The sequence below is a fragment of the Idiomarina sp. X4 genome (genome assembly GCF_002808045.1).
Taxonomy (GTDB): domain Bacteria; phylum Pseudomonadota; class Gammaproteobacteria; order Enterobacterales; family Alteromonadaceae; genus Idiomarina.
Genome location: NZ_CP025000.1, coordinates 1895985 through 2008472 on the forward strand (window position 1 = coordinate 1895985; position 112488 = coordinate 2008472).

The following is a 112488-nucleotide window of genomic DNA, read 5'->3' on the forward strand; positions in this document are numbered from 1 at the left end:
GGACCGCGCAAACCAATTAAGAAATAGGGGGATTGAGTAATGGCTAAAACACCAACTCGTTCTCGCAAGCGCGTTAAAAAGCAAGTCGCCGATGGCATGGCTCACGTGCATGCATCTTTCAACAACACCATCATCACCATTACTGATCGCCAGGGTAACGCATTAGCGTGGGCTACCGCAGGTGGATCGGGCTTCCGTGGTTCACGGAAATCAACGCCGTTCGCAGCACAGGTTGCAGCAGAACGAGCAGGTGAAATGGCGAAGGAATACGGACTGAAAAACCTGGAAGTATTTGTGAATGGTCCAGGCCCAGGTCGTGAATCATCGATTCGTGCCCTGAACGCCGTTGGTTACAAAATCACAAATATTACCGATGTGACACCGATTCCTCACAACGGTTGTCGTCCGCCTAAGAAACGTCGCGTTTAAGGCGTGAATCGATAGTTGGAGAAAGATCATGGCAAGATATTTGGGTCCTAAGCTCAAGCTGAGCCGTCGCGAAGGAACAGATTTGTTCCTTAAAAGCGGCGTTCGCGCAATCGATTCTAAATGTAAGATCGAAACTGCACCAGGACAACACGGCGCGCGTCGCGGTCGTTTGTCAGACTACGGTGTTCAGTTGCGTGAGAAACAGAAAGTTCGTCGTATGTACGGCGTTCTGGAAAAGCAATTTCGTAACTACTACAAAGAAGCAGCTCGACTGAAAGGCAATACTGGTGAGAACCTGTTGCAATTGTTGGAACAGCGCTTAGATAACGTAGTTTATCGCATGGGTTTCGCGTCAACACGCGCTGAAGCTCGTCAATTGGTTAGTCACAAAGCAGTTGTTGTGAATGGCCAGGTAGTGAATATTCCATCGTTCAAGGTTCGTCCTGAAGATGTCGTTTCTGTTCGCGAAAAAGCGAAAAAGCAGGCACGTATCGGAGCAGCACTGGAACTTGCAGAACAACGTGAGAAGCCAGTCTGGATAGAAGTAGACAACAACAAAATGGAAGGTCAATTTAAACGTCTTCCAGAACGTAGTGACTTGTCTGCTGAAATAAACGAACAGTTGATCGTAGAGCTTTACTCTAAGTAAGGCTTAAGCATAGAGAGAGGACACAATGCAGGGTTCTGTTACCGAATTCCTAAAGCCGAGGTTAGTCGACATCGAGCAAATTAGCCCGACTCATGCCAAGGTTACACTGGAGCCTCTGGAACGCGGCTTTGGTTATACACTGGGTAATGCGTTACGTCGCATTTTACTATCGTCAATGCCAGGTTGCGCAGTGACTGAAGTTGAAATCGACGGCGTGCTGCATGAATACAGCAGTAAAGAGGGTGTTCAAGAAGATGTCATCGAAATTTTGTTGAACCTGAAAGGGCTGGCTGTCAGCGTTGAAGGTAAAGACGAGGCTACGTTGACCTTGAATAAATCCGGAGCAGGTCCTGTAACAGCAGGCGATTTCACACACGATGGTGATGTAGAAATTGTTAATCCAGAGCACGTTATTTGTCACTTAACTGGTGACTATGAGCTTAACATGCGTGTTAAGGTCGAGCGTGGTCGCGGATACGTTCCTGCGGCATCACGTCAGTCAGCTGACGATGATGAGCGTCCAATCGGTCGTCTTTTAGTTGACGCTTCGTTCAGCCCAGTAGAGCGCATCGCATACTCTGTTGACGCAGCTCGGGTTGAACAGCGTACAGACTTAGATAAGCTGGTTATCGAAATGGAAACCAATGGTACGTTGGATCCAGAAGAAGCGATTAGACGTTCTGCCACAATTTTAGCAGAGCAACTAGACGCTTTCGTTGAACTTCGAGACATCAGCGAGCCGGAACAAAAAGAAGAGAAGCCGGAATTTGATCCGATTCTTCTTCGTCCGGTCGACGACTTGGAATTGACTGTTCGGTCTGCGAACTGCTTGAAGGCAGAAGCGATTCAGTACATTGGTGACTTAGTACAACGTACCGAGGTTGAGTTGTTGAAAACACCTAACCTAGGTAAGAAGTCGTTAACTGAGATTAAAGATGTGTTGGCATCACGTGGTTTATCTCTGGGTATGCGCCTAGAGAATTGGCCACCGGCTAGCTTAATTGAGAACGACTAAGGTCACCTTAGTAATAGATTTACTGAGAAGGGTATAGGTATGCGCCATCGTAAGAGTGGTCGTCAACTAAATCGAAACAGTAGCCATCGTCAGGCGATGTTCCGTAACATGGCAAGTTCGCTAGTTCGCCATGAAATTATCAAAACGACGTTGCCAAAAGCTAAAGAGCTACGTCGCGTGGTAGAGCCATTGATTACATTGGCAAAACAAGACAGCGTTGCTAATCGTCGATTAGCTTTCGCTCGTACACGTGACAAAGAAATCGTTGGTAAACTGTTTAATGAATTAGGCCCGCGTTATGAAGAGCGCGCTGGTGGTTACACTCGCATTATGAAGTGTGGCTTCCGAGCGGGTGATAACGCACCTATGGCTTACATTGAGTTAGTTGATAGACCAGAAGTGGAAGAAGTTGAAGAAGTAGTTGAAGAAACTGCCGAGTAAACTGATTAAAAAGGCCAGCGTTAAGCTGGCCTTTTTGTTTTTATTCGTTTTTAAAAAGCTTGTAGCTACTTATTATTATAGATTGCGGTTAATTCTCCTTTATCCAGGTGCCCTTTTTCAACAAGCCATTGTACTTTTTCCTGTTCAAGCCCAGAGCTTTTTGCTTCCAAAGCAAGTAATCGCCATTGTTCTTTAGAGATAGACGTCTTATCGTCATTATTTCCTAAGCTGTTAAAAAAATTCTTAATACCTTCCAGGACATAATCAGCGGATTCAGGTAATAACTTTAGTGTGCCTATGACTGATGAGAGTAGATTCTCTGATGAGCTCTCATGAGCTGTCCTTATTATTGACTCTGAGTAAGAAGGATAATTTTGGAGAGTTAGGGTTATTAAACTATCGGCTTTTTCGGGTGAATGCTTCATAGCCAAGGGTAAAATATCATCTATATAAGCTGGCTCTGTTTCGATCGCTGTCTGAACTATCATTTCCACATTACTAGGGAAATAGTTCAATGCTGTTTCGACTACGCTATAGGTAACAGCCGGTTCAGCTTGAATAGCCGCCTTTATAATAGCTTTTCTCCGGTTTGGCTCAGTCTCAAATGCAGCAGACACAATATAGGCAGCATGTTCTGGGTAGTTATTAATGAGTATTCGTACCGTCCGCATTATCGATAAATTCTTACTAAGGTGGTTTTCAATTATCGACGAATAGGTCTTTAAAAGCTTTGCTTCTTTTACTGTCGACGACTGTTCTGAATTAGGTTCGGCAATTGATACAGATGGAAAGCTAGTCAGGGATATTCCCATAATACTTAGCGCAAGAATATAGTTATAGTAGTTACGGCGCATAGCTTGTTATTCCCCTCCTAATCCACTAATACGTCTACCATTTGAATCATAAACGTAGCGATAGTTCAAATAATCACACACTAACTTAACATAAGAGATTAAAAAAACACCACTTTTATCTTTTTTCCGATTTATATGAAAAAGATCTTGAAAGGCCTCAAAAGATCTCTATAATTCGCCGCCGTTGTCACGAGATACTCGCTGAGTTGAGTCGAACAACGGCGGTTGAGTCAGCCGGGCAAAAAGTCCTGAAAAAGAGGTTGACGAAATCATCGGGAAGTGTAGAATACGCCTCCCTGCTTCGTAAGAAGCAACGCTCTTTAAAAATTATATCAAGCCAAGCAAACTGTGTGGGCACTTGCAGAAGTTACGCAAAACAGAAATATGTATTGCAACTTTTGAATGAGTGTTCAGCTACTAAGTAGCAAAACGCGTAATTCATTGAGTTGATTGAACTACTTTTAATTGAAGAGTTTGATCATGGCTCAGATTGAACGCTGGCGGCAGGCCTAACACATGCAAGTCGAGCGGTAACAGAGAGAAGCTTGCTTCTCTGCTGACGAGCGGCGGACGGGTGAGTAATACTTGGGAATTTGCCTTTAGGCGGGGGACAACCACTGGAAACGGTGGCTAATACCGCATAATGTCTACGGACCAAAGTGGGGGACCTTCGGGCCTCACACCTAAAGATGAGCCCAAGCGGGATTAGCTAGTTGGTGAGGTAAAGGCTCACCAAGGCGACGATCCCTAGCTGTTCTGAGAGGATGATCAGCCACACTGGGACTGAGACACGGCCCAGACTCCTACGGGAGGCAGCAGTGGGGAATATTGCACAATGGGGGCAACCCTGATGCAGCCATGCCGCGTGTGTGAAGAAGGCCTTCGGGTTGTAAAGCACTTTCAGTGGTGAGGAAAGGGTAATCGTTAATAGCGATTACAGTTGACGTTAGCCACAGAAGAAGCACCGGCTAACTCCGTGCCAGCAGCCGCGGTAATACGGAGGGTGCAAGCGTTAATCGGAATTACTGGGCGTAAAGCGTACGTAGGCGGTGTGTTAAGCTAGATGTGAAAGCCCCGGGCTCAACCTGGGAATAGCATTTAGAACTGGCACGCTAGAGTCCTGAAGAGGGTGGTAGAATTTCCAGTGTAGCGGTGAAATGCGTAGATATTGGAAGGAATACCGGTGGCGAAGGCGGCCACCTGGTCAGAGACTGACGCTGAGGTACGAAAGCGTGGGGAGCAAACAGGATTAGATACCCTGGTAGTCCACGCCGTAAACGATGTCAACTAGTTGTTCGTGTCATTAAGACGTGAGTAACGCAGCTAACGCACTAAGTTGACCGCCTGGGGAGTACGGCCGCAAGGTTAAAACTCAAATGAATTGACGGGGGCCCGCACAAGCGGTGGAGCATGTGGTTTAATTCGATGCAACGCGAAGAACCTTACCATCCCTTGACATCCAGTGAATTTTCCAGAGATGGATTAGTGCCTTCGGGAACACTGAGACAGGTGCTGCATGGCTGTCGTCAGCTCGTGTTGTGAGATGTTGGGTTAAGTCCCGCAACGAGCGCAACCCTTATCCTTAGTTGCCAGCGGTTCGGCCGGGAACTCTGGGGAGACTGCCGGTGATAAACCGGAGGAAGGTGGGGACGACGTCAAGTCATCATGGCCCTTACGGGATGGGCTACACACGTGCTACAATGGCGCGTACAAAGGGCAGCGAACCTGCGAGGGTAAGCGAATCTCATAAAGCGCGTCGTAGTCCGGATTGGAGTCTGCAACTCGACTCCATGAAGTCGGAATCGCTAGTAATCGTGGATCAGAATGCCACGGTGAATACGTTCCCGGGCCTTGTACACACCGCCCGTCACACCATGGGAGTGGGCTGCACCAGAAGTGGTTAGTTTAACCTTCGGGAGAACGATCACCACGGTGTGGTTCATGACTGGGGTGAAGTCGTAACAAGGTAGCCGTAGGGGAACCTGCGGCTGGATCACCTCCTTACATTATTGCGAACAGACGTGAGTGCTCACACAGTTTGCAGGCTTGATATTAAAAGAGAAGAAACTGGGTCTGTAGCTCAGCTGGTTAGAGCGCACCCCTGATAAGGGTGAGGTCGGCAGTTCAAGTCTGCCCAGACCCACCAAATTTGAACGATGGCTGCGTTGTTCGGGTATTCGCATACTGATGTATGCTTCACACCCTCTCGCCTTGCCCTCCTTCAAATTCCCTTGTCAGGGTTGCCGCGATGCTGAAAAGAGGGTTTCCCCGATGTCAGCACGCGCAGCATGAAGCTTCGAGAGCAAGGCGCACGTTGAGTGATTGAGGGAGCATACCTCGATGGTATGTGACTGATTGAACGAATCGCGCAACGCAGCTATCGAAACTTCAGGCAAGCATTCGGGGGCCATAGCTCAGCTGGGAGAGCGCCTGCCTTGCACGCAGGAGGTCAGCGGTTCGATCCCGCTTGGCTCCACCACTTCTTCTCTAAAGTAACCGTTAGCGTTAAGTGCTCTTGATTAAGAGTATTTACCGGTAACTTAGTGTTACACGCTCTTTAACAACATGGAAAGCTGATTGTAAATAAAGTAAGAAATGCCACTCTACTTGAACAAACCGTAAGGTAGAGGCGTATCGAACTTGTGTACAGCGAGAACAAACAATCTTGGTCATTGTATTCCAGACACCTTCGGGTTGTATGGTTAAGTGACTAAGCGTACACGGTGGATGCCTAGGCAGTTGGAGGCGATGAAGGACGTACTAACTTGCGATAAGCCATGACGAGGCAGTAAGAGCCACTTGAGTCATGGATTTCCGAATGGGGCAACCCACTGAGCTTGCTCAGTATCCGGCACTGAATAAAATAGGTGCCAGGAGGCGAACCCGGAGAACTGAAACATCTAAGTACCCGGAGGAAAAGAAATCAACCGAGATTTCCCTAGTAGCGGCGAGCGAACGGGAAGCAGCCCTTAAGCTTTACATGTGCTAACAGAATCTGTTGGGAAGCAGAGCCATAGACGGTGATAGCCCGGTATGTGAAGGTGCATGAAAAGTGAAAACGAGTAGGTCGGGACACGTGTTATCTTGACTGAATATGGGGGGACCATCCTCCAAGGCTAAATACTCCCAACTGACCGATAGTGAACCAGTACCGTGAGGGAAAGGCGAAAAGAACCCCGGCGAGGGGAGTGAAATAGAACCTGAAACCGTGTACGTACAAGCAGTAGGAGCGGACTTGTTCCGTGACTGCGTACCTTTTGTATAATGGGTCAGCGACTTATATTTTGTAGCAAGGTTAACCGCATAGGGTAGCCGTAGGGAAACCGAGTCTTAACTGGGCGTTGAGTTGCAAGGTATAGACCCGAAACCGGGCGATCTAACCATGAGCAGGTTGAAGATTGAGTAACATCAATTGGAGGACCGAACCCACTAATGTTGAAAAATTAGGGGATGACTTGTGGCTAGGAGTGAAAGGCTAATCAAGCCCGGAGATAGCTGGTTCTCCCCGAAATCTATTTAGGTAGAGCCTCGGACGAATACCATTGGGGGTAGAGCACTGTTTGGGCTAGGGGGTCATCCCGACTTACCAACCCCATGCAAACTCCGAATACCAATGAGTACTATCCGGGAGACACACGGCGGGTGCTAACGTCCGTCGTGGAGAGGGAAACAACCCAGACCGCCAGCTAAGGTCCCAAAGTTATGGCTCAGTGGGAAACGATGTGGGAAGGCACAGACAGCTAGGAGGTTGGCTTAGAAGCAGCCACCCTTTAAAGAAAGCGTAATAGCTCACTAGTCGAGTCGGCCTGCGCGGAAGATGTAACGGGGCTAAGCCATACACCGAAGCTGCGGCAGTAGTTTACTACTGGGTAGGGGAGCGTTCTGTAAGCGGATGAAGGTGAATCGAGAGGTTTGCTGGACGTATCAGAAGTGCGAATGCTGACATGAGTAACGATAATGCGGGTGAAAAACCCGCACGCCGGAAGACCAAGGTTTCCTATCCCATGCTAATCAGGGTAGGGTAAGTCGGCCCCTAAGGCGAGGCGGAAACGCGTAGTCGATGGGAAACAGGTTAATATTCCTGTACCGATGTTCATTGCGATGGGGGGACGGAGAAGGCTAGGCAAGCGCGGCGTTGGTTGTCCGCGTGAAAGTGCGTAGGCTGGTGACTTAGGCAAATCCGGGTCGCTAAGGCTGAGACACGAGACGAGCACCTACGGGTGTGAAGTTGCTGGTGCCCTGCTTCCGGGAAAAGCCTCTAAGCTTCAGATGAACATCGACCGTACCCGAAACCGACACAGGTGGTCAGGTAGAGAATACTAAGGCGCTTGAGAGAACTCGGGTGAAGGAACTAGGCAAAATAGTACCGTAACTTCGGGAGAAGGTACGCCGCTGGTGGTGATTGACTTCGCGTCATAAGCTACTGGCGGTCGCAGTGACCAGGTGGCTGGGACTGTTTATTAAAAACACAGCACTCTGCTAACTCGAAAGAGGACGTATAGGGTGTGACACCTGCCCGGTGCCGGAAGGTTAATTGATGGGGTTAGCTTAGGCGAAGCTCTTGATCGAAGCCCCGGTAAACGGCGGCCGTAACTATAACGGTCCTAAGGTAGCGAAATTCCTTGTCGGGTAAGTTCCGACCTGCACGAATGGTGTAACCATGGCCACGCTGTCTCCACCCGAGACTCAGTGAAATTGAAATCGCAGTGAAGATGCTGTGTACCCGCGGCTAGACGGAAAGACCCCGTGAACCTTTACTACAGCTTGGCACTGAACATTGAACCTACATGTGTAGGATAGGTGGGAGGCTTAGAAGCACTGGCGCTAGTTGGTGTGGAGCCATCCTTGAAATACCACCCTTGTATGTTTGATGTTCTAACATAGGCCCCTAATCGGGGTTGTGGACAGTGCCTGGTGGGTAGTTTGACTGGGGCGGTCTCCTCCCAAAGAGTAACGGAGGAGCACGAAGGTTGGCTAAGTACGGTCGGACATCGTACGGTTAGTGCAATGGCAGAAGCCAGCTTAACTGCGAGACAGACACGTCGAGCAGATACGAAAGTAGGTCATAGTGATCCGGTGGTTCTGAATGGAAGGGCCATCGCTCAACGGATAAAAGGTACTCCGGGGATAACAGGCTGATACCGCCCAAGAGTTCATATCGACGGCGGTGTTTGGCACCTCGATGTCGGCTCATCACATCCTGGGGCTGAAGTCGGTCCCAAGGGTATGGCTGTTCGCCATTTAAAGTGGTACGCGAGCTGGGTTTAGAACGTCGTGAGACAGTTCGGTCCCTATCTGCCGTGGGCGTTTGAGAGTTGAGAGGAGCTGCTCCTAGTACGAGAGGACCGGAGTGGACGAACCTCTGGTGTTCGGGTTGTCACGCCAGTGGCACTGCCCGGTAGCTATGTTCGGAATCGATAACCGCTGAAAGCATCTAAGCGGGAAGCGAGCCTCGAGATAAGCTCTCACTAGCACTTAGAGTGCTCTGAAGGGTCGTTGAAGACTACGACGTTGATAGGCGGGGTGTGGAAGCGTAGTAATGCGTTGAGCTAACCCGTACTAATTGCCCGTGAGACTTAACCATACAACACCGAAGATGTTTGAGACGTTACGCACAAGCGAGCGACTCTGCTGTACGGCAAGAGAGTGGCGTTACTTAAAGCCAATCAGTTTTTTATGTTGTGACAGTTTATGTCTGGCGGCCATAGCGGTGTGGCACCACCTGAATCCATCCCGAACTCAGAAGTGAAACACACCAGCGCCGATGGTAGTGTGGGGTCTCCCCATGTGAGAGTAGGTCACCGCCAGACTTCAAATCGAAGAAGCCCTCAGCTGATGCTGGGGGCTTTTTTTGTGCCTGCTCCTGAGCCGCTGTTTCTTCGGTAGCCTGACGTTATTACGTCAGGAGCAATGCTGGGTGCAGTCACCCAATGGCTTGCTCATGCTGAAACCCTTAACGACCTCAACTAATGCAATGGCATCAAACCATAACTACTTCTCGATGGTGTAGATGAGATCTCCACCTTGGCCTTCCGCATTAGAAACAGATTCGAAAATCAATTTTTCGGTAAGGCTATAACGTAGGATGAAAGTTGAGGTTGGCTCAATCAAACCGATTCCGTACTTAATATATAAGTCTGGGGATAAGTGCTTGCCGATATACAAAGATGTGTCGTTAACATCACTGGTTCGTGAATCGAGGGAGACTTCGTCCAAATCAAACGTTTCTTTCAATCCATCAGTTAAGAACTCGGTACTACGGCCGCCTACTAATAAAGCAGCTTGGAGTTCCAGGTTGTTCACGTCCCCTTGGCTGCCCGGTGGTTTTCCGAAAAGAAGGTAAGACAGTATCGTGCTATCATTCATTGGTGGTGTAGAAAATAGGCTAAGCTCGGGTTGCTCAATACTGCCTGTGACGCGCGCTCCTATTTCCTCCGGTGGTTTTTGATTACTTGTTGAAGAGCTGATGTTTCTAGTTACCCTAAGGTTTAATGAAGGGCTGCTTAAAGGAACATCGTTAAATAGTAAGTCGCCGCGCTCTATCGTTAGTTTTTGTCCATAAATTTCATATTGCCCAGATGTAACACCTATAGTTCCGTTCCCCCGCGCCGGAGAGTTAGGTTGTTGAGTAATGCGAAGACTTCCTTGAATTTGACCAGCGAAGCCAAGCGCCTTAACTCTTACGTTTTCTCCCAAAGAGACGGTTAAGTCAGTTTGGGTTTTGAATACAGACTCTTTTTTCTCTTCATTTTTCAACCGAACATCAGCAGATTCTGTTGTGGCTTGGTTCAGTTCTATAGGTGTTATGCGCGCCTTAGGGATATTTAATTTTCCATTTAAGCTTATCAGCTTTTTATCTAGGCTTACCGTTAGTTCAGGTGAGGCTTCTATAAGCAAATCGGGCGTATCGATAATAAGCAGATCGTTTCCATTAATTTCTAACTTGCCGAATTGCTTAAATGCATCCAAGTAGCCTGTAATCTGCAATTTTCCAGAACCCACCTTTCCGTCAGCCTCGACCTTAAACTGACCAGAGTTTGCATTTGCTTGCAGAGTCCCGGTAACGTCTTTGAGCATGGTGCCAGATTGCAGCACTACTATCTGATTCGCATTGAGTTGAACTTTTCCCGATGCTAGCGGAGTACCAACTGTTCCACCTATTGTTATGTGAGCAGAAGCCTTTCCGTTATCAATACTGACTTGTGGAATTAATAAGTTAGCTAGTTCCAGGCTGTCTGAATCAAAGTCTAACGCGCCGGATAGTTCACTATCGGCTCCCAAGCTGTCTGTCTCGACGTGACCAGTTAGGTTTAATCCAAGCTCATTAGCTTGAGCGATTAAATTCGCTTGTAATCCTTGCTCTTTAGTTTTCGCAACCAACTGCAATTTCTCTAAGGTTACTGTTTCTTCTGCAGTCGACACTTTTGTGTTGTCGGCATTTATTGATGCATTTAACTGGCGGAATGTCGTTGTTTCAATATCTACTGAACCTTCGACGTCGAGATCCAGATCGCCTTGCAGCTTGTACAATGCCGATGGTATGACTAAAGCTTGTAATGCATTTATAGGAACAGATTGAGCGTTGGCTTTAAAAGAAAGCCAGCTTTTATCTTTATCTAACTGAATACATAAAGGAGAGCTAATCTCCGCATAACCAATGCACAGATCTTGTATTCTAAAATTAGCATTTTTAGAACTGAGTGTTAAATCGGTAGGTTGAGTTAAATAAACTTTCTTATAGCCTGTTTGCTTTAACTGGGCGGTATCGAGCCCTATCGTAAACTCGGGTTGGTTTAACACACCATTAATGGTTCCGCGCGCTAAAGCAGTTCCTTGTAATTCTGATATCTGGCTTAATTGGTCAGATTGAAGCTCCCAGCTCAATGTTCGGCCTGGGCTCAATGCTCCGTTAATGTTAAACGATTGAGCTCCCCAATTTCCTTCCATGCTTTCGACAAATAAATAGGGGGCGGCGTAGCTCATCGAAACTTTGCTATTGACGTCATGACCTTCGTAGGCACCAGTGACTTTGGCATTTAAAGAAATATCACGGCTCCAGTCAATAGTCGCCTCTGCAGCTATAATGTTGTTATTCTGACTGAGCTTTAATGTGGTTAGATTGAGCGACCTGGAAGCAAGCTTAGCCTCACTGGTTAGCTTAAATGGTTTTGGTAACAAACCATTAATATCGCTCGATAAATGAGCTGATAAATTATCGATAGCTCCACTAACCGTTAACTTGCCGTCTTCACTAATAATCTCGCTGGGTTTGTATAAAACAGTATCCCATTGCGACGTGACATCAATAACAGGGACGGAATTAAGATGAACAATACGTCCGTTAATGAGTAATTCACCGCGAATATCATTATCTGAACTCACTTTAAGCGAGTTAATTGCTAGTGCATTAGACTCGTACGTTAAGCGTCCGGATATTGATGCGTCTCTTTGGTTCACTGTAACCGATAGGTCAGGACTAAGAGTGGCGCTGTCCAAACTCCCTTCCCCTGCGATGGTTCCGTTAAGCACAAGGCTCAGGTCGCCTAAATTAAAAGCTTTTAACCATGGGGTAAGGTTGTTCTCGCTCCATTGACTGGTAACAGACCAGCTCAGATCTTTGGCGGGTTGATGCAGAGTAGCTTCTAGGGAGGCATTCAGACTGTCACTAAGTTTCGTCTCAGTGACAAGTTTTTTTATATTCCCTTTAAATAGGCTGTTGATAGTGAGAGCGGGATAGTCCGGCGAATGCAGCTCAGTTTTAGTATTCAGTGAGCTTTTAAAAGGATATGACAGTAACAACTGCCCGCTAACGGATGTAGTTACATACTGGTGCGAAATATCTAAGTTTCTCAGAGTAACACGGCCACGCGTGTTTGCTTTAGCGGAAAGGTTTACATCAAGCTTTTGAGCCGGAGCCTCAAAGAAAAAGAATAACGTGTCAGACACTGTTAGCTTCTGAATATCAATAGATAAGGGAAGTTCTATTTTTATCTCATCGAGAGAATTTTCCTGGTTATCGTTGTTGGGCTTTGCCTCAGTAGAACGTAACCAGACTTCGCCGTGATGACTAGTAACCCGCTCTACCGTAATAGAGCCTGATAATAACGCTAACGGCTGCCAATGAATTTCTAATGCTTCGGTTTGGTAAGCAAATGACTCGGACTCGACACGTAAGTTATTAAAGCTAAACTCGGTTAGTAGCTTGCCTCGAAACTTGTCGTAGCGAATATCTATTGGGGAGTAATGAATGGCTTTATCGACTACCCAGCGGCTGCCTGTTTCGGTACCGAACAATGCGATCGCAACCGATGGTATTACAAAAAAGATGCCCAATATGATGCTTGCCAACCAGCGATAAATCGTCATAGATCAGGCCCCAGAGTCAAGTGCAGTCGCCATGGCTTATCGGGTTCATCAATTGCTTGAGCTAAGTCAAGCCGAATTGAGCCGATAGGCGATATCCAGCGCACACCAAAGCCAATACTTTGCTTTAATGGCTCATTAGGTTCGATCATCGCATTCCCGATGTCAGTAAACAATGCAACTCGCCAGTGTTCCTTAAACCGATAGTCGATTTCTGCGCTGGCTGTTGCTAGGTAACGCCCCCCAATAACCGTTCCGGTTTCGTCCTCAGGACCGAGTTGTTCATAGGCATAACCACGAACACTGTGGTCGCCACCCGCAAAAAAGCGTAATGATGGAGGCAGGGTATTGAAGCTATCAATATAGGTGGCGCCTATATCAGCACGAGTGAGTATTCTGACGCGCGCAGTTAGCGGTACGACGGCTTTGAACCCCAGCTTTAAACTGGCCATGTTCGCGTCTGATAAAAGCGTATCATTTGCCGCTTTAAGCGTAGCATCAAAGCGAAATCCTTTATCAATATTCAAGCGCCCGTCGGCTGTCATGTAGGTCCAGCTAGATCGTGGGATAAGAAATTGACTAGTACCCTCTGTTTCACCAATCTGAAAGTCATCTCTTTGCCAGCTTAAGCCAAACTCATGTTGCCACTGGTTCATGGTAACGGTACTGGACGCGCCTATACGGTATAAACGATTTTCCTGACCTTCATTGTTTTTATCCGATACTTCTGCGTTAAATCGATAGTAGTCAGACTGCGGTTTTTTCCCGGGGATGATGTAGTTAGCACTAACACGGCTTTCAATTTGAGATACTTGAGTCACCCCCCGAAATTGGTGGCCATCTTCGTTGACCCAGCGCCGGTTTAGACTGGCACTAACTCGGGCTCCTGTGTCGGTTCCATAACCGATACCATATTGATACTGGTTTCTGTAATTTGCGCTGGATTTAACCTCAATAGGCACCTGCTGATTTTCCGATTCATCCCACTGCGGACTGACTTGCACTTGAGAAAAGTAGCCACTGTCGAGTAACCCGACTTGTAAATTGCTGAGTTCCTGACTGGTGTAGCCTTCCCCCTGCTTAAACGGAACATATCGTTGCAGTAGTTCGTCATTGAGAATGTCTTGCTCAAAGTTAACAGGGCCAAACTGATATCGCCGTCCAGACTCAAAAACAACATCGATATTAGCTGTATTTTGGTCGACATCAATAATGACATCGTGTTTTTCAAATCGGGCATCGTGGTAACCGCGCCGGCTTGCCAGTGACAATAAGCGAGACTTTAATTCCTCATATTCTTGATGAATAAAGCGATGTTCGGGCTTTAGTTTGCTCCCATCTAACAAAGACTGAAAGCGAGCATCGTCCTCAGCATCTCCTTTTATCGCCCAATTATTTGTGGCAATGCGCACTGGTTCATTTAAGACAACGTCGTAAGACGCTATCCACCCATCTTCAACACTTTCTAGTTGAGCATTCACTTCAACCTGATAATATCCATAAGGGCGCAATGCTTTTTGAATGTCGTTGGGCGCTTGTCGATGTAGATACCGGACTCGATAATCAGCGTAAGTGTTGCTGCCATTCAGTCGGGCTATCTGTAGTAGCGTCATGACATTGTCATACGCTTTACCTTCGACACCCGATACTCTTACTTCGACAGAAGCAAAAGTCAGACAACTGAAAAATAAGCTACCAGCAATTAGAATACAGCGAATGTAAAGCATTGACGTGTTTTACCATAAAAAAGATGACAACATAATCTCATTGTTTGAGACTCTGTGTCACCCATCGGGTTCAACTTGGAGAAATTATGGCGATAGAAATTACAACAGCAGAGAAACGGCTATTACAAAAGGTTAGTATACCGCCACGACCACAGACTCTGTTAACTGTTAGTAGTGAAGCCAAAAAAGAGGAACCCGATGTATCTGTTATTGCTGATGCTATCGCATCGGATATGGGTATTGCTGCTGCGGTTTTGCAAGTTGTAAACTCAGCTGCTTATCGGCGTGCAAAAGAAATTGATTCAATTCAGCAAGCGGTCATGACGCTGGGTTTTCGACGCGTCTTTCCGATTGTAAAAGCGGTTGCATTAAAGTCAGCGCTGAAGTCGGACTATGATCTCAATGAGTTTTGGCGTTATAACGAATGGGTGGCGAGTGCTTGTGTGATGGTTTCCGAAGCTGTCGGTAAGCCGGAGCTGCGAGATCATGCTTACATGCTTGGTCTTTTTCAAAGCTCAGGTATTCCTGTCATGTTGTCAGAGTTTGATGAAGAATATTCAGAGCTATTGGATGCTTCAAGTAGCCAACCATGGCCTGAAATTATCGAACAAGAGCAGCGCAAGTTTAATACAACCCACACAACAATGGGGGCGTTACTCGCTCAGCAGTGGAAGCTCCCCAAAATTGTTGTCGAAGTTATTTATTATTTGTTCGATGACAGCTCTGTTTTTTTAACATCGAGTGAGCTGTCGGGGCTTGCGTTGGATTTGCTAGGCATATTAAAAATATCCCGTTATGCGATAGACCTAAGAACGCGTAGCTTGGCAGGACAAGATGAATGGCAGTCAGTGCAGGACGGAGTACTGGAACACTTTCAAATCGATGAGTTTAAAGTGGAAGAAATTATTGAGCTAGTTCATGAAGAACTGTTCGATACCGATCATTAGTTTTGCTGGTTAAATTATCTGCAAACGACAGAGTTAGAGCCAATAAGTACTTGTGCCGCGGTTTGTTGTCGGTATAATCCATGCCTCAAGAGTTAGGGGCGTAGTTCCAACTGGCAGAACAGCGGTCTCCAAAACCGACGGTTGGGGGTTCGAATCCCTCCGCCCCTGCCAACTCTTCACTAGTCTTATTTATTCTGCTCAATTACACTACATTCATATCTTTTAGTACTTACTTTGGTAATTCATCTATACGGTAACTTTTATGAATGCTCAGTGGACTTCTCAGCAAATGCAGGCATTAGCCGCTATGAATATCCCACTTTGGGAAAAAGCGCCTGAGCCAAAAGGTCAATATTTTTATAAGTTGGGCTCTTATCATTTAGTTGGCGAGACACAATTACCGGTTGAGCTACCGCAGTGGTTTAAAGACTTTTGCTTATGCGTCGGTGAGCGACCGGTAGCGGTTAAAATAACGGAACTATCAGATAACTGCCTCAATTACAACACTTGGTTTGATAATCTACCAACGCCTGAATTTAAAAAAGAGCTTTGGCAACGTTTAAGCCATGCCTGACATAAAAATTCAACGTTTTACTCCTGACAGTCGCTCTTATCAAATCGAGCGGCTAGCTCACGCGCACCCATGGAGCTTATCGGTTTTTTGCCAAAGTCATGGGCCAGCTTACTATAATAGACAGTTAGTCGTTAACGAAGAGACCGTCGGTTATATTATTTGCCAGCAGGTACTGGACGAACTCACCATTTTTAATATCGCTATTGATCCAAAGCACCAGGGGCAAGGTTTTTCGCATTACTTAATGCAGGACACCTTAAACTATGCGGCAAACAACGGTATGTTGGTCTTCCTTGAAGTACGAGAATCTAATACTCCGGCCATTAGCTTATATCAAACGTATGGGTTTAGAGAGCTGGCCAAAAGACCTGACTATTATAAAACCCTTAACGGTTACGAAGACGCTTTAGTCATGAAGTGGCAAAGCGAACAGAATTAGGAGAAGTTTATGCCGTCGGAAAATCATGCACAGGCTTTACAGGTATTATCGTATGTCGATTTAACGTCTTTGAACAATGACGATGATAAGACCGCTATTGAGTCACTTTGCAGTAAGGTTTCTATTGGTCACCAGTCGGTAGCCGCTATTTGTGTTTTTCCGGAATGGGTGGCGACAGCGAAAACTTACTTCGAAGAGCAGAGCCTCAACATTCCTATCGCAACCGTCACTAACTTTCCGGACGGAAGTACAAATATTGAGAGAGCTGTCTCGGAAACTGAGCGAGCTATTGCGGCAGGGGCACACGAAATTGATGTTGTCTTGCCATATAGAGCGCTGTTAAATGGCGATGAGAGCACGCCAGCTGAATTAGTACGTGAGTGCAAGGACGTTTGTGGCGATGAAGTGGCACTAAAAGTCATTGTTGAATCGGGTGAGCTTAAAACGCAGGATGCCATTGTGGCGGCAAGTGAGATAGCTATTGCCAATGGCGCTGATTTTATCAAAACCTCAACAGGCAAAGTGGAAACGAACGCGACGTTATCAGCGGCTCAAACGATGCTGGGCGTTATTAAAGCGAGCGGTACGGACTGTGGTTTCAAAGCGGCTGGAGGTATACGCACTGTAGAAGAAGCTATGCAGTATATTAATCTGGCTGAAGAAATTTTCGGGAAAGACTGGGTAACGCCGGGGCATTTCCGAATTGGCGCAAGCAGCCTACTGAAGGATATCCAAGCGATTGTGGATAACCACTAGCCATGTATTTGCCGCAAGATAGTATTCGAAAAAAGCGTGATGCTCTTCAATTGACTGAGTGGGAGATTCATCAGTTCGTTAACGGCATTTGCGACGATAGCGTTAGTGAAGGGCAAATCGCTGCACTGGCAATGGCTATTTATTTTAATGGCATGAATGCTGATGAAACATTGAACCTGACTAAGGCTATGCGAGACTCAGGAGATGTTCTGAGTTGGCCGAGGTCAGAGTTTGATGGTCCTATTTTGGATAAGCATTCGACAGGCGGCATTGGTGACGTTGTCAGCTTAATGTTGGGACCTATTATTGCTGCTTGCGGCGGTTATGTGCCGATGATTTCAGGGCGTGGTTTAGGACACACCGGCGGCACTTTAGACAAACTCGATTCGATTCCAGGCTATCAATCGACACCGGATAATGACACGTTTAAAAACGTCGTGAAGAAAGCCGGCGTCGCCATTATCGGACAAACCGGTAACTTGGCGCCAGCCGACAGGCGATTTTATGCTACCCGGGATATAACGGCCACCGTTGAGTCGATTCCGCTGATTACCGCTTCCATTTTGTCAAAGAAGCTATCTGAAGGTCTTGACGGGTTGGTCATGGACGTAAAGTCGGGCAACGGTGCTTTCATGCCAAGTCATGCGCAATCGCTGGAGCTGGCCAGGAAAATTGTCAGTGTCGGCGGACAGCTCGGTGTATCGACATCCGCTTTGGTGACCGATATGAATGAACCTTTAGCATCGACGGCAGGTAATGCGCTGGAAGTGAAACTGGCGGTTGATTATTTAACTGGGCGGCACCGAGATGCGCGGCTTCATGAAGTCACTCTGGCGTTGGCTGCTGAGTCACTGTTGTCCGGAGGGCTAGCAAAAAGCCAGGACGACGCAAAACACAGAGCCATTAAAGCGTTGGATACAGGCTCTGCAGCTGAGCGATTCGCTGAAATGGTGCGGTTACTCAACGGTCCCGCAGACTTTATCGAGCGACCCGAACATTACTTATCTGAGGCAAAAATCATAGAGCCTGTTTATGCTCCTGATAAGCACTTGGACATGTACTTAAGTGAGTATGATACGAGGTCGATAGGCATGGCGGTAGTGCAGTTAGGAGGTGGTCGTCGTAAAGCGGATGACAAATTAGACTTAAGTGTTGGTATTAAGCATATTATTCCTCTGGGAACTCAGTTAAGTAAAGGGCAGCCGGTAGCCTGGATTTGTGGTAATGACAGACGCAAAGTCGACATAGCTAGAGAGATGTTTTTATCCGCTATGACATTTACTGAAACTGCACCGGCGCCGAACCCAGTAATTTACGAACGGCTGACAAGGTAACCTTTATGGCCAGATCAATCGTGATTGTTTTAGATTCTTTAGGTATCGGAGCGGCTCCTGACGCTGACAAGTTTGGCGACCTTGGAGCAGATACATTTGGTCATATCGCTGAAAAACGTAAGCAATCAGGCGCCGCATTCAATATACCGAACCTGCTTAAGTTAGGGCTTGGTGAGGCTCACCGAGGCGCTGTTGGGCAATACGCAGATGGTATTCATGAATGTGAAACCGAAGGCGCATTTGCGTGGGCGGCAGAGGTGTCATCCGGTAAAGATACGCCGTCAGGTCATTGGGAATTGATGGGCGTACCGGTCCACTTTGACTGGGGATACTTCACTGATAAAGAGAACAGCTTTCCAAAAGACTTACTGCAAAATATTCAAGAGCAATCGGGTATACCGGACATTTTGGGCAACTGTCATGCCTCTGGCACTGAGATTATTCAGCGGCTTGGTCAAAAGCATATTGAAACTGGCGCTCCCATATTTTACACCTCTGCAGACTCCGTGTTTCAAATAGCCGCACACGAAGAGCATTTTGGCCTTGAGCGCCTTTATAAACTGTGTGAGCAAGTGCGAGAGTTGCTGGACGATTATAATATTGGCCGTGTTATAGCGCGGCCGTTTGTCGGGGAAACGCCCGATAATTTTGTCAGAACGGCTAATCGTAAAGATTATTCGGTGTTGCCTCCTAAGCCGACGGTATTGAACAAATTAGAAAGTGCCGGGGGACAGGTCATTGGCATTGGTAAAATTTCAGATATCTTTGCGCATAGTGGTATCAGTCAGTCGTTTAAAGGAAAAGACTTATCTGAGTTAATGGACGAAACGTTAAAAGCAATGGACACCGCGGATGACAACACCCTTATTTTCACCAATTTAGTTGACTTTGACACACTGTATGGGCACAGGCGAAACGCAGAAGGGTATGCGCAAGAGCTTGAACATTTTGACCAATGGTTACCGAAAGTCATCAGCGCAATGAAAGAAGATGACTTGCTTGTGCTAACGGCTGATCATGGCTGCGACCCAACTTGGCCGGGTAGCGACCATACGCGAGAATACGTTCCATTGTTGCTATCGGGGAGCAAGGTCGTGCCAAAGAATCATGGCGAACGACAAAGCTTTGCCGATTTAGGTCAAACACTCTGCCGCTGGTTTCGGTTATCGCCTATGGACGAGGGCACAGCTATCGACATTTAGTCAATACGATAGCGTTTTACATTATCTTCAAGCTGATAAGCGGTATCTGTCAGTTCACGCATATGGTCGCCAGCTTGTTGAGTCCCGCTGGCAGTTTGTTTTGCGATATCAACAATTTTGGTCATGTTTTCGTTTATGGTTTCTGAAACTGAAGTCTGCTCTTCTGCTGCCGTTGCAATTTGAGCATTTTGACTATTAATTGTGTTGACGGCTTCCAGTACCTGAGCCAGCGCCGTTTCGACTTCTGCGGCTTCGGCAACACTGGTTTCACTGCCTTGCTTAATGGCTGACATCACTTCTGAAACCTGTTTGCTGCCACTTTGCAGCTGTTCAATCATACTTTCAATTTCATGAGTGCTGTCTTGCGTGCGTTTAGCCAGCGTCCGAACTTCGTCAGCAACAACCGCGAAGCCACGGCCAGCTTCACCGGCACGGGCCGACTCAATAGCAGCGTTTAAAGCCAGCAAATTGGTTTGCTCAGCAATGGCACGAATAACATCCAGTACCGAACCAATCTCAGCCGAGTGCTCACTAAGCTTTTCAACCTCTGCTGAGCCGTCCTCGACTTTCTCAGCAAGACCATGGATGACATTAACAGCTTTAGTTAACAGGTGGTTGGCTGAGTGCACAAGCTCTTCTGCTTGCTCAGCAGCGCTTGACGCTTCACTTGCGCTGCGGGCAACTTCCTGCGACGCTGTCGCCAGTTCATTAATAGCGGTCGCAACCTGCTCACTTTCCTCCTGTTGTTCGTTAACACCGTTACGAGCTTCAGAGAGCACGCCGTCTAAGCGTTGAGTTGAGTGAGTAACCGATGTCGCCGACGCCCGGATATTGGCTACCATATCGGAGACTTGGTCAGCAAAGTTATTAAAGGCCTGGCCAAGCTCTGACATTTCATCATTGCTGTCGGTATCTAGACGTTGGGTTAGGTCGCCGTCGCCTTTAGCAATTTGATCCATTGCATCTAATGCACGTTTCAATGGTCCTGTAATTCCTTTCACGACAAACAGTGCGAGGGCGGCAATGATAAGCAGCACAATAATGGATGCGATGATGGTGCTTGCGGCTGACTCTGCCAGGGCATCGTCAACGTTACTTTCAATAATTTTTGTTTGCTCTTGTAAGCTGGCGGTCCAGAAGCCGGTACCGATAACCCAGCCCCATTCTGCCAGCATATCGGCATATCCTAATTTGGGGTTCACCTGACCACTGGTGTTTTCCCAGTCGTATTCGACGAAACCTCCGCCACTCTCAGCCGCTTCGATAAGCTCTTGGATGAGAAAAACACCGTTTGGGTCTTGAAAATTGTATAGGTTTTTACCTTCCAGAGACTGATTCACGCCGTGGGCGACGCTTTTCCCTTCGTCATCATAAACAAAGACATAACCGACGTCGCCCGAGTCATCAAAACGCAGCTGTCGCAAAATTTGTTTGGCACGTTCCTGGCGCTCTTGCAAAGAGCCTAAAGAGTCGTTTTTAACTAAATGCTCTATAGAGCTCATCGCCAGTTGCAAATAATTGCGAACCTCTTCACGGGCATCTGTTTCCATTTGCGACTTAAAGTCTGATACAGCGTTTTGGACAACTTGTGTCGATTGCGACAAGTTATACCAGGTCAGAAAAATGGCTATAAGCAGTGGCGGAATGAGCGCTAGAGAGAGTACTTTAGCTTTTATGGTCAGTCTCATTGTTAAGGACCCTTGTTTATGACGTTAACTTGTCTATTTTAGTACACGCTAAACAACTTATCTGTTAGACATTTGTGGAAAGTGTTTAAGGTTGTGTTAGTTATCCTTAATTTGTGTATCGGCGGCAGATAAGCGAAAATAAGCGCTATTCATTATTAATCGAAATTGAGTGCTGTTAATGTCTGACGCAAAGTTACACGAAGAAGTCGAAAAACGACGTACATTCGCCATTATTTCTCACCCGGATGCGGGTAAAACCACGATTACGGAAAAAGTGCTTTTACACGGCCACCAAATTCAGAAAGCCGGTACCGTTAAGGGGAAAAAATCAGGTCAACACGCCAAGTCAGACTGGATGGAAATGGAGCAGGAACGGGGTATATCTGTTACGACCTCCGTCATGCAATTCCCTTATAATGAAGCGTTGGTTAACTTATTAGATACACCAGGACACGCGGATTTCTCTGAGGACACTTACCGAACGTTAACAGCGGTGGACTCTTGTTTAATGGTTATTGATGGCGCAAAAGGTGTTGAAGACAGAACTATTAAGCTGATGGAAGTCACTCGCTTAAGAGATACGCCAATTTTGACTTTCATGAACAAGCTCGACCGTGATATTCGCGATCCTTTAGAGCTGTTGGATGAAGTCGAGGATGTTCTCAAGATTATGTGCGCGCCTATCACCTGGCCAATTGGATCAGGTAAAAACTTTAAAGGCGTTTACCATTTACTGCGTGACGAAGTCATTCTCTATAAAACAGGGCAAGGGCACCGAATTCAGGAAGAAGATATTATAAAAGGTCTAGACAACCCTGAGCTTGATGAACGTCTAGGCGTATGGGCTGAAGAATTGCGGGAACAAATTGAGCTGGTTGAGGGAGCATCAAATTCTTTTGACTTAGAAATGTTCTTAGCAGGCGAGTTAACACCGGTGTTTTTCGGTACCGCACTTGGAAACTTCGGCGTTGATCATATGCTGGATGGGCTTGTTGACTGGGCGCCTAAACCACAATCTCGTGAGACAGATGAGGGTAGCTTTGTCGAGGCTGATAATAAAAACTTTTCAGGATTTATTTTTAAGATCCAGGCGAATATGGATCCGAAGCACCGTGACCGAGTAGCGTTTTTGCGAATTGTGTCGGGTAAATATGAAAAAGGCATGAAAATGCGGCAAGTTCGCACCGGCAAGGATGTTCGAATCAGCGATGCACTGACCTTCCTGGCGGGCGACCGTTCGCATGTTGAAGAGGCTTTCCCTGGCGATATTATTGGTCTGCATAACCACGGTACTATCCAAATAGGCGACACCTTCACAGCCGGTGAGGAGTTTAAATTTAGTGGTATTCCAAACTTTGCACCGGAGCTATTCCGTCGCATTCGCTTGAAAGATCCTCTTAAGCAAAAGCAACTGCTAAAAGGCTTGGTTCAGCTATCAGAGGAAGGTGCTGTGCAGGTATTTCGGCCGCTTATCAGTAATGACCTTATTGTTGGAGCGGTAGGTGTGCTGCAGTTTGATGTTGTGGTTCATCGTTTGAAAACCGAATACAAAGTGGAAGCCATTTACGAAAACATTAATGTCGCTACAGCACGTTGGGTTATGTCGAAAGACGAGAAAAAGCTGGATGAATTCCGTCGAAAAGCAGAATCGAATTTGGCGCTAGATGGCGGTGATAACTTAACCTACATAGCGCCGACTATGGTGAACTTAAGTTTGGCTGAAGAGCGCTACCCTGATATCACCTTTACCCATACACGCGAGCACTGATAGCTATTATGCGGCTCTTTGATACGCACTGTCACCTCGATTTTGATGCCTTTGATAAGGATAGAGAGGCGGTGCTGGAAAGAGCCAGTGAAGCTGGCGTAAAGCGATTTATGGTGCCTGGGGTGACACGAAACCAGTGGGAGAAACTGTCATCTTTAGCAAGTAAGAACACTAGTTGGTCTTATGCACTGGGTTTGCATCCCTGGTTTATTGAAGAGCACGACATCAGCGATATCGAAGTGCTGGAGAGGACGCTGGAGCAGAAAAAGGGGCAGGTAAAAGCGGTAGGAGAAATTGGTCTTGATAAAACCTGCCCGGACTATGACAAGCAACATACGCTTTTCATTCGTCAGCTTGAGCTGGCAAAGCAGTTGAAACTACCGGTTATTATTCACCACCGTAAAACGCTCGACCGTACTCATGCCGATATTAAGAAGTACGGGCCTGAGCGAGGTGTTATTCATGCGTTTAGCGGCAGCCATCAACAGGCGATGAAGTTTGTTGAGCAAGGCTATAAGCTCGGTGTGGGGGGAGTGATCACTTACGACCGTGCACAAAAAACTAGGCAGGCTATCCAAGAAGTACCGATAGAAAGCCTGGTACTCGAAACCGATTCACCCGATATGCCGCTGTCCGGGTATCAAGGACAGAGAAATGAGCCTTATCGAGTGGCCCTTGTATTAGAAGCTTTAGCTGAATTAAAAAGCACTGATAAGGAAGCGCTGGCGTCACAGTTATGGCAGAACAGTGTCGAGCTGTTTAGCTAAAGCTAATATCGAAAGTAGTGCCTATTTCTGCCAGTAACGGTCTCGTATTCGGTTAAAACCCAGCATAATAAACACGCCCGCTAGCATGGCGAGCAACAGCAGTACTTTGCCTTGCTGCATTAGGCCGTCGTGCGCTTGTCTGCTTTGGGCTAACAAAGTGCTTTTATCAAATACTACCTGGATATAGCCACTGATATGTTGCTCTTCGTTGATTTCTTCGATCAGTATCCAGGGATCCGCCTTTAAACTGGTTGCCGGCCAGTCGATGATAGATGTCGCCGCCCCTGATGTGACCATGTCTTCACCAAAGCGATCGCGAATAACCGCAGACAACACATGTGGCTGGCTGGTTACATAGTCAACCAATTGCTGCAATTTGTCGGTTTCTCGTTGTTCAACCCAATGATGTGCTTCGTGCTCAACTTGCTGCATTAGCAGTTCGGTAATTGATTGGGTTTGGTTAAAAAGTTGCTGCTGTGACTGAACACTGGCAATATTCCAGACGTTAATAATAATAAATAGCAAACCTGCCGCAGCACCCAGTCGCAAAGCGCGTTTGGTCGCAATGTGCATAAAAGCGCGAGTTGTATCCTTCAACAACCAGCTTTTAAGTGGTTGCCAGAGATTATTTTGTTGAGTACGCATAGCACAGATTCAGGAGTTTTTGATTCATGAAGTATCCGTCTGGTTTAATCGTTTTCGATATGGATTCTACCCTAATTGGTATTGAGTGTATCGATGAAATTGCTCGACTCAATGATTGTTATACTAAAGTTGCAGGCATAACAAAAGCGGCGATGGAAGGAAAACTGGATTTCAGTGAGTCGTTACGCCAGAGGGTGGCTTGTCTTAAGGGCGTTAGTGAGTCGTCACTTCAGGCGCTATTTAACCCTATTCCTTTGCATCCAGGAGCAAAAGAATTGTTCTCCACCTTAAAAGAAAAAGGATGGCAGCGTGCAATTGTTTCAGGAGGCTTCACTTGGTTTGCCGACAGGCTGGCTGTTGAACTTCAGGCGGATGCCGTTATTGCGAATCAACTAGAAGTGAGTGACGGGCTTCTCACAGGACGGGTTTTGGGTGATATAGTCGATGCCCGCATCAAAGCCAGCTCCCTGCAGGACTTAGCAAACAAGTGGAATATTCCGATGTCTAAAACGGTCGCTGTCGGTGACGGAGCCAACGATGCTATGATGCTTGAACGGGCTGCCGTGGGTATTGCTTATCAGGCTAAACCGTCATTAAAACGTATCGCGGATTATTGTATTGATGAACCTGACTTGCGCCAGGTTCTTTTCTGTTTAGAGAGTTCAAAGCTTATCTAACCATGAAACCAGCCGCTCTTCTTGTTCGTTAATGGAAGCCGAATCCGGCAGTGTGAAGCTGAGTAAGCTGGACGTGACATCGATAGTTTCGGCAACGCCGAAAATTTTCCATAGTTCTTCTTCTAAGTCTTCCGCTTTGTAGGCCGCGTAGTAGCTCATATACGCGAGTTCTGCCTGAATAAATTGGATATCCGGCTTGCCGGCTCTTGATAAATTGATAGCAATAGCGCGAAAGACCGAGTTCGGCAAACATTGATCAATAAAGCCATGGATATCGTCGGTAGCGTGAGTTTCACACCATTGAGTTTGAACAATGTACTCTCCATTTTGACGATAAAGCCTAATAAGGAGCAGAAGTGACTCCGGAAACGCATCACGCTTCATGGACTTGAGTTTGGGCTCAAACACCTCAGTTACTGAATTTCCTCGTAACAGTGGTTGTAAGTTAATAATAGTGTCGCGGCTACCGGGTAAACGCTTCAGAATACTTAACCAACCGGAGGTCCATGAAGAAACGCCAACCCGGCGAGTTGAGAGTGCTTTTTGTTTTGAGCGATTAAAAAACACCGGTACCGCTGCTGGCGCATAACAATATAAATTTCTTAAACATAACGGCAGACCGTTAACGGATGTGTTTTCGACTTGTAGCTTTAAGACATCTCGTTGCTCACGTATCAGAAAGCGAATAAAGTCAGACCCCCGGTGAGGCTCCGCGGTTGTATCCGCTTTTAGCCGTAATGTCGTTCCTGCGCGGTCGGTTGATGCGACAAGGTAAGGCAGCTCGCTGAGTTTGGCTTTTTTATACGTTTTTAAAAAGCCGGTCATAGAGATATAGACGGTATCGCCTGCAGAGATACTGGCTGGGGTATCCATTTGTACCTGTAAGCCACTTATTGAGAGATCGATAATCATCGCATCTCTGACAAACTTACCGGCTTTCACGCGGCAACGGCTGCGGTAGTTAAAGCGCCGTTCTTTGCGCAGGTTAACGAACTCTAAACGCGCTTCTTTGGTTCTTAACGGTACCGCAGGCGGATGTGCAAAGGCCTTTAAAGAAGGAAGTTGTGACTTATTAACTTCTCCAACAGTTAAATCATTAACGTAAGCGGTAACATCGGAAACCGCCGCCAGGTATTTCAGCGGCTTAACTGCCTGCTTTACCTCAACTGAAGGAGGATTGATACGAAAAGGGACTTTTATATGCTCCGGAACCGCTTGTGGTTGCCAGGCCAGCTCACTATTGCAAGAACGAACGTCAACCTGAAACACTCGCCAGGAAGCTTTTTGACGACCAAAGGCAATATAGGTATCCCAAAGCCCGGCTCGCTTTAACTCATCGACGGTGGCTGAATAGTGATAGATTTTGCCTCGCGCTGTTATCGAAAAGCTCAAAATAATCAGCTGTGCTGTACCGGCTGACTCTAACTGTTCGAAAATCTGCTGACTGCGCCGGACATTAAATATTGAACCGAAACTAATTTGATTGAGCTCATTTAACCAAGTATCTAAAACAAAACGATTATTGTCTGTCGTTAACACATAGTCCGCAATGAGCCGTTTGTTTGCTTCTGAAAAGTAAACCGGTAATTGCCGCGTTCTCGGTAAGAAAAACTGCTCGTACCCTTTATTAATGACACTGTCATAGGTGTTATCAATATTAACGCGATAACGTTTTTTGTAGCCATTAATGAAACGCTGGAAGAAACGGTCAAGTTCGTCGGAGCGAAACTCTGACGCTCGATTTAAATTAATGTACTGCTTTCCGTCAACTTGCTGTACGCCAACGACGACATAGGGAATGCGCATTTCAGGGTCGACTGTGAACTCTTTGGCTAAGCCGACAAAGGACAGCTCTAGTTGATCTTGCGTCTTAATGTCTCGTGGTTCGTCCAGCCGTATGCGCATACCGGTAATGGATATGTCGGCGGTAACCCCTTTAAACTGCTGCTCGTCAGCGTCGGTTAACAGAACATCTATGGTAAAATTCATGCGCTCTTCTGAGCGATACGGATAACGACCAAAATGGAAAGTCTCGGCTAAATAGGAATAGGGCTCGTTAGACTCATCTCTGAATGGCGACTGGCCGCTTACCGGCTCAGCATTTTGAGACGCAAGGCTTTGTGCATAAGCTCGCTCTTCCTCCTGGGCACGACGTAGTTGATTATCGGCGTCAAGAATTTGTTCAAATGTGTCTTGAGTAAATACGCCTTTGTAGGTCTCCAGGCCTTTTTCAAAGATCTCGATAGCAACGCTGTCCAATTGATGCCGACGGCCTTGATGCTCATAAGGAAAACATTCGTCATCGATTTGATTCCGTAAATCAACTGTTCGACGACAAGGTGCAGCAAGTCGGTTAAGCTCCATTTTTAATTTGAAACGAGTGGGACCGTCCAGATCTTTGGTTAAGGTCTGGAAAATAGCGTCGAAATCAGAATCGTAAATAACGGGTTTCAACTGTTCAATTAATTGGTCAAAATAAGAGTTTGGCATCAAGATCCATTTTTATTCGTTATTCTTGAATATTACCTCATATTAAAACGAGAAGCAGATTAATGGCAAAAGCAAAAACGGCATACGTGTGTAGCGACTGTGGAGCAGACTTCCCTCGTTGGTTAGGGCAGTGCACAGAATGTAAAGCATGGAATACCTTAACCGAAGTTCGTCTGGCATCAAAACCTGCTTCTCCGGCAGTCGCGCGTCAGGGGTTTGCGGGAATGACTGAAAGCAAAGTGCAAACGCTTAATGAGGTTGATCTGCAGGAAGTGCCGCGCTTTAGCTCTGGCTTTAAAGAGTTCGACCGAGTGTTGGGTGGTGGCGTTGTACCGGGCTCGGCTATTTTAATTGGTGGCTCGCCCGGAGCCGGGAAAAGTACTCTATTGTTACAAACGCTCTGCCAACTCGCCGAGAAAATGCCTGCATTGTACGTGACCGGGGAAGAGTCGTTACAGCAGGTTGCCATGCGAGCACAGCGCCTGAATTTGCCGACTAATAAATTACGAATGCTGTCAGAAACCTCTGTGGAAACCATTTGCCAGCTGGCTGACAAAGAAAAGCCAGCCATTATGGTTATCGACTCAATACAGGTAATGCACTTAGCGGATATCCAGTCAGCACCGGGCAGTGTATCTCAGGTACGCGAAGCTGCCGCTTATTTGACGCGTTATGCGAAGCAAAAGAACGTCGCCATTATCATGGTAGGGCATGTGACTAAAGAGGGGTCTTTGGCAGGCCCCAAGGTGCTGGAGCATTGTATCGATTGTTCCGTTATTTTGGATGGCTCTTCCGATTCACGTTATCGAACCCTCCGAGGCACTAAAAACCGTTTCGGTGCGGTAAACGAATTAGGCGTGTTTGCCATGACGGGAGGAGGCCTTAAAGAGGTATCAAACCCCTCAGCAATATTCCTACAGCGAGCTGAAGAGCAAGGAAACGGCTCGGTGGTCATGGCGGTTTGCAGGTATCCGACCAGGATGTTTTCGTTAATGTGGTTGGTGGGGTAAAAGTGGCAGAGACATCAGCTGATTTGGCGTTACTGCTGGCGATTGTATCGAGCTTTAAAGGCGATCCTTTGCCCAGAGAGTTAGTGGCTTTCGGTGAGGTTGGCTTAGCTGGAGAAATTCGTCCTGTGCCAAACGGTCTGGAGCGGTTAAACGAAGCGGCCAAGCATGGGTTTAAAAAAGCGGTAGTGCCTATCGCTAATAAGCCTAAAACGGCGCCGGAAGGTATGGAAGTTATTGGTGTGAAAAACCTGCAACAGGCGTTGGATGTTATTTAAATTTATTGCCCTAAGCGCGCTGCTTATAGCGTTGGTAACGCTACCGGCTCAGGCTGAGAATGAAAAGCGCTGGGTTTCACTCAACCAGTGTATCGATATTGCACTGGCTCGCTGGAGTGAACACGGTGAACTGATAGGTATCACCAGGTTGCATAAAGAGCATGAACTGTCCGGTATCAAAAGGCATAACGGTACTCTGGAAAGCATTTTGTCCTTAAGGCCAACGAAGGTTTTTGCGACGGAGTTTAACCAACCGAGGTTGGTTGAGGCGTTGAAGAATTATGTGGATGTTGTCGTTTTGCCGCAACCCCGGAACTGGAAGGCTTATGAGCAGTGGTTGTCTATTATGTCAGCTCAAACGGGGTATTCTGAAAAAGTAGAACAACATAAAAATAAGCTGCAAATAGCGCTTAAGTCGCAAGCTGACAGCCAATCGGCAATTGTTATTATGCCGAATCAGTATAGCTGGGGAAAAGGTAGCTGGACGGATACTATGTTCGGGAAAATGGGGTGGCAAAATCTCGCGTCTACAGCCGGCTATGACTTAGTATCGATTGATTTAGAGCAACTGATAAGCTGGCAGCCTGACATGGTCATTATGGAAGGTTTCACGGATGACGCCGAGTCAGCTGACTTTGCTCTGGCCAATATATGGCGGCATCACCCCGTAGTACGCAGATGGATGGAGGAACAAGACAAAGTCCACTTCATTCCCCATGAAACGTCGTCATGCCCAGTCGTGAATGCAACGAGGTATGTCGAAGCGCTTGGTCACAGGAGACGTAACCGTGAGTAGGTTAATGAAATGGGTGTTAGTGCTCACTACCGGCATTATGGCAATTTCCTCATGGCACTTATCACAAGGCAGCAGCGGAATCACACTTTTGGATTGGTGGCAAAGCGACACCTTGTCAGCGTATCAACGCACCATTTTAGTCGATATTCGACTTCCAAGGCTGGTACTTGCGCTTGTTAACGGCGCAGCGCTTGGACTGGCAGGATCAGCCATGCAGTTGTTACTCAGAAATCCACTGGCAGAGCCAGGACTTACTGGTGTATCGGCTGGCGCAGCTTTAACGACGGTGGCTGTACTGTACTTTGGCTTGCTGCCCACTTTTTCCTGGTTGTTACCCTTTATTGCATTGGCTGGTGGCTTGGCCGCTATTATTGTCGTAGTGGTGATGGCGGGACGATATGCTGACGTTAACCGGGTCATTTTAGCGGGGGTTGCGATTTCCTCATTGGCGGGTGCTGCAATGGCACTGCTGTTGTATTTAGCTCCCAATCCATTTGCTTTTCAGGAATGGAGTCAGTGGACTTTAGGAAGCCTGGCAAACAGAGGCTGGTCACACGTTATGTTGATGCTGCCACTTGCCTTTGCCGGCGCAGTGTTGGTGTTGACTCAAACGCGTTTCTTAACCGCACTCACTTTTTCCGAAGAAACCGTTGTCAGTATGGGGTATAGCTACCCGACAAGACGCAATCTGGTATTGATTGCTGTGGCATTACTGACAGGAAGTAGCGTCGTTAGCGTTGGTATTATTGGTTTTGTGGGCTTGCTTGCACCCCATGTGGTAAGGCTCTTGGGACTTGGCCACCCCAAACAAGTTTTGTTTATGAGCGCGTTAACCGGGGCCTTCCTGGTGTTATCAATTGATATTTTTGTGCGCCTAATTAGTGTAGGACGAGAGTTACCGCTGGGGGTAGTTGCTGCGGTTATTGGGGCGCCCTTACTCATTTTTCTGTTGGTAAGGCAGAAAGCGCGGCATGCGATAGGATAAATACAGTGCTAACCATAGATAATGTGAGCTTGAAAGGCATTAATCGACCAAGGCTGAGCAATGTCGGGTTGTCTCTTGATAGCGGCAAATTAATCGGTCTGATAGGCCCCAATGGCGCTGGTAAAAGCTCGCTGTTAAAAGCAATAGCCGGGGTTGAAGCGGCCTCGGGGGCGCTTTTATGGAATAGACAATCGCTGTCAGCCATGAATGATAATGAAAGGGCAAATACGTTGTCGTATATGGCTCAAGACGATACTCCACAGTGGGATCTGACCATAGAAGAGATTATCGACATTGGCCTTTTAAAGAAGCGACTTCCTAGCTCAGAGCGACAGCGGCGTATTGAAAAAACGAGTGAAACGCTTAATCTTTCTGAATTTACTGGTCACTCGATTCAACGACTATCGCGAGGTGAGTTACAGCGGGTTTTGCTGGCCAGAGCACTTGTTTCTGAGCCCGAGCTGTTACTTTGTGATGAGCCAACTAATGCTCTGGATATCTACCATCAACTTAATGTGTTGCAGCTACTTAAAAAACAAAGCGAGAAGGGGCGGTTAGTAATGATGGCCATTCACGATATCCCACAGGCGGCTGAATATTGTGATGAATTAGTCTTGCTGGATAAAGGCAGGCTAGTTTGCAATGGACAACCCTTTGAGGTGTTAACCAAAGAGAATTTGGCGGCCACTTTTGGGATCCATGCGGACTGGATTTGCAATAAAAGGGGCGTAGCCTGGCAGCCTCGCCCCTTATAACGGTTATTAGCCAATAGGCTTATATTTAATACGGTGCGGCTCCATTGCCTGTTCACCGAATTTGTCCTTCATATAAGCTTCGTAATCGCTGTAGTTACCTTCGTAGAAGACCACTTCGCCTTCGTCACGGTAATCCAGAATATGCGTGGCAATGCGGTCAAGGAACCAACGGTCGTGCGAGATAACCATCACAGAGCCCGGGAACTCAAGAATAGCTTCTTCAAGTGCTCGCAGGGTTTCAACGTCTAAGTCGTTGGTTGGCTCATCGAGAAGCAGCACGTTACCGCCAGCCTTTAATAGCTTCGCTAAGTGCACTCGGTTACGTTCACCACCCGATAATTCGCCAATGCGTTTTTGCTGATCGGTACCGCGGAAGTTAAAACGACCCACATAGGCACGGCCATTCACTTCAAAGTTACCAATCTTCAGGATGTCGTTACCGTCAGTAATTTCTTCAAAGACGGTTTTTTTGTCATCCATGTTGTCACGGAACTGATCAACACTGGCCAATTGTACGGTTTCACCCAATTCGATAGAGCCGCTGTCCGGCTTTTCTTCGCCGCTTATCATGCGGAATAAGGTGGATTTACCCGCACCGTTAGGACCAATAATACCGACAATAGCCCCTTTAGGAACACTGAAGCTTAGGTTGTCGATAAGCTGGCGCTTTTCGTAAGATTTGCTAATACCATTAACTTCAATAACCTTGTCACCCAGACGAGGGCCTGGCGGAATAAACAACTCGTTGGTTTCGTTACGTTTCTGATAGTCGCCACTTTGCAGTTCTTCAAAGCGGTTAAGGCGCGCCTTGCTTTTCGCCTGGCGTCCTTTCGGGTTAGTGCGTACCCACTCAAGTTCTTGTTTAATCGTGCGCTGGCGAGCTTTCTCAGCACGTTCTTCCTGCTCCAGGCGTTTTTCTTTCTGTTCCAGCCAGGAAGAGTAGTTACCTTCCCATGGAATACCATAGCCACGGTCAAGTTCAAGGATCCAACCTGCAACGTTATCGAGGAAGTAACGGTCGTGGGTAATGGCAACCACGGTCCCCGTGTAATCGTGCAAGAAACGCTCTAGCCAAGCAACCGACTCTGCATCAAGGTGGTTGGTAGGCTCGTCTAACAGCAGCATGTCCGGCTTAGATAACAGTAAACGACAAATAGCCACACGGCGTCGCTCACCACCCGACAGGTTGCCGATTTTGGCGTCCCATTCAGGAAGGCGTAAAGCATCTGCTGCGCGTTCCAGAATATTTTCAATGTTGTGACCGTCTTTGGCTTGCAACAGTGCTTCCAGTTCGCCTTGTTCTTTCGACAGCGCGTCGAAATCAGCATTCTCATCAGCGTAGGCCGCGTAAATTTCATCGAGGCGACCCAGCGCTTCTTTTACGTCTGTAACAGCCTCTTCAACCGTTTCTTTGACCGTTTTGCTTTCATCGAGCTCAGGCTCCTGTGGCAGGTAACCAATTTGAGTCCCTGATAATGCGCGAGCTTCACCTTCATACTCTGTATCAACACCCGCCATAATGCGGAGCAGGGTCGACTTACCGGCACCGTTAACACCCAGAACACCAATTTTGGCCCCTGGAAAAAACGACAGAGAAATATCTTTTAAGATGGTTTTCTTAGGTGGCACTACTTTGCTCACCTGAGACATTGAATAGATATATTGCGCCATAGCGACGTAAAATCCTTCCTATCAACAAAAAAGTTACTGCATAGTTTACTGTTATTTACGAACATCCCCAAACTTTGTTGTGCTGAACTAGGCACTCATTTGTGTTTTAAGGTAAAATACCCGACAAATTAAGACCATTTAATGATTTGGAGAGCTGTAATGCTGAAATCTGAGATGAACATTGCCGACTTTGATGCGGACTTATGGCAAGCGATGCAAGGCGAAGTTGAGCGTCAGGAACAACACATAGAGCTGATTGCGTCAGAAAACTACACCAGTCCGCGAGTCATGCAGGCGCAAGGTTCTCAGTTAACCAACAAGTACGCAGAAGGCTATCCACATAAGCGTTATTATGGTGGCTGTGAGTTTGTCGATAAGGTTGAAGACTTAGCCATTGAGCGTGCCAAAGAGTTATTCGGTGCAAAATATGCAAACGTACAGCCACATTCTGGTTCGCAAGCAAATACGGCTGCATTTATGGCGCTGATGGAAGCCGGAGACACTTTCCTTGGTATGAGTTTGGCGCACGGTGGTCACTTAACTCACGGTTCCGGAGTTAACTTCTCAGGAAAGCTTTATAACGCCGTTTCGTATGGCCTGGACGAATCCACTGGTGAAATTGACTATGCCGAAGTTGAAAAACTGGCGCTGGAACACAAACCGAAAGTGATCGTTGCGGGCTTCTCAGCCTATTCTGGTATCGTTGACTGGAAAAAATTCCGTGAAATTGCGGATAAAGTTGATGCTTATTTAATGGTCGATATGGCGCACGTAGCGGGTTTGATTGCTGCAGGTGAATACCCGAACCCAGTGCCTTACGCACACGTTGTTACTACGACTACGCATAAAACGCTGGCGGGCCCACGTGGTGGTTTGATTATTTCCGGTAGCGATGATGAAAAGCTGCATAAAAAATTAAACAGTGCCGTATTCCCGGGTAATCAAGGCGGTCCGTTATGCCATGTTATTGCCGGTAAAGCGGTCGCTTTCCAGGAAGCATTACAGCCGGAATTTAAAGCTTACCAGCAACAAGTGCTAAAAAATGCGAACGTAATGGTTAAAGCAATGCAGTCTCGCGGCTATAAGATTGTTTCTAATGGTACGCAGAATCACTTATTCCTGGTTGATCTAATCGATAAAGACATCACGGGTAAAGACGCAGATGCTGCTTTAGGTGATGCATTTATTACGGTTAACAAGAATGCGGTTCCTAATGATCCGCGTTCTCCTTTTGTGACCTCTGGCTTGCGTTTAGGCACACCGGCTATTACCCGCCGTGGCTTTAAAGAAACTGAAGCTGAACAAGTTGCTAACTGGATCTGTGACGTTCTGGACGATATCTCGAACGAGAGCAAAATTTCAGAAGTACGTGAACAAGTAAAAGCGTTATGCGCTAACTTTCCGGTATACGGATAATTACGCACTATCGTTAAACGAGTCGTAAAGCGCACTTAAAGGAGTCAGGCAATGCATTGTCCATTTTGTGGCACACAAGACACCAAGGTTATTGATTCGCGCTTAGTTGCGGATGGCGCCTCGGTACGTCGCCGGCGTGAGTGTAATCATTGCAAGGAGCGCTTTACGACTTTTGAAACGGCTGAACTCATCATGCCGCGGGTTATTAAAACCGATGGCTCGAGAGAACCGTTCAATGAAGATAAGCTCCGCAACGGGTTGTTAAGAGCACTCGAAAAGCGCCCAGTTAGTCTGGAGCTTATGGAACAGGCTATTAATAAAATTAAATCGAGTATCCGTGCGACGGGTGAGCGCGAAATAACCAGTAATTTTATTGGTGGATTGGTTATGGAAAACCTGAAACAAATCGACAAAGTGGCCTATGTAAGGTTTGCTTCCGTTTATCGCTCGTTCGAAGATATTCGAGAGTTTGGCGAAGAAATCGCTCGTTTGAATGATTAAACCGTCGCAACTAAAAGTTGATCACGAAATGATGCATCGTGCCATTGAGTTGGCTCGGCGCGGCATTATGACAACGCGACCTAACCCTGCTGTAGGTTGCGTGATAGCTAAAGACAATAAAATCATTGGTGAAGGCTGGCATCAGCGAGCCGGCGAACCGCACGCAGAAGTTCATGCGTTAAAGCAGGCTGGTGCTGACGCAAAAGGTGCAACGGCTTATGTGACTTTAGAGCCGTGCAGCCACATGGGGCGTACCCCACCATGTGCGAACGCTTTAATTGAAGCGGGCATTGCGCGTGTTGTGGTCGCTATGCATGATCCTAACCCTCGGGTGAGTGGAAATGGCATTAAGCGTTTGCATGAGGCGGATATTGACGTGCTGGTTGGCGTGTTGGAAAAGTCTGCGGAACAGCTGAACCCAGGTTTCTTGTCCAGAATGCGGGAAAACCGTCCTTTCATTACTGTCAAAATGGCGTCGTCGCTGGATGGAAAAACCGCGTTATCAGATGGGCGCAGCCAATGGATAACGGGTCCTCATGCGCGTGCCGACGTTCAATATTGGCGAGCTCAATCCGACTCGATTCTTACTGGCGCGGATACCATTTTAAAAGATGACCCCATGCTGACGGTTCGACAAAACCAGTGGCCAGCGACAAGGCCTTTACCTGAACCGTTAAAACAACCCATACGTATTGTTATAGACAGTCAGAACAGAGTGACCGATGACGCTAAAATTTTTGAGTCACCGGTTCCGGTGTGGTTAATAAGGTCTAAGTCTGGTCAGCCAAGTAAGCATTCACATTGCCATGAAGTTATTGTGAAGACAGCCGCTACCGGGAAAATTGACTTAAGTGCTTTAATGTCGGAGTTGGCAAAGCGCGAAGTGAACCAAATCTGGACCGAATGTGGTGCGTCTTTAGCGGCTGCACTTATACAGGCGGGTTATTGTGACCGCTTGATAATGTACAGTTCAGGTCAGCTACTGGGCAACGCGGCGCGTTCACTCTTTGATATTGACGAGCCGAATACTTTAGACAAAGCGATACGCTTTAAAATAACTGACAGGCGTCAGGTTGGTGATGACCAACGAGTTATCGCAGTACCTCAACTTATGACAGGAAAAGGTTAAGCGTTATGTCATTGCATAGCACAGAAGAGATTATAGAAGACATTCGTCAGGGAAAAATGGTCATCCTGATGGATGATGAAGATCGTGAAAATGAGGGGGACCTTATAATTGCTGCGGAATGCGCGACGCCAGAAGCGATTAACTTTATGGCGCGTTATGGTCGTGGACTTATCTGCTTAACCTTAACTGAAGAGCGTTGTCAGCAACTGAATTTACCGCTGATGGTAGATAAAAATAATGCGCCTTACGCAACAAACTTTACGGTTTCTATTGAAGCGGCGCAAGGAGTCACAACAGGCATTTCAGCAGCTGATCGAGCGAAGACTGTGCTGGATGCAGTGAAAAAGGATGCTAAGCCGGAAGACTTGGTTATGCCGGGACACATTTTCCCATTAAAAGCAAAATCGGGCGGCGTCTTAAATCGCGCAGGGCATACCGAAGCGGGATGCGACTTAGCGCGACTGGCTGGTTTTGAGCCTGCGTCGGTGATTGTAGAAGTACTGAATGAAGACGGTACTATGGCAAGGCGCCCAGATCTTGAAGCCTTTGCAAAACAGCATGATATTAAGGTTGGGACTATTGCCGATTTAATCGAGTACCGCTCAACACAGGAGAAAACCATTGAACGTGTTGCTGAGTGTTCTTTGCCGACCGCATTCGGCGAATTTCATTTGGTGACCTATCAGGATACTATCGATAAACAGGTTCATCAGGCGCTTGTGCACGGTGACATATCGGAAGATAAAGTGACCAATGTGCGCGTGCACTTGCAAGACACTTTCCATGACACTTTCCTTACGGATCGAGCCGCAAAGCGGAGTTGGCCAATTCAGAAAGCAATGTCTTACATTGCGGAGAATGATGGTGTGTTAGTGATTATTGGCCGACAGCAAACACCGGATGACATTATTGCGCAGGTAAAAGAGTTTGAAGCACAAGATCATGGTGAGCATAAACCAACGGCTTCTGCATCAAATGCTTCTCGTAATGTAGGGTTGGGCTCGCAGATATTGGCAGACTTAAATATTCACAAAATGCGCTTAATGAGCTCTCCGAAACGTTACTCTGCGCTATCCGGTTTTGGTTTAGAAGTGATTGATTTTATTGAGGATAAAGACGGATAAAGTCGTTCATCAGTTTTTCATGAGCCGGCGTTTTTAAGCCGGCTTTTTTTGCTCTTTTGATAATATAACCCGTCAGGTAGTCAATTTCTGTGCGGCGTTTATAGCGGATGTCTTGCAACATTGACGACTCATTGTCGCGAGTTTCTTCTGCAACCCTCTGAATCTCCTGATAAACCGCATTCTCATTTAAGTCGACATATTCGGTACGCGCAACCGCAACAGCCTCATCGATGAGTGACTGAATAACTGGCTGCCACTTAGCATCCAGCAGTTCACCATTATGACACTGGTGAATAGCCGTTAATGGGTTTATGACACAATTGACTAAGAGTTTCGACCAGCGTCGGGTTTTTATGTCACTTTCAAAAGTTATGGGGCTAAAGCTTTTTGCTAAAATCGCTTCGAAACCTAACTGTTTTTCTTTCTGCTGTAACCAGCTTCGGCCTTTCCCACGGTGCTCAATGAAAACCTTGCCGTCGCCTTGTGACGTTTTTACGGCGCCGTGAGTGGTCACTAAGTGACAAATGTTTAATGATGCTAATGAGCTGGGTAGCTCAAGCATGCCGTTGTGGCTGAGAACTATTGGCGTGTCATGATGAAAGCCGGGAATTGCGGTGATTTCCTTTAAGGCACTAATAGCATCGAATGCTTTTACCGCTACAATAAATACTGAGCTTTCGGCGAGGTGGCAGTTTTGGGCCGATAGAAAGGGTAAAGAGTAGGTTTTTCGGCTAGTGTCGTCTATCAAGGTTAACAGACCCTCTTCAGACTCTGCGTTGCGAGTTAACGCGATACACCTTTGCTTATTCTCAAGCAAATGGCAGGCTATGAGCCCGCTAACAGCGCCGGGACCGAGTACATACCATTGAATGTCAGCCGGCATCTCTTGCTTCCTCGAGCTTTTTCAGCGGCTTACGAATAAACCAAAGGAAACAGAGACTGGGAATGACCATTATCGCTGTTAAAACGAAAAATAGTGCCCAATTACCGTTCATAGAATCAACTAAGACCCCACTGTACGATGCCAATACTGTTTTACCCAGTGTGCCCAAGGACGCCATTAGCGCATACTGAGTTGCCGTAAAGGTTCGGTTGCACAGCAAACTAATGAACGCAACAAAAGCCACAGTGGACCAGGCACTGGTAAAACCGTCAACAAGAACGGCACTTAAAAACAAATTGGTGTTGGGGCCGACCAGCGCAATCCAGGAGAACATAAGGTTTGAAGCGGACATGGCTAAGCCCCCAATAATCAGTCCTTTCACAATGCCCAGTCTTAGGTTAACAACGCTGCCTAACACCGCAAAAACAATAGTCACCCACCAGGTGACCAGTTTTGAGTACGTCCCAATTTCTGCATTGGTGAAGCCAATTTCCTTATAGAAAACAATGGACATACGGCCTAAAAAGGCTTCACCTATTTTGAATAGAAAAATAAAAGCTAATAGTGACAGAGCCAACCTCACACCATTACGAGTGAAGAATTCGGCAATTGGGGAAATAACAGTATGTCTAATGCGGGCTTTGAAAAAATCGAACCAGCCAGTGACTGGCGTGGTGTCGTTTGAAACCCCGGTATAAGTTGTACGGCGAACAAGCAGTACAATAGCGGCCAGAAACAGCATGACACAACCGAGACCGAAATAGGCGTGTTGCCAATTCCAGTTGACGCCGTCGACGATAAAAAAGGGCAGTGCGCCTAAGCCGCTATAGCCTGTCCACCAACCTGCGGTTGCCATGGCAGCTCCCGCACTTTGTAAGCGGCCTTCGCTCTCAGAGAATGATTCGATACGGTAAGCATCAATAGCAATGTCTTGCGTGGCTGAACTTATAGCGATGGCTAATGCGGTTAAACCTGCGATGTGCAAACTGTCAGTGATATTCAAGCTAGCAAGTGCAAAGCAACCAGTGGCAATCAATAGCTGGCACAAAAATATCCAACTTCGACGTTGCCCTAACCACCTTGTTAGTAAGGGAAGTCTCACATTATCGATAAGTGGTGACCACAAAAAGTTAATGGAGTAAGCCCCAAAAACAGCGCCGAAATAGCCGATAACAGAGCGAGTTAGCCCTTCCTCCTGAAGCCAGGCGGAAAGCGCAGAGCCAATCATCACCCAGGGAAATCCGCTGGCGATGCCGAGCACGAAAATAACCCAGACGCGCGACTGCTTATAAACATCCATGTCTTGCCAGAAGGGGATATGCTTTTCCATTAATTTTGAGGAACTATTTCAATTCGCTTTAAAACCGGTGGATTCTTTGGAACATCCCGCCAACCGGTTGTATCGTCAAAAGGTTTTGACTCCAGCTGAGCCATTTTTTCCAGCACATCTAAGCCATCCACAATACGTCCAAAAACGGTATACCCCCAGTCGCCCTTGTCAGGGTTTAAAGACGTATTGTCGTTGAGATTAAAGAAAAACTGACGAGTTGCTGTGTGTGGATCTCGCTCTCGGGCCATTGCAATAGTACCGTATTCATTGAGCAGACCATTGCCAGACTCATTGACAACCTGTTCAAAAGTGGGCTTTCCCTGAAAGTCTCTATCATAGCCGCCGCCTTGAATGACAAAATCAGGCACTAAACGATGAAAAATCGTGTCGTTGTACTGTGCCTTTTTGACATAACGAAAAAAGTTCTTAATGGTTAATGGCGCAGCTTCGCGATTCAATTCAACAGTAATATCTCCCATAGAAGTGATCATTTTCACCCTGGGAAATGGGTTGTCAGGTTGTATTTCGGCACTGGCCGGTGCAACAAAAGAAGCGGCCAGAAAACTGGCTAGCAAAATCCAAAACTTCATTAGTAAACCTCTCTCTCGCTCAATCGGAGTTTAGAGTCGTTAGCAATATCGTTCAATACGCTATCTAAGAGATCGCGGAACTGACGCTCAATAGTTGCCTGAGCAGGCTTCAGCGCGCCACTCGATTGTGCTTTACCGGTATAAAAGTTGCTATAACGTCTATTACCTCTAACGGCTTCAACGCGTATGCGGACATGATGCTCTAACTCGTATTTCAAAGCACTGACCTTTGCATCAATTAACGCTTTTTCTATCGACACATACCACTTTAAACCTTGTCCTGCTGGCGCATTTGCGGTTAAAGGCCTGAGCGATTCTTTAACGATGTCGGTTAACGGTTGCTGAGTTGGCGCAAATGTCGCTTTATCATCGTCTTTTTTGTGCCGGTATAAATAGGAGTAGGTTCGCGTATCAATAACGTCCAGCTGGTTTACTTTTATTGAAAAAGTATCGTTTACGGGTGTTGTGCTAATAATAAGTGGATCCGGCTGGCTGGAACAGGCAGCTAAAATCGGAGCCAAAATAAGTACCAGAATTAAACGAAGCATAAGCATTATCCTTTTTCCTCAGATACATTCACCTGACAAATATTCGTGCTATGATACGAGCAACGACTGCTGTCTTGACGTAGCTTAGCACGCAGATAGCATTGACTGACAGAAGTAAAAGGTTTTGCCGTGACAAAATATGCAGAAATCACGGGTTGGGGAAAATGCCTTCCGCCGGCCGTTATGACAAACGATGATCTTGCCACTTTCCTGGAAACCTCCGATGAATGGATTGTTTCGAGGACCGGTATTTCAGAAAGGCGAGTTAGCCATGTAGGCACGTCGGAGCTGGCTACAGTGGCTGCGCGCAACGCATTGGCTGCGGCTGACTTAGACCCTAATGAAATCGACTTGATCATTGTCGGAACTTGTACCGCAGACGAAATCATTCCGAATGTTGCTTCGGCGGTTCAGCAACGTCTTGGCGCAAAAAATGCGGCGGCGTTTGACTTGAATGCCGCCTGTAGCAGCTTTTTATATGCCATGCATTTCGCGACTCAATCTATAAGAACGGGTGCGCACAGCAAAGTATTGTTGATAGGCGCAGAATGCCTCACGCGTATTTTAGACTGGACGAAGCGCGAAAGCGCCGTGCTGTTTGGCGATGGAGCCGGTGCTATGGTGCTGGAAGCGTCAGATAATGAAGTCGGTTTGTTGGCAAGTCACGTCAGCTGCGACGCCGATGCGCGTGATGTATTGAGTCTTGATTTTGGTCTCAATTTCGATCGTTTCAACTTCGATGGCATTATGCAATTTGACTTTGTGGGTCAGGAGATTTTCAAGCGCGCAGTTAAAGGTATGAGTGCGGCGGTTGAGAATGTTTTTGAACAAACCGGAATGACAACGGAAGACATCGACGCTCTGATACCGCATCAGGCAAATAAGCGGTTAATCGACTTCCTGGGCAAGATGTGTAAAGTGCCGAGTGAGAAAACGGTTATCAATATTCAAAAGTATGGAAACACATCCTCTGCAACACTTCCCATTGCGTTTGCAGAGGCTGCAGATAACGGCATTATTAAGCCCGGCGATAGCATTATGTCGGCGGTGTTCGGTGGTGGATTAACGTGCGGGGCTGGCCTTATTAAATGGGGGGAGCGAGTCACTCCTAAAAAGCCAAACCAAATGGAGCTGCCGGCGGGGGATAAGACAGCGTTGGATATTATCGTGCCAATGCATGAAGCAACCGCTAAGGCTTGGAAAAAGCGCCAACAATAAGGAGGGAAAGGCTAATGTCTGAACAGTCAGTGATAGTAAAAAAAGATAACGGTGTTGTTAGAATTCGCCTGAACCGTCCAGAAAAGAAAAATGCGTTTACACAAGCAATGTATACTTTATGTGAAGAAGCGCTAAAAGAAGCCGATAGTGACAAATCAATTAATGCAGTTGTGTTTGAGAGTGAAGGCGATAGTTTTTCAGCCGGTAATGACTTAAACGACTTTCTAGCGATAGAAAAACTCGATGAATCTGCACCGCCATTCCGTTTTCTACATACCTTGAATAAGGTAGAAGTGCCCGTTGTCGCGGCTGTTAACGGCCTAGCGATCGGTATTGGTACTACCTTGCTACTTCATTGCGATATTGTTATCAGTAGTAATGAAGCGCTATACGCACTGCCGTTTGTGCAATTGGGACTTCTGCCGGAAGCCGGTTCAAGTTTATTGTTGCCGCAAATTTGTGGTTATCAGAAAGCGGCCGAGTTATTGTTGCTGGGTGATAATTTCGATGCACAAACTGCTTTGGAGCTTGGTTTTGTGAATCATGTTGTTTCTGCCGAGCAGTTGGAAGGCAAAGTAGAAGAGGTATTGAGTAAACTACGAGCTCAATCTGGCCAGTCTTTGCGGATGTCGAAGAAATTACTTAAACACCCCGTTGAATCGACGGCTGCACGCATAAGCCGTGAAGCTGAATATTTTGCTAAAGCGTTAAGCTCTCCTGAGGCAAAACAAGCGATTGCCCGTAAACTGCAGAAAAAGTAAGCGAAAGACCGTTGTTGGGTTGTTTACCCATGGCAAGTAAGTCATAATGCGCCTGCTTTGAATAAAGCGTCAATGGTGACTCTGCGGGTCCCCCCGCAACGCTAACCAGCGAACCCGGTCAGGCCCGGAAGGGAGCAGCCGTAGTTGGGGATGTGTGTGCCGGGGTGTGGCTGGTAGAGTCGCCACCCAATCCTTCTTATTAACTGCTCTCATCTCTCTTTCTATTTTTCAGAAACTCTAAAGCTTCCGTAATCGCTTTGTGGACCTGCATTTCCATGTCCAGTCGTTTTGACGGCGGAAGGAAAAAAGCCATATCGACCTCGTGGCGAATATAGCGAGGCGGCAGTTGGTTCAGCACCAGACAGCATAAGTCAGCCAGAAACTCTTGCTCGTATTGCTTATCGAGCTCTAGCTCCTCAACTCTATCCGCAACTAATCGTTCATAATAATTGTGAATATCATCGTCAAATTTCATTTTCCGGACTCCTCAGCGCTGTGTCAGGTAGATACTGATCTTCAGTATAGACATAATATGCGGCTCTGAGTAATTGGGCGTGTCCTCGCACCAGTCGCTCCAGGTTCCGTTGATAACCTCCACCAATGACCGCTGCGACAGGAATGCTATTTTGTCGACAAAATGAAAGCACCGTCATGTCACGCTGAAATATGCCGTTTAAACTAATGTGAAAATGGCCTAGCTCATCTTTTGTGTAGATATCCACGCCGGCGTCGTAAAGGATGATATCGGGCTTTACGCGCTTCACAATCAAGGTAAGTGCATTCTGCAACGCCTGAAGGTAACTTTTATCAGTCGTTCCTTTGGGTAACGGAACATCTAAATCTGACAATGATTTTGAGAATGGAAAGTTCTTCTCACCATGAATAGAGCAAGTAAAGACCCGAGGGTCATTTTTGAAGATGGTCGCTGTACCGTCACCCTGATGCACGTCCGTGTCCAGCACAGCGATTTTTAAATTGGGGTGTTGTAAAAGTAACTGATGACAGGCTATAGCCAAGTCGTTAATCAAGCAAAACCCGCTGCCCCAATCTTTATGAGCGTGGTGATAGCCTCCCGAAAAATGAACAGCAATGGACGAGTCTAGCGCTATTTGTAAAGCCACAGCCGTTCCGCCGGCTGATGTTAAAGAGCGCGTAAGTAGCTGCTCTGACCAGGGGAAGCCAATTCTTCGCCATTCAGCTTTTTCAAAGCTATTGGCTTTTAGTTTTTCAATGTACGAAGCGCTGTGTGTCTGTTCAACTTGTTCCCAGGTTACTGCTACAGGCGCCTTCCACTGACTTGCGTGTGCCCCCCGGCTTATGGCCCAGTCATGCAATAAACGATATTTTTCAATAGGGTAGCGGTGCCGTTCAGGAAGCGACAGTTGGCTGTATATTGGAGAGTAGATGAAGGGAATATTAACCTTCGTCATAACGCTGAATCTGTTTCTCTAATTGCTCAATTGCCATTTGGCAGCGGTTTAATCGCTTTTGAGCGGCTTGAATTACGTCCTGAAAACCCGTGCTTTGTGCATTTTCAAGGTTTTCAGTTAAGCGGCGCTCATAGTCCCTATAAGTCACTAATTGTTCGTGAAGCTTTTGGTAATGACTGGCCTTTACTTCTCGCTGCTCCTCTCCCATTTCCGGGAGCTTACCTGAACGCAACGCAGTTGCTAACGCTTCTACTTGAGCGCAAAGTTTTTCAGCCACATAACGTTGCGATTCTTTTGATGTTGTTTGTAAGAGTTGACCTAACAAACGCTCTGTCTCTTTAACGTAATCTAAAGCGACTGATGAGCGCGTTTGGAACAGTGAAGGACTGAACCATTGCTCCGTAACTTTCTTTGAGTGGCGTCTGTTTTCTTCGTCAATATGCAGAGCTCGCTCGGAAAACTCATTGAGTAATCGTTCAATATGTTGAATTGACGTTAAATCATTTATTGGTCTCATAACCCCATAATAAAAGAATTTTTCTCTTATGACACGGTCAAATCAGAAAAAGAGGTTAAGCCATTACACATAGGCTCAAAAATTACTTGTATAAAAAACGTTGAAATTTATAAGGCAGTGTTGTTCGTGGATCAAAAAGTGATACTATTCAAGACAGGAGTAGTAGCTAAAAAGGGGTATGTTTTACTTCTTTGAGGCTATGAATTGATTTGACGACAGGATGTTGTCTTAAAATCTGGAGATTGTACGAGTCCAGATCCGTGTTCTACAGTATAGAATTGAAGCGATAGCTATAGCGCGGTTAACTCAGGCAACTTGGTTGACAGCGTATAGTCATCGTGGGAGTATTCTTGGTTATTGTCACTTTTGTCGACAATAACTATAAACCGTGGAACGAGATCTTTTCGTCATTCAAACAACTGGTGTTTCGCGCCTTAGGCGTTGAAGCGGAAGTTAAGTCAAATTGGTTGGGAACTATGACCAAAGTAATCAAAAGAACCAAACTCGCTGCAACCCTGATGGGTGTGGTGGCGTTTGCTGGCACCGGCGTCGCCGCTGCACAGCAAGTCGATGTAGCTAAGCTACAAAACGAAGAGAAAAAGATTCTTAATGCGGACGCTCAGTCTCAAGAGAAAGTAAACTCTCTGTTTGAGCAAAGCCAGGATCTTCTTATCGAATATCGCTCAGTGATTGCTGAGTATGAGAACTTGAAAGTTTACAACGACCACGTTCAGCGCTTGGTTAATGACCAAGAAGCAACGCTAGCGTCTTTGCAAAAGCAAATTGACGGCATCGAGCGTACTAAGCAGGGCGTCGTTCCCCTTATGTATGAAATGATCGATGCGCTAGAACAATTTGTAAAATTGGATATTCCAATTCACCGTGAAAAGCGTATGGAACGTGTTGAGCGTCTGCGCGACATCATGGACAGCGCTAACGTTTCAACGTCTGAGCAGTTCCGTCAAATAATTGAAGCGTACCAGACCGAAATGGACTACGGTTCAGGCTTGATCTCTTACCAAGGCAACTTGGAAGTAGACGGCGAGCAAGTGGCTGTTGATTATTTCCACATGGGTCGTGTTGCATTCCTCGCACAGTCTCTCGATTTGAGAAATGCTTGGATTTACAACAACGAAACTGATGAGTGGACTGCTTTGGAAGACGAGTTTATCCGTCCTCTGACCCAAGCGATTCGTATGTCACGTAAGCAAACAGCTTACGATCTGGTGAAACTTCCAGTATTCGCAGCGGAGAGTGCAGAATGAATAAATTAGTAAAATCATTAATGATTGCAGCAGCAGTCACCCTTTCTGCCGGTACGACTCTCGCTGCACAAGCTCAGGATACATCTGAAGCTAAGAGTCTTGACGAGCTGTTACAGCTAGTTGAGAAAAACCGTGTTTCTTCTCGTCAATTAAACGCTGAGCGTGAGCGCGAATTCACAGCGGCGCGTGCTGACAAACAAGCCATGCTAAACCGTGCTAAGCAGCAGCTTGAAGATGAGAAAGCGCGTGGTAAACGTTTACAGAATGAATTTTCTGAAAACGAAGTCGCGTTAGCGAACAAAGAGCAGGAACTTGAGAACGCCAAAGGCACCTTAGGTGAAATGTTTGGTGTTGTTCGTGGTGCGGCAACCGAAACAATCGGTCGTATCGCGACTTCAATTGTAAGTGCTCAATACCCGGGACGTGAAGACGTTCTGCAAAGCTTATCTGAAGCAAAAGAACTGCCAACCCTGGAAGAGTTAGAAGAGCTTTGGCAAGCGCTTCTTACTGAAATGGTTCAGTCGGGTAAAGTTGTGAAGTTTAACACTGAAGTAACGCTGCTTGACGGTGGTACTGAGCAACGTGAAGTGGTTCGTTTAGGTGTATTTAACCTGATTTCCGGTGACCAGTACTTGGTGTATAACGACACGACTGAGCAAGTTCAGCCATTAGGTCGTCAGCCAGAAGGTGGAGCAACAGGACAGGCACAAGAATTCTTCAATACTGAAAGCGGTTATGAAGGTGTGTTCCTTGATCCATCTAAAGGTCAGATTCTTGGTCTGTTAACTCAAAAAGCAACGCTTTCTGAGCGTTATCACCAAGGTGGTACAGTTGGTTATGTTATTACCGTTGTACTGATTATTGGCTTATTAATCGCGCTTTATAAGTTGATTACTTTAACTGGCGCGGCGGGCAAAATCCGTTCACAGCTTAAAGATCCTGAAAACCCTAAAGACAGCAACGCTTTAGGTCGTATTCTGAAAGTTTATCAGGAGAACAAGAGTGCAGATCCTGAAAACTTAGAATTGAAACTGGACGAAGCGATTCTGCGTGAAACTCCGAAGATTGACAGCGGTGTAAACGTTATCAAGATCTTCGCAGCAATCGCGCCACTGCTTGGTCTATTAGGTACAGTTGTTGGTATGATTGGTACGTTCCAGTCAATCACACTGTTTGGTACCGGTGATCCGAAGATCATGGCGGGCGATATCTCAATGGCGTTGGTAACAACGGCTATGGGTCTTATCGCAGCTATTCCATTGATTTTGGCTCACAGTATTGTGGCATCTCGCGCTAAGTCTATCGTTCACATTCTGGACGAGCAGGCAGCGGGAATCGTAGCTGCGCACTCGGAGAAGGAGTAACCCATGCTTTACCTGATGGAACTTTGGGAATCTATCAGGGATTTTCTGGCTACCGGTGGCGATGTCCTGTACATCGTCATGGGGGTGCTCTTTCTAATGTGGGTACTGATGATTGAGCGTTATTGGTACCTTACCGGCGCATTCCCTAAGCTTCGCAACGACATTATTGCGAAGTGGGATGCTCGTAAGGACACCACCTCATGGTACGCCCATAGAATCCGTGAAGCATGGATTTCCGAAGCGAACGATAAACTGAATGCTCGTATTCTGTTAATTAAAACTTGTGTTGCCTTATGTCCGCTGGTCGGACTGTTGGGAACCGTAACCGGTATGATTACGGTCTTCGAAATCATGGCAGTACAAGGGACGGGTAACCCTCGTCTAATGGCATCGGGTATTTCGATGGCAACTATCCCAACGATGGCGGGTATGGTTGCAGCTTTATCCGGCATGTTTTTCGCAACTCGACTTGAAAGTAAGGTTCGTCGTGCGAAAGAAGGCCTGGTTGACAGTTTGCCACATCACTAAGAGAGTAAAACTATGGCACGTAATCGTAATCGAGAAGAAGAAGATGCGTCTATCGATATGACGCCGATGCTCGACATCGTCTTCATCATGTTGATCTTCTTTATCGTAACGACTTCATTCGTTAAAGAAGCTGGTATTCAGGTCAATAAACCTGAAGCTAATCAGGCGAACAAGGAGCCTTCAGCAAACATCTTTATCGCAATTCGTGATACAGGTGAAATCTGGATGGATAAACGCCAAGTCGACGTTAAGCGCGTTGCAGCAAACTTAGAACGTATGCTAGCAGAGCAACCAACGGACTTAGTGGTTATTCAGGCGGATAAAAAAGCTGAACATGGTCGCGTCGTTGAAGTTATGGACCAAATTAAGGAAGCGGGTATCGATAAGATATCCATAGCAGCGGAGACTAACTAATATGGTGCGCTTTTTAGTATCTTTACTACTAGGTGCGGCCGTTACGTTTGCTTTGTTTGCTTTCATGGCTTACTTAATCGGTGGGGGGGCGAAAAGTAATGAAGCTCCGCCCCCAACACCGGTCATTGACATCGTAACGTCGCCACCTGAGTCTGACGTGCAAGAGCGTCGGCGTACTCCGCCGCCGCCACCGCCGCCACCTGAGCAGCCGCCTGAGACTCCACAGTCTCAGCCTGATACTTCAGATTCCAGTCTGAATTTGAATATGGGCTTTGATGTGGATGTAGGTGGAGCTGACACCGGTCTATCTGGTCCGGGGGGAGGCTTAAATAGTGACGGTGATGCAACGCCTATCGTTCGCATCGAGCCGCGCTATCCGCCTCAAGCGGCGCGTAATGGTACTGAAGGTTGGGTTCAATTACGGTTCACTATCGATCAACAAGGTGGTGTAACTGACGTTGAAGTCATTGACTCTGAACCTCGTCGAGTATTTGACCGTGAAGCTCGTCGCGCATTGTTGCGCTGGAAGTACAAGCCGAAGGTTGTCGACGGCAAGCCGGTTCGTCAACCGGGGATGACTGTCCAGCTCGACTTTACAATGGATGGGAACTAAGAAATGAACTATTTATCAAAAACATTTGTTAGTGCCCTGGCTTTTGTCGCGGCTATGTCGTTGACCATGGTCCAGGCTTCGGCCCAGGACCTTGGTTTCAACATTCCGGATAAAGAGACCGTTGAGGCGCAGAAGAAAGCACGAAAAAACCAGACTGCATCACAAAGCATTGGTCGGGCTATCATGAATGCGTTCGAGGCTTATGAGGAAGATAATATTCCTGAAGCAATAGCAATTTTAGAAGACGAGGAACCTAGCGACTCATACGATAAAGCGTATCTTGCTAGATTTCTGGGAAATCTATATGCCGCTCAGGAGCGTATCGACGAAGCATTAAGTCTGTTAAAGAACGCAGTGGATGAAGATATTCTTGGTTGGAGTGATCAGGCTGCGGCCATGAAGTTGGTCGGTCAGTTAAGTCTTCAGGAAGAAATGTATGACCAGTCTATCGAGTATCTTCGTAAATGGGTTCAGTTTACTGGCGAAAAAGATCCAAAAGTCTTCCTGTATATGGCTAATGCCTACTACCAGAAGAAAGAGTTCGCTAAGATAATTCCATTTGCCGAAGCCGCTTTAGAGTATGGAGATCCTGATAAAAACGTTTACACGTTAATGATGGCTTCATATTACGAGCGTAAAATGTACTCGGATGCGATTGGCGTACTAGAGGAAGGTTTGAATAAGCTTCCTGAGGTGACTCAATGGTGGCCGCAGTTAGCTCAATTCTACATGCTCGAAGAAAATCTGCCTAAAGCACTTCAAACTATGGAAATAGCTTATTTAGCAGGATACCTGGATAAAGAAAGCCAATTTAAAATGTTGGTTCAGCTTTATGACAACGAAGGTATTCCGTATAAAGCAGCTACCACCATGGAAAAGCATGTGGAAGCAGGCGACATCGAGCAAACGGCTAAGAATTTCGCTACCATAGCTAACAGCTATCACCGTGCGAAAACACTGGATAAAGCCGTTGAATGGTACCTTCGTGCAGCAGAAACTGCAGAAGATGCGGATGACAAAGGTGAGTACTATCGTAAGCGCGGCAATATTATGTTGCTAAACGAACAGTACATTGCAGCAGCAGAACCTTTGAAAAAAGCATTGGATTATTTGGAAGGTCGTGACGAAGGTCGAGTTTATATGTCTTTAGCCGAAGCGTATTTCTACGGTGGTGATTACCGCCAAGCGATGAGATACGTTAATGAAGCGGCTAAATTCGACGGACAACGTCGCAGCGCCCGAAGCTGGAAAGGTTATATTCAATCAACTGCGAAACGCAAAGGTATTGAATTATAATTTAACCTGATAGCGTTGATTATCAGAATAAAACCCGGCCTAATCAGGTCGGGTTTTTTATTGGTTGAACTGCTTTTATCAGCGCATAGGATCAAGTATGATCTGCCTCGACTTATTTAGGAGGTAGATGTCATGTCATCAGAGTCGTTTAAAGAGCCTGCCGGGTTCGGTTATTTGTTATTCGCTATTGTATTGTTTGTTATTGCAGGTTGCTTGCCATTAGTACTGCGCTTAATACAAGTGTTATCTGCCTAATAGTCAAGCTGTAAAAGGCTTAAGGTGTAAGTGACAGTTATGTCTATTTCAATGCTTATTGTCGAAGATAAAGATAATACGCTTCAGACAATTCGTAGAATGTTGGAACCTTTGAAGCTCGATATTCAGACGGCTCAAGACGGGTTGGATGGCTTAAGTAAGGCCAAAAAAGACTACTACGATCTTATTCTTATTGATCATAAAATGCCGGTAATGGATGGCCTTTCGCTATTGAAGAACCTGCGAGAGTTGGAAAGCTATCGCAATGCGCCATTACTCTTTATGTCGACAGACTCATTAGTCGAAGTTGAGCCAAAAGCGTTGGCTGCCGGTGCGACACAATGTTTATCAAAACCACTTGATGCAGAGTATTTAATTGACTCTGTAAATAATTGGTCAGCAAAAGCAGTTGCATAAATAAAGAACAAAGGTTTATGGAAGCAAGTCTAAAGGAAGTGAGAGATTCAATCGGCGCTATTCAGGATTATCCGAAACCAGGCATTATCTTTCGGGATATTACTCCGTTATTGCAAAATCCAAGTGCGTTCAAAAGCAGCATTGAGGCTTTTAAAAAGCGTTACCAAGGGGAAGGAATTACCCAAATAGCTGCTATTGAAGCAAGAGGTTTTTTATTTGGTGCTGCACTTGCTTATGCACTGGATTGCGGTGTCACTCTCCTAAGAAAGCCTGGAAAGCTGCCGGGCAAAACGGTCTGTCAAAGCTATGAGTTAGAGTACGGTAGTGATGAGCTTCATATTCACGAAAATGCCTTGTCAGCTGATGATAATGTGTTAATTATTGATGACTTGCTGGCAACTGGTGGTACAGTACTCGCCGCTGAGAAGCTGATTCGTTCAACTGGAGCGTTGGTAAAAGAGGCGGCGTTTGTCGTTTCATTAACTGAGCTTGGCGGTGAGGATAAATTGCGGCAAGCAGGCATTGCATGCTATACCTTGTGTCAATTCTGAAAACTTCAACCTGAGAGCCTTATGAGTTATCAAGTTCTGGCAAGAAAGTGGCGACCGTCCCAGTTTTCTGAGGTGGTTGGGCAACAGCATGTATTGAAACCGTTAGAACATGCACTGCTGAAGCAAAGGCTTCATCACGCTTACCTCTTTTCCGGAACTCGCGGCGTCGGAAAAACCACGATAGCACGGATTTTAGCCAAAGCATTGAACTGTGATACTGGTGTTACCTCAACCCCATGTAGCCAATGTTCAGCCTGCCAGGAAATTGATCAGGGACGCTTTGTCGACTTATTAGAAATTGACGCGGCGTCGCGTACAAAAGTAGAAGACACGCGAGAGCTTCTTGATAACGTGCAGTACCGGCCAACGCGCGGACGATATAAAGTCTACCTTATTGACGAGGTTCACATGTTGTCGCGTCATAGCTTCAACGCCCTATTGAAGACGCTCGAGGAACCGCCTGAACATGTTAAGTTTTTGCTGGCGACAACTGATCCACAAAAGTTGCCGGTAACCGTGCTGTCTCGTTGCTTACAATTCAATTTAAAAGCACTGTCAAAGGAAGACATTGCTGGTCAGCTGAAATATGTTTTAGAGCAGGAAAGTATTTCGGCGGATTCGGAATCGCTTTCGTTGCTGGCAAGATCCGCTAATGGCAGTATGCGCGACGCGCTCAGCCTAACCGATCAAGCTATTGCTCAGGGGCATGGTGAAGTGTTGTTAGACAGTGTTCGGCAAATGTTGGGCAATGTACCGACCGCCGATATTGCTGGCTTATTGAGCGATGTATTGAATAATGACGCCGTTTCTTTAATGCAGCGTGTCGATAACATGGTCGCTGTGGTTCCTGATTTAAGCTCAGTACTGGTTGAAATGCAGAGCCTGTTGCATCAATTGGCCTTGATGCAGCAACTGCCGGAATCACAGCAAGCCTTTGATAATGTTGATACCTTGCAACCGCTGCTGCGACAAATGCCCGCTGAGTTGATACAAGTATTCTATCGAATTGTGTTGGAAGGGCGGCGAGAGCAGCCTTATGCTGTGGATGCCAGAAGTGGTCTTGAAATGACGTTACTGCGTTTATTGGCGTTTCGCCCAAAAACGGTGACCTCAAAGGATAACTCATCCAACGAACCTCATTTATCTGAAAAACCTTTAGAAAAGGCATCGTCAGACCTTACCGCATCAAATGAACAGAACGAGATGAGAGCGCCAACAACGTCGGAGCGCTTAGTAGAGTCGGATGCGGGACTAAATGTACAATACAACAATGAAGTAAATGAAGACCTTGCGAGCTTTTCACACAATGAAGAGCTAGGCAGCGAACTCCCGGATGTTGATACCTACCGGCAACCACCTGAACCAGCGCAAGATGAGCAGACTAACTCTCAAACTGACACTCCGGTATCCGGCTTAGATGATTTGTTGCAAATGCGGCAAGATTTAATGCAAAAAAAAAAGCCCGGTGAAGTAGCGTCGAAAGGCACTTTTGAAGCATCAAGTCATCAAGAGTCGACGACTCAGCCTAAAGCCGCAGTGCCAACACCTGAGACAGAGTTGGAATCAAACTGGGTAGAGCTTTCTGAACAACCACATGACAACGCTGCGCGCAATGATACATCGCAGCCGGTGCTTACCGCAGAGCACAACTACGACTATCCGGAAATCACCGACGACATAAAAGAGGCGGCGGATATTGATCGCTGGAGCGCAATGATAGCGGGTATGGACATTTCCGGCTTGGCGCGACAGGTATTACTGAACTCGGAGTTACAACAAAGTGGCGATGATAATTGGACAATTCTGGTTAACAGTGATCAACAGTCACTACTAAATAGCGCAACCGAGCAGGCTGTAAGGGAGTCTTTGCAAGAAGTTTTGGGACAACATACTAGGGTGTCTTTTTCGATAGGAACGCCGACACAGCCCACGCCACTTATGTTGCAGCAACGTATTAATGAATACAGACATAAGCGCGCTCTAGAACGTTTAGAAAAAGATAATGGCGTGATGGAGTTGAAAAAACGCTTTGGCGCACAAATTGATGAAGAATCGGTGCAAGCGCTTTAACGAATTAAATAAGAGATGAGGAAGTAAACATGTTTAAAGGCGGAATGGGAAATATGATGAAGCAGGCGCAGCAAATGCAAGAGCGCATGCAAAAAGCCCAGGAAGAAATCGCAACTATGGAAGTCACCGGCGAAGCTGGTGCTGGTATGGTAAAAGTCACAATGTTGGGCAACCACAACGTCAAACGCGTGAGCATTGATCCAAGCCTAATGGACGATGACCAGGAAATGCTGGAAGACTTAGTGGCAGCGGCGACGAACGATGCAGTGCGTCGTGTCGAAGAAACCAGTAAAGAACGTATGTCAGAAATTACCGGCGGTATGGGTTTACCTCCGGGCTTTAAAATGCCGTTTTAACGCGGAGAGACAGTAGTGAAGTTGAGCCCGGCTATCGAGCAATTGGTGGAAAGCTTGAAGCGTTTACCTGGGGTTGGTCAGAAAACGGCTCAGCGTATGGCGTTTCACTTATTGGAAAGAGATAAACCGGGCGCATCAAACTTGTCTGACGCTTTAAAGTACGCGGTTGAAACTGTCGGACATTGTGAACGTTGCCGTACTTTGACCGAAAACGAGCTTTGCCCTATTTGTCTGGACTCAAAACGGAGCCTCAGTGGCGTGCTTTGCATCGTTGAAACGCCGGCCGATGTGTTAGCCATTGAGCAAACCTCCCAGTTTAAAGGTCGCTATTTTGTGCTAATGGGTCACTTATCGCCGCTTGATGGTGTTGGTCCCTCAGACATTGGCTTAGATAAGCTTGAAGAGCAGCTTCAATCCGACAATATCGAAGAAATCATACTTGCCACTAACCCTACCGTCGAAGGTGATGCAACAGCTCATTACATCGCGGACATGGCGGATCAACACAAGATTAACACCACTCGCATCGCTCACGGCGTTCCTGTAGGTGGTGAACTGGGCTACGTTGATCAAACCACATTAGGTCACGCGTTTAGCGGCCGAAAACAATTCATTCGCTGACTTGAAAACCGTAGTGTCATCCCCATTTTAAAACGTTAGGTATCACTGTACGTTCTAAACAGTAGGAGAAAACACTATGGCGGAAGCCGGTCAAATGGAAAAACACGGGTTTCAGACAGAAGTAAAACAGCTGCTTCATTTGATGATCCATTCTTTGTATTCCAATAAAGAAATTTTCTTGCGCGAATTGGTTTCCAACGCGTCTGATGCGGCGGATAAGCTGCGCTTTAAAGCGCTGAGTGACAACTCTCTATATGGCGACGACAATGAGCTGTTTGTCCGCATCTCGGTTGATAAGGAAGCTAAGACGGTTACTGTCAGTGACAACGGTATTGGCATGACGCGTGACGATGTTATGAATAACCTGGGTACTATCGCTAAATCAGGAACTGCAGAGTTCTTTGGCCAGCTTTCCGGTGATCAGGCAAAAGATAGTCAGCTTATTGGTCAGTTTGGTGTCGGTTTCTACTCCGCATTTATTGTTGCAGATGAGGTTACCGTGCGCACACGCTCAGCGTTAGGTAAAGATACTGCGGGTGTTGAATGGCGTTCGCGTGGCGAAGGTGAATTTGAAATTGCTGAGATTGAAAAGGCTCGTCGCGGCACCGATATCATCTTGCACCTGAAAGATGATGCCGAAGAATTCTTAGACGAGTATCGCCTGCGAGGCATTATTAATAAATACTCAGAGCACTTGAGCATTCCAGTGCAAATGTGGAAAGAGCCGGTTGCTGAATCTGAGGACGGTGAAGGCAACAAAATTGAAGCGCAGCCCGGTGAGTGGGAAACTATTAACTCAGGCAAGGCGCTATGGACGCGTGATAAGTCAGAAATTACTGACGACGAATACAAAGAGTTTTACAAAACGGTTGCGCACGACTTTGACGAACCGCTGCTGTGGACGCATAACAAAGTCGAAGGTACCACGGAGTACACAAACTTGCTGTACATTCCGAAAAGGGCTCCATGGGACTTATGGAACCGCGAACAGCAGCATGGCGTAAAGCTTTATGTTAAGCGCGTCTTTATTATGGATGATGCAGAACAACTAATGCCGACTTATCTGCGTTTTGTACGCGGCTTGGTGGACTCGAATGACTTGCCGTTGAATGTGTCTCGTGAAATTCTTCAGGACAACAAAATTACTCGTTCAATGCGTAACGGTAGCACTAAAAAAGTGCTACAAATTCTGAAGAAACTAGCGAAAGACAACAAGGAAGAGTATCAGCAGTTCTGGGACACCTTCGGTAATGTCTTAAAAGAAGGTCCGGCGGAAGACCATAGTAATCGCGAGCGTATTGCGGAGTTATTACGTTTTGCGTCGACCCATAATGACAGTGCTGTTCAGTCAGTCAGTCTTGATGACTACATTGAGCGCATGAAGGATGGTCAGGATAAGATCTTCTACATTGTGGCGGACAGCTATGAAGCGGCGAAAAATAATCCCGCATTGGAAATATTCCGCAAGAAAGGTATAGAAGTTCTGTTGCTCTCCGATCGTATTGATGAATGGCTCATGAGCCACTTAACCGAGTTTAAGGAAAAGCAGTTACAGTCGGTAACTCGAGGTGATTTGGATCTTGGTGAGCTCGACGACGAACAAGATAAGGCCGAGCAGGAAAAAGCCGAAGAAGCCTTCAAAGAGAGTCTTGAGCGCTTTGAGAAAGCGTTGGGTGATAAAGTGAAAAAGGTTCGCGTAACGCACCGTTTAACGGACTCTCCAGCGTGTATCATCACCGACGAGCATGATATGAGCACGCAAATGGCGAAGTTGATGGAAGCGGCAGGTCAGGCGGTGCCCGAAACCAAGTACATTTTTGAGGTGAACCCTGAGCACGCTTTGGTTCAGAGAATGTTGGAAAAAGACGATGAAACCTTCAAAGAGTGGGCTGATGTATTACTCGATCAAGCCACACTTGCAGAGCGTGGAAATCTGAAAGATCCAGCTTCATTTGTGACGAAACTGAATAAGTTAATGCTTAACGCATAAGCCTTCTGCTGCGGTCATACGATTGGCCGCAGCACTTCTCTGTGCTTGTAATACCTTGCCTGTCAGGGTAAAGTTCGGGGCAGACTTTTGAATCACGCAAAGAGGTTTCTTATGCGCATTATTTTATTGGGCGCTCCGGGGGCTGGTAAAGGCACCCAGGCTCAGTTCCTGATGAACACATTTGGTATTCCTCAAATTTCGACAGGTGACATGTTGCGTTCAGCAATTAAGTCGGGTTCGGAGTTAGGAAAAAAGGCCAAGCAGGTAATGGATGCCGGTCAGCTTGTTTCTGATGACATCATCATTGAGCTGGTGAAAGAGCGTATCGCTGAGCCAGACTGCCAAAACGGCTTTTTGTTAGATGGTTTCCCTCGCACGATTCCGCAAGCTGATGCAATGCGTGATAACGGCATTGAGATCGACTACGTATTAGAATTTGATGTGCCGGATGAAGTGATCGTTGAGCGCATGAGTGGACGTCGCGTGCACCCTGGTTCAGGTCGTGTTTATCACGTTGAGCATAACCCGCCAAAAGAAGAAGGCAAGGACGATGAAACTGGCGAAGAGCTGGTTATTCGCCCGGATGACCAAGAACAAACGGTCCGTAAACGCCTGTCAGTATACCATGAGCAAACTGAACCACTGGTTGAGTATTACCAGAAATTGTCGGAAGAAGGCAAAACTGAGTATTACAAAATCGATGGCACACAGCCGGTTGAAAAAGTTAGCGACCAGCTTGGTGAGCTACTGAAAAAATAAACACAAAGGCTCACTTGGTGGGCCTTTTTTGAATAAAGGGGCGACACAATGGATATTCGCATCACCGGTTTTTACGCTGGCTTACTTGCAGTACTTTATTTAATTTTGGCTGTGCGAATTGTTCGCTTACGCTGGAAGTATCGCGTTGGTATTGGTACCGGTGGAGAAGACGAGCTGAAAGTGGCAGTACGAGTCCATGGTAACTTTATTGAGTATGTCCCGTTTATTCTTATTTTGCTTGGTATGGTTGAAGCTAATGGGACTTCAACGGAGCTGGTTCACGGAATTGGTATTGCTACGCTCATTGCCCGTATAAGCCATGCTATTGGTTTAACTAAGACAATAGGGCCAAGCATCTTTCGCACTATTGGTGTTCTGGGTACCTTCGCCGTTCTGTTATTCAGTGCGGGAATTTGTGTCGGTCAGTTCATTGGCTTTAGCTTGCTGTAGAGAAACAAAATGTCAGAGTTAGGTTCTGGAGTGTATGTTTTTGGTGAGAAGCACAACCCACCGGTATTGTTGCTTCACAGCTCTCAAAGCGCGAGTTCTCAGTGGCGAGACTTAATTCAAAGGCTTAGCCCAACTCGTTTTGTTATTGCCGTTGACTTACTCGGTTATGGGAAAGCACCACAGCCTGAAGCTGTGGCGAACTTTCGCTTGGCAGACGAGATACCCCGGGTCGTTGAGGCTGTTTCGGCGTTAAAAATAGATACTGCAATTGATGTGATTGGTCACTCTTACGGTGGTGCCTTGGCGTTGAAACTGGCCTTGGAGCAACCTTTTACCATCGCAAAAGTAGCCGTGTACGAACCCGTTGCATTCCATGTGTTAGCCGATGACTCCCCCGGAATGATTGAAATACAGGAAATCAGTCAGGCGATGCATGGGAAAGATGCTGAAGAGTGTACCCGCACCTTTGTCGATTACTGGAACAGTCCTGGCTATTTCGACGCCTTGCCGTCCAAAATACAGACGTTGATGGTGAAGCAGGCAGCCAAGGTGGCACTGGACTTTGATGCGCTGCTTAACGAGCCTAAGCGCCTGAACGATTATGCCGGTCTTGATCAGCCTGTGTTGATGGTTCAGGGCGAGCATACCCGTCGTAGTGCTAAGGCAGTGGCTGATGCACTCTCGACGGTTATTAGCCAGCTGAAGCGTGAGTCCATTGCCGCAGGACACATGGGGCCTCTGACACATCCGGCAGAGGTGAATGAGAAGTTAGTACAATACATCAACAGCTAACGCTACACGTGCGATACAGCCTAAATTAGCGAGACACTCCAACTGTGAAATCCTGGCAAGACAATAAAAGCGAAGTGATCAAACTGGCTCGACTCACTGGCCCAATACTTATCGCACAACTCACACAGATGTTGATGAGCGTTGTTGATACGGTAATGGCCGGTCGAAAAAGTGCAATTGATCTTGCGGCGGTATCCGTTGGCGGCAGTATTTTTGTACCCGCGACACTATTAGTTTTCGGTCTTGCTTTGGCGCTTGCCCCCATTATTTCTCATTTTGACGGCTCCGGTGGTCATCGAAAAATGGCGAATATTCTGCAGCAGGGGTTTTATGCTTGTGCCATAGTCGGAGCTATTACCCTAGTAGGGATGTCTTCAGCACCTTGGCTGCTCGACTTAATGGAAGTAGAGGATAAGTTCCGTCAGGTCACGCTGGACTACTTGTTCTATATTGCCTGGGGTATTCCCGGCTTTGTTATTTATGCCGTTCTGAGAAACTTCTGTGAGGGCATGTCGAACACCATGCCGTCACTGATTATTGGCTTCATCGGACTTATCATCAATATTCCGGCGAACTATATTTTTGTCTATGGCGAATTTGGCATGCCGGCACTTGGTGGCGCCGGTTGTGGTGTGGCAACCGCATTAGTGCTCTGGGGGATGGCAATTTCGATGGCCATTTATACATTCGGCGCCAAGCGCTATAAAGACTTAAAGTTATTACGCCGATGGTACAAACCAAGTTGGGATGACGTGACTTATGTCATTCGTCTGGGCTTTCCCATTTCAATGTCACTATTTTTCGAAGTTAGCTTATTTGCCGCGGTTGCTCTATTAATTGCTCCGCTAGGCCCGACCGTGGTCTCTGCCCACCAAATAGCCTTAAACATAAGTTCGCTGGTTTATATGGTCCCGCTCAGTATTTCTATGGCGGTGACTTTGCGTGTCGGTTTTGCATTAGGTGCCGGAAACCCTGATAATGCAATGCGTAACTTTAGAATTGCGCTTTGGTTTGGTGGTGTGTTTGCGGCCGTAAACGGGCTTATCATGTATTTGGGAGGCAGTTTTCTTGCCAGTTTATACACACCGAATACCGAGGTGATCAACTTAGCGGCGACCTTGATGGGCTTAGCAGCTATTTTCACCTTGTCTGACACGTTCCAGGTGGTGGCAATGGGTACTCTCAGGGGCTACAAAGATACGACACTGCCAATGGTCTTGGCGTTCATATCGTACTGGCCTTTCGGTTTAACCGTGGGGTATGTACTCGGACGAACCGACTTAGTGGTGCCGGCAATGGGAGCTGCCGGTTTTTGGATAGGCTTTATTAGTGGCCTGAGTGTGGCGGCCGTTTTATTGTCTGTCAGGCTGAAAAAAGTTTCAAAAGCCTATAAGCGCCGCCACTTTCAAGAGCAACTGAACAACGCATAATTAGCTATCAGCTAATTATGGCGTTGTTTAAGCACCTTAAGCACATCGTTCATTGACAAGTCGCTGGCACTGAGTACCACCAATAAGTGATACAGCAGGTCGGCGCTTTCATTAAGCAGTTCGTCTTTATCGTTGGTTGCTGCTGCCAGCGCCACTTCGACGCCTTCTTCGCCAACCTTCTGAGCGCAGCGTTTAATGCCTTTCTGGAAGAGGCTGGCAGTGTAGCTTTCACCGGCATCGGCGCCTTTTCTTGAATTAATAACCCCTTCTAAGTGGTGTAAAAAAGACCCTGACGTCTCAGCGAAACAGCTTTGAGTGCCCAAATGGCAGGTTGGCCCGTTAGGCATTGCTTTAACTAGCAGTGCGTCACTGTCGCAGTCGGTATGAATTTCTTCCAGCTCAAGAACGAGGCCGGAGCTTTCACCCTTAGTCCATAAACGCGCTTTGCTGCGGCTGTAAAAAGTGACCTGACCTGACGCTAATGTCTTCTCAAGTGCTTTGTCGTTCATGTAACCCAGCATTAGGACCTCGCCGGTCAAAACGTGCTGTACAACACAGGGAAGCAGGTTGTCCATTTTTGTCCAGTCAAGGCTGTTTAGGTTTTGTTTGTCGACTCTCACTGTCACTCCTTAAGATTCAATAGGACGCACGACAATGCCATTGTTGTGCATCGCGCTTTTCACATCAGCAATTGAAAATACGTTCTTATGAAAGACGGAAGCTGCTAATGCTCCATCAACTTTGGCGTTATTAAAGACATCGACAAAGTGCTGTATTTCACCAGCGCCACCAGAGGCAATTATGGGCACCGAACAGTAGTCACGTAAAGCGGTCAGTTGCTCAATATCGTACCCTTTGCGAACGCCATCTTGATTCATGCAGTTCAAGACAATTTCGCCGGCACCCCGTTTAATCACTTCCTGCAACCAGTCCTTGGTTTGCCATGCCGACTTGCGTGACTTCTTTTCATCGCCGGTAAATTGGTGCACCTCATAGGTATCGGTCTCTTCATTGAAGAAACTATCAATACCGATAACAATGCACTGTTGACCGAACTCTGCCACCAACGTGTCGATCAATGACGGATCCAGTAACGCAGGGGAGTTAATCGACAGCTTATCTGCGCCTTTTGACAGTAACTCTTGAGCCTGCGCTACTGAGCGAATACCGCCGGCGACTGTAAACGGGATATTAATTTGTTTGGCAACCCGTTCTACCCACGATTTATCCACCGTACGACCATCGGACGAGGCAGTTATATCGTAGAAAACCAACTCGTCGGCGCCGCTTTCGGCGTAATGGCGGGCCAACGGAATAATATCACCAATGACTTCGTGGTTACGAAATTTAACGCCCTTAACGACCTGACCGTCGCGAACGTCCAAACAAGGAATTACTCGCTTTGCCAACATGCCAGTGCATCCTCCAAAGTAAATTGATTGGTTAACAGCGATTTACCCAGAATCACTGAGTCGCAGTTAATCGCTTTTAAAGCTTTTATATCGTCTAAACTGCTCACGCCACCCGATGCTTGCCACTGTACGCTGGGGTATTTGCTTTTGTATTTTTGATACAGTTCGACGTTGCTCCCGCTGAGTGTTCCGTCCTTGCTAATGTCGGTGCATAATACGTGCTGGCAGCCTACTTCAAGGTATTGGTCTAAAACATCTTCCAAAGCCTTACCTGAAGACTCTTGCCAGCCGTGCGTTGCAACTAACGCTTGGCCGTTGGGTTGAATGTTCACATCCAGCGCCAGTACGATTTTTTCCGGACCGTAGGTTTTAAACCACTCGAGCACCTTCTCGGGTGAGCTAACAGCCGTCGACCCAATAACCACTCGCTTAACGCCAACCGCAAGTAGCGCGTCGATGTCTTCCGTGGTGCGAATACCGCCACCGACCTGGCATTTCATACCGGACTCTTTAATCAGTTTTTCGAGTAGTTTGGTTTGACGGTGTTGAGGATCTTTGGCGCCGTCTAAGTCCACCAAGTGCAGCCATTCGGCTCCGGCTATAGCATAGCTCTTCGCCTGCTCGACAGGTGAAAACTGATATTCGGTTTTTTGAGCAAAGTCGCCTTGGTACAGCCGTACAACGGCACCATCAATTAAGTCTAACGCAGGTATTAGCAAAGCTTAGCCTCCAGGAACTCACGTAAAATAGATTCACCCACTTTGCCTGAGCGCTCTGGGTGAAATTGTGCGCCGAAGTAGTTGTTATGGCGAATCATTGATGCAAAGCGTTGACCGTACTCGGCCTCGGCAATGGTGTATTCGTCTACGGCGACCGCATAGCTGTGAACAAAGTAACAGTATTGTTCGGCAGCCTTCAGCAGCGGATTATTATTGGTTGGCATCGACGTATTCCAGCCCATGTGTGGCAACGGTAGGTCACCAACTTCTAGCCGTTTAGTTAGTGACGGAATTAGCCCCAGGCACTCGACATCCCCCTCTTCAGAATGAGAGGTCATCAGCTGCATACCCAAACAGATACCTAAAACCGGTTGTTCAAGTGACTTCAGCACGTCAACCAATTGCTTTCTTCGCAGATTACGCATCGCCGCTGCAGCGGTTCCCACGCCCGGCAAAATGACACGATCAGCGACGCGAATCGCGTTTACGTCGTCTGTCACTGTGCATGAGTATCCCAACCGTTCTATAGCAAAGCGAACTGAGGTTAAGTTCGCGCACTCAGTATCAACAATGACAACCTTCATGCCAGCATACCTTTACTTGATGGCAGTTGCTGGTCGCCGGTTTTGGCAACCGCCTGGCGTAACGCTCGACCAAAGACTTTAAACAGGCTTTCTACTTGGTGGTGACTGTTGCCTTCGGTTGTTGAGAGGTGCAGGCTAATGGCCATAGCATCGGTCAACGAGCGGAAGAAATGTTCGACCATTTCTGTCGATAATTCGCCGACTTTGTCACGACTAAAATCTGCTTGCCACTTCAGGTAAGGACGGCCGGATAAGTCAATCAGGCACTCGGCTTTACATTCGTCCATCGGCAGCGCGAAGCCAAAGCGACCAATACCGCGTTTGTCGCCAAGCGCGGAACGCAAGGCCTGCCCCAGTGCTAAAGCTGTATCCTCAATGGTGTGGTGATCATCAATGTGTAAGTCACCTTTCACGACGGCGCTCATATAAATGCCCGCGTGTGTGGCAATTTGTTCCAGCATGTGGTCAAAAAAGCCAATGCCGGTACTGAATGTGCCACGCGCTGAGCTATCTAAGTCGATGGCGATGTTAATGTCGGTTTCATGCGTTTTACGAGACACGGTTGCTGTTCTCGGGCGATCAACAATTTCGTGAACAATGTCGTCCCAACTGTATTCTTCCCGGTTATAACGAAGTCCGCGAATGCCCATGCCTTGCGCCAGTTGTAAGTCAGTTTCTCTGTCGCCAATAACGAAAGAGTTAGCAAAGTCGACTTTGCCTTCCGTTAGATAAGGTTGCACAAGCCCCAGCTTAGGCTTACGACATGCGCAATTGTCTTCATCAAAGTGTGGGCAAATTAATACGTCATCAAAACGGACCCCTTGCGACTCAAATACCGACATCATTAAATTGTGCGGAGCTTCAAAGGTATCCGTCGGGAAACTCTCGGTACCCAGCCCGTCTTGGTTGGATACTATCACCAACCGATATCCCGCATTTTGCAGCTTCAAAAGTGCGGGTATTACACCCGGCTCAAAAACTAGCTTGTCGACACTGTCGAGCTGCTTATCGACGGGCGGCTCTTCAACCAAGGTGCCGTCGCGATCAATAAAAAGTATGGATTGCTGTGTCATGAAAAATACCCTTTCAGTCGTTGTGCCAACTCGTCGTTTTCTTCGCGGCTACCTACCGTTATTCTAATACAACCGTCTAACCCGAGTTGTTTAGACTGGTCACGAATCAACACACCTTGTTGTTGCAGTGTACTGACGATGTCGGCCGCATTGGTTTGGGTGGTATCACAACGATACAGTAAAAAATTCGTTACGCTTTCAAACTCTAGTGTTAGTGGTAAGTCACTGAGTAACCCGATCAGCCGCTCGCGCTCGCCGATAAGTGTATCGACCTGCTGCTGCATACGCTCAATATTGCCCGGGTTTAGTGCCTGCGTTGCTATGTTAATGGTAGGCTCCGGCAGCGGATAGGGCGCCAATATCTTTTTCATTAGCTCAATAATGTCGTTAGTCGCTAATAAAAAGCCGCAACGAATACCAGCAAGCGCAAAGGCTTTTGATAATGTCCTCAATACCACAAGGTTAGGGTAGGTCGTTAGCCACGATGCTTTGCTGTCGTCATAACAGAATTCGATATAGGCTTCGTCAACCACAATAACGGTGCTGGGGCATGCTTCAAGCACTTGCTGAATGTCTGTTGCATTTAGCCAATTACCCAGCGGGTTTGAAGGCGAACACAGAAAAGCGACCTTACAGTTTTGAGCCTGCTTTATCACTTCTTCAACGTTGAGTTGCCCCTTTCTTTGTCCGCAATCAATAAGCGGAACCTCAACAGTATTGACGGCGTAGGTTTTAGCCGAAATCGCATACATACCGTAAGTAGGTGGACAAATGAGAATATTGTCCTGTCCCGGCTCGCAAAACGCCCGAATCAACAATTCGATACCCTCATCAGAGCCGCGAGTACTTAGCACCTGGTTCGGTTGTACACCAGCATAGTCGGCATAAGCTGTATTAAGCGTCTCTGACTGAAACTGTGGATACCGGTTCAGAGCGCCGTCGTCAAAGCCGTAACCGTTATCAAACGGTGACTCATTGGCGTTCAGCCATACATTGCCACCGCTCATACTGCGTCTAGCCGACGCATAAGGCGTCAGTGCTTTTAGGTGCCGGCGCTGAGATTGTTCCGCTAATGACATTATTGGTTCTCCATGCGAATGGTGACAGCTTTAGCGTGTGCATCGAGCCCCTCAACACTCGCCAGGGTTGTAATCGCCTCTGACAAAGTGGCTAAGCCTTCGTAGGACAATTCCTGTACGGTATAACGGCGATAAAAGTCCAATAGTCCCAAACTACTGTAATTGCGCGCGTAACCGTAGGTCGGTAATACGTGGTTAGTGCCTGTCGCGTAATCACCACCAGATTCCGGTGTATAGTGACCCACAAAAACAGAGCCTGCACGGGTCAATTTGGGTAGCAATGAGCGGGCATTATTCGTTTGTATGGATAAGTGCTCTGGCGCATAGTGCTCACTAATAGCTACTGCATCATCAATCGTCTCGACAACCAGTAAACGGCTTTCGGCTAACGCCTGGGCTGCAATATCCGCACGTTGTAACTGCTGACACTGCTCAATGACTGCTTGCTTCACTCTGTCTGCCAGTGTGCTTGACGGTGTGACCAGAATAACTTGTGAGTCGGGGCCGTGCTCGGCCTGAGACAACAAGTCGGCCGCAATATAGGCCGGGTTAGCAGTGTCATCACCAATAACCAGTAATTCAGAAGGACCGGCGGGTAAGTCGATAGCACAGCCACTGGCGTCATTGCTCACCTGTTGCTTAGCTTCGGTGACAAAACTGTTGCCCGGACCAAATACTTTATCGACCGGGGCAATGGACTCTGTACCATAAGCCAGGGCGGCAACTGCTTGAGCGCCGCCGCAGGTGTATATTTCGGTAATACCGCACTGGTTTGCGGCGTACAACAGCGCATCCGGTAAGTCACCGCTTTTGTCCGGCGGACTGACTAGCACAACGCGTTGACAGTCGGCTAGCTGAGCGGGCACGCCGAGCATGAGTGCAGTAGATGGCAACGTCGCGCTACCACCAGGAATATAAAGCCCAACGGCATCTAATGGCGCATAGCGAAGTTCACACTGAACACCACTTATGGTTTCAACAGCAAGGTTTTCAGGTACTTGTGCCTGGTGAAAACGACGAATAGTTCCGTAAGCTGTATCAATCGCCTCTGCCACCTTTTTGTCTAGACGCTTAACGGCTTGCTCTATACGCTGTTTCGGTACACGCAGAGAGGTCGCCTCAGAATAGTCAAACTGCCGAGTGTAATTCAGCAGTGCACTGTCACCGTTGTCACGAATATCGGCAATAATTTTTTGAACCGTTTGTTGCGTGTTTGTCGCCGTTGCCTGACGGGGACGCGAAAGCCGCTGTTCCTTTTCGTCGGCAGACAAGTCTGCCCACCGCTCAACCTTGATGTTTAAGTCTTGCATAGTTACCCCATCATTTTTTCAATTGGCAGAACAAGAATAGAGCTGCAACCTTTCGCCTTTAAATCTTCCATGGTTTCCCAGAACAGCTTTTCTGTACTGACCATGTGCACCGCTACTTGTTTGTCAGTGTGACTAAGCGGCAAAATAGTCGGGGTTTCTGCGCCCGGCAGCAGTTCAACCACTTCTTCGAGCTTGTCTTTGGGCGCGTGGAGCATAATGTATTTGCTTTCTTTCGCCATTTGTACACCATCGATGCGCGGCAGTAGTTGGTCAATCATCGCCTGCTTTTCATCAGACAGGCTTTCTGAGTTTTGAATGAGCTGTGCCTGCGAGCGGAATATGACTTCCTTCTCGACCAAACCGTTAGCTTCCAGTGTTGCCCCTGTTGATACCAGGTCACAAATCGCATCAGCCAAGCCTGCTCTCGGGGCTACTTCGACGGAGCCCGTCAGCATGACAACGCGGGCATTAATGCCATTGTCCTTAAGGTAACGCTTCAATAGTTGCGGATAGGTTGTGGCAATTCGCATTCCGTCTAAGTCAGCTTGTGACTGGTAAGAGAGCTCACGCGGTACCGCAATTGACAAACGACACTGACCGAATTCCAGCGCTCTGAGTGGTTGAAACACGGCTGTTGTATCACTGGCTATGCGTTCAAGTCGCGCTTCTTCCAGCACGTTTTCGCCTACCAGACCTAAGTCGACAACACCGTCCATGACTAAGCCGGGAATGTCATCGTCACGCACCCGGAGTAAATCGATAGGATGACTGGTGCTGTGGGCAATGAGGCGGGCTTCATTAATGCTAAACTTAACACCGCAGGCATTTAATAACGCCATTGACTCTTTACTCAGACGACCAGATTTTTGTATCGCTATCGTTAAACGGTTAGTCATAATTACTCCTAAAAATTAAAAAACCTCCGAAAGTTGCCTTTCGGAGGTTGTATAGTCAATCGAAAGGCTAGCGCTTATGCGGCTAGCCAGAAGTTCGCTCTCAGCTAGCCCTTAAAATCCAATGATGTGCGTGATGATGATGAACGAATTTCATTTTATTGACTCCAATGATATACGCTGTATTTCGCAAAGTTGTATAATACCTTAACAGGTTGATTTTGTAATGCAAGCGTAAATTTATTCCTTTACGGGTCGATATTAGGTTAATATTTAACCAGTGGTTGTATAATCAAGACGGTAACGTCGGTGACAAAAAGCAAGGATACAGCGGAGCAAACTCATGGCTAACTTTGATGCAATGGTGCCATTAATACCAAAGGATACCCGGGTACCGGTTGACCACTCTCAGGATCAAATGAGAGTTAATCAAATTGAGAAAACCAAAGAGCTTCAAGCGATTAGCGATGAGGAAAGCACCACTATTGATAACGATCCTGACCGTGAGAAACAACGGCAACAGCAATCTTCTGAACAGCAACAGTCTGAACCCGAGGTGACTCAGGAAGAGTCAACAGAAGACAGTCTGGATAGCAATTCTGGTCATATAGACACCTACGCCTGACTCTTTTTCTATGTCATAATGCGCGCTAATTATCATTAACTAGCGCGAACTATGCCAACCGTTTCTTCCATTTTTCAGCCCGATGGTGAGCTGGCGTCAACTATAGACAACTTTCAGCCTCGACCGTCGCAAACGACAATGGCACAAGCCATTGAAAAAACGCTGAAAAAGAAAAGCCAACTCGTGGTTGAGGCTGAGACCGGCACCGGCAAAACCTTTGCTTACCTTGCACCCATTCTGCTTTCCAAAGGTAAGGCTATTGTCTCTACCGGCACGAAAAACCTGCAAGAACAGCTGTTTCACCGGGACTTACCCGTATTACGAAAAAAGCTGGCGCCGCAAAAAGTGGTGGCCTTGCTGAAAGGGCGCTCGAATTACCTCTGTTTGCATCGCCTGGAACAAGCGAAGCAGCAGGCCGGACAGCTCCCTAAAGAGATTCAGGACCAGCTCATTACAGTGACGCGTTGGTCAACGACAACTCGCAGCGGTGATATGGGTGAGCTGAATGTGCTTCCGGAAGGGGCGGCGGTTTTACCTCAGGTAACCAGTACTCAGGATAACTGCCTGGGGCGTGACTGCCCGGTTTATGATGACTGCCATTTAGTACAAGCGCGGAAGCAAGCTTTAGAAGCTGATGTTGTGGTGGTGAATCATCACTTGTTTTTTGCGGACATGGCGTTAAAGGATACGGGGTTTGGCGAGCTCATTCCTGCTGTAGATACCGTGGTATTTGATGAGGCCCACCAAATACCCGATATTGCTAGTCAGTACTTTGGTGAAACGGTGTCGACGCGTCAATTGAGTGAAATGTGTGAGGAAATTCAGCGCTTGTGCCTGACGGAGTTGAAAGACTTGTCACAGGCCAGTGCTATGGCGCGAACGTTGCTGCAATCACTGCGCGACTTTCGGTTGTTGTTTCCTCATGATCCGATGCGCGGCAACTGGCGCGAATGGCGCAATAAAGAAGACATTGTCGAAGTGACGGATCGTCTCGACGAACGTTTAACCCTGCTTATTGATGTGCTAAAAACGGCGCAGGGTCGAAACAAAGATCTCGACAATTTATTAGAACGGGCAGAGGATTACAGGGTCATTTGGCGCCAGTTAATGGACGTTGAACGCACCGGTTACAGCTTTTGGTTTGAAACCACGCCAAGGCAAATCAGCTTGCATCAAACGCCATTAAGTGTGGCTAAAACCTTCGGTGGCTATATTAAGCGCAATAGTATGAGTTGGGTGTTCACCTCGGCGACATTAGCCGTTAATGGCAACTTTGAGTTTTTTACACGTCGACTGGGTATTGAAGAAGCCGACACCCTGGTCCTTGAAAGCCCATTTGACTTTAAAAAGCAGGCAACCTTATGCCTGCCTCGTTACTTACCGGACGCCAATGATCGCAATCGCCACGAAATGCTGACGGACATTGCGACGCAATGCATAAGACACAATGAAGGCGGAACCTTTTTATTATTTACCAGCCATCGAATGCTGCAACAAATGGCAGGAATTCTAAGAGAGCACGTCGACAATGAAATCTTGGTGCAGGGCGAGTCAAATAAAGGTGAGTTGTTAGAACGCTTCACCAAAGCCGGCAACGCTGTACTGTTAGGCACCTCGTCGTTCTGGGAAGGTGTGGATGTCAGAGGTAATGCGCTGCGTTGTGTGATTATTGATAAGCTGCCGTTTGCATCGCCGGATGATCCGTTATTGAATGCGCGGGTGGAAGACGCACGCCTACGAGGTGTGGATGCCTTTGGCACTATCCAGCTTCCGCAAGCCGTTATTGCCTTAAAGCAGGGCGCAGGGCGGCTTATTCGGGATAAGTACGACTCGGGTATTCTGGTGGTTTGCGATAATCGGCTGGTAACACGTCAGTATGGTAAGCAGTTTTTGGCCAGCCTACCGGCTATGAGTCGCACCCGTAGCTTAGATACCGCGCTTGAATTTTTGGCGCATAAAAGTTCTACAGAAGAGCAAAATGTATGAAGTCGTTATTAGCTATAGATACATCAACTGAAAATTGTTCTGTCGCGCTTGTTCATGATGGCAAGTTGACAACCCGTGATATTGAAAGCCCCCGGGAGCACTCACAAAAGCTGTTGCCTTTTGTGGAAGAGGTGCTCGACAGTGCCGGCGTGTCTTTAGCCGAGTTGGACGGGCTTGTGGTTGGTGCTGGCCCAGGTAGCTTTACAGGCGTGCGTATTGGCGTGTCTATGGCACAGGGGCTCGCATTTAGTGCTGACTTACCCGTTTACCCCGTGTGCAGTTTGCAGGCACTTGCACAGCAAGCCATCCGTAAAAACGATGTTGCTGGTGTGGTGGCTTGTATCGATGCACGTATGGGAGAGGTGTATTACGCTCTGTATGCCAATGAGAACGGGGTTGCTGTGGCTCAGTCAGAGCCGGCTGTAGCAAAACCAGACACGAACATTATTGATACAGGATGCTTGAAGGGCTGGGGTACTGCTGGTACAGGCTGGGACGTCTACGCCGATATTCTTGATGAAAATCATGAGCTACAACACTGCGATAATAGCCGGCTACCGTTGGCGGAGGATATGCTGACAGTAGTGAATGGTGCTGGTGTTGACCCGGTTCAGGCCGAACAGCTTGAGCCACTCTATGTGCGTAATGAAGTGACCTGGAAAAAGTTACCGGGGCGTTAACTTGCTGAACGCTCAGGAACTCGCCATAATAGATCCTGTCTTACATAACAGATGAGCCAATATTGACGTGCAGATAAATCCGCAAACGGTACAGCCGTTAAGTAACCAACAGCAGGCATCGCAACAGACGGTGCAGCGTGACAACGAGCAGCAGAAAAATGCCGCCGTGTCTAATGCTGTGGAGTTACCGCAGGTCGTTCCTGATGCGAAGCAAAGCCGCCGTCAGGCAGAGCGTTGGCAGTCATTAAACACCATGTATGACGAACCACCTCAACGCTCACAAAAGGCGTTAAGTGCTTATCAAACGGTAGCTTTGAATGAAAAACGTGAAGAAGTTGCGTCAATGTTTGGTGTCGACGTTTATGCCTAAAGAGAGGTCTGTTATGAGATTACTGACATGTTTGTTGTTCGCTATAGGTTTAGCTGGCTGTGCGTCTGTTCCGACAGAGCTGGAAACCAGCAATGAAGATGCGCTGGTCGCTTACAAGCAGGCAAAAGCTCAGCAGGATAAAGTGGTTGGTCAACCGGCCCGCTGGGGTGGAGTTATTGCTGACGTTCGCAATACAGAAGATAAAACGGTATTTGAAGTAGTGAGCTTCCCGCTGCAACGTTGGGGACGGCCCGAAGTGAGTGACGACAGTGATGGCCGTTTCTTAGCGGTTATTGATGGTTTTATTGACCCTGAAGTCTATAAAAAAGGTCGTGCGATAAGCTTCGTTGGTACGATTGGTGAAACTCAGCAGGGCAAAATTGATGAGTACACATACATTTATCCGGTTCTCGAAGCGGATAACCACTATTTGTGGAAGCCTAAAGCACAAAAGAACCACGTAGAAATTGACTACTCACCGCTGTGGTTCCGCCATAACTTCTATTCACCGTACTATCCCTACCGCTATCCGGTACCCGTGCGTGTGCGAGTAGAGGACAATTCAGGTACACCGGCAAAAGAACGTAACTGATTTTAATGAGTTTCCGGACAACGGCTGCGCAAGCGACATCAGTCAGCTATGAATTAGAGTGGGGCGTTGTTCGGGGCTTATGCTGGGGCGACCCGAAAAACATAAATACCATTGCGACCCATGGCTGGCTCGATAATTGTCACAGCTTCCTGCCTGTAGCTGAACACTGGAATGATGATGACGCCGGTTTGGTTGCACTTGACTGGGCAGGGCACGGGCACAGTGATCACCGCCCGCTCGGAACCCACTATCACTTTATCGATTACGCCTACGACCTCTGGCAAATTCTTACTCATCATATTGGCAACCCTGTCACCTTATTAGGGCACTCGATGGGGGGCTTTGTCAGTAATGTGGTGTCGTCTCTTTGCCCTGAAAAAGTCGACAAACTGATATTGGTCGAAGCCTTCGGCTTATTGGTTTCTGATGAAACGAACGCCCGCGACCAATTAATAAAAGGCTTTGCCAGTCGTTATAAAAAGCGAAGTGGTCGCTGGCGCGGTTATACGGAGATAGAAACAGCGATTGATGCACGTGCCTCACAAGCCGACTTTTCCAGAGAGCTGGTGGAGCTATTGGTTGATAGAGGTCTGAATAAAGCATCAGAACGTTCTTTTTCTTGGCGCGCAGACCCACGAGTTAAGTCTGTTTCACCGTACCGCTTGCACTCAACGGCGGTCGATGAACTTCTTCAGGGCTTAAACATGCCGGTGACCGTTGTAAGAGGAGATAACGGTCATGAAAACCTGTCTCGAGCTATCGAAAGGTGGCAGCATCACGTTGCTGATCTAAGCTTAATAACACTGAATGGTGGGCATCATGTTCACATGGAACAGCCCGAAAAAATAGCTGAGTTGCTAAAATCAAGCGGTTAGCAGCGCTGTATGACTAGGATTAACTGGTCGGATATGCGAAGATAAAGTGTTAACAAAATAAAATTTAAGAGTGAGAGGCAGAGCCTTTTATGGAAAAGATTTGGCTGAAAAACTACCCAGCGGGTGTTCCGGAAACTATTGACCCGGATCATTTTTCTTCGCTGGTTGATATTCTCGAACAGTCCATCGAGAAGTACGGCGAGAAAACCGCATTCGTAAATATGGACTCAGAGATGAGTTTCAAAGAATTGGGACTAAAATCTCGCGAATTCGCCGCCTACTTGCAAAGTCAGGGTTTGAAAAAAGGCGATGCGGTTGCGGTAATGATGCCAAACCTGTTGCAGTACCCTGTTGCTTTATTCGGTATTTTGCGCGCCGGCATGTCGGTGGTGAACGTAAACCCTTTATACACGCCACGCGAATTAAAGCATCAGCTGACTGACTCTCAGGCAAAAGCGCTGGTTATTTTAGAAAACTTTGCGCACACCTACGCTAAAATAAAAGATGAGGCACCGCTTGACGTGGTTGTGACCACTCAAATTGGTGATCAACTGCCGTTCCCTAAGCGGTTTATCGTCAACTTTGTGGTTAAGCACATTAAACGAATGGTGCCGTATCACAACCTCAAAAATACCATTAGCCTGAATCAGGCAATGGCAAAAGGTGCCCAGACAGAATATCAGCGTCCTGAAGTGACGGGTGACGACATTGCGTTTTTACAGTACACCGGTGGAACCACCGGGGTCGCTAAAGGTGCTATGTTGTCTCATCGCAATATGGTTGCGAACTTAGAGCAGGTTTCCGCATGCATCACGCCAATTATGAGCGATGGTGAGGAAGTGATTATTACTGCGCTACCTCTGTACCATATTTTCGCATTAACGGCGAACTGCCTGACCTTCATTAAGCACGGCGGTAAAAACGTGCTAATTACTAATCCGCGCGACATGCCAAATTTTGTGAAAGAGTTGAATAAGTATCCGTTTTCAATGATCTCAGGGGTTAACACATTATTTAATGGTCTGCTAAACACGAAAGGCTTTAAAGATGTTAACTTCTCTAATCTGAAAGTGGCGCTTGGCGGCGGTATGGCGGTACAAAAAGCCGTTGCGGAAGAATGGGAACGGGTGACTAAATCACGCCTTCTGGAAGGTTATGGTCTTACAGAATGTGCGCCGGTTGTCACGGTTAACCCTTATGATATTGAGCACTACACGGGCAGTATCGGCTTACCGGTTCCTAGTACCGATGTTCGTATCGTTGATCCCGAAACGCGCGAAGAAGTGCCTATGGGTGAGCCTGGTGAACTTGAAGTTAAAGGCCCTCAGGTTATGGTGGGCTATTTGAACCGCCCTGAAGATACGGCTGAGTCCATCAAAGATGGCTGGTTTGCAACAGGTGATATGGCAACGGTTGATGAACGGGGTTATTTTAAAATTGTCGACCGTAAGAAAGATATGATTTTGGTGTCTGGCTTTAACGTCTATCCGAATGAAATTGAAGACGTGTTGGCAGATCATCCGAAAGTACTTGAGTCTGCAGCTATTGGCGTACCACACGAGTCGTCAGGCGAAGTCGTTAAAGTGTTTATTGTGGCAAAAGATAAGTCGTTAACAGAAAGAGAAGTTATCGACTTCTCGCGCGAGAATATGACTGCCTATAAAGTGCCCAAGCTAGTCGAGTTTCGTGACGAGCTACCGAAATCGAATGTTGGCAAAATCTTGCGCAAAGAGCTACGTGATGAGGAAAACTCTTGACGCAGCTTGAACTTCCGGAGTCGGTGCGTCAGTACCGGCTCATCTCTTCTACCGATGAATTAGCCGATTTCTGCTCTAAAGCTCGTCAGGCGGGTTGGTTTGCAATCGACTCTGAGTTTGTGCGAGAACGGACTTTTTACGCGAATCTTGGACTGTTACAGATGCATGCTGGCGGTGACACGGTTATCGTGGATCCGTTGGCTGATATTAATTTAGAGCCAGTATGGTCGCTTATTTCTTCGGATAGCATTGAAACCGTTCTGCACGCCGGTGGGGAAGACATTGAGCTGTTTTTCTATGAAAGTGGCGGTGCTCAACCAAGCCGTGTGTTTGATAGCCAAATAGCTGCCGGGTTTTGTGGTATTGGTGAGTCCATGGGCTATGCTCGCTTAGTCAGCGATCTATTTGATAATGTGGAGCTCGACAAAAGCCTCTCCCGCACAAACTGGTTAAAACGGCCTTTAAGCCCTGAACAACTGGATTACGCTGCCGCTGATGCCAGCTATCTGGCTGTTATGTATCCTTATTTGAAAGCACTTTGCGAAGAAAAGGGCTGTTTGGATATCGTCTACGAAGAATCGGTACTTCAAGTTCGTAAGCGAACGACTCGCATTCCTGACGATCTCTTATATTTGCAAGTGGGTAATGCCTGGCAACTCAATGGTGAGCAGTTAGCGGTTTTACAAAAGTTGGCCAGTTGGCGGTTCAACAAGGCTAGAAAGAAAAACATTCCATTAGGCTTTATCGCTAAAGACGGCGCATTGTTAGAACTGGCCAGACGCAAACCCAAATCACAAAGCGATCTAAATCACATTCGTGACTTACCGCCGTTATCAAAAAAGTATTCCGGCAATGAAATGATTACAGTCATTAGAAAAGCCGAAGAGCAGGCGACTTCTAAATCGCTGAAGCCCTTAAGCCGGTTGGACGATATGCCGGGCTACAAGGAGACGTTTAAAGCGATAAAGCAAAAAGTCACCGAGCTCGCTGAGTCACTTGATGTGCCTGTATCATTAGTGGCATCACGAAAACAAATAAATGACCTGATTAATTTTTTCTGGCAGTACTCGCCGCAGCAACAGGAACGTCTGCCGCAACCAGACTTACTGACGGGTTGGCGAAATGCAGCAATTGGGGCAGAATTAAGAGCTATTGTAACGTCATAGCGTCGGAGACACTTATGTTGTGCGATGTGTATCGCAGTTCCCGCAAAGCGGATACCTATATTTACCTTCCTCATGGCGAAGATTTTAGTGAATTACCGGATGCGCTTGTGCAAAGCTTCGGTAAAGCTGAAAAAATATTGACCATAAATTTAACCACTCGTGAACAACTGGCGCGCTTGAGCGTCAAAGAGTTAACTGAACGACTTGATAACGATGGTTTTTATCTGCAGCTTCCACCTAAGCAAGAGGATATTTCATGTTAAAAAAATTAGTTAGCCGTGCATTAATTGGAGTTTTGGCCTTGGTCAGCATGAGTGTCTCTGCGCAGGATGAGAATGTCGAGAAGAAGTTTTCTGACTACGTGGAAGCATTGAAAGACGAAGCTCGAAGCAATGACTATAGCGACGAGACCCTGGAAAAAGCGTTTGCTAATGTGAAGTATTATCAACGTGCGGTAGAGCTTGATAAAAACCAGCCAGAATTTAAATTGACGTTGGATACTTACCTGCCAAGAGCGGTTCCAGAGTGGAAAGCCAAAAAGGCGCAAGAAAAGTATGAAGAGCATAAAGAGCTGCTTGAAAAAGTAGGCAAAGAATACGGTGTCCAGCCTCGCTTTATTGTTGCGTTGTGGGGGATTGAAACAAATTTTGGTTCATATACAGGTGGTTTCGATGTTGTGTCGGCATTGACGACGCTGGCGTTTGACGGACGGCGTGAAGCATTTTTCAAAAAACAATTATGGCACGCGTTAACGATTATCCAGGATGGACACATTGCCCCGGAAAAAATGCAGGGCTCCTGGGCAGGCGCCATGGGGCAGACTCAGTTTATGCCAAGCTCGTTTATGAATTATGCGGTCGATTATGACGGTGATGGGCGTAAAGACATTTGGGGAAGCTATCCGGATGTGTTTGCTTCTGCCGCTAACTATTTGAGCTCGGTGGGCTGGCGCGACGATGTTACCTGGGGCCGCCAGGTGCAACTGCCAGAAGGGTTTGATACTTCTCTGTCGGGACTGGACACGAAGAAAAAGCTAAGCGAATGGGGTGACTTAGGCGTGACCCGATATGACGGCTCAAAGCTTCCGCAGAGGGACGATATTAAAGCGTCTGTGGTCATTCCGGATGACAAAGAAGGGCGAGTGTACCTGGCTTACGCGAATTACGATGCGTTAATGCGTTGGAATCGCTCGCATTACTTTGTGGCTGCGGTGGGATACTTGTCCGATCGCATCCGCTTTCCTCGGTAGTCATCGAAGCTGCATATGGGCAGTTTAATGACTTGGTACGAAAAGCCGCTGCAGGAGCTGACCGCATCCGAGTGGGAGGCTCTCTGTGATGGTTGCGGCCAGTGTTGCGTCAACCAACTGCTTGATGAGGAAGACAACCTTTACTCTACGGACGTTGCTTGTCAGTTGCTCGATACCGAAACAGCACGCTGTACCGATTATGCAAACCGGAGTCAGCGTGTGCCCGCCTGTGTGACGTTAACGCCAAAAAACATTGAGGATGTTTACTTCATGCCTGCGACTTGTGCGTATCGGTTGAGGGCGCAAGGACAGCCGTTGCCCAGATGGCATCCGTTAAAGCATAACGGTAGCAAAGAGCCGATGAAAAGAGCCGGCTATTGTGTTGCCGGCCAATGTATCAGCGAACGAAAATACAGTGGCGACCTGGAGGACAGAATCGTTACCTGGCCGCTCAACTAAGATCTATTTATGGTAAAGCACTAAGCCTTTACGCTTTTTAAATAAGCCAATGAAGTGGGCTAGCGTGACAATAACACCTAAGAGCAGTAACCCACCAAATATCCATGTCATCCAGCCGGGCATTCCCATTCCAAGCCACTGCCAGTCAATATCACCGCATAAGCCTGGTGCAGCAAACAACCCAGGAAACCACTCATGCAGCGGCGCCCAGCCTGGAAAGTCTGGCGCGCTTTCGCATACGGCGAAAAAGGCGTTCTTAGACGTTTGTAAGTCCCAGTGGTCGTAAGCAATACGCAACCCTTCAAAGCTGCTGTATAACCAACCGACTAGCGCTACCCAACGCAATAACGCATAACCTGACCCGATGAGTCCAATAATGGCAGAAAGGGCAATGCCAACAACGGCCATGCGCTGATAAACACACTTGACGCAAGGTTCAAGACCTAATACAGCCTGAAAGTACAGTGCGGCTCCTAAAAGTGCGGCACACCCCAGAAAAAGAAGAAGCCAGGCAAACGGTTTGGTCGGCCACTGACCAATAGACAGCATCACTCTATTCCTTAAGAAAGTGTAAAAACGATGAAACCATACCCAAATGCTTCGTGAATGTCGATATAAAGGCAGAAGTTATCTTGTCCGACCTCGTATAAGACTGCTAGAATCACTCTATCATTCAGCATTTGGGCGGGAAAATGATTATAAAAGCCAAAAGTCCGGCGGGATTTGCCGAAGAGTATATCGTTAAGTCTATTTGGAACGGGCATTTTGCGCCAGGAACCATTTTACCCGCAGAACGTGAATTATCGGAACTAATTGGCGTTACTAGAACGACGTTACGGGAAGTTTTGCAACGCTTGGCTCGTGATGGTTGGTTGACCATTCAACATGGTAAGCCGACAAAAGTGAATAATTTCTGGGAAACTTCCGGGTTAAATATACTGGAAACCTTAGCTCGCCTTGATGAAGATGGCATGCCAGAGTTGGTTGATCAACTCTTATCTGCCCGTACCAATATTAGTGCTATTTATATCCGCGCAGCCATTCGTCATAACCCAGGCCGCGTCATTGAGTTGATAGAAGCAGCGAAAGAGCTTGAGGACGATGAAAAGAGCTTCGCAGAGTTTGACTATCAGCTAAACCACGACTTAGCCATGGCGTCCGGAAACCCGATTTATGTATTGGTGTTAAACGGATTTAAAGGTCTGTATTCACGAATCGGTCAGTACTACTTTTCTTCACCTGAGGCCCGCCAACTGGCACGCGATTATTATGAAAATTTAGTGAACTGCGCCAAAGAGGGCGACTATAACGAATCGGTCAACCTGGTGCGCCGCTACGGCTATGAATCTGCGGAAATATGGCACAGTTTACGAGGCGACATGCCCAATAACCTAGTCGAATAAAGCGCCGGAAAGGCGCTTTTTTTATGATCTTAATTTTTGCGTTGCTTAGCTATTTACAATTCTATAACCTATTAGCTGATACCGACCTAATAGCTAAAAGGAAAATAAGAAAATGAAGGGATCAGTACTAGATTTTGACGAGGGCAACCGTAGCGGCATTATCTCTGGTGAAGATGGTAATCGTTATACTCTCGATATTTCAGAATGGAAAGGAAACCAGTTGCCGAAAGTGGGTGCGAAAGTCGATTTTGCAGTGACCGGTGACAAAGCTGAAGCGGTTTACCCAGACTCCGCTGCCTCAAGTACTAGCACATCGTCGAAGAAAATTGCCGCCGCTGTCTTGGCCTTTTTCTTAGGTGCTTTTGGTGCGCATAAATTCTATCTGGGATACACCAAAGAAGGCGTTATTATGCTGTTGGTGTTCTTGTTTGGATTTATTCTTTTAGGCTTTCCGTCGATTATTATTGGCATTATTGCATTCGTCGAATTTATTATTTATATCGTTAAGCCTGACGATGAATTCGAGGAAACCTATGTTCAGGGGCATCGTCCTTGGTTTTAAAAGGGCATCGTCCTTGGTTCTAAAAGGGCATCGTCCTTGGTTCTAAAAGGGCATCGTCCTTGGTTCTAAAAGGGCATCGTCCTTGGCTTTAAAATTGAATTTGAACAATAAAAAAGGCGCCAGAGGCGCCTTTTTGTTTTGTATTTGTAAAACTCAGAACTATTAACCTAAGTTTTTGTTCACAAAGTCCCAGTTCACCAACTTCCAGAATGCTTCCAGGTAGTTAGGGCGAGAGTTGCGATAATCAATGTAGTAGGCGTGTTCCCATACGTCGACAGTTAATAGAGCTTCAACACCATCGTGTGCAACTGGAGTGTCTGCATCATCGGTGTTCAGGATATCAACAGAGCCGTCAGATTTTTTCACTAGCCAAGTCCAGCCTGAGCCAAAGTTGCCTGCTGCGCTTGCGTTGAATTCTTCCTGAAATTTTTCGAAAGAACCCCATTTGTCGTTGATAGCGTCAGCAATAGCGCCAGTTGGAGCGCCACCACCATTTGGGCTCAAACAGTTCCAGTAAAACGTGTGGTTCCAGACTTGAGCAGCGTTATTAAACAAGCCACCTTTTTCTGACTTAATGATGTCTTCTAACGACTTACTTTCAAGGTCAGTACCTTTGACGGCATCGTTCAGTTTGTTGACGTAAGTCGCGTGGTGCTTGCCATAGTGATACTCTAAAGTCTCTTCTGAGATATGAGGCGCTAATGCGTTTTTCTCATAAGGAAGAGCGGGTAGTTCAAATGCCATAGTCTCTCTCCGTAGTTTTTCTTTTAAGGCAACTTAGTATCTGGCGACACGTATTTATAATCGCCAGAAGACGAATTTTATTCTTGTATCTACGTTATATAGGGTTGGTTAGATTGCTTTTCAAGGAAATCTTTCAATTTAGGCAAATCTTTTCTGCTGTGCTAGAATACTTGAGTGTTTTAATCAACCATTATGTAGAGCAGAGGTGTTATGGAAACGGTTGACAGAATTAAGCAACAAATCGAAGAAAATCCCATTTTGTTATACATGAAAGGCTCGCCGAAACTGCCAAGCTGTGGCTTTTCGTCACAGGCATCACAGGCTCTTATGGGATGTGGCCAGGCGTTTGCTTATGTGGATATTTTGCAGAACCCGGATATTCGTGCGGAACTGCCAAAGTACGCAAACTGGCCAACCTTCCCACAGCTTTGGGTTGAAGGTGAATTAGTCGGTGGTTGTGATATTATCATTGAGATGTTCCAAAATGGTGAATTGCAGCAGCTGATTACAGAGGTAGCAGAGCGCCACCCGGAACCGTCAGCAGAGTAAATCAGCTGAACAAATAGTAAGCAATCGGTCAAAAGTTTTGACAGAGCCCTTGTTTTTAACTTGGTCTATCCCCATTACCGATTGTGAAGGTTTCATTTACTTTAACTGAAATGGAGAGAATCAATGTCTGTATTAGTAGGTCGTAAAGCACCTGATTTTACTGCAGCAGCGGTACTTGGCTCAGGTGAAATTGTTGAAGATTTCAAACTGTCTGACCATATCAAAGGCAAAAAAGCAGTTATTTTCTTCTACCCACTGGACTTCACTTTCGTATGTCCTTCTGAGCTAATCGCTTTTGACAAGCGTTTAGAAGAATTCAATAAGCGTGGCGTAGAAGTTATCGGTGTTTCTATCGATTCTCAGTTCACGCACAACGCATGGCGTAACACCTCAACTGACGACGGTGGTATCGGTCAGGTGAAATACCCATTGGTTGCTGACGTACGTCACAGCATCTGTAAAGCGTATGACGTTGAGCACCCAGAAGCAGGCGTTGCGTTCCGTGGTTCATTCCTGATCGACGAAGACGGTATGGTTCGTCACCAGGTTGTTAACGACTTACCATTAGGTCGTAACATCGACGAAATGCTGCGTATGGTTGACGCATTGAACTTCCATCAGAAGCACGGTGAAGTTTGCCCCGCAGGTTGGGAAGAAGGTAAAGAAGGCATGAAAGACAACCCTGAAGGTGTTGCTTCTTACCTGTCTAAAAACGCTGACAAACTATAAGCGTTTAATGATAGTAAAAAGTCGCTCTTCGGAGCGACTTTTTTGTTTTACGTTTCTAAAGTTAGTCACTAGAAGCCAGTGGCCAGCCTCCTAAATCTTTCCAACGGTTGACCATCCAGCAGAATAACTCTGCCGTACGCTCTGTGTCATAAAGAGCGGAGTGAGCCTGTTTCCCATCAAACTCAATTCCGGCAGCCTGGCAAGCTTTTATTAGTACCGTTTGCCCTAAAGTCAGAGCGGCCAAAGACGTGGTGTCAAAGCTTACAAAGGGGTGAAACGGGTTACGTTTTAAATTGGCCCGTTCAGCCGCAGCCATGACAAAACTATGGTCAAAGTTCGAGTTATGACCGACCAAAACAGAGCGCTGACAACCCGCCGCTTTTTGCGCTTTTCTAATGGGTTTAAACAGTTCGCGTAATGCCTCTGACTCTGGGACTGCGCCGCGCAGGGGACTGTCTGGATCAATGCCGTTAAAATCGATAGCCGCTTGTTCTATGTTGGCGCCTTCAAAAGGTTCGACGTTATAATGCACTGAATCAACCGGCTTTAACGTGCCGTCGCTGTCAAAGTCCAGCAGTACCGCCGCTATTTCTAAAAGGGCATCTGTTTTTGCGTTAAAACCCGCAGTTTCAACGTCAACAACGACCGGCATATAGCCACGAAACCGTTTCTTCATTAGCGACTCAGAAGTGTCAGACATAAAGACCCTTTAGTTATTTAAGTGGTTATCTCAATTGGCGCCTATTATGCCAAAGATATATCGACAATGCTGAGAGAAACGCTAAAGCGCGGCGAATAAATGCCGATAAAAGCGTATTCGAACTTTGAACCGGAGTGCCTATGAAAAACTGGCTGATGTTAACTGCGGCTGCAGCGTCTGTATTGCTGGCCACGAGCCAGGCAAACGCCAATGCAGTTAGGCATTACAGCGCTGATCTTGATAGCTCGTCGTGGCAGCTAAGTGAAGATACTCGCCTGGAATGTGCGTTAGAGCATGAAATTCCGCGCTACGGTAAAGTTCGCTTTCAAAGCGAAGCAAGTAAACAGCTCAACTTGCGTATGAAAATGGACATGAGAAAGTTGCCTGACAGCTATGGTGTCTCGGTGATTGAATCTGTGCCACCTCGCTGGCGTCCGGGTGAAGCAAGTTACCAAATTGGCTCTATGCAGCTTTATAAGCAGTTTAATGGCGAGTTACAAAAGCAATTAGCCTGGACACTGTTGAGCGAACTGGAAAAAGGCCGGTATCCGACGTTTTTCTACGACGACTGGTATAACAACCGTGATCAGGTGGCTGTGTCGTTGTCCTCGGTGAATTTCCGCAATAAATATGATGACTTCTTAAGTTGTGTCAATGCGTTACTCCCGTTTAGCTTTGAAGATATTGCCTACACAGTGTTGAATCATGAAGATGGCAGTGAAAAACTGACCGTATCGTCACAGCGTAAGCTAAAGCAAATTAGCGATTACTTGAAAGTCGACAATGATCTTGACCTTGTCCTTGTTGATGCTTACACCGATTCGCTCGGCGCGCGGGGACCAAACCAAGAGCTGACAGAGCAGCGTGCCGAAGAAATACAGACGTTTTTTGTTGAGCGTGGTATAGCGGCTGATCGGATAAAAACGGTTGGTCACGGTGAGGATCGACCGATTAAGTCAAATGACAACGAGATTAACCGACAGTTAAATCGCCGGGTTATCGTACAGCTCGCAAAACCCTCAGGGATTGAGCTTTAACAGGCTCAATCGCTGGTTTTGTCTTTAAACTCGCACAAGTCTTCAATAATACACGAGCCACAACGGGGTTTCCTGGCAATACAAGTGTAGCGACCGTGTAGGATAAGCCAATGGTGTACGTCGACTTTAAACTCCTTTGGCACCACTTTTATCAGTTTTTCTTCCACTTCTTTCACGTTCTTCCCTGGTGCCAATTTGGTTCGATTAGAAACGCGGAAGATGTGCGTATCAACGGCAATGGTTGGCCAGCCGAACGCGGTATTTAAAACGACATTAGCCGTTTTACGTCCAACCCCCGGCAGAGCTTCCAATGCGGCTCTGTCTTCCGGCACTTTACCACCGTACTGCTCCACCAGAATTTTACAGGTCTTGTAGGCATTTTCGGCTTTCGAGTTAAACAAACCAATGGTTTTTATGTACTCTTTTATCCCCTCAACCCCCAGGGCCAGCATGTCCTCAGCCGTTGGAGCGGCCGGAAATAGCTTACGTGTTGCTTTATTAACCCCGACATCGGTTGCCTGAGCAGACAATAATACGGCGATAAGTAGCTGGAACGGCGTTTCATATTCCAACTCTGTGGTTGGGTTTGGATTATTGTCGCGAAGACGGCTTAAAATTTCGTAGCGCTTATTTTTATTCATAAGTAGTTGTTATTGTTGTGCGGTTACGCGGGCGCGGGTGACGGTTTTCTTCTCTGCTCGCTCGGCTTTTATAGCATCAATTCGGTTTTTCAGGGCAATGATAAAGCCCATGCCAATAAAGGCGCCTGGCGGCAATATGGCGAGCAGAAGCGGATAGTCAACGGTGAATAACTCAATTCGTAATTGGGCCGCCCAGTCCCCAAGTAGCAGTTCAGCACCGTCGAACAATGTGCCATTACCAATAATTTCACGCATAGCGCCAAGCAGCATTAGTACCAGTGCAAAACCGATCCCCATCATCAACCCGTCGAACGCCGCTTTCTGCCAAGGGTTCTTAGAGGCGTAAGCTTCAGCACGGCCGATAATGGCGCAGTTTGTAACAATAAGCGGAATAAAAATACCGAGCGACTGGTACAGCTCGAACACATAAGCGTTCATTAGCAGTTGAATAACGGTCACAAAGGTAGCAATAACCATAACAAAGACTGGAATACGTATTTCCTGAGGCACGAAGCTACGCACCAGTGAAACGGTCACATTAGAGCCAATAAGAACGAACAGTGTGGCTAAGCCAAGTCCCATCGCATTGGTTACAGAGGCGGTGACCGCCAGCAACGGGCATAGCCCCAGTAATTGTACCAGCGCTGGGTTGTTGTCCCAAAGTCCTTGCCAAGTCAGTTCTTTGTACTCGTTCATTGTGCGGCCTCCTGACAGCGCTGAAGCTCAGCATTGAATAATGTGCCTGCGTTTTCTTCTAAATAGAGTGTGGCTCGTTTAACAGCGCCAACCACCGCACGCGGTGTAATGGTTGCGCCTGTGAATTGATCAAACATGCCACCATCGCGTTTTACCGCCCAGCGATCATCGTCTTGGGATTTCACTCGTTTGCCTGAAAACGACGTAATCCAGTCGTTTTTCTCTATTTCTATTTTGTCGCCAAGCCCTGGTGTTTCCTGGTGGCGCAATGTTCTGACACCAAGTAACTCCCCTGAGGGCTTTAACGCGACTAATAAACGAATGGCCCCGGAATAACCGTCGGGGGCAACAATTTCGGCGGCTAATGCGGTGGGTTCATCGTTAACCCAGGCTCGATACATTGGGTGCGGTTCGTTGCTGCCAAGAGCGGCATGAGTCAGCAGACGACAGGACTCATACAGATCGTTGTCGTGCATAGCGGGCGGAATAAGCTGATTCAAAGTGCGCAGTACCTGAGCTTGTTGTTGTTGCGCTATTTTATCTTTAGTGAGCACTTGTACGCCCACCACTAAAGCCGTGGCAATCACTGCGAAGGCAGCCAATATCAGGCCGTTTTTCTGCATACTATTAATGGTCATTTGCGCTCTCCGTGACCATACACGGTTGGTCTTGTATAACGATCAATAATAGGCACACACATGTTGGCTAACAGCACAGCAAATGCAACGCCGTCGGGGTAGCCCCCCCAACTACGAATAATAAACACCAGCAAACCGATTAATAGACCAAAAACCACTCGGCCTCGGTTTGATGTGGCTGCTGATACCGGATCGGTTGCAATGAAAAATGCGCCTAGCATGGTTGCACCGCTCAGTGCATGGACGATAGGACCCGCCATTAAGTCCGGTGCGAACAGGTAAGCAAAAAAGGCCGGCACGCACAGCCCAGCGATAACGCCGACAGGAATGTGCCAGCTAATAATACGTTGCTGTATGAGTAACAAGCCACCAATGAGAAAGCCAAGGTTAACCCATTGCCAGCCTGCTCCTGCTAAGAAACTAAACTGTGGTTTGTCATATATCTCGGTTAGGGTGAAACCCTGGGTTAGTCCGGTTTTTATAGCATCTAATGGCGTCGCCATAGTAACGCCGTCAATACCGGCTCGCAGTTGTTCGACGCTGTAACCCGCCGGCGTATATTCAAACAGTATGGTGTGTAGCGTCTGCCAAAGCGTGAGTGAATGCTCACCTATTGTCGATGGCGGTAGCCAGTTGGTCATTTGTACCGGAAAAGAGACTAGCAATAAAACGTAACCCGCCATCGCCGGATTAAACAGGTTTTGTCCCATGCCACCGTATACGTGCTTCACAACAACAATAGCAAACAGCGTACCGATAACAATGATCCACCAGGGTGCTAAAGGCGGAATACTAATGGCCAATAAAATAGCCGTAACCAAGGCTGTGTTATCGCGCAGGGCTGACATGGCAGGGCGGTCACGCGCGATAATGCAGGCCGATTCAGCGAGCAACGCGGTAATGACTGCCAGAACGATTTGAAACCAAACACCGAAGCCAAAGAAGTAGCTTTGTATCAAGACGCCCGGCACGAGCGCATAACAGACCCAGCGCATCATGCTGCTGGTGCTGTGCTGGCTATGTCCGTGAGGCGATGATGCTATTTTAAAACTCATGACTCATTTCCTTTCGCTGAGCTATTTTCTTCATCGGCTTTTTGTGCCTGGGCGGCCTTTTTAGCTTTAGCGCGGGCGATAGCGGCTGCAACTGCCGCCGATTTGCCGCCTGACTCCGGCTTTTCTTTACTGTCCGAACTTGGCGTCTCGGCTTTTTCAGCCTGAGTTTTTTTACGCGCCTCGGCTGCTTTTCTATGACGCTCCAAACGCTCCTGTTTTTCACGTTCTAAACGTTCTTGGCGCGCTTCAAAACGCTGACGCGCATGCTCAGCTTTGGCTTTTTCCCGGGCAATGTTGCGTATCTCTGCTTTCGCTTTACGATAATAATGCACTAATGGAATTTCGCTGGGGCAAACATAGGCACACGCGCCGCACTCTATGCAGTCAAACAAGTTCTGCTCGTCTAACGCATCGTAGTCTTTTGCTTTGGCCAATAATTGCAGTTGCTGAGGTTGTAGGGTTGCAGGGCAGGCATCGGCGCAGGCACCGCAACGAATGCAGGCCAGTTCAGGTCCGGGGGCAGGAAGCTCTTCCTCTGTCGGCGCTAAAACACAGTTAGTGGTTTTTATTACCGGAACTTCAATGCTCGGTAGTGTAAAACCCATCATTGGTCCACCCATAATCACGCGTTGTTTGGTTTGGGCGGTAAACCCTGACTCTTTCAACAAGTGCTCAATGGGAGTCCCTAACAATGCCCAGACATTGCGTTTCTTCGCAATAGCGTCGCCGGTCATCGTCACAACACGCTCCAGTAATGGTTCACCATGAATAATAGCGCGTTTGACGGCATAAGCGGTGCCAACATTTTGCATGAGAAAACCGATATCCATTGGCAACTTACCACTGGGAACCTGCTCACCGGTGAGCAGTTCAATAAGCTGTTTTTCGCCACCCGAAGGGTATTTGGTTGGTACAACTTTCAATGCTATTTGTGAATCGTCCCCAATAGCAGCGAGAATAGCATCAATAGCCTTGGGCTTATTATTTTCTATGGCAAAAAGCACAGAGTCACAATGGGTGATGTACTGCAGAATTTTTACACCCGCAACAATATCGTCTGCGTATGCCTGCATGAGTCCGTCGTCTGCAGCAATATAAGGCTCGCACTCAACGCCATTAATAATGAGATGACGTAAAGGCTTTTGTTGTGCCAGTTTTTGTGCGGTTGGGAAACCAGCCCCACCCAAACCTGCGATGCCGGCTTGTTGAATCAGTTCAAGTAAGCGAGAAACCTCAACTTCCCGGTAGTCCGGGATGGTGTGTTTATTGCCCCAGCGATCTTCGCCGTCGGGCTTTATTACAATGGCAAGTTCGGGTAGACCCGACGCATGTGCCGTTGGGCGTTCTTCAATCGCATGAATAATACCGGACGTCGGGGCGTGTAGAGGTAGCCCCAAGCTCAAACTGGCCTCGGTTAGCTGCTGACCTTTATCAACTCTCTGGCCGGGCTCAACCAGTAAATTACCCGATGGGCCAATGTGTTGACGTACCGGTAGTATTAACTCGTCAGGTAAAGGCAGTGAACGTATGGAGTTGTTGCACGCCGGCGCTTTTCTCTCCGGAGGGTGTATGCCACCAGGGAAGTGTCCAGAGACGTTACTCGATACATAAATGGTGTTGTTATCTGAATGGCTCATTCAACCACCTTCACCGGAATGCTGTTCTTTTTGATGTTTCCTTTAACTGTATCGAGGTCCCATTGCCAGGTTTCCGGACTAGCCTTCACGGCGACCATGTCGATGCAGTCGACTGGGCAAGGTCCAACACATAAGTCGCAGCCTGTGCATTCGTGCTCAATAACGGTGTGCATTTGTTTGGCGGCACCTAGAATAGCGTCGACCGGGCAAGCTTGAATACACTTGGTGCAGCCAATGCATTCGTCTTCACGAATGACGGCCACCTTTTTTACGTCCTCTTCACCGTGGGCTGAGTCTAACGGTTTCGCCTCAACGCCCATTAAATCGGCTAACTGTTTTATGGTCGCCTCGCCACCGGGAGGGCACTTATTAATATCGTCACCGTTTGCAATGGCTTCTGCGTATGGACGACAGCCGGGATAGCCGCATTGACCACACTGGGTTTGTGGAAGAATTTCGTCGATTTGGTCAACGATAGGGTCACTTTCCACCTTAAACTTCACCGCCGCAAAGCCCAGAATAACGCCGAATATCAGCGCTAGAATACCAAGTGTAATTACCGCTCCCAATACACTCATTTAACTGCTCACTAATCCGCTGAAGCCCATAAAGGCGAGAGACATAAGGCCGGCTGTTATCATCGCAACCGCAGATCCTTTAAACGTGACTGGTACGTCGGCTGCAGCCAGACGTTCGCGCAAGGCTGAGAAAAGAATAAGAACCAAAGAAAAGCCAATGGCAGCGCCCAGTCCATAAACAATTGACTGAACAAAGTTGTGCTGCTCATTAATATTCAACAAAGCCACACCCAATACCGCGCAGTTGGTTGTGATTAACGGCAAAAATATGCCCAGCAAACGGTACAAAGTTGGGCTGGTTTTATGCACGACCATTTCAGTGAACTGAACCACGACCGCAATCACCAAAATAAAGCTCAGCGTTTGCAGTGACATAAGCCCCAACGGCTCAAGTAAATACTCATTCACCAAATAACTGCAAACCGACGCCAGCGTTAGTACGAAAGTAGTTGCAGCGGACATGCCAATAGCGGTGTCGAGTTTATTGGACACACCCATAAATGGGCACAAGCCAAGAAACTTAACGAGCACAAAGTTATTTACCAATACTGTGCCAATTAATAGCAGCAAATAGTCGGTCATTGAGCAGTCCGCAACAGTGAAAAAATAAAGAGGGCATATTATCGGTGTTTTGTGGCTTATAAACAACCGCCTTTGGGCGGGGTTTATCGGTGAATATCGGTAAATTGTCACTTTATTGTCACGCTAACGCATAAAAAACGTCATAAATGGCTGGCAAAGTGGCTGCAGCTGGGGTTAAAACGGTATAAAAGCCATGGTACTGCTCAGTTATTTACAGCGTTTCGATACCTACTGCTATTGTTTGTTTTCAGGCATAAGAGGGCGTCCAGTTGCCGGACGATTCGCGGTCTGGGTTTCGCGTTCAGGTGATGGCTATGCATACTTTGCTATCGCACTGAGCAGCGTTTTACTGCATGACTCTGGAACCGCGTATTTCAAACATTTATTGCTCGCTTTTCTCATTGAACTGCCCATTTACTGGCTATTAAAAAGCAGCTTCAAACGCCGCCGCCCTTGCGACTTAGGCTTATCACTGGCTGCGTTGATCGTCGCTTCTGATAGATTCAGTTTTCCATCCGGGCACACCGCAGCAGCCTTTATATTCGCAGGCGTAACCGGGATCCACTTTCCCGAGTTTGGCTTTCTTTGCTACATGTGGGCGTCAGCCATTGGCCTCTCACGGATCATTGTGGGTGTGCATTTTCCTTCGGATATTGTAGCCGGTGCTTTGCTTGCTATGTTGATTTGGGAGCTGGTGCTATGAGAATTCTTTACGGCATTCAAGGTACAGGGAACGGACACTTGTCCAGAAGCCATACCCTGGCAGGGTACTTAAAACAACGGCCTGTTGACGTTGACTACCTGATTTCCGGGCGCGGAAATACCGGGGTATTTGATATGGATGTTTTTGGCGCTTATCAGAGCTTCGGCGGGTTGTCTTTTGTCACTGAAAATGGCGCGTTGAAACGTCGAAAAACGGTCCTATCGAATAATTGGAAACAATTTTATCAGGATGTTAAGGCGTTGGATGTGACATCGTACGACGTGGTTATTACCGACTATGAGCCTATTAGTGCCTGGGCAGCGAAACGCGCAGGAGTTCGTTGTATTGGCTTAGGGCGTCAGTACGCATTTCTTGAACCCGATCTTTATAAAACACTGAGTTTGTGGCAACGCCAAATTATTAAGCAATTTGCACCGTGCACCACACCCGTTGGTATGCATTGGGTCGAATGCGGCAATGCGATACCTCCAGTCGTTAAAGAGTCAAGTGACGACTGTGAGGGCGGCTTAGCACAACGAATTGTTGTGTACTTGCCTTTTGAGGATCCTGAAGTGATCATTAATGCGCTTTACCCTCTGGATGATTATGAGTTCTCAGTCTTTCATCCCAAGTTAACGCGGTGCAGTTATGGACATATTGAATGCTTTGCGCCGTCCAGGAAACAGTTTTCAGGGCACTTTGGCCGGGCATCAGCGGTTATCTCAAATGCAGGCTTTGAAACGAGTTGTGAAGCGTTAAGAGAAGGGAAGGCGCTCATCATTAAGCCTCTGGTTGGTCAATTTGAGCAACAGAAGAATGCTGAAATACTAGCGCGAAAAGGGCTGGCGACGGTTTTGACAAGCGTGAATTGTGTTTCAATTGAGCAGGCGCTAAAGAGCCGTCAAAGCACCCACATACAATGGCCTAACGTTGCGAAACATTTGGCGAATTGGATAACTGATGGTGCAAAGGAGTCGGTTCGGGACTTAAGTAAAAGACTTTGGGGGATTTAGCGAATCTTAGGAAAGCGTTCTTTGAAACTTGGCTCCCCAGGTTGGATTCGAACCAACGACACATGGATTAACAGTCCACCGCTCTAACCAACTGAGCTACTGGGGAATAGATAAGTTCTGTAAACGTTGCTTGGCTCCCCAGGTTGGATTCGAACCAACGACACATGGATTAACAGTCCACCGCTCTAACCAACTGAGCTACTGGGGAACAACGTTTAACGGCTGCGAATATTAAAGCTACTGTCTTAGACTGTCAACTGTTCCATCAAGGTTTTTTAGGGAAATGGACTCGTCTGCTGAAAAACTCAACAATTTAGGAAAATAGTCTAAATTGTTCGAAACAACTGTCTATACCTCGCTGTTAACAATGTCAAGCTTTGGTCATAATCACGGCTATAACATTAGGTATAATCCGATCGCTGATGTGATTATCCACAGATCACTGAATTGCCCGTTGGTTAAAGGCTGTAGGATCTTATCCACGGATTCTGTGGATAACCCTGTGTTTAACTCTGTTAAATAATACGGTTTACGCGGTGTTGAGCGCCATTTTTGGAATGGTTAAAAATTGCCTAAATAAAAATATATCTATAAAAATCATTAACTTATAAGATATCGATGAACATTTGTTCAGTTTGATGGATTGTTCGACAAGCAATGCGTACAGAATCAGCAACTTGTGTATTTCTTAGTTAAATTGATTGAAAATTGGTCCTGTTCACCATCAAATTTTTGAGTTTTTTCTCTTGACTTCCTGTAAGTCATTTAAAGAAAAGGCACGGAAAGGATCGTAGTGAATTTTGTTAATTTGTAATAAAAGCGTCAAATGAAAATAAGTGAGAAATTTAACAGATAGGAATAAATAAAGTCAGAAAAGAGAAGGGTTTTGGTGCTTAGATTATTTTTTAGCACCAAAACCCTATTTTTTATAAGTTTTCTGCAAAAGTTTTAATGCGTTTGACCGCTTCTTTTAGCGTATTGAGGTCCGTTGCAAACGATAATCGGCAATAGCCTTCAGCACCAAAGGCTGAGCCTGGCACTAGTGCAACATTAGCGTCAGAGAGTAATTTTTCGCAAAACGAGACATCGTCAGATGTTCCGGCTTTTTGCATCAGCTTTTCGATGTGCGCAAACGCATAAAACGTACCATCGCCTGGCACGCAGTCGATACCGTCAATTGCATTTAAGGCCTCGACTAAATAATCGTGACGCTCTTTAAACGCGGTCACCATTGTCTTTATGCAACTTTGATCGCCATCGAGAGCAGCGGAGGCGGCGTATTGACTGATACTGGCTGGGTTGGACGTACTTTGTGATTGCATTTTTTTCATCGCAGCAATAATCGGTGCCGGGCCTGCAGCGTAGCCAATTCGCCAGCCTGTCATTGCATAGGCTTTGGATACGCCGGTAAGAATTACCGTACGATCTTTAAGATCGGGGGCGACCATCGGTAAATTTGCAAAAGCTGAGTCCGACCAGAGAATATGTTCATACATATCATCGGTTGCGATAAGCACATTTGGATAGTCACGCAATACATCTGCTAACGCTTTTAACTCGTCTGCCGTGTAGGCAGTGCCCGCTGGATTTGACGGGCTGTTAATGAACATTAGGCGGGTTTTATCTGTTAGCGCAGCACGTAATTGCTCGGCCGTGATTTTAAAACGCTGATCAATGCCTGCCTGCACAATAACTGGCTCAGCCCCCACCAGCTTGGTCATATCCGGGTAAGAAACCCAGTAAGGCGCAGGAATAACGACTTCGTCCCCCGGGTTTAACCAAGCACTTAACAGGTTAAAGATACTGTGCTTACCCCCCGAGGAAACGATAATTTCGTTGCGCTCGTAGTTTAAGTTGTTGTCACGCTGCAGCTTTCTGATAACAGCGTCTTTTAATTCAACAATGCCATCAACAGCCGTATATTTTGTCTTGCCCTCTTTAATGGCCTGAATAGCGGCTTCTTTAACAAACTCGGGCGTATCGAAGTCTGGCTCCCCAACGCCTAGACCAATGACGTCTTTGCCTTGCTGTCGAAGTTCATTTGCCTTTTGAGTTACCGCTAGTGTCGGTGATGGTTGAATCGAGTTGATACGGTCGGAGAGTTGATAATCCACGTTCAGATCCTGTTTTTCAGATAGAGGAGAATTGCCCAATACTATACGGATTAGGGCGGTTAAAGTCTATTCTCCGTAGCCACAAACAGCGGTCTGAGTTACACTACTGGGCTACTTAACTGAGGAGGATTAGAATGGCAGCTGCCGACGCATCACGAAGTCTTATCAGCGCGCCGGTAGGACAGAAGCTTTGGGAAATGACCTGGCCTGTTATTTTCGGTGTGGCCACCCTTATCAGCTTCAATGTTGTCGACACTTTCTTTATCAGTTTATTGGGCACCGACCCATTAGCGGCTGTTAGTTTTACCTTTCCCGTCACGTTTACTGTAGTGAGCCTGGCCATTGGTCTGGGCATTGGCACGTCCGCTGTTATTGCCCGAAAGTATGGCTCTGACCGACCCGATGAAGCCCATTTTGACGGTTTCTCGGCACTCTCTGTCTCTGCGTTGCTGGTTGCCGCGCTGGCAGTCATTGGTTATGTGTTGATGGAGCCTATCTTTAGTCTGCTGCAAGCTCAAACCAGGCTCATGCCGCTTATTCGGGAGTATATGACGCTGTGGTTTTTTGGTTGCGTTATGTTAGTCACGCCAATGGTCGGAAACGCGGTTTTACGAGCGGCCGGAGATACCCGAACGCCCTCATTAATTATGGCCTCAGGCGGCCTGGCAAATGCCATTTTCGATCCGATTTTAATCTTCGGCTGGGGGCCTGTACCTGCGATGGGCGTGGAAGGAGCCGCATTAGCCAGCGTTATATCGTGGTTTAGCGGGGTATTTTTAGTTTTCTGGCTGTTGCGTCGTAATAAGTTGGTGTCTTTTACGCCGGCTAACGGGCTCAGTTTTGTGGCCGCTTGGGTGAAGTCCGCAAGAGAGGTCTTAAAAATTGGCATGCCCGCCGCCGGTGCGAATATGCTCACTCCACTGGCTATGTCGGTTATGACAGCGATTGTTGCCGCTTACGGTGCGCCTGCGGTTGCCGCCTTTGGGGTTGGCTCGCGCTTAGAGTCTCTGGCGAGTGTTATTATATTGGCTTTATCGATGTCGCTGCCGCCGTTAATAAGCCAAAACTATGGTGCCGACAGGATTGATCGGGTGCAGCAGGCGTATCGTACTGCGTTAAAGTCAGTGCTGATGATTCAGGCTGTTATTTACTTGCTCATGCTCGCAACGGCGCACTGGATAGCGATGGCTTTTGCCGAAGAAAAGGCGGTAGCCGACATTGTTAAGCTGTTTATTTATATTATGCCGTTGGGTTATGGACTACAGGGCGTAATTATTCTGACAAACTCAAGCTTTAACGCAGTGCATAAGCCGATGAATGCATTATGGCTGAGCATTATTCGCTTATTTGTATTGTTCGTACCGTTGTCGTATTTCGGTAGTTTGCTGGCGGATTTAACCGGTCTCTTTATTGGCGGTGTGGTGGCAAATCTGCTAACGGCGACCATTGCCTATGTATGGTTTTCAAAAGAACTCAGGAGGGAGCATGGCTAAGTCATTTCAGTTGGTTTCCAAGTATAAGCCAGCAGGCGACCAGCCGAAAGCCATTGACAGTTTGCTCGATAACTTGGATGCAGGCTTAGCTCATCAAGTCTTACTGGGTGTTACTGGCTCGGGAAAAACCTTCACAATGGCGAATGTGATTGAGCGCTCGCAGCGCCCAACATTAATACTTGCACACAACAAGACGCTCGCTGCCCAGCTTTATGGAGAAATGAAGGAGTACTTTCCGAACAACGCGGTGGAGTACTTTGTTTCTTACTATGACTACTACCAACCCGAAGCCTACGTGCCAACGACCGATACCTTTATTGAAAAAGATGCCTCCATTAATGACCACATAGAACAAATGCGCTTGTCGGCGACGAAAGCGTTGATGGAACGCCGGGATGTTGTGCTGGTGGCGTCAGTGTCGGCCATTTATGGTTTGGGTGACCCAGAGTCATACATGAAAATGATGCTGCATTTACGTCGCGGCGACATTATTGACCAGCGCGATATTTTGCGTCGTTTAGCTCAGCTTCAATACAAGCGAAACGATGCCGCTTTTGAACGTGGTACGTACCGCGTTCGTGGTGAAGTGATTGATATTTTTCCGGCCGAATCGGAAGAGATGGCAGTACGTGTCGAGTTGTTTGATAACGAAGTTGACAGAATCAGCTTCTTCGAGCCATTGACAGGGCAAGTTACAGAGAAGGACGTCGCCCGCGCAACGATTTACCCGAAAACACACTATGTAACGCCGCGTGAAGTGCTGGTCAAAGCGATTGATAAGATTAAAGACGAGCTGAAAGATCGTCGCGATATATTACTGAAGCAAAATAAGCTGATAGAAGAGCAACGTATTAATCAGCGTACTCAGTTCGATATTGAAATGATGCTAGAGCTCGGATACTGCTCGGGCATTGAAAACTACTCCCGTTACTTATCCGGCCGCGCGCCGGGTGAGCCGCCACCGACGTTGATGGACTATTTGCCGGATGATGCGTTGCTCATTATCGATGAGTCTCATGTAACAGTGTCGCAAGTCGGCGCTATGTACAAAGGCGACCGTTCTCGTAAAGAAAACTTGGTGGAATACGGGTTCCGGTTACCGTCAGCGTTGGATAACCGTCCGTTAAAATTTGACGAATTTGAAGCGATAGCACCGCAAACTATCTATGTTTCAGCAACGCCTGGTAAGTATGAACTTGAACGAAGCAGTAACGAGGTGGTTGAGCAGGTCGTTAGACCGACAGGGTTGGTCGATCCAACGATTGAAGTACGCCCGGTAGCGACGCAGGTTGATGACTTGATGTCAGAGATACGTTTACGCACAGAGCAGGGGGAGCGTGTATTGGCAACCACGCTGACCAAGAAAATGGCGGAAGATTTATCCGATTATTTGGATGAGCATGGGATAAAAGTCCGCTACTTGCACTCGGATATAGATACTGTCGAGCGCATGGAAATTATTCGTGACTTACGATTAGGCGAGTTTGATGTGCTGGTCGGAATTAACTTGCTGCGTGAAGGTTTGGATATGCCGGAAGTGTCGCTGGTGGCGATTTTAGACGCCGATAAAGAAGGCTTCTTGCGTTCCGATCGCTCTCTGATTCAGACCATCGGTCGAGCCGCACGTAACGTGAATGGTAAAGCGATTTTGTACGGTGACCGCATTACCGGCTCAATGCAGCGGGCGATTGATGAAACCGAGCGCCGCCGTGAAAAGCAGATTGCGTTTAACAAAGAGCATGGCATCACGCCGAAGGGGTTGAATAAGAAAATTACCGATGTCATGGATTTGGGGCAGGGCAGTGCGTCTGCTCGTAAGAGTAAAGCGGACAAAGCTCTGGCGGAGGTCGCGTCAGGCTATGATGCCCGCACCGTTGTTATTAAAGACACAAAATCGTTATTAAAAGAAATTGAGAACAAAGAGAAGCAAATGTATCAAGCCGCGCAGGATCTCGAGTTTGAGAAAGCCGGGCAGTTGCGAGATGACATTGCACAGTTGCGAGAACAACTAAAGCGCGCCGTATAATTTGCCAGTAAGCGCATTGATGGTAACGAACAGCTTTATCGGTTTTATCTGTTAGATATAAACCTCCCAATCGACCAGAATAAAATAAAGGTCATGCGGGAGGAATTTATGAAAGACGCAGCGAAAACCGTTTCATTTGGTATTATGCATTTTACCATCGCGTTTAGCGTTGTATGGTTAATGACAGGTGACGTGGTTCTTGGGGGCGCAGTGGCGCTGATAGAACCGTTAGTAAATACAGTAGGTTATTATTTCCATGAAAAAATCTGGCAGCGCACAGACAAGCGCCGGACAACAACTGTACGAGAAAGCACGTTACTTGGATAAAGAGGGCAGAGCGAGCTTCCCGCTTTCGCTCCTGCTTGTCATTTTGTTTCAAATGCGCGGCTATGTTGCCGGCATTATTTCCATCACCTTCGCGGAAGATCGAACTCGACTTCTCAAACTCTTCTATACCAACACCGAACAGTTCGGTGTCATGTTATTGGTGGGCCTACCGGCTCTAGTGGTGCTTTTGGCGACCGCTTTTGCGGCTGAAGATGACCGCAACTGGGCAAATGCTGTTATGCGATTCGCCCAGCCGTTATTGATGCTTTCTTTACTGGTTGATGCGGTACTAATAGGCTGGCTTTTTGTCGAGAGCTATGGGGCGTTCTCGTTTGGACGTGCCGCCATTGTCTTTGGTTGGTTTATTTGTATTTGGTATTTATTAAACTCTCGCCGCTGGCGCTTTTACCGTATGCATTTGGCCAGCAGAGAGCCAGCTGACCCAACAGCAGAAAAGAGTTAGACTTCCTGACTCGGTGTTTTCGAACGAGAGTTCATTGTGGTTAGTACTGTTAATGGCACCACAATCAACATCGAGCCGATGTAAAATCGCATATCGGGTTGCTCAGCGAAGAAAACAACGCCGAAAAATACCGCCCCGAGTAGCCCTGTGTATTCTGCGCTGGTGACTTGGTTACTGTCCGCTGCACGGTAGGCATAAACGCAGGTTGCCGCATAAATCATTGAAAATAAACTCGAGCCCACCGCAATTAACAGGACATTCCAGTCAAAAGGCGCAAACTCAATCAGCGCCAGAATCAGAGCGGTTGGAATACCTAACAAATTTGTCAGGTATAAAGTGTCGATAATACCGTGTTGCGTCGGTAGTTTCTTAATAAGCAAGTTGTTAAGAGCCAGCGTGGTCGCCACCACTAGTGCCGCTAAGGCAAAGATATTGGCGCCGCTCGGGTTCAATATAACAATGACGCCCACCATGCCTAAAGCGGCTGTTGCCAAAGAAATAATGGTCACTCTTTCTTTAAATAACAGGCGTGCAAAAACGACCGTAATTAATGGCGCTGCGTAAAAAATCGCGTTAGCGGTTGCCAGCGGTAGCGTCGTTAAAGACACCACCATAAATACTGTACCCACTAAAAATATGTGTGCGCGGGTTGCGTGCCAACGCAGGTTTTTAGGCAATAGGGGTCTGCGAAAATAAAGAATGACCGGCAATAAGATAAGCGTCGCGCTGAGCTGCCGGAACAGCACAAATTGAAATGGTGCCTCAAAACCATCAAGCAGTTTAATGAGAGAGTCAGACAGAATGACCACATTATTGCCAAGAACCAAAAGCAATACCGCTAATATAAGGGAACGATCCATACCAACACCTCCGTTAAACTGCTTGAAAGTGTGAGCATTGTACGAAACACTTTATATAAAATATAATGATATTAAATAATCATTATATGAGATATTTAGATAGTGAGTGTTCCGTTCCGAGCGATACATTACTTTGTTGAAGTGGCCCGTTTACAGAGTTTTTCCAGGGCTGCTGAGCAGTTGCATGTCTCTCAAAGTGCAGTCAGTCATCAGGTTAAATTATTAGAGTCCTATTTGGGTAAACCACTGTTTGTCCGCAAAGGCCGCACCGTTATGCTTACCGCGGTTGGACAGAGCTATTTCCAAGAAGTGGTTGGTGCGCTGGAGTTAGTCGAAAGCGCAACACGCAACGTGAAAGAAAATGACACACGGCAAGTACGCTTGGCCATTCATGGATCACTGGCTGTTAAATGGTTAATTCCAGCACTTGATGACTTCAGAGAGCGGTACCCAAATATTGATTTAACCTTGCAAATGCTGACTCAGGATGGTCAGTTCGACAGTCAGTGGGCGGACTGTTTTATTACCACACAACCGCCGGGTACGGGGTACCAACGCTATCATTTGTACGATGAAACACTGAAACCTTACTGTTCTAAGTCGGTTTGGACCGAAGCGCATCGCATTACCGAGCCTGTTGAATTGGCTCGTTTTCCTTTGCTTTCAGCAATTTCTGCTTTCGCAAACGGTAAGCCGGGTACCGACTGGCAACGTTGGTTCGAAAAGGTGTCATTACGACTCCCTAAAACCGCAAAAGTGCATCACTTCAGTCATTTATTGTTAGCGGCAGAGGCGGCTAAATACGGTCAGGGCATTGCGCTTTTAAATGAGTTTATGACCACCGAAGAAGAGCGGAAAAATAGTCTCTTTGAATTGCCTTTCCATAGTATTCGTACAGACGACAGCTTCTATTTTGTCTATCCGTCATCAACCGCAAAAAGTCCGGGGCTAGAAGCCTTGGGGGATTGGTTAGTAACCTTGTGCAGAAATCGTTAGGAGATAGAAGCGTGCGCGAGGCACGCTCTATTGCTTAATTTCTAACCAATCGACCTTGCTTGTCGCGGAAGCCGCCAACCAGAATAACGATAAAGTCGATAAGCGTCCAAAGGCCTAGGAAACCCAAGGTTAGAAGCATTAAAATGCCAGTGCCTACCTTGCCAACGACAAAGCGGTGAATACCCAAACTACCCAGGAAAAAGCAAACAATCGCCAAAACAACGCGACTGTGCGGACTGACTTCTGCAGGATCCATAAAGAACTCCAAATGTTGTTGTTATATCCTAAGGTGTTAATTAACGAAGAGTTAACACCTTAATAATATGCAGGTAGGAACTCTTTCATTCAAGAGTTTTTAATTTAGCATCCATTCGACTAGGGCTTGGCAGTGAACTTCGGTGGTATCAAACAGTGGTAGTTCGGAGTGTTCTTGCTGCACGAGCAAGCCGATTTCGGTGCAGCCTAAAATAACGCCTTGTGCGCCTTTAGCTGACAGGTCATCAATAATTTTTAGATACTGTTTCCGCGCATCATCGGTAAATTGACCGCGGCAGAGTTCTTTAAAAATGATGTTGTCTACAGTTTTGCTGTCATCCTCATTGGGGATTAAAACCCTTATACCTTGCTTTTCAAGACGTTCTTTATAAAAAGGCTGCTGCATAGTGAAACGAGTGCCTAAAAGCCCAGCTCGTTCAATCTCGTTCTTTTTGAGGTGGTTAGCCAGAGCATCAACAATATGGATAAGCGGAATGGAAACGGCCGCCTCAATTTCCGGGGCAACTTTGTGCATTGTATTAGTTGCTATAACAATACTGTCCGCGCCAGCTTTTTCAAGTTGTTGGGCTTTCGTCACTAGAGCGCTTCCAGCTGCATCCCAGTCGCCTCTGCTCTGCATTCCTTCAATAGGTGCAAAGTCGACACTGGCAAGCAAAATTTCAGCACTATGCAAACCGCCTAACCGCTCATTAATTAATTGATTTAGACGGCGATAATAAGTGCTGGTGGACTCCCAGCTCATACCGCCAATAATGCCGACTGTTCTCATCTCGCCTTCCATTACGTTGTGTTATAGATAACCAGAGTAGCTTAGTTTATTGATAAGGTTAACAAGATGGTTATATCAGAAATGTCTAATGTATGTTTCTTAGACACATAAAAAGAAGTATGGTGCTTATCAAGCTTTAATAGTAGGGAATTTATATTTATGCCGTCTGTATTAGCGGTGCTGTCAGGCAAAGCGAAAGCTTACACACGTCCCAAAACATTTAGTGCTATCGATAAGCGCATGTTAACGGGTGGTATTGAAGTGAATGAGCTAGGACTGGTTGGTGATGAAGTCGGCGATCCTAGGGTACATGGAGGTAAAGACAAGGCAGTCCACTGTTATCCCAGTGAACATTACGAGTACTGGAAAACCGCAATTGGCGGCAAAAGAGTATTGAATACTCCCGGAGCCTTTGGTGAAAACCTTCACACTGTTGGGTTAACTGAACAAACCGTATGCTTAGGTGACCAATACCAGATCGGGAGTGTTGTATTTGAAGTTAGTCAGGGCAGACAGCCCTGTTGGAAACTGAATGATCGATTTGACGTCAAGGATATGGCTTTGCAAGTGCAAAATACGCGACGTACTGGCTGGTATTTTCGGGTGCTTAAACCTGGTGACCTAAAAGCTGGAGACTCTATTGCTTTACTGGAGAGACCATATCCAGATTGGAGCTTATATCGTATTTGTAGAACGCTTTATGCTCGGGAAGCACCACTGACTGAGCTGGAGCAGTTAAAGGCGTTGCCGCTACCTGAGTCGTGGGCTCGCCTTATTGAACGAAAGTACTCTAACGCACTAAATAAAAAGAATGATGATTTCGACCACTCTGTACGTACCAATGGCCCGCCTCCTCATTGATACCCACCCGAATCAATAGAGTGTTAACTCCGTCGAGTGGGCATCCGCGTAATCGGTTAACAGTTAACTAAGTTATGTTCAATCCCCAGTCGTCATAAGCCGCTTTTGCCAGTTCCTCACGAAATTTCGGGTCGGCAATATGGATCAGCTCGCGCGCCCGTTCACTCATGCTCTTAGCGCGTAAGTTAGCCACGCCATGCTCAGTGACAATGTAATGAACGTGGGCGCGGGTGGTGACCACGCCGGCGCCCGGAGCAAGTAATGAACTAATGCGTGATACGGTTCCTCCACAGGCCGTTGAGGGCAGAGCAATCACTGAGCGCCCGCCTTCCGATAAGCTGGCGCCGCGCACAAAGTCCATTTGACCACCGACGCCTGAGTATATTTTCGTGCCAATAGAGTCAGCGCAGACTTGTCCGCTTAGGTCGACCTGCAAAGCACTGTTTATAGACATAACTTGTTTATTCTGGCGAATAACCGAGGTGTCATTGGTATACTCAACATCGAGGAAAAACACTTCCTGGTTATCATCAACAAAGTCATAAAGTGCCTGAGTGCCCATCGCGAAAGTGGTGACAATGCGGCCACGGTGCTTACGCTTACGGCTATTGTTTATGACGCCACGCTCAACTAAGGGCAATACCCCGTCAGAGAACATTTCGGTGTGAATGCCCAAATCTTTATGATGGTGCAGGCAAGCTAGCGTCGCATCGGGTATGGCACCAATGCCCATTTGTAAGCAGTCACCGTCGTCAATGAGGCCAGCAACGCGCTCACCAATTTTTTGTGTAATAGGGTTTTGTGGCGGTTGTTGATGTAGTGGAATAGGGGCAGCTTCCTCGAAATAACGATCAAACCGTTTTAATGAAACCAAGGCGTCACCGTGGGTGCGAGGCATATTTGGGTTTATCCAGGCAACCACTTTTTTTGCCACTTGCAATGCCGCCCGAGTTGCTTCAACCGAAATCCCTAAGCTGCAATTGCCATGTTTATCCGGTGGTGATACCTGAACGATAGCCGCATCCAGAGGCTGTTCGCCTGAGCGAAATAACTTGGGAATTTCTGAAAGGAAAATAGGGACATAGTCGGCGAGTCCCTGATTAACGGCCTGCCGGGTTGAGGCGCCGACAAAGAAAGCACGTTGGCGAAGGTGCCCTTTAAGCTCCGGGTCGCATAGTATTTCACTGTACTCTGTGTGCAGTTGCAGTAGTGTTAGCTCTTTTCGTTGTTTTGCGACTTCTTTCAGACCTTCAAGTAATTTATAGGGTGTGGCCGCCATTGACTGACACCAAATAACATCACCATCGTTAATAATCGAGAGCGCTTCTGCAGCTGAATTAACTTTCATTACGGCTTCCTTTCTAGCGAGAAGTATTGAGCGAGATCAGAAGTATAACCGCTTTACGTGTGAGGGTATTTACCCAGTAAGTAATACCTACGTAGCCTGACATAAATGTCAGGCTACGTCGGCGGCATGTTACGCGTTTAAATACTTCGCATGGAAGCGAAGCTGAGCTTCAATAAATGACGAGATGAAGTAATAACTGTGGTCATAGCCATCGTGTAAATGAACGGTACCGCCGCCGTTGGCTTCGTTAATGGCGTTTTTTAAATTCTCCGGTTTTAACTGCTCTTCTAAAAAACCGTCAGCTAAGCCCTGATCAACCCGAATGGGGAGTGTCTGTCCTTTAGATTTAATGATCTCAACGGCATCGTATTGCTTCCATTGTTCGCGATCATTGCCCAAGTAAGCGCTAAAGGCTTTTTCTCCCCAGGGGCATTGCGTTGGGTTGGTAATGGGTGAAAACGCGGAAATACTGGTGTAACGGTCACTGTTACGTAAACCAATAACCAAAGCACCGTGCCCGCCCATCGAGTGACCGGCAATGGCGCGCTTGTCGCTAACCGGCAGCTCCGATTCAACCAATTCCGGAAGCTCCTTCACAATGTAGTCGTACATTTGATAATTCGACTTCCATGGCTCTTGAGTGGCATTAAGGTAAAAGCCAGCGCCTAAGCCTAAATCATAAGCGCCGTCGGCATCGTCGGCTACGTTGTCTCCACGTGGGCTGGTATCGGGAATAATTAAGGCAATACCAAGCTCTGTGGCGACACGCTGCGCGCCGGCTTTTGTAGAAAAGTTTTCATCAGTGCAGGTGAGTCCCGATAGAAAATAAACCGATGGCACTTCCGTTTTTTCTGCGCGCAATGGCAAAAAGACACTGAACTGCATAGCGCAGTTCAGTACTTCAGAGTCATGTTCAAAGCGCAGCTGACGACCGCCAAAACAGCGGGTTTCGCTAACTTGTTTCATTAAAGACTCCATTAATAATGAATAACTGAACGAATCGATTTGCCTTCGTGCATTAAATCGAACGCTTTATTAATGTCTTCTAATGACATGGTATGAGTAATAAAGGTATCTAAGTCAAACTTACCGTCCATGTATTGTTTAACATAGTCAGGCAGTTCGGTACGACCTTTCACGCCCCCAAAAGCACTGCCGCGCCATACGCGACCTGTCACCAGCTGGAACGGGCGGGTAGAGATTTCTTCACCGGCACCGGCAACACCAATAATAACGGATTCGCCCCAGCCTTTGTGACAGCACTCAAGTGCGGCGCGCATAACATCAACATTACCAATACATTCGAATGAGAAGTCGACGCCGCCATCAGTCATGTCAACAATGACTTCCTGAATAGGTTTGTCGTATTCGGTTGGGTTCACAAAGTCAGTCGCGCCTAGCTCTTTGGCAATTTTCTGTTTGTCGTCGTTCACATCAATGGCAATAATGCGGGAAGCTTTAGCTTGTACCGCACCAATAATAACGGCCAGACCAATACCGCCCAGACCAAATACGGCAACGGTATCGCCTTCCTGAACCTTGGCTGTGTTTTTAACTGCACCCATGCCGGTAGTAACGCCACACCCCAATAAGCAGACCTTTTCTAATGGTGCTTCTTTAGGGATTTTAGCCAGTGAAATTTCAGGTAGAACGGTATATTCAGAGAACGTTGAAGTGCCCATGTAGTGATAAATAGTCTCGCCGTCTTTAGAGAAACGGCTGGTGCCGTCCGGCATTAAGCCTTTACCCTGAGTGGCACGGACTGCCTGACACAGGTTAGTTTTACCCGAGGTACAGAACTTACATTCACCACATTCTGCCGTGTACAGGGGAATGACATGGTCTCCCACCTCAACGGAAGTGACACCTTCGCCGACAGACTCAACAATACCGCCACCTTCGTGACCTAATACTGACGGGAAAATACCTTCCGGATCTTTACCCGACAAAGTGTAGGCATCAGTATGGCAGACACCGGTTGCGATAATACGAACACGTACCTCACCTTTCTTTGGTGGTGCAACATCAATAACTTCTTCTTTGAGTGGCTCGCCCGGACCCCAGGCAACCATAGCGCGTGACTTAATTGTTTCCATGATGTTTCCTTTTAGACAGTTAATTTAATTACGTAAAAGCGTAGCCTAAGTTTAACTTTTTCTCATAAGCAGGTAATCTTATGTTTATACAAATTACTTTTTCATAAATGAAATAATAGGTTGAAATGAAAGCTTGGCAGGGAATTAGTGAGTTTGCCGCTGTCGCTGAACGGCAGAGCTTTACCGCAGCAGCGCAGGAGTTAGGTCTGTCTGTCGCACAGGTCAGTCGGAATATAGCTGCGCTGGAGAGTCGACTGCATATGCAACTGCTTTACCGGTCGACCCGCAGTGTCAGCTTAACAGAAGAAGGGGAGCTATATCTGCCGCACTGCCAGCATTTAGTCGCCAGCTTGAGGGATGCCGATCAGGCCATTCAGCAGCGCACACAACAACCTCAGGGACTTATTAGAATTACTGCGCCTGTCTATTATGGTGAACGTTTTATAGCACCACTTTTAAATAACTTTCTACAAGTTTATGAAGACTGTCGGCTTGATCTGCAATTGACCAACGAACAGGTCGACCTAATCGAAGGTAGTTATGATGTGGCGATACGTTTAGGGCAACTGGGTAACCCAAGATTAAGGGCGCGTAAGTTGGGAACTCGTCGCCACTATGTTGTAGGCGCACCGAGTTATTTTAAAAGCTTTGGAGAGCCTAACACGATAAATGAACTGGAAGCTCATCGTTGTTTTACGGGCACGGTTAAACAGTGGCGTTTTGAGGTAGAAGGGCGATCTGAAACTTTCCGACCTGAGCTTTATTTGCATTGTAACAACGGCTTGGCGCTAAGAGATGCAGCGATAAAAGGCTTGGGTCTAGCGATGCTACCTGATTACTACGTGACAGAGGCACTGGAAACCGGTCAACTGAAAGAGGTTTTGGGACAATTTAGACAAGAAGACGACGGTATTTGGGCGCTGTATCCTGAAAACAGGCAAGTGATTCCGAAAGTCAGAGTTTTGTTAGATTATTTGCTTGAAAATCTGAAATGAGCAGGAATAAAAAATGGTGGTTGCTACTGGGCTCGAACCAGTGACCCTCGCCTTGTAAGGGCGATGCTCTCCCAACTGAGCTAAGCAACCATCCTGAAGGTCTGCAACTAAGGGGAAGAAGAGAAGTGGTGGTTGCTACTGGGCTCGAACCAGTGACCCTCGCCTTGTAAGGGCGATGCTCTCCCAACTGAGCTAAGCAACCATTCTCACTGTGACACTTCTGCGTCGTTGCGAGGAGGCATTATAGGGATCAGATAAAAACTGTCAAATAAAAATTGCGAACTTTGTGTTGTTTGCTGACATTTTAATCATTTCGATTAGCAGATGCGCTGAGCGCTCAGTCTTGATAAACTTGCCGCCATTATTTTGACCGGTTTAAATGAAAGGAAAAAACATGAGTGTGGTAACGCGTTTTGCTCCCAGTCCAACAGGTTATTTGCATGTCGGTGGTGCTCGTACCGCTTTATATTCTTGGTTAGTTGCCAAGGCACAAGGCGGTGAGTTCGTATTACGTATTGAAGACACCGACCGTGAGCGCTCAACACAGCCTGCTATTGATGCAATTTTAGAAGGCATGGAATGGCTAGGGTTGAACTGGGATCGTGGTCCTTATTATCAAACTCAACGTTTTGACCGCTACAAAGAGCTTATTGATAAGCTTTTGGAAGAAGATAAAGCTTACAAGTGCTATTGTTCTGCCGAGCGTTTGGAAAAAATGCGTGAAGAGCAAATGGCAGCCGGTGAAAAGCCTCGCTACGACGGTCATTGCCGTGATAATCCTAACGTTGGCGGTGACAAATACGTGATTCGTTTTCGTAACCCGCAAGAAGGTAGCGTGGTTTTCGATGATCACATTCGCGGGCGTATTGAATTTGCGAATACTGAGCTGGATGATTTGATCATTGCCCGAACCGATGGCACGCCGACCTATAACTTCTGTGTTGTCGTAGATGACTGGGACATGGATATTACGCATGTTGTTCGTGGTGAAGACCACATTAACAACACACCGCGCCAGATTAATATCCTTAAAGCTCTAGGGGCGCCTGTACCAGAATATGCACACGTTTCCATGATTTTAGGTGACGACGGTAAAAAGCTTTCTAAACGTCACGGCGCGGTCAGTGTCATGCAATACCGTGATGACGGTTATGTACCTGAAGCGGTCGTTAACTACTTAGCGCGCCTGGGTTGGTCTCATGGTGATCAGGAAATATTCAGTCGCGAAGAACTCATTGAATACTTCAAACTGGATGATGTGAATAAAGCAGCATCTGCCTTTAATACCGAAAAGCTGAACTGGCTAAATCAGCACTATATGAAAACGCTGCCGGCTGAAAAAGTGGCGCCACAACTGCGGTGGCAGTTTGACCAAATTGGCGTGGATACCAGCAACGGTCCTGCTCTTGAGAAAGTGGTTGCGTTGCAGGCCGACCGAGTGAAAACTCTGAAAGAAATGGCTGCCATTAGTCGTTATTTCTACGAATCAGTCGACGAATTTGAAGAGAAGGCGGCGAAGAAGCATTTACGTCCTGTGGCGAAAGAGCCTTTATTAAAAGCAAAAGAACTGCTTGGAGCAGTGAACGACTGGAATGCTGATACGATTCAGGCCGCAATTAATCAAACGGCCGCTGATTTGGATGTCGGAATGGGTAAAGTAGGTATGCCTTTAAGGGTAGCCGCTACCGGTGGAGGTAACTCTCCTTCGTTAGGTGAAACCCTGGAATTAATACCCCCAAAAACCGTTTTGGCGCGAATTGACCTTGCTTTAGAATTTATAGCTCAGCGTGAGAGTGCGTAACATTGCGTTAAAACGGCTTTAGGATACATCATGCCAGACATTAAGCATTTGATTGAAAACAATAAAGCGTGGGCGGAAGAGCAGATCCAAAGAGACCCTGACTTCTTTAAACGTTTGGTAGGGCAGCAAGCTCCAGAGTACTTATGGATTGGCTGCTCTGATAGTCGAGTGCCGGCGAATCAGATTGTTGGTATGGATCCTGGCGAGTTATTCGTGCACAGAAATGTGGCAAACCAGGTTATTCAGACAGATTTTAACTGCCTGTCTGTGATTCAGTTTGCTATTGAAACGTTGAAGGTTCGACACGTACTAGTCGTGGGGCATTATGGCTGCGGCGGTGTCAAAGCTGCTATGGAATCAAAGCCCCATGGGTTGGTTGACCACTGGCTGTATCCGATTCGCGATGTTTACCGCGAGCATGCCGATGAAATAGCTGTTCTGGAAGACTCTCAAAAAGTTGATCGTTTGTGCGAATTGAATGTCATAGAGCAGGTAAAAAATCTAGCTAAAACTAATGTTGTTCAGGAAGCCTGGGATAGAGAACAGCCTCTTACGTTACATGGTTGGGTTTATCGTTTGGATAACGGTTTAGTGAATGACATGAATGTGTCTGTTTCAAGTCGGGAAGGGTTGGAAGAGGTGTATCATGTTTATCACCAAAAACTGCCGGACGGCTTGAAAAAATAGTTTTTGATGAATAACTGAACAAACTGCCATAAAAACAGCCAAACAGTCTTATTTTTTCAAAAAATAGTTGACACATTAGCGCCGCTCGAAATAGAATGCGCCCCGCTGTCAAGGCAGTCTGTGATTGCCAGGTGCGGGGCTATAGCTCAGCTGGGAGAGCGCTTGCATGGCATGCAAGAGGTCAGCGGTTCGATCCCGCTTAGCTCCACCACGTTGTTTTCGGTAGAGCACCGACAGTAGTAAAAAGTATTTGGTTGCGTCCCCTTCGTCTAGAGGCCTAGGACACCGCCCTTTCACGGCGGTAACAGGGGTTCGAATCCCCTAGGGGACGCCATTCAAATACTGTGATGCAAAGTGATTATTGCGTCCCCTTCGTCTAGAGGCCTAGGACACCGCCCTTTCACGGCGGTAACAGGGGTTCGAATCCCCTAGGGGACGCCATCTCTTTTAAGAGGTTCACAACGCACATCAAACAGTCCAGGGTCCCCTTCGTCTAGAGGCCTAGGACACCGCCCTTTCACGGCGGTAACAGGGGTTCGAATCCCCTAGGGGACGCCATTTAAGGACAATACACTAACCGCCCGAAGGCGGTTTTTTTGTGCCTTTATTTTGTCAGCTCGAGTAAATAGGGTTCTAAGAAGTCAGCGATTTTGGGCTGGGCTTCCGCGGTGGGGTGAATGCCATCGTTCTGCACATAGTCTGGGTTAGTCGCTATTTTCTCCATAAAGAACGGCACGAGTTTAACGCCTTCTTCTTTCGCAACTTCTTCAAAAACTTGTCGAAACTGTTCGGCGAATCTCTGACCATAGTTGGGTGGTACCATAACCTGGCTCAACGCTACTTTAACGCCTTGTTGCTGCGCTTTATCGATCATTTGTTTCAAGTTTGACCGAACTGTGTTGAGGTCAAACCCTCTAAGACCATCGTTGCCACCTAATTCAATAAATAATGCGTCGGGTTGGTGACGCTCTAAAACGCCTTCTAAGCGGCTTAAACCACCACGAGTGGTCTCGCCACTAATACTGGCGTTTATGATGTTAATATCGGGGTGAGAGCTGTTCCAGCGACGGTCGAGTTCGGCCACCCAGGTTTGCTCCTGAGAAAGTCCGTAACCGGCGCTTAGGCTGTCACCTAAAACGACAAGTGAGACATTTGCGGAAACACTGCGTATAACTAGCAACAGTGATAAAAATAGACACGTTTTCAAAAGGAAGTTTTTCATTTTATGCTCATTCAAGCTCAACAACTGGAAAAAACCGTAGACACCTCTGAGGGTCCATTACAGATTCTGCAGCCAATTAACGTCAGTATCAATGCCGGCGAGACTGTTGCCATTGTTGGTGCGTCAGGCTCTGGCAAATCAACGTTGCTGTCGCTGCTTGCGGGGTTAGACCTCGCATCCTCCGGAGAGGTTCTTATAGAGAACGAAAAACTGAGCGAATTGGATGAAGAGCAGCGCGCGAAAGTTCGTGCTGATAAAGTTGGCTTTATTTTTCAGTCGTTCCTATTGGTGCCAAGTTTAAGTGCTCTGGAAAACGTCATGTTACCCGCTGAACTGGCGGGTCATAAAGGCGCAGAGAAAGAAGCCCGCGAACTATTAGCCAAAGTTGGGCTGGAAGATCGCTGGCACCATTACCCAAACCAGCTGTCAGGCGGTGAACAGCAACGGGTTGCTATTGCGCGTGCGTTTGTCGGTCAGCCAAAAATTCTGTTTGCCGATGAACCTACCGGTAATCTTGATGCTAAAACCGGTGGTAAGGTCGAAGAATTACTATTCGACCTCAACAAAGACTATGGCACAACATTAATAATGGTGACGCATGACCAACAGTTAGCGAAACGTTGTCAGCGCGTGCTGCAAATGGAAGCTGGGCAGTTATCGGAGGCGACACAGGATGTGGCATAAAATTTCGTTTCGTTTGCTTAAGCAGGAGCTGAAACGAGGTGAGCTGACAATTATGGCGCTGGCAATTATCTTGTCGGTTACCGCCGTGTTGTCTCTTTCTATTTTCAGTGACCGCCTACAAGCCGGACTGACTGAACGCAGCAGTGAATTCTTAGCCGCGGATCGTGTTTTGAGCTCACGTCGTGACATACCCCAGGAATGGCTGGATCAAGCCGGACAAATGAAACTCCAAACGGCTTGGAAAGTCGTGTTCAACTCCATGGCGTTTTCTGGCGAGAATATGACCCTGGTGGATGTCAAAGCGGTCAGTGACGGTTACCCATTACGAGGTGAGCTAGAAATCGCAGACCAGCCGTTTGGGCAAGGGTATGTGGCTGAAGGACTTCCCGCCGAAGGTGAGGCTTGGGTTGCATCGCAGTTGTTTCAGGCACTGCAGTTAGACATTGGCGACTCAATTGAAGTGGGCAACAGCAGCTTTAAGGTGACTAAAGTCGTCACTTACGAGCCTGATGTCGGTTTCTCGGTCTTTACTGACAGCCCAAATGTCATTATTCGCCATTCTCAGCTAGAAGAAACGGGGCTCATTCAACCGGGTAGCCGTGTGCGTTTTAACGTACTAATGGCTGGAGAACCAGGCGCTATTGATGCTTACGAAGACTGGCTGTTACCTCGACTCAATGACGACACCCACAGTTGGCGTAGTATTGAAGATGGTGATAGCCCGTTATCGCGTTCTTTAAATCGAGCTGAGCGCTTTATGATGCTGGCAAGCCTGCTCGGTGTGGTACTGGCCGCAACAGCGGTGGCAGTAGCAGCGCAGCGTTATTGCCAGCGAAACTATGATGTGGTCGCTATTTTTAAAACCTTAGGGGCTGATAAAAAACAAATACGCCGTATTTTCATTCTGCACTTGCTGTTATTAACCGCAGTGAGTGTTGCTATTGGTATGTTGCTGGGCTGGGCTATTCAGTACTTTGTGATTGAGTGGGTCTCTCAAAAGCTTGACGCAACCTTACCGCAATCCGGTTGGCAACCATACGCACTGGCGGCAGCAACCGGTGTTATCAGTGCTGTTATGTTTACTTTGTATCCGCTGTTTCGCTTGGTGGCGATTCCGCCATTGCGTGTATTGCACCGTCAGTTAACCGCGGGTAACGCTATTCGTTGGTTGCAGTGGGTATTGAGTGGCGGAACCATTTACGCACTGCTGGTAATTTACAGTCAGCAGTGGTGGCTCTCGACGGCTTTGTTCGCGGGGGGAGCCGTCGCAGCAGTCATTTTACTGGGGCTGGGGCGTTTATTTATTACGGCAAGCCGCAAGGCGGGGATGCAGGCTGGTAGCAGCTGGCGCCTCGCAATGGCAGGTTTGCAGCGAAGAGCCGCGCAAAACAGCGTACAAATGCTGAGCTTCTCAACAGCTATTATGTTGCTGTTATTAGTGATTGTTTTACGCAACGACTTACTGGAAGACTGGAAACGACAGTTACCAGCAGACGCTCCGAACTACTTTGCCATTAATATTGCCCAGGACAATGTTGATGATATGCAGGCAATGTTCGAGCGTGAAAATATTCCGTCGACTGATCTCTACCCTATCGTGCCGGGGCGTTTAACTCATATTAATGGTGAAAAACTTCATGACGAAGTGACCAAGGAAGATCGTGAAGACGACGAAGCAGAAGGACGCGAGGGCATTGGTCGGGAGCTGTCGCTGACATGGCGCGATACCTTACCACCTAACAACGAGCTAACAGCCGGTGAGTGGTGGGGCGATGACGCAAAACCTCAGGTGTCTGTTGAGCTAAATGTGTCAGAACGACTGGATATTAAAGTGGGTGATGAACTACGCTTTAATTTAGGTGGGCAGGAGTTTACAGTGCCGGTGACCAGTTTGCGAAAAGCCGACTGGAACACGCTGCAGCCGAACTTTTACATGATATTCAACACCTCGACATTGGAAGACTTTCCGGCGACATATATCACCAGCTTTAGGTTAGGCGAAGAGCGCAAGAGTGAGCTTTATGAACTCTTTAAGCCTTTCCCACAAACGTCGTTGATTGATCTGGATGCGATGATTGATCAGATACGTGAGGTGATTGGGCAAGTAAGTCTGGCGATAGTGTTTGTGTTGGTTCTCGTGATAATCGCTGGTTCACTGGTCTTGGTTGCACAGGTTCAGGCGAGCATGGAAGAACGGCAGAAAGAACTTGTGATTCTGCGGACGCTGGGTGCGCCCGGTAAATTATTGAGTCGTAGCATTACTTACGAGTTTTTGGTGTTGGGTGCTATTAGCGGATTAATAGCCACACTGGCGATGGAAATATCCTTGTTCATATTGCAAAACCAAGTATTTAACATGATGCCGGTAATCCATTGGAAACTATGGCTTGTAGGACCACTTTGCGGTGCTTTGGTAGTGGCTATTTTAGGTCGTTTGTCATGTTATCGCCTAATTAAACGCAATACAGCGCAACTTATCCGCAAGCTCGCGTAAGTTTGCGCCAGTGACTGACTCAGGAGGTGACCGATGAAGATTTTGATGACGGGAGGTACAGGCCTAATTGGCTCTGCGTTTATTCGCAAATACCGCAGTGATCATAAGTTCACGGTCACCACACGCGACAAAGAGCGAGCCAGGAAGCTGTTGGGCGACGATGTTAGTTTATTATCCTCAGTGGACGAGGTGGCGGATATCGGCCAATTTGATGCGGTTATCAATTTGCAGGGTGAGGGTATTGCTGACAAACGCTGGAGTGACTCTCGTAAGCAAGCGTTAAAAGACAGTCGTTGGCAAGTTACAGAAAAGATAGCTTCCTTAATGAATGCTGCAGAAGCTCCGCCTAAGGTGTTTCTGAGTGGCTCTGCGATTGGCTATTATGGCCCGAGAGACTCAGAGCCTGTCAACGAAGAGGGCAAGCCCGAGCACACGGACTTCGCGGTGACGTTGTGTCAGGAGTGGGAGCGTAGGGCTTTAGCGGCTGAAAAGGGCACTCGCGTTGTATTGCTTCGCACAGGCGTGGTGCTGGCAAAAGGTGAAGGTGCGTTAGCGAGAATGATCCTTCCATACAAAATCGGTTTAGGCGGACCTTTAGGTGAAGGTAAGCAAATGATGTCCTGGATACAACTTGAGGACATGGTTCGGGCCATCCAGTATTTACTGCAGCACGACAATTTATCGGGCCCCGTTAACATGACCGCTCCGGGGCCGGTTACCAATGAAGCCTTTAGCCGTACTTTGGCGTCGGTATTGAATAAACCACACTTTATGAGAGTCCCCGCATTTGTGCTTAAGCTTGGCTTGGGTGAAATGTCGTCGATGTTGCTTGAAGGGCAAGCTGTGGTGCCGGACAAACTGCGGAACCATGGCTTTGAATTCAAGTATCCAACCGTGCGCGAAGCTTTTCAGGTGAGTGTTTAAATCTTTACGACGTCTTTTTATTTCCTTAACAGACAGGGTTTTCGGAACTCAGTAAGATTAAGGAATGAAAACAAAAAACAC

Annotated in this window: 111 protein-coding genes, 11 tRNA genes, 3 rRNA genes, 1 other RNA gene and 1 pseudogene (2 of these 127 running past the window's edge); 83 read left to right on the plus strand and 44 right to left on the minus strand. The window is 47.1% G+C overall.

Translation table 11 applies throughout. The features are described 5' to 3' along the window. The 5 genes in view from rpsM to rplQ are tightly spaced (at most 39 nt apart) and all read left to right on the plus strand, a layout consistent with a single transcriptional unit that may run on beyond the window. Window positions 1–27: the end of a 30S ribosomal protein S13 gene (gene rpsM, locus CWC33_RS09100; RefSeq protein WP_053954225.1), read on the plus strand. 330 nt of this gene lie to the left of the window's left edge; 27 of the gene's 357 nt are visible here — the last part of the coding sequence; its start codon lies off the left edge, out of view; the stop codon is at window positions 25–27. A gap of 12 nt (window positions 28–39) precedes the next feature. Further along, window positions 40–429, plus strand: a complete 390-nt coding sequence (gene rpsK, locus CWC33_RS09105) for a 30S ribosomal protein S11 (protein WP_011235125.1) — start codon at window positions 40–42, stop codon at window positions 427–429. Window positions 430–457: 28 nt separating this feature from the next. Further along, the gene (rpsD, locus tag CWC33_RS09110) at window positions 458–1078 is read left to right on the plus strand and encodes a 30S ribosomal protein S4 (RefSeq protein ID WP_053954227.1); all 621 of its coding nucleotides are present in this window, start codon (window positions 458–460) and stop codon (window positions 1076–1078) included. A gap of 25 nt (window positions 1079–1103) precedes the next feature. Next, the gene (locus CWC33_RS09115) at window positions 1104–2093 is read left to right on the plus strand and encodes a DNA-directed RNA polymerase subunit alpha (protein ID WP_088767709.1); all 990 of its coding nucleotides are present in this window, start codon (window positions 1104–1106) and stop codon (window positions 2091–2093) included. 39 nt (window positions 2094–2132) lie between these two features. Beyond that, a complete protein-coding gene (gene rplQ, locus CWC33_RS09120) occupies window positions 2133–2534 on the plus strand; it encodes a 50S ribosomal protein L17 (RefSeq protein WP_088767710.1) in 402 nt (133 codons plus the stop codon). A 65-nt stretch (window positions 2535–2599) separates the two neighbouring features. On the opposite strand, the gene CWC33_RS09125 is transcribed toward rplQ, so the two are convergent. Then, a complete protein-coding gene (locus CWC33_RS09125) occupies window positions 2600–3388 on the minus strand; it encodes a hypothetical protein (RefSeq protein WP_100691669.1) in 789 nt (262 codons plus the stop codon). A 462-nt stretch (window positions 3389–3850) separates the two neighbouring features. Between CWC33_RS09125 and CWC33_RS09130 the strand changes: the two genes are divergently transcribed. From CWC33_RS09130 to rrf, 5 genes are all read left to right on the plus strand, one after another. Beyond that, window positions 3851–5392, plus strand: a 16S ribosomal RNA gene (locus CWC33_RS09130). Window positions 5393–5457: 65 nt separating this feature from the next. After that, window positions 5458–5534 (plus strand) — tRNA-Ile (locus CWC33_RS09135). Window positions 5535–5791: 257 nt separating this feature from the next. After that, window positions 5792–5867 (plus strand) — tRNA-Ala (locus CWC33_RS09140). A 221-nt stretch (window positions 5868–6088) separates the two neighbouring features. Continuing rightward, window positions 6089–8972: ribosomal RNA gene (locus CWC33_RS09145) — 23S ribosomal RNA — on the plus strand. A gap of 110 nt (window positions 8973–9082) precedes the next feature. Continuing rightward, window positions 9083–9198, plus strand: a 5S ribosomal RNA gene (gene rrf / locus CWC33_RS09150). The 16S, 23S and 5S rRNA genes sit together here with 2 tRNA genes alongside, the layout of an rRNA operon. A 181-nt stretch (window positions 9199–9379) precedes the next feature. On the opposite strand, the gene CWC33_RS09155 is transcribed toward rrf, so the two are convergent. Both CWC33_RS09155 and CWC33_RS09160 read right to left on the minus strand, forming a co-directional pair. Beyond that, window positions 9380–12754: a translocation/assembly module TamB domain-containing protein gene (locus tag CWC33_RS09155; protein ID WP_100691670.1), complete on the minus strand. Its 3375-nt coding sequence runs from the start codon at window positions 12752–12754 to the stop codon at window positions 9380–9382. Further along, window positions 12751–14478: an autotransporter assembly complex protein TamA gene (locus CWC33_RS09160; RefSeq protein WP_100691671.1), complete on the minus strand. Its 1728-nt coding sequence runs from the start codon at window positions 14476–14478 to the stop codon at window positions 12751–12753. Before CWC33_RS09160 ends, CWC33_RS09155 begins: the two co-directional genes overlap by 4 nt. Before the next feature lie 86 nt (window positions 14479–14564). Between CWC33_RS09160 and CWC33_RS09165 the strand changes: the two genes are divergently transcribed. From CWC33_RS09165 to CWC33_RS09195, 7 genes are all read left to right on the plus strand, one after another. Continuing rightward, window positions 14565–15425 carry an HDOD domain-containing protein gene (locus tag CWC33_RS09165; protein ID WP_100691672.1) on the plus strand — a complete coding sequence of 287 codons (861 nt, stop codon included), beginning with the start codon at window positions 14565–14567 and terminating at the stop codon, window positions 15423–15425. Between the two features lie 94 nt (window positions 15426–15519). Continuing rightward, window positions 15520–15596, plus strand: a tRNA-Trp gene (locus CWC33_RS09170). Window positions 15597–15687: 91 nt separating this feature from the next. Beyond that, entirely contained in the window at window positions 15688–15999 is a 312-nt protein-coding gene (locus CWC33_RS09175) for a hypothetical protein (protein WP_100691673.1), read from the plus strand. Next, window positions 15992–16438, plus strand: coding sequence for a ribosomal protein S18-alanine N-acetyltransferase (gene rimI, locus CWC33_RS09180; protein WP_100691674.1), 447 nt, complete (start codon window positions 15992–15994; stop codon window positions 16436–16438). The genes CWC33_RS09175 and rimI overlap by 8 nt, the downstream gene beginning before the upstream one ends. A gap of 9 nt (window positions 16439–16447) precedes the next feature. Beyond that, a complete protein-coding gene (gene deoC / locus CWC33_RS09185; RefSeq protein WP_100691675.1) occupies window positions 16448–17194 on the plus strand; it encodes a deoxyribose-phosphate aldolase in 747 nt (248 codons plus the stop codon). Window positions 17195–17196: 2 nt separating this feature from the next. After that, window positions 17197–18528 carry a thymidine phosphorylase gene (gene deoA / locus CWC33_RS09190; protein WP_100691676.1) on the plus strand — a complete coding sequence of 444 codons (1332 nt, stop codon included), beginning with the start codon at window positions 17197–17199 and terminating at the stop codon, window positions 18526–18528. 5 nt (window positions 18529–18533) lie between these two features. Then, window positions 18534–19730, plus strand: coding sequence for a phosphopentomutase (locus CWC33_RS09195; protein ID WP_100691677.1), 1197 nt, complete (start codon window positions 18534–18536; stop codon window positions 19728–19730). On the opposite strand, the gene CWC33_RS09200 is transcribed toward CWC33_RS09195, so the two are convergent. Continuing rightward, a complete protein-coding gene (locus CWC33_RS09200; RefSeq protein WP_100691678.1) occupies window positions 19727–21418 on the minus strand; it encodes a methyl-accepting chemotaxis protein in 1692 nt (563 codons plus the stop codon). The genes CWC33_RS09195 and CWC33_RS09200 overlap by 4 nt on opposite strands. Window positions 21419–21596: 178 nt before the next feature. Here CWC33_RS09200 and prfC point away from each other — a divergent pair, with 178 nt between their 5' ends. Next, complete coding sequence (prfC, locus tag CWC33_RS09205) at window positions 21597–23186, plus strand: peptide chain release factor 3 (RefSeq protein ID WP_100691679.1); 1590 nt, start codon at window positions 21597–21599, stop codon at window positions 23184–23186. A gap of 8 nt (window positions 23187–23194) precedes the next feature. After that, complete coding sequence (locus CWC33_RS09210) at window positions 23195–23953, plus strand: TatD family hydrolase (RefSeq protein WP_232709783.1); 759 nt, start codon at window positions 23195–23197, stop codon at window positions 23951–23953. Between the two features lie 21 nt (window positions 23954–23974). Here CWC33_RS09210 and CWC33_RS09215 read toward each other — a convergent pair whose 3' ends face one another. Beyond that, a complete protein-coding gene (locus CWC33_RS09215) occupies window positions 23975–24598 on the minus strand; it encodes a YtjB family periplasmic protein (protein WP_232709784.1) in 624 nt (207 codons plus the stop codon). Window positions 24599–24624: 26 nt separating this feature from the next. On the opposite strand from CWC33_RS09215, the gene serB reads away from it, so the two are divergent. After that, window positions 24625–25275: a phosphoserine phosphatase SerB gene (gene serB / locus CWC33_RS09220; protein ID WP_100691681.1), complete on the plus strand. Its 651-nt coding sequence runs from the start codon at window positions 24625–24627 to the stop codon at window positions 25273–25275. Here serB and CWC33_RS09225 read toward each other — a convergent pair. Then, complete coding sequence (locus CWC33_RS09225; RefSeq protein ID WP_100691682.1) at window positions 25261–27765, minus strand: PilZ domain-containing protein; 2505 nt, start codon at window positions 27763–27765, stop codon at window positions 25261–25263. The genes serB and CWC33_RS09225 overlap by 15 nt on opposite strands. Before the next feature lie 62 nt (window positions 27766–27827). On the opposite strand from CWC33_RS09225, the pseudogene radA reads away from it, so the two are divergent. The 4 genes and pseudogenes from radA (at window position 27828) to CWC33_RS09245 (ending at window position 31586) form a co-directional block, all read left to right on the plus strand. Next, window positions 27828–29050: pseudogene (radA, locus tag CWC33_RS09230) on the plus strand (DNA repair protein RadA). Then, a complete protein-coding gene (locus tag CWC33_RS09235; protein ID WP_100691683.1) occupies window positions 29040–29846 on the plus strand; it encodes an ABC transporter substrate-binding protein in 807 nt (268 codons plus the stop codon). Before radA ends, CWC33_RS09235 begins: the two are co-directional and overlap by 11 nt. After that, window positions 29839–30831 carry a FecCD family ABC transporter permease gene (locus CWC33_RS09240; RefSeq protein ID WP_157803487.1) on the plus strand — a complete coding sequence of 331 codons (993 nt, stop codon included), beginning with the start codon at window positions 29839–29841 and terminating at the stop codon, window positions 30829–30831. The genes CWC33_RS09235 and CWC33_RS09240 overlap by 8 nt, the downstream gene beginning before the upstream one ends. A gap of 5 nt (window positions 30832–30836) precedes the next feature. Beyond that, window positions 30837–31586 (plus strand): ABC transporter ATP-binding protein, encoded by a 750-nt coding sequence (locus CWC33_RS09245; RefSeq protein ID WP_157803488.1) that lies wholly within the window; start codon window positions 30837–30839, stop codon window positions 31584–31586. A gap of 6 nt (window positions 31587–31592) precedes the next feature. On the opposite strand, the gene ettA is transcribed toward CWC33_RS09245, so the two are convergent. Then, complete coding sequence (gene ettA / locus CWC33_RS09250; RefSeq protein WP_100691686.1) at window positions 31593–33257, minus strand: energy-dependent translational throttle protein EttA; 1665 nt, start codon at window positions 33255–33257, stop codon at window positions 31593–31595. Window positions 33258–33416: 159 nt separating this feature from the next. Here ettA and glyA point away from each other — a divergent pair, with 159 nt between their 5' ends. Genes glyA through ribBA form a run of 4 tightly spaced genes read left to right on the plus strand, consistent with a single transcriptional unit; the run spans window position 33417 to window position 37427 of the window. After that, on the plus strand, window positions 33417–34673 hold the full coding sequence (gene glyA, locus CWC33_RS09255) for a serine hydroxymethyltransferase (RefSeq protein WP_100691687.1): 1257 nt from the start codon (window positions 33417–33419) through the stop codon (window positions 34671–34673). Between the two features lie 51 nt (window positions 34674–34724). After that, the gene (gene nrdR / locus CWC33_RS09260; protein ID WP_053952613.1) at window positions 34725–35174 is read left to right on the plus strand and encodes a transcriptional regulator NrdR; all 450 of its coding nucleotides are present in this window, start codon (window positions 34725–34727) and stop codon (window positions 35172–35174) included. Further along, complete coding sequence (ribD, locus tag CWC33_RS09265) at window positions 35167–36303, plus strand: bifunctional diaminohydroxyphosphoribosylaminopyrimidine deaminase/5-amino-6-(5-phosphoribosylamino)uracil reductase RibD (protein ID WP_100691688.1); 1137 nt, start codon at window positions 35167–35169, stop codon at window positions 36301–36303. Before nrdR ends, ribD begins: the two co-directional genes overlap by 8 nt. Window positions 36304–36308: 5 nt before the next feature. Next, on the plus strand, window positions 36309–37427 hold the full coding sequence (gene ribBA, locus CWC33_RS09270; RefSeq protein ID WP_100691689.1) for a bifunctional 3,4-dihydroxy-2-butanone-4-phosphate synthase/GTP cyclohydrolase II: 1119 nt from the start codon (window positions 36309–36311) through the stop codon (window positions 37425–37427). Here the strand turns inward: ribBA and CWC33_RS09275 are convergent. From CWC33_RS09275 to CWC33_RS09290, 4 genes are read right to left on the minus strand one after another with little or no spacing between them, the layout of a single operon-like run. Beyond that, entirely contained in the window at window positions 37405–38310 is a 906-nt protein-coding gene (locus CWC33_RS09275; RefSeq protein WP_100691690.1) for a ketopantoate reductase family protein, read from the minus strand. The genes ribBA and CWC33_RS09275 overlap by 23 nt on opposite strands. Further along, complete coding sequence (locus tag CWC33_RS09280) at window positions 38300–39640, minus strand: AmpG family muropeptide MFS transporter (RefSeq protein WP_100691691.1); 1341 nt, start codon at window positions 39638–39640, stop codon at window positions 38300–38302. The genes CWC33_RS09275 and CWC33_RS09280 overlap by 11 nt, the downstream gene beginning before the upstream one ends. Further along, the gene (locus CWC33_RS09285) at window positions 39640–40230 is read right to left on the minus strand and encodes a peptidylprolyl isomerase (protein ID WP_100691692.1); all 591 of its coding nucleotides are present in this window, start codon (window positions 40228–40230) and stop codon (window positions 39640–39642) included. The genes CWC33_RS09280 and CWC33_RS09285 overlap by 1 nt, the downstream gene beginning before the upstream one ends. Then, on the minus strand, window positions 40230–40778 hold the full coding sequence (locus CWC33_RS09290) for a YajG family lipoprotein (RefSeq protein WP_100692318.1): 549 nt from the start codon (window positions 40776–40778) through the stop codon (window positions 40230–40232). Before CWC33_RS09290 ends, CWC33_RS09285 begins: the two co-directional genes overlap by 1 nt. A 129-nt stretch (window positions 40779–40907) precedes the next feature. On the opposite strand from CWC33_RS09290, the gene CWC33_RS09295 reads away from it, so the two are divergent. From CWC33_RS09295 to ffs, 3 genes are all read left to right on the plus strand, one after another. Continuing rightward, window positions 40908–41996, plus strand: a complete 1089-nt coding sequence (locus CWC33_RS09295; protein WP_088767735.1) for a ketoacyl-ACP synthase III — start codon at window positions 40908–40910, stop codon at window positions 41994–41996. Window positions 41997–42010: 14 nt separating this feature from the next. Further along, window positions 42011–42757 (plus strand): enoyl-CoA hydratase, encoded by a 747-nt coding sequence (locus tag CWC33_RS09300; RefSeq protein WP_100691693.1) that lies wholly within the window; start codon window positions 42011–42013, stop codon window positions 42755–42757. Between the two features lie 82 nt (window positions 42758–42839). Further along, window positions 42840–42936: signal recognition particle sRNA small type (ffs, locus tag CWC33_RS09305), an RNA gene on the plus strand. A gap of 20 nt (window positions 42937–42956) precedes the next feature. Here ffs and CWC33_RS09310 read toward each other — a convergent pair. Genes CWC33_RS09310 through priC form a run of 3 tightly spaced genes read right to left on the minus strand, consistent with a single transcriptional unit; the run spans window position 42957 to window position 44704 of the window. Further along, window positions 42957–43232, minus strand: a complete 276-nt coding sequence (locus CWC33_RS09310) for a late competence development ComFB family protein (protein WP_100691694.1) — start codon at window positions 43230–43232, stop codon at window positions 42957–42959. Further along, window positions 43222–44187: a histone deacetylase family protein gene (locus CWC33_RS09315; RefSeq protein WP_100691695.1), complete on the minus strand. Its 966-nt coding sequence runs from the start codon at window positions 44185–44187 to the stop codon at window positions 43222–43224. Before CWC33_RS09315 ends, CWC33_RS09310 begins: the two co-directional genes overlap by 11 nt. Then, window positions 44174–44704: a primosomal replication protein PriC gene (gene priC / locus CWC33_RS09320; protein WP_100691696.1), complete on the minus strand. Its 531-nt coding sequence runs from the start codon at window positions 44702–44704 to the stop codon at window positions 44174–44176. Before priC ends, CWC33_RS09315 begins: the two co-directional genes overlap by 14 nt. Window positions 44705–45180: 476 nt before the next feature. On the opposite strand from priC, the gene CWC33_RS09325 reads away from it, so the two are divergent. The 17 genes from CWC33_RS09325 (at window position 45181) to CWC33_RS09400 (ending at window position 59875) form a co-directional block, all read left to right on the plus strand. Further along, the gene (locus CWC33_RS09325) at window positions 45181–45969 is read left to right on the plus strand and encodes a DUF3450 domain-containing protein (RefSeq protein ID WP_198511851.1); all 789 of its coding nucleotides are present in this window, start codon (window positions 45181–45183) and stop codon (window positions 45967–45969) included. Then, window positions 45966–47333: a MotA/TolQ/ExbB proton channel family protein gene (locus tag CWC33_RS09330; RefSeq protein ID WP_100691697.1), complete on the plus strand. Its 1368-nt coding sequence runs from the start codon at window positions 45966–45968 to the stop codon at window positions 47331–47333. Before CWC33_RS09325 ends, CWC33_RS09330 begins: the two co-directional genes overlap by 4 nt. A gap of 3 nt (window positions 47334–47336) precedes the next feature. Beyond that, window positions 47337–47861 carry a MotA/TolQ/ExbB proton channel family protein gene (locus CWC33_RS09335; RefSeq protein WP_088767742.1) on the plus strand — a complete coding sequence of 175 codons (525 nt, stop codon included), beginning with the start codon at window positions 47337–47339 and terminating at the stop codon, window positions 47859–47861. 12 nt (window positions 47862–47873) lie between these two features. Continuing rightward, complete coding sequence (locus CWC33_RS09340) at window positions 47874–48275, plus strand: ExbD/TolR family protein (RefSeq protein WP_100691698.1); 402 nt, start codon at window positions 47874–47876, stop codon at window positions 48273–48275. Between the two features lies 1 nt (window position 48276). Beyond that, complete coding sequence (locus CWC33_RS09345; RefSeq protein ID WP_100691699.1) at window positions 48277–48888, plus strand: energy transducer TonB; 612 nt, start codon at window positions 48277–48279, stop codon at window positions 48886–48888. 3 nt (window positions 48889–48891) lie between these two features. Continuing rightward, window positions 48892–50184: a tetratricopeptide repeat protein gene (locus CWC33_RS09350; RefSeq protein ID WP_100691700.1), complete on the plus strand. Its 1293-nt coding sequence runs from the start codon at window positions 48892–48894 to the stop codon at window positions 50182–50184. 132 nt (window positions 50185–50316) lie between these two features. Further along, on the plus strand, window positions 50317–50439 hold the full coding sequence (locus CWC33_RS12770; protein WP_268762555.1) for a hypothetical protein: 123 nt from the start codon (window positions 50317–50319) through the stop codon (window positions 50437–50439). A gap of 39 nt (window positions 50440–50478) precedes the next feature. Then, window positions 50479–50856 (plus strand): response regulator, encoded by a 378-nt coding sequence (locus tag CWC33_RS09355; RefSeq protein ID WP_100691701.1) that lies wholly within the window; start codon window positions 50479–50481, stop codon window positions 50854–50856. A 17-nt stretch (window positions 50857–50873) separates the two neighbouring features. Next, a complete protein-coding gene (locus CWC33_RS09360) occupies window positions 50874–51407 on the plus strand; it encodes an adenine phosphoribosyltransferase (RefSeq protein ID WP_100691702.1) in 534 nt (177 codons plus the stop codon). A 21-nt stretch (window positions 51408–51428) separates the two neighbouring features. After that, on the plus strand, window positions 51429–53477 hold the full coding sequence (gene dnaX, locus CWC33_RS09365; protein ID WP_100691703.1) for a DNA polymerase III subunit gamma/tau: 2049 nt from the start codon (window positions 51429–51431) through the stop codon (window positions 53475–53477). A 29-nt stretch (window positions 53478–53506) separates the two neighbouring features. Next, window positions 53507–53833, plus strand: coding sequence for a YbaB/EbfC family nucleoid-associated protein (locus tag CWC33_RS09370; protein ID WP_088767747.1), 327 nt, complete (start codon window positions 53507–53509; stop codon window positions 53831–53833). 15 nt (window positions 53834–53848) lie between these two features. Beyond that, window positions 53849–54454 carry a recombination mediator RecR gene (recR, locus tag CWC33_RS09375; RefSeq protein ID WP_100691704.1) on the plus strand — a complete coding sequence of 202 codons (606 nt, stop codon included), beginning with the start codon at window positions 53849–53851 and terminating at the stop codon, window positions 54452–54454. A gap of 76 nt (window positions 54455–54530) precedes the next feature. Continuing rightward, window positions 54531–56444: a molecular chaperone HtpG gene (gene htpG / locus CWC33_RS09380; RefSeq protein ID WP_100691705.1), complete on the plus strand. Its 1914-nt coding sequence runs from the start codon at window positions 54531–54533 to the stop codon at window positions 56442–56444. A gap of 111 nt (window positions 56445–56555) precedes the next feature. Next, complete coding sequence (adk, locus tag CWC33_RS09385) at window positions 56556–57203, plus strand: adenylate kinase (protein ID WP_100691706.1); 648 nt, start codon at window positions 56556–56558, stop codon at window positions 57201–57203. Between the two features lie 48 nt (window positions 57204–57251). Continuing rightward, the gene (locus CWC33_RS09390; RefSeq protein WP_053952589.1) at window positions 57252–57653 is read left to right on the plus strand and encodes an MAPEG family protein; all 402 of its coding nucleotides are present in this window, start codon (window positions 57252–57254) and stop codon (window positions 57651–57653) included. A 9-nt stretch (window positions 57654–57662) separates the two neighbouring features. Continuing rightward, window positions 57663–58445, plus strand: a complete 783-nt coding sequence (locus CWC33_RS09395; RefSeq protein ID WP_100691707.1) for an alpha/beta fold hydrolase — start codon at window positions 57663–57665, stop codon at window positions 58443–58445. Window positions 58446–58489: 44 nt separating this feature from the next. Beyond that, a complete protein-coding gene (locus tag CWC33_RS09400) occupies window positions 58490–59875 on the plus strand; it encodes an MATE family efflux transporter (RefSeq protein ID WP_100691708.1) in 1386 nt (461 codons plus the stop codon). 11 nt (window positions 59876–59886) lie between these two features. Here CWC33_RS09400 and hisIE read toward each other — a convergent pair whose 3' ends face one another. From hisIE to hisG, 8 genes are read right to left on the minus strand one after another with little or no spacing between them, the layout of a single operon-like run. Then, the gene (gene hisIE, locus CWC33_RS09405; RefSeq protein ID WP_100691709.1) at window positions 59887–60495 is read right to left on the minus strand and encodes a bifunctional phosphoribosyl-AMP cyclohydrolase/phosphoribosyl-ATP diphosphatase HisIE; all 609 of its coding nucleotides are present in this window, start codon (window positions 60493–60495) and stop codon (window positions 59887–59889) included. A 9-nt stretch (window positions 60496–60504) separates the two neighbouring features. Beyond that, window positions 60505–61287, minus strand: coding sequence for an imidazole glycerol phosphate synthase subunit HisF (gene hisF, locus CWC33_RS09410; protein ID WP_100691710.1), 783 nt, complete (start codon window positions 61285–61287; stop codon window positions 60505–60507). Then, on the minus strand, window positions 61269–62006 hold the full coding sequence (hisA, locus tag CWC33_RS09415; RefSeq protein ID WP_100691711.1) for a 1-(5-phosphoribosyl)-5-[(5-phosphoribosylamino)methylideneamino]imidazole-4-carboxamide isomerase: 738 nt from the start codon (window positions 62004–62006) through the stop codon (window positions 61269–61271). Before hisA ends, hisF begins: the two co-directional genes overlap by 19 nt. After that, the gene (gene hisH, locus CWC33_RS09420; protein ID WP_100691712.1) at window positions 62000–62590 is read right to left on the minus strand and encodes an imidazole glycerol phosphate synthase subunit HisH; all 591 of its coding nucleotides are present in this window, start codon (window positions 62588–62590) and stop codon (window positions 62000–62002) included. The genes hisA and hisH overlap by 7 nt, the downstream gene beginning before the upstream one ends. Then, on the minus strand, window positions 62587–63663 hold the full coding sequence (hisB, locus tag CWC33_RS09425; RefSeq protein ID WP_100691713.1) for a bifunctional histidinol-phosphatase/imidazoleglycerol-phosphate dehydratase HisB: 1077 nt from the start codon (window positions 63661–63663) through the stop codon (window positions 62587–62589). Before hisB ends, hisH begins: the two co-directional genes overlap by 4 nt. Beyond that, window positions 63660–64742 (minus strand): histidinol-phosphate transaminase, encoded by a 1083-nt coding sequence (gene hisC, locus CWC33_RS09430; RefSeq protein ID WP_100691714.1) that lies wholly within the window; start codon window positions 64740–64742, stop codon window positions 63660–63662. The genes hisB and hisC overlap by 4 nt, the downstream gene beginning before the upstream one ends. Further along, complete coding sequence (gene hisD, locus CWC33_RS09435; RefSeq protein ID WP_100691715.1) at window positions 64742–66052, minus strand: histidinol dehydrogenase; 1311 nt, start codon at window positions 66050–66052, stop codon at window positions 64742–64744. Before hisD ends, hisC begins: the two co-directional genes overlap by 1 nt. A 2-nt stretch (window positions 66053–66054) precedes the next feature. Beyond that, entirely contained in the window at window positions 66055–66948 is an 894-nt protein-coding gene (gene hisG / locus CWC33_RS09440) for an ATP phosphoribosyltransferase (protein WP_100691716.1), read from the minus strand. A 340-nt stretch (window positions 66949–67288) separates the two neighbouring features. On the opposite strand from hisG, the gene CWC33_RS09445 reads away from it, so the two are divergent. The 11 genes from CWC33_RS09445 to CWC33_RS09495 all read left to right on the plus strand — a co-directional run bounded on the left by CWC33_RS09445 (window position 67289) and on the right by CWC33_RS09495 (window position 76704). After that, the gene (locus CWC33_RS09445) at window positions 67289–67570 is read left to right on the plus strand and encodes a hypothetical protein (RefSeq protein WP_100691717.1); all 282 of its coding nucleotides are present in this window, start codon (window positions 67289–67291) and stop codon (window positions 67568–67570) included. Window positions 67571–67621: 51 nt separating this feature from the next. Next, window positions 67622–69556 (plus strand): ATP-dependent DNA helicase, encoded by a 1935-nt coding sequence (locus CWC33_RS09450; protein ID WP_100691718.1) that lies wholly within the window; start codon window positions 67622–67624, stop codon window positions 69554–69556. Continuing rightward, window positions 69553–70236 (plus strand): tRNA (adenosine(37)-N6)-threonylcarbamoyltransferase complex dimerization subunit type 1 TsaB, encoded by a 684-nt coding sequence (gene tsaB / locus CWC33_RS09455; protein WP_100691719.1) that lies wholly within the window; start codon window positions 69553–69555, stop codon window positions 70234–70236. The genes CWC33_RS09450 and tsaB overlap by 4 nt, the downstream gene beginning before the upstream one ends. 67 nt (window positions 70237–70303) lie before the next feature. Continuing rightward, a complete protein-coding gene (locus tag CWC33_RS09460) occupies window positions 70304–70606 on the plus strand; it encodes a hypothetical protein (RefSeq protein ID WP_100691720.1) in 303 nt (100 codons plus the stop codon). A 13-nt stretch (window positions 70607–70619) separates the two neighbouring features. Continuing rightward, window positions 70620–71198 carry a Slp family lipoprotein gene (locus tag CWC33_RS09465; RefSeq protein ID WP_058578754.1) on the plus strand — a complete coding sequence of 193 codons (579 nt, stop codon included), beginning with the start codon at window positions 70620–70622 and terminating at the stop codon, window positions 71196–71198. Window positions 71199–71203: 5 nt separating this feature from the next. Continuing rightward, the gene (locus tag CWC33_RS09470; protein WP_100691721.1) at window positions 71204–72073 is read left to right on the plus strand and encodes an alpha/beta hydrolase; all 870 of its coding nucleotides are present in this window, start codon (window positions 71204–71206) and stop codon (window positions 72071–72073) included. Window positions 72074–72162: 89 nt separating this feature from the next. Further along, complete coding sequence (gene fadD / locus CWC33_RS09475; protein ID WP_100691722.1) at window positions 72163–73830, plus strand: long-chain-fatty-acid--CoA ligase FadD; 1668 nt, start codon at window positions 72163–72165, stop codon at window positions 73828–73830. After that, the gene (gene rnd, locus CWC33_RS09480; protein ID WP_100691723.1) at window positions 73827–74996 is read left to right on the plus strand and encodes a ribonuclease D; all 1170 of its coding nucleotides are present in this window, start codon (window positions 73827–73829) and stop codon (window positions 74994–74996) included. Before fadD ends, rnd begins: the two co-directional genes overlap by 4 nt. 14 nt (window positions 74997–75010) lie before the next feature. Continuing rightward, window positions 75011–75259, plus strand: coding sequence for a YcgL domain-containing protein (locus CWC33_RS09485; protein ID WP_088767767.1), 249 nt, complete (start codon window positions 75011–75013; stop codon window positions 75257–75259). Next, window positions 75253–76245 (plus strand): lytic murein transglycosylase, encoded by a 993-nt coding sequence (locus CWC33_RS09490; protein WP_100691724.1) that lies wholly within the window; start codon window positions 75253–75255, stop codon window positions 76243–76245. Before CWC33_RS09485 ends, CWC33_RS09490 begins: the two co-directional genes overlap by 7 nt. 27 nt (window positions 76246–76272) lie before the next feature. Continuing rightward, on the plus strand, window positions 76273–76704 hold the full coding sequence (locus CWC33_RS09495) for a YcgN family cysteine cluster protein (protein ID WP_100692320.1): 432 nt from the start codon (window positions 76273–76275) through the stop codon (window positions 76702–76704). Between the two features lie 3 nt (window positions 76705–76707). On the opposite strand, the gene dsbB is transcribed toward CWC33_RS09495, so the two are convergent. Continuing rightward, complete coding sequence (gene dsbB, locus CWC33_RS09500) at window positions 76708–77253, minus strand: disulfide bond formation protein DsbB (protein WP_100691725.1); 546 nt, start codon at window positions 77251–77253, stop codon at window positions 76708–76710. A gap of 143 nt (window positions 77254–77396) precedes the next feature. On the opposite strand from dsbB, the gene fadR reads away from it, so the two are divergent. Further along, window positions 77397–78107, plus strand: a complete 711-nt coding sequence (gene fadR / locus CWC33_RS09505) for a fatty acid metabolism transcriptional regulator FadR (RefSeq protein WP_100691726.1) — start codon at window positions 77397–77399, stop codon at window positions 78105–78107. A gap of 112 nt (window positions 78108–78219) precedes the next feature. Then, a complete protein-coding gene (locus tag CWC33_RS09510; RefSeq protein WP_100691727.1) occupies window positions 78220–78669 on the plus strand; it encodes a TM2 domain-containing protein in 450 nt (149 codons plus the stop codon). A 162-nt stretch (window positions 78670–78831) separates the two neighbouring features. Here the strand turns inward: CWC33_RS09510 and CWC33_RS09515 are convergent, their stop codons facing one another. Then, window positions 78832–79413, minus strand: coding sequence for a superoxide dismutase (locus tag CWC33_RS09515; protein WP_100691728.1), 582 nt, complete (start codon window positions 79411–79413; stop codon window positions 78832–78834). A 210-nt stretch (window positions 79414–79623) separates the two neighbouring features. Here CWC33_RS09515 and CWC33_RS09520 point away from each other — a divergent pair, with 210 nt between their 5' ends. Further along, the gene (locus tag CWC33_RS09520; RefSeq protein WP_088767773.1) at window positions 79624–79962 is read left to right on the plus strand and encodes a Grx4 family monothiol glutaredoxin; all 339 of its coding nucleotides are present in this window, start codon (window positions 79624–79626) and stop codon (window positions 79960–79962) included. 123 nt (window positions 79963–80085) lie between these two features. Next, the gene (locus CWC33_RS09525) at window positions 80086–80691 is read left to right on the plus strand and encodes a peroxiredoxin (RefSeq protein WP_088767774.1); all 606 of its coding nucleotides are present in this window, start codon (window positions 80086–80088) and stop codon (window positions 80689–80691) included. 61 nt (window positions 80692–80752) lie between these two features. Here the strand turns inward: CWC33_RS09525 and rnt are convergent, their stop codons facing one another. Beyond that, on the minus strand, window positions 80753–81391 hold the full coding sequence (gene rnt, locus CWC33_RS09530; protein WP_100691729.1) for a ribonuclease T: 639 nt from the start codon (window positions 81389–81391) through the stop codon (window positions 80753–80755). Window positions 81392–81531: 140 nt separating this feature from the next. Between rnt and CWC33_RS09535 the strand changes: the two genes are divergently transcribed. Then, window positions 81532–82428 carry a flagellar protein MotY gene (locus CWC33_RS09535; RefSeq protein WP_100691730.1) on the plus strand — a complete coding sequence of 299 codons (897 nt, stop codon included), beginning with the start codon at window positions 81532–81534 and terminating at the stop codon, window positions 82426–82428. Between the two features lie 5 nt (window positions 82429–82433). Here CWC33_RS09535 and nth read toward each other — a convergent pair whose 3' ends face one another. Genes nth through rsxA form a run of 7 tightly spaced genes read right to left on the minus strand, consistent with a single transcriptional unit; the run spans window position 82434 to window position 88255 of the window. Then, window positions 82434–83069, minus strand: a complete 636-nt coding sequence (gene nth, locus CWC33_RS09540) for an endonuclease III (protein WP_100691731.1) — start codon at window positions 83067–83069, stop codon at window positions 82434–82436. Between the two features lie 9 nt (window positions 83070–83078). Then, window positions 83079–83765, minus strand: a complete 687-nt coding sequence (locus CWC33_RS09545; RefSeq protein WP_088767777.1) for an electron transport complex subunit E — start codon at window positions 83763–83765, stop codon at window positions 83079–83081. Further along, entirely contained in the window at window positions 83762–84403 is a 642-nt protein-coding gene (gene rsxG / locus CWC33_RS09550; protein ID WP_100691732.1) for an electron transport complex subunit RsxG, read from the minus strand. Before rsxG ends, CWC33_RS09545 begins: the two co-directional genes overlap by 4 nt. Continuing rightward, the gene (gene rsxD / locus CWC33_RS09555) at window positions 84400–85458 is read right to left on the minus strand and encodes an electron transport complex subunit RsxD (RefSeq protein ID WP_100691733.1); all 1059 of its coding nucleotides are present in this window, start codon (window positions 85456–85458) and stop codon (window positions 84400–84402) included. Before rsxD ends, rsxG begins: the two co-directional genes overlap by 4 nt. Next, a complete protein-coding gene (gene rsxC / locus CWC33_RS09560; RefSeq protein WP_100691734.1) occupies window positions 85455–87095 on the minus strand; it encodes an electron transport complex subunit RsxC in 1641 nt (546 codons plus the stop codon). Before rsxC ends, rsxD begins: the two co-directional genes overlap by 4 nt. Further along, a complete protein-coding gene (gene rsxB, locus CWC33_RS09565; RefSeq protein ID WP_100691735.1) occupies window positions 87092–87673 on the minus strand; it encodes an electron transport complex subunit RsxB in 582 nt (193 codons plus the stop codon). The genes rsxC and rsxB overlap by 4 nt, the downstream gene beginning before the upstream one ends. Then, a complete protein-coding gene (gene rsxA, locus CWC33_RS09570; protein ID WP_053952646.1) occupies window positions 87674–88255 on the minus strand; it encodes an electron transport complex subunit RsxA in 582 nt (193 codons plus the stop codon). Window positions 88256–88448: 193 nt separating this feature from the next. Here rsxA and CWC33_RS09575 point away from each other — a divergent pair, with 193 nt between their 5' ends. Then, window positions 88449–88958 carry a phosphatase PAP2 family protein gene (locus tag CWC33_RS09575; RefSeq protein WP_100691736.1) on the plus strand — a complete coding sequence of 170 codons (510 nt, stop codon included), beginning with the start codon at window positions 88449–88451 and terminating at the stop codon, window positions 88956–88958. Further along, window positions 88955–89971 carry a glycosyltransferase family protein gene (locus CWC33_RS09580; protein WP_100691737.1) on the plus strand — a complete coding sequence of 339 codons (1017 nt, stop codon included), beginning with the start codon at window positions 88955–88957 and terminating at the stop codon, window positions 89969–89971. Before CWC33_RS09575 ends, CWC33_RS09580 begins: the two co-directional genes overlap by 4 nt. A gap of 29 nt (window positions 89972–90000) precedes the next feature. Here CWC33_RS09580 and CWC33_RS09585 read toward each other — a convergent pair. From CWC33_RS09585 to CWC33_RS09595, 3 genes are all read right to left on the minus strand, one after another. Next, window positions 90001–90077, minus strand: a tRNA-Asn gene (locus CWC33_RS09585). 25 nt (window positions 90078–90102) lie between these two features. After that, window positions 90103–90179 (minus strand) — tRNA-Asn (locus tag CWC33_RS09590). 718 nt (window positions 90180–90897) lie between these two features. Next, complete coding sequence (locus CWC33_RS09595; RefSeq protein ID WP_100691738.1) at window positions 90898–92085, minus strand: pyridoxal phosphate-dependent aminotransferase; 1188 nt, start codon at window positions 92083–92085, stop codon at window positions 90898–90900. Between the two features lie 134 nt (window positions 92086–92219). Here CWC33_RS09595 and CWC33_RS09600 point away from each other — a divergent pair, with 134 nt between their 5' ends. The 4 genes from CWC33_RS09600 to CWC33_RS09615 all read left to right on the plus strand — a co-directional run bounded on the left by CWC33_RS09600 (window position 92220) and on the right by CWC33_RS09615 (window position 96394). Beyond that, window positions 92220–93578 carry an MATE family efflux transporter gene (locus CWC33_RS09600; protein WP_100691739.1) on the plus strand — a complete coding sequence of 453 codons (1359 nt, stop codon included), beginning with the start codon at window positions 92220–92222 and terminating at the stop codon, window positions 93576–93578. Further along, window positions 93571–95604, plus strand: coding sequence for an excinuclease ABC subunit UvrB (uvrB, locus tag CWC33_RS09605; RefSeq protein ID WP_100691740.1), 2034 nt, complete (start codon window positions 93571–93573; stop codon window positions 95602–95604). Before CWC33_RS09600 ends, uvrB begins: the two co-directional genes overlap by 8 nt. 108 nt (window positions 95605–95712) lie before the next feature. After that, window positions 95713–95931, plus strand: coding sequence for a DUF2061 domain-containing protein (locus CWC33_RS09610; RefSeq protein ID WP_100691741.1), 219 nt, complete (start codon window positions 95713–95715; stop codon window positions 95929–95931). Next, window positions 95861–96394, plus strand: coding sequence for a DUF2919 family protein (locus CWC33_RS09615; RefSeq protein ID WP_100691742.1), 534 nt, complete (start codon window positions 95861–95863; stop codon window positions 96392–96394). Before CWC33_RS09610 ends, CWC33_RS09615 begins: the two co-directional genes overlap by 71 nt. Here CWC33_RS09615 and CWC33_RS09620 read toward each other — a convergent pair. Beyond that, on the minus strand, window positions 96391–97254 hold the full coding sequence (locus tag CWC33_RS09620; protein WP_100691743.1) for a DMT family transporter: 864 nt from the start codon (window positions 97252–97254) through the stop codon (window positions 96391–96393). The two genes, CWC33_RS09615 and CWC33_RS09620, sit on opposite strands and share 4 nt — an antisense overlap. Before the next feature lie 102 nt (window positions 97255–97356). Here CWC33_RS09620 and CWC33_RS09625 point away from each other — a divergent pair, with 102 nt between their 5' ends. Further along, the gene (locus CWC33_RS09625; protein WP_100691744.1) at window positions 97357–98250 is read left to right on the plus strand and encodes a LysR substrate-binding domain-containing protein; all 894 of its coding nucleotides are present in this window, start codon (window positions 97357–97359) and stop codon (window positions 98248–98250) included. A 34-nt stretch (window positions 98251–98284) separates the two neighbouring features. Here the strand turns inward: CWC33_RS09625 and CWC33_RS09630 are convergent, their stop codons facing one another. Together CWC33_RS09630 and CWC33_RS09635 are read right to left on the minus strand one after the other, a co-directional pair. Then, entirely contained in the window at window positions 98285–98506 is a 222-nt protein-coding gene (locus CWC33_RS09630; protein WP_088767791.1) for a TM2 domain-containing protein, read from the minus strand. Between the two features lie 99 nt (window positions 98507–98605). After that, window positions 98606–99295 carry an aspartate/glutamate racemase family protein gene (locus tag CWC33_RS09635; RefSeq protein WP_100691745.1) on the minus strand — a complete coding sequence of 230 codons (690 nt, stop codon included), beginning with the start codon at window positions 99293–99295 and terminating at the stop codon, window positions 98606–98608. Between the two features lie 159 nt (window positions 99296–99454). On the opposite strand from CWC33_RS09635, the gene CWC33_RS09640 reads away from it, so the two are divergent. Continuing rightward, window positions 99455–100156 (plus strand): MOSC domain-containing protein, encoded by a 702-nt coding sequence (locus CWC33_RS09640; RefSeq protein ID WP_100691746.1) that lies wholly within the window; start codon window positions 99455–99457, stop codon window positions 100154–100156. Window positions 100157–100223: 67 nt separating this feature from the next. Here the strand turns inward: CWC33_RS09640 and CWC33_RS09645 are convergent, their stop codons facing one another. The 3 genes from CWC33_RS09645 to CWC33_RS09655 all read right to left on the minus strand — a co-directional run bounded on the left by CWC33_RS09645 (window position 100224) and on the right by CWC33_RS09655 (window position 103600). Then, complete coding sequence (locus tag CWC33_RS09645) at window positions 100224–101504, minus strand: acetyl-CoA hydrolase/transferase family protein (protein ID WP_100691747.1); 1281 nt, start codon at window positions 101502–101504, stop codon at window positions 100224–100226. Between the two features lie 129 nt (window positions 101505–101633). Continuing rightward, window positions 101634–102470, minus strand: a complete 837-nt coding sequence (gene fghA / locus CWC33_RS09650) for an S-formylglutathione hydrolase (protein WP_100691748.1) — start codon at window positions 102468–102470, stop codon at window positions 101634–101636. 11 nt (window positions 102471–102481) lie between these two features. After that, window positions 102482–103600, minus strand: a complete 1119-nt coding sequence (locus CWC33_RS09655) for an S-(hydroxymethyl)glutathione dehydrogenase/class III alcohol dehydrogenase (protein ID WP_100691749.1) — start codon at window positions 103598–103600, stop codon at window positions 102482–102484. A 125-nt stretch (window positions 103601–103725) separates the two neighbouring features. Between CWC33_RS09655 and CWC33_RS09660 the strand changes: the two genes are divergently transcribed. Continuing rightward, entirely contained in the window at window positions 103726–104595 is an 870-nt protein-coding gene (locus tag CWC33_RS09660; protein ID WP_100691750.1) for a LysR family transcriptional regulator, read from the plus strand. 14 nt (window positions 104596–104609) lie between these two features. Here the strand turns inward: CWC33_RS09660 and CWC33_RS09665 are convergent. After that, window positions 104610–104685, minus strand: a tRNA-Val gene (locus tag CWC33_RS09665). Between the two features lie 36 nt (window positions 104686–104721). Beyond that, window positions 104722–104797 (minus strand) — tRNA-Val (locus CWC33_RS09670). Between the two features lie 192 nt (window positions 104798–104989). Here CWC33_RS09670 and gltX point away from each other — a divergent pair. The 6 genes from gltX (at window position 104990) to CWC33_RS09700 (ending at window position 107641) form a co-directional block, all read left to right on the plus strand. Beyond that, the gene (gltX, locus tag CWC33_RS09675) at window positions 104990–106396 is read left to right on the plus strand and encodes a glutamate--tRNA ligase (RefSeq protein WP_100691751.1); all 1407 of its coding nucleotides are present in this window, start codon (window positions 104990–104992) and stop codon (window positions 106394–106396) included. Window positions 106397–106426: 30 nt separating this feature from the next. Next, window positions 106427–107083 carry a carbonate dehydratase gene (gene can, locus CWC33_RS09680; RefSeq protein ID WP_100691752.1) on the plus strand — a complete coding sequence of 219 codons (657 nt, stop codon included), beginning with the start codon at window positions 106427–106429 and terminating at the stop codon, window positions 107081–107083. Window positions 107084–107218: 135 nt separating this feature from the next. Further along, window positions 107219–107294: transfer RNA gene (locus tag CWC33_RS09685), tRNA-Ala, on the plus strand. A gap of 47 nt (window positions 107295–107341) precedes the next feature. Beyond that, window positions 107342–107417, plus strand: a tRNA-Glu gene (locus CWC33_RS09690). A gap of 31 nt (window positions 107418–107448) precedes the next feature. Then, window positions 107449–107524 (plus strand) — tRNA-Glu (locus tag CWC33_RS09695). 41 nt (window positions 107525–107565) lie between these two features. Further along, window positions 107566–107641 (plus strand) — tRNA-Glu (locus tag CWC33_RS09700). Window positions 107642–107687: 46 nt separating this feature from the next. Here CWC33_RS09700 and CWC33_RS09705 read toward each other — a convergent pair. Beyond that, window positions 107688–108305 carry an arylesterase gene (locus tag CWC33_RS09705; RefSeq protein WP_100691753.1) on the minus strand — a complete coding sequence of 206 codons (618 nt, stop codon included), beginning with the start codon at window positions 108303–108305 and terminating at the stop codon, window positions 107688–107690. A gap of 3 nt (window positions 108306–108308) precedes the next feature. Between CWC33_RS09705 and CWC33_RS09710 the strand changes: the two genes are divergently transcribed. The 4 genes from CWC33_RS09710 to CWC33_RS09725 form a co-directional block, all read left to right on the plus strand. Further along, window positions 108309–108989 (plus strand): ABC transporter ATP-binding protein, encoded by a 681-nt coding sequence (locus tag CWC33_RS09710; RefSeq protein WP_100691754.1) that lies wholly within the window; start codon window positions 108309–108311, stop codon window positions 108987–108989. Further along, entirely contained in the window at window positions 108979–111483 is a 2505-nt protein-coding gene (locus tag CWC33_RS09715; protein WP_100691755.1) for an ABC transporter permease, read from the plus strand. The genes CWC33_RS09710 and CWC33_RS09715 overlap by 11 nt, the downstream gene beginning before the upstream one ends. Before the next feature lie 33 nt (window positions 111484–111516). Beyond that, window positions 111517–112407 (plus strand): TIGR01777 family oxidoreductase, encoded by an 891-nt coding sequence (locus CWC33_RS09720; RefSeq protein ID WP_100691756.1) that lies wholly within the window; start codon window positions 111517–111519, stop codon window positions 112405–112407. A gap of 64 nt (window positions 112408–112471) precedes the next feature. Beyond that, window positions 112472–112488 carry the beginning of a septal ring lytic transglycosylase RlpA family protein gene (locus tag CWC33_RS09725; protein WP_100691757.1) on the plus strand. It continues 391 nt past the right edge of the window, so 17 of the gene's 408 nt are visible here — the first part of the coding sequence; its start codon is at window positions 112472–112474; its stop codon lies beyond the right edge, outside the window.

Excerpts from the sequence above, each read along its gene's own strand:
- rpsK (WP_011235125.1), top strand. The coding sequence starts at position 40 with ATGGCTAAAACACCAACTCGTTCTCGCAAGCGCGTTAAAAAGCAAGTC.
- rpsD (WP_053954227.1), top strand. The coding sequence starts at position 458 with ATGGCAAGATATTTGGGTCCTAAGCTCAAGCTGAGCCGTCGCGAAGGA.
- CWC33_RS09115 (WP_088767709.1), top strand. The coding sequence starts at position 1,104 with ATGCAGGGTTCTGTTACCGAATTCCTAAAGCCGAGGTTAGTCGACATC.
- rplQ (WP_088767710.1), top strand. The coding sequence starts at position 2,133 with ATGCGCCATCGTAAGAGTGGTCGTCAACTAAATCGAAACAGTAGCCAT.
- CWC33_RS09125 (WP_100691669.1), bottom strand. The coding sequence starts at position 3,388 with ATGCGCCGTAACTACTATAACTATATTCTTGCGCTAAGTATTATGGGA.
- CWC33_RS09155 (WP_100691670.1), bottom strand. The coding sequence starts at position 12,754 with ATGACGATTTATCGCTGGTTGGCAAGCATCATATTGGGCATCTTTTTT.
- CWC33_RS09160 (WP_100691671.1), bottom strand. The coding sequence starts at position 14,478 with ATGCTTTACATTCGCTGTATTCTAATTGCTGGTAGCTTATTTTTCAGT.
- CWC33_RS09165 (WP_100691672.1), top strand. The coding sequence starts at position 14,565 with ATGGCGATAGAAATTACAACAGCAGAGAAACGGCTATTACAAAAGGTT.
- CWC33_RS09175 (WP_100691673.1), top strand. The coding sequence starts at position 15,688 with ATGAATGCTCAGTGGACTTCTCAGCAAATGCAGGCATTAGCCGCTATG.
- rimI (WP_100691674.1), top strand. The coding sequence starts at position 15,992 with ATGCCTGACATAAAAATTCAACGTTTTACTCCTGACAGTCGCTCTTAT.
- deoC (WP_100691675.1), top strand. The coding sequence starts at position 16,448 with ATGCCGTCGGAAAATCATGCACAGGCTTTACAGGTATTATCGTATGTC.
- deoA (WP_100691676.1), top strand. The coding sequence starts at position 17,197 with ATGTATTTGCCGCAAGATAGTATTCGAAAAAAGCGTGATGCTCTTCAA.
- CWC33_RS09195 (WP_100691677.1), top strand. The coding sequence starts at position 18,534 with ATGGCCAGATCAATCGTGATTGTTTTAGATTCTTTAGGTATCGGAGCG.
- CWC33_RS09200 (WP_100691678.1), bottom strand. The coding sequence starts at position 21,418 with ATGAGACTGACCATAAAAGCTAAAGTACTCTCTCTAGCGCTCATTCCG.
- prfC (WP_100691679.1), top strand. The coding sequence starts at position 21,597 with ATGTCTGACGCAAAGTTACACGAAGAAGTCGAAAAACGACGTACATTC.
- CWC33_RS09210 (WP_232709783.1), top strand. The coding sequence starts at position 23,195 with ATGCGGCTCTTTGATACGCACTGTCACCTCGATTTTGATGCCTTTGAT.
- CWC33_RS09215 (WP_232709784.1), bottom strand. The coding sequence starts at position 24,598 with ATGCGTACTCAACAAAATAATCTCTGGCAACCACTTAAAAGCTGGTTG.
- serB (WP_100691681.1), top strand. The coding sequence starts at position 24,625 with ATGAAGTATCCGTCTGGTTTAATCGTTTTCGATATGGATTCTACCCTA.
- CWC33_RS09225 (WP_100691682.1), bottom strand. The coding sequence starts at position 27,765 with ATGCCAAACTCTTATTTTGACCAATTAATTGAACAGTTGAAACCCGTT.
- CWC33_RS09235 (WP_100691683.1), top strand. The coding sequence starts at position 29,040 with ATGTTATTTAAATTTATTGCCCTAAGCGCGCTGCTTATAGCGTTGGTA.
- ettA (WP_100691686.1), bottom strand. The coding sequence starts at position 33,257 with ATGGCGCAATATATCTATTCAATGTCTCAGGTGAGCAAAGTAGTGCCA.
- glyA (WP_100691687.1), top strand. The coding sequence starts at position 33,417 with ATGCTGAAATCTGAGATGAACATTGCCGACTTTGATGCGGACTTATGG.
- nrdR (WP_053952613.1), top strand. The coding sequence starts at position 34,725 with ATGCATTGTCCATTTTGTGGCACACAAGACACCAAGGTTATTGATTCG.
- ribD (WP_100691688.1), top strand. The coding sequence starts at position 35,167 with ATGATTAAACCGTCGCAACTAAAAGTTGATCACGAAATGATGCATCGT.
- ribBA (WP_100691689.1), top strand. The coding sequence starts at position 36,309 with ATGTCATTGCATAGCACAGAAGAGATTATAGAAGACATTCGTCAGGGA.
- CWC33_RS09275 (WP_100691690.1), bottom strand. The coding sequence starts at position 38,310 with ATGCCGGCTGACATTCAATGGTATGTACTCGGTCCCGGCGCTGTTAGC.
- CWC33_RS09280 (WP_100691691.1), bottom strand. The coding sequence starts at position 39,640 with ATGGAAAAGCATATCCCCTTCTGGCAAGACATGGATGTTTATAAGCAG.
- CWC33_RS09285 (WP_100691692.1), bottom strand. The coding sequence starts at position 40,230 with ATGAAGTTTTGGATTTTGCTAGCCAGTTTTCTGGCCGCTTCTTTTGTT.
- CWC33_RS09290 (WP_100692318.1), bottom strand. The coding sequence starts at position 40,778 with ATGCTTCGTTTAATTCTGGTACTTATTTTGGCTCCGATTTTAGCTGCC.
- CWC33_RS09300 (WP_100691693.1), top strand. The coding sequence starts at position 42,011 with ATGTCTGAACAGTCAGTGATAGTAAAAAAAGATAACGGTGTTGTTAGA.
- CWC33_RS09310 (WP_100691694.1), bottom strand. The coding sequence starts at position 43,232 with ATGAAATTTGACGATGATATTCACAATTATTATGAACGATTAGTTGCG.
- CWC33_RS09315 (WP_100691695.1), bottom strand. The coding sequence starts at position 44,187 with ATGACGAAGGTTAATATTCCCTTCATCTACTCTCCAATATACAGCCAA.
- priC (WP_100691696.1), bottom strand. The coding sequence starts at position 44,704 with ATGAGACCAATAAATGATTTAACGTCAATTCAACATATTGAACGATTA.
- CWC33_RS09325 (WP_198511851.1), top strand. The coding sequence starts at position 45,181 with ATGACCAAAGTAATCAAAAGAACCAAACTCGCTGCAACCCTGATGGGT.
- CWC33_RS09330 (WP_100691697.1), top strand. The coding sequence starts at position 45,966 with ATGAATAAATTAGTAAAATCATTAATGATTGCAGCAGCAGTCACCCTT.
- CWC33_RS09335 (WP_088767742.1), top strand. The coding sequence starts at position 47,337 with ATGCTTTACCTGATGGAACTTTGGGAATCTATCAGGGATTTTCTGGCT.
- CWC33_RS09340 (WP_100691698.1), top strand. The coding sequence starts at position 47,874 with ATGGCACGTAATCGTAATCGAGAAGAAGAAGATGCGTCTATCGATATG.
- CWC33_RS09345 (WP_100691699.1), top strand. The coding sequence starts at position 48,277 with ATGGTGCGCTTTTTAGTATCTTTACTACTAGGTGCGGCCGTTACGTTT.
- CWC33_RS09350 (WP_100691700.1), top strand. The coding sequence starts at position 48,892 with ATGAACTATTTATCAAAAACATTTGTTAGTGCCCTGGCTTTTGTCGCG.
- CWC33_RS12770 (WP_268762555.1), top strand. The coding sequence starts at position 50,317 with ATGTCATCAGAGTCGTTTAAAGAGCCTGCCGGGTTCGGTTATTTGTTA.
- CWC33_RS09355 (WP_100691701.1), top strand. The coding sequence starts at position 50,479 with ATGTCTATTTCAATGCTTATTGTCGAAGATAAAGATAATACGCTTCAG.
- CWC33_RS09360 (WP_100691702.1), top strand. The coding sequence starts at position 50,874 with ATGGAAGCAAGTCTAAAGGAAGTGAGAGATTCAATCGGCGCTATTCAG.
- dnaX (WP_100691703.1), top strand. The coding sequence starts at position 51,429 with ATGAGTTATCAAGTTCTGGCAAGAAAGTGGCGACCGTCCCAGTTTTCT.
- CWC33_RS09370 (WP_088767747.1), top strand. The coding sequence starts at position 53,507 with ATGTTTAAAGGCGGAATGGGAAATATGATGAAGCAGGCGCAGCAAATG.
- htpG (WP_100691705.1), top strand. The coding sequence starts at position 54,531 with ATGGCGGAAGCCGGTCAAATGGAAAAACACGGGTTTCAGACAGAAGTA.
- adk (WP_100691706.1), top strand. The coding sequence starts at position 56,556 with ATGCGCATTATTTTATTGGGCGCTCCGGGGGCTGGTAAAGGCACCCAG.
- CWC33_RS09390 (WP_053952589.1), top strand. The coding sequence starts at position 57,252 with ATGGATATTCGCATCACCGGTTTTTACGCTGGCTTACTTGCAGTACTT.
- CWC33_RS09395 (WP_100691707.1), top strand. The coding sequence starts at position 57,663 with ATGTCAGAGTTAGGTTCTGGAGTGTATGTTTTTGGTGAGAAGCACAAC.
- hisF (WP_100691710.1), bottom strand. The coding sequence starts at position 61,287 with ATGTTGGCAAAGCGAGTAATTCCTTGTTTGGACGTTCGCGACGGTCAG.
- hisH (WP_100691712.1), bottom strand. The coding sequence starts at position 62,590 with ATGAAGGTTGTCATTGTTGATACTGAGTGCGCGAACTTAACCTCAGTT.
- hisB (WP_100691713.1), bottom strand. The coding sequence starts at position 63,663 with ATGACACAGCAATCCATACTTTTTATTGATCGCGACGGCACCTTGGTT.
- hisC (WP_100691714.1), bottom strand. The coding sequence starts at position 64,742 with ATGTCATTAGCGGAACAATCTCAGCGCCGGCACCTAAAAGCACTGACG.
- hisD (WP_100691715.1), bottom strand. The coding sequence starts at position 66,052 with ATGCAAGACTTAAACATCAAGGTTGAGCGGTGGGCAGACTTGTCTGCC.
- hisG (WP_100691716.1), bottom strand. The coding sequence starts at position 66,948 with ATGACTAACCGTTTAACGATAGCGATACAAAAATCTGGTCGTCTGAGT.
- CWC33_RS09445 (WP_100691717.1), top strand. The coding sequence starts at position 67,289 with ATGGCTAACTTTGATGCAATGGTGCCATTAATACCAAAGGATACCCGG.
- CWC33_RS09450 (WP_100691718.1), top strand. The coding sequence starts at position 67,622 with ATGCCAACCGTTTCTTCCATTTTTCAGCCCGATGGTGAGCTGGCGTCA.
- tsaB (WP_100691719.1), top strand. The coding sequence starts at position 69,553 with ATGAAGTCGTTATTAGCTATAGATACATCAACTGAAAATTGTTCTGTC.
- CWC33_RS09465 (WP_058578754.1), top strand. The coding sequence starts at position 70,620 with ATGAGATTACTGACATGTTTGTTGTTCGCTATAGGTTTAGCTGGCTGT.
- CWC33_RS09470 (WP_100691721.1), top strand. The coding sequence starts at position 71,204 with ATGAGTTTCCGGACAACGGCTGCGCAAGCGACATCAGTCAGCTATGAA.
- fadD (WP_100691722.1), top strand. The coding sequence starts at position 72,163 with ATGGAAAAGATTTGGCTGAAAAACTACCCAGCGGGTGTTCCGGAAACT.
- CWC33_RS09485 (WP_088767767.1), top strand. The coding sequence starts at position 75,011 with ATGTTGTGCGATGTGTATCGCAGTTCCCGCAAAGCGGATACCTATATT.
- CWC33_RS09490 (WP_100691724.1), top strand. The coding sequence starts at position 75,253 with ATGTTAAAAAAATTAGTTAGCCGTGCATTAATTGGAGTTTTGGCCTTG.
- CWC33_RS09495 (WP_100692320.1), top strand. The coding sequence starts at position 76,273 with ATGACTTGGTACGAAAAGCCGCTGCAGGAGCTGACCGCATCCGAGTGG.
- dsbB (WP_100691725.1), bottom strand. The coding sequence starts at position 77,253 with ATGCTGTCTATTGGTCAGTGGCCGACCAAACCGTTTGCCTGGCTTCTT.
- fadR (WP_100691726.1), top strand. The coding sequence starts at position 77,397 with ATGATTATAAAAGCCAAAAGTCCGGCGGGATTTGCCGAAGAGTATATC.
- CWC33_RS09510 (WP_100691727.1), top strand. The coding sequence starts at position 78,220 with ATGAAGGGATCAGTACTAGATTTTGACGAGGGCAACCGTAGCGGCATT.
- CWC33_RS09515 (WP_100691728.1), bottom strand. The coding sequence starts at position 79,413 with ATGGCATTTGAACTACCCGCTCTTCCTTATGAGAAAAACGCATTAGCG.
- CWC33_RS09520 (WP_088767773.1), top strand. The coding sequence starts at position 79,624 with ATGGAAACGGTTGACAGAATTAAGCAACAAATCGAAGAAAATCCCATT.
- CWC33_RS09525 (WP_088767774.1), top strand. The coding sequence starts at position 80,086 with ATGTCTGTATTAGTAGGTCGTAAAGCACCTGATTTTACTGCAGCAGCG.
- rnt (WP_100691729.1), bottom strand. The coding sequence starts at position 81,391 with ATGTCTGACACTTCTGAGTCGCTAATGAAGAAACGGTTTCGTGGCTAT.
- CWC33_RS09535 (WP_100691730.1), top strand. The coding sequence starts at position 81,532 with ATGAAAAACTGGCTGATGTTAACTGCGGCTGCAGCGTCTGTATTGCTG.
- nth (WP_100691731.1), bottom strand. The coding sequence starts at position 83,069 with ATGAATAAAAATAAGCGCTACGAAATTTTAAGCCGTCTTCGCGACAAT.
- CWC33_RS09545 (WP_088767777.1), bottom strand. The coding sequence starts at position 83,765 with ATGAACGAGTACAAAGAACTGACTTGGCAAGGACTTTGGGACAACAAC.
- rsxG (WP_100691732.1), bottom strand. The coding sequence starts at position 84,403 with ATGACCATTAATAGTATGCAGAAAAACGGCCTGATATTGGCTGCCTTC.
- rsxD (WP_100691733.1), bottom strand. The coding sequence starts at position 85,458 with ATGAGTTTTAAAATAGCATCATCGCCTCACGGACATAGCCAGCACAGC.
- rsxC (WP_100691734.1), bottom strand. The coding sequence starts at position 87,095 with ATGAGCCATTCAGATAACAACACCATTTATGTATCGAGTAACGTCTCT.
- rsxB (WP_100691735.1), bottom strand. The coding sequence starts at position 87,673 with ATGAGTGTATTGGGAGCGGTAATTACACTTGGTATTCTAGCGCTGATA.
- rsxA (WP_053952646.1), bottom strand. The coding sequence starts at position 88,255 with ATGACCGACTATTTGCTGCTATTAATTGGCACAGTATTGGTAAATAAC.
- CWC33_RS09575 (WP_100691736.1), top strand. The coding sequence starts at position 88,449 with ATGGTACTGCTCAGTTATTTACAGCGTTTCGATACCTACTGCTATTGT.
- CWC33_RS09580 (WP_100691737.1), top strand. The coding sequence starts at position 88,955 with ATGAGAATTCTTTACGGCATTCAAGGTACAGGGAACGGACACTTGTCC.
- CWC33_RS09600 (WP_100691739.1), top strand. The coding sequence starts at position 92,220 with ATGGCAGCTGCCGACGCATCACGAAGTCTTATCAGCGCGCCGGTAGGA.
- uvrB (WP_100691740.1), top strand. The coding sequence starts at position 93,571 with ATGGCTAAGTCATTTCAGTTGGTTTCCAAGTATAAGCCAGCAGGCGAC.
- CWC33_RS09610 (WP_100691741.1), top strand. The coding sequence starts at position 95,713 with ATGAAAGACGCAGCGAAAACCGTTTCATTTGGTATTATGCATTTTACC.
- CWC33_RS09615 (WP_100691742.1), top strand. The coding sequence starts at position 95,861 with ATGAAAAAATCTGGCAGCGCACAGACAAGCGCCGGACAACAACTGTAC.
- CWC33_RS09620 (WP_100691743.1), bottom strand. The coding sequence starts at position 97,254 with ATGGATCGTTCCCTTATATTAGCGGTATTGCTTTTGGTTCTTGGCAAT.
- CWC33_RS09630 (WP_088767791.1), bottom strand. The coding sequence starts at position 98,506 with ATGGATCCTGCAGAAGTCAGTCCGCACAGTCGCGTTGTTTTGGCGATT.
- CWC33_RS09635 (WP_100691745.1), bottom strand. The coding sequence starts at position 99,295 with ATGAGAACAGTCGGCATTATTGGCGGTATGAGCTGGGAGTCCACCAGC.
- CWC33_RS09640 (WP_100691746.1), top strand. The coding sequence starts at position 99,455 with ATGCCGTCTGTATTAGCGGTGCTGTCAGGCAAAGCGAAAGCTTACACA.
- CWC33_RS09645 (WP_100691747.1), bottom strand. The coding sequence starts at position 101,504 with ATGAAAGTTAATTCAGCTGCAGAAGCGCTCTCGATTATTAACGATGGT.
- fghA (WP_100691748.1), bottom strand. The coding sequence starts at position 102,470 with ATGAAACAAGTTAGCGAAACCCGCTGTTTTGGCGGTCGTCAGCTGCGC.
- CWC33_RS09655 (WP_100691749.1), bottom strand. The coding sequence starts at position 103,600 with ATGGAAACAATTAAGTCACGCGCTATGGTTGCCTGGGGTCCGGGCGAG.
- CWC33_RS09660 (WP_100691750.1), top strand. The coding sequence starts at position 103,726 with ATGAAAGCTTGGCAGGGAATTAGTGAGTTTGCCGCTGTCGCTGAACGG.
- gltX (WP_100691751.1), top strand. The coding sequence starts at position 104,990 with ATGAGTGTGGTAACGCGTTTTGCTCCCAGTCCAACAGGTTATTTGCAT.
- can (WP_100691752.1), top strand. The coding sequence starts at position 106,427 with ATGCCAGACATTAAGCATTTGATTGAAAACAATAAAGCGTGGGCGGAA.
- CWC33_RS09705 (WP_100691753.1), bottom strand. The coding sequence starts at position 108,305 with ATGAAAAACTTCCTTTTGAAAACGTGTCTATTTTTATCACTGTTGCTA.
- CWC33_RS09710 (WP_100691754.1), top strand. The coding sequence starts at position 108,309 with ATGCTCATTCAAGCTCAACAACTGGAAAAAACCGTAGACACCTCTGAG.
- CWC33_RS09715 (WP_100691755.1), top strand. The coding sequence starts at position 108,979 with ATGTGGCATAAAATTTCGTTTCGTTTGCTTAAGCAGGAGCTGAAACGA.
- CWC33_RS09720 (WP_100691756.1), top strand. The coding sequence starts at position 111,517 with ATGAAGATTTTGATGACGGGAGGTACAGGCCTAATTGGCTCTGCGTTT.